The sequence below is a fragment of the Stieleria sp. JC731 genome (assembly GCF_020966635.1).
Lineage (GTDB): Bacteria > Planctomycetota > Planctomycetia > Pirellulales > Pirellulaceae > Stieleria.
In genome coordinates this window covers 1-115343 of sequence record NZ_JAJKFQ010000002.1, presented here as the reverse complement: position 1 = coordinate 115343, position 115343 = coordinate 1, and the positions used below count along the sequence as shown (strand labels likewise).

Here is a 115343-nt window from a genome sequence, read left to right as displayed (position 1 = left end):
TTCGGCCAACACCGTTTTGATCCCCGAATCGCGTAGTCGTTGTACGTGTTGCTTCAGTTCGCTGTGGTCGATCGCTGGGAATTCGATTTTGACCACATCAGCCAGTTCGATTAGGGGCATCAATTCTGGACGAAAAACAAAATCGTCCAGTGCGATCGCATAACCCATTTCACGTAGTTCGTGAATGGCCGCAAGGATTTCTGGCTCAGGCTCGATGTCTTCGAGGACTTCTAAAACCATTCGGTCTTTGGGAAGGCACTGCAAAGTTCGGTTGATTAGCAGGTTCCGGGTCGTGTTGATGAAGGCTTGTTTTTCACCAACCAGAGTCTCGATCCCAATGTCGGTAAACGCGCCTAGCAGAACAGATGCGGTTGCATGGTCGCCATCACGAAAGTCGGCAGCCGACGTTTCGCTGGATCGGAATAGTAGTTCGTAGCCATAGACTTCCTGTGAAGAAGTCAAAATTGGCTGGCGACCGACGAAAGCTTTTTCCATAGTTCCTTGGCATATTTGAGTAACCAAAAGAGGCTAGCTTTCGTGGGAATCCCCGTGGCTGAAATCAGCTATCTGTGAGGGATGACGGTCCTGTTCTGAAGAGGCTGTGGACAATCGGGAATTTGAACATTGTTTTAGTCTCTGCCAATGCTGACCAAAGCGGGCAGCAGACTGAGATTGATCCAGGTGCCGATAATCAATGTCCATGCGACAAGAGTGCCAAAGGTTGCCGTCGGGATAAATTCGCTCGTCGACAAAACGCTAAATCCTGCGACCAACGCGATCGTTGCTAGCAGGACTGGTGCCCCGATATTTCCGGCTGCGGAAACTGCAGCGGCTTCCGATTTGCGACCGATTTTCCGACGTCGTCGATACACCATCAGCAGGTGCACCGAGCCATCGATCGATAGTCCGACCGAAACGGCCGCGATCATCGCCGCGCCCATATTGATGGTGCCACCTGAAATCGAGACTGCCGACAGGACAAGAAAAGCCGGAAGTAGATTGGGAACCAAGGCGGCTGTCGCTTGACGGATGCTGCGGGTCGCAAAGCACATCAGCAGCCAAATCAGCGCTGTCGCGGCGGCAAAGCATCTCCACTGATCTTGTACCAATTGGTCGACCAGTTTGGTCATGATGACGTAATAGCCGGTCACCATTGCTGTTGGTGCCGGTTCGTTTGCAACATGCACCAGTTCACCGCGATCGATATATTGTTGTGCGATTTCCGTCGTGCGATTCATCAACGTCCGTTTCTGAGCCGCAGGAAGCCCTTCAGGACTGCGTAGCATGATCCGCAACTTGCGGCGTTGTGCTTTACTGGGTAGCGGATCGGACACCAGAGCTGCAATGAAAGATGGCAATCGAGTTCTCATCGCTTCGATACGCAGAGCCGCGGGAAGCCACTTGCCGGCATTCGATCGGCCGATCACTTCGGTAGCGTCTGCGATACTAATCGCCTTGGAAAGACCTATCGGTCCGAGTTCGTCGATCAGTTGGCGTTCCAGTGTTCTTACGATTTCAAGTTGATCGTTCGTCACCGGATCATTGACTTCGAGAACCAAGTCCCACACACCAGCGCCACCAAGGTTATCTTCTACTCGCCCATATTCGACCACGATCGAACTGTCATCGCGGAAGTTGCTAAGGAAGCTGGTTTCTGTTTCTGCTCCGGTGACAATCCAAACTGATACTGCAATCAAAACGACCGTTCCGATGGCGGTCCACCATCGATTTTCGACGAACCAGCTGGAAACGCGGAAGCAAAGCCGACGCATGCTTCGCGTAATTCGTACCTGGTAAGACAGTTTCGATTGTCCCAGATTCAGTTCCGCAATCATGAAGCAGGTTGGCGAGAACAGCAGTATTGCAGCGAAGACGGATAGCGCCGCAAGTGCGACCATCATGCCGAATTGACGGACGGGTTGAATTTCGGAAAACCAAAGAGCTGCAAATCCCGCTGCGTCGGTTGCGCACGTCCAAAAGATCGGCGCCGCCATCGTCGTCATCACATCTTGTGTCGCTTCCGAACGGTTGAATCCGCGTCGTCTTCGTCCGTGGTAACGGACGCCAAGGTGCAATACGGCGGTTACGGCGATCACTGTGACGATCGCTGTCAGGATCGAAGCAATCAATGACAGTTCGATTCCGATCCAGTACATCGTTGCTTTAGTGACGATCACAGTCCAGCCAATGATCAGCGACAGCAGCAGGACCAGTCGAACGTCCAGCAATGAAACGATCACCACGAGTGAAAGCAGAATGACCGTCGTGATCGCGAGGCGGTTTCCATCACGATTTACCAAAGCGAACGCCTGATCGACCAATACCGGTTCGCCGATCAGCGATACTTCTGAGACGCCGGGACTCCCTTCCCAGTGATCGGCAATCGTACGAATCTTTTCGACCGTTTCAGGCGAGTGCTCTTGATCAATCATTGCGACGACCGCCGCATGTTGAAAATCAATCGAATGCGTATAGCCTGAAAAAATTTGGTTCAAGCCGCTCCCGATCGGATCGTCCTTCCGCATGAGTTTCGGTAGCGGGTCTTCTATTTTGTTTCCCAGGCCAAATGGAAGCGAGGCGGTGCTCATGCCCTCCGCTGCTTGGTCGAGTACCCAAGGAGAAAGGACTGCGGTGACTCCGTCGAGTGATTTGATCTGGGTCGTGATTTTCTCACTTCGCTGCATTCCTTCGCTGCTTGCCAACGAGGAATCGCGATACATCAGGACGAGGATTTCATCATTGCCGAACCACGTTTTCAGGTCTTGGTACTGTCGAATCGTGGGATCGTTTTTACCAAAGAGCGACTGAACGCTTTGGTCCGTCTTCAATCGCGTTGACGCCGGATAGGCAATCGCCAAAATGGCGATGCCGAGAATCGAAAGAACGAATCGGCCCCGGACGGCGTATCGGATCAAAGTTTGCATCGGGGCACGGATACTGCGAGAGTTGCCATCGCATTGCGAACGGCCACGCCGCAATTGTGGATTTGCAGGCAACGATGTGGCAATGTCAGGATTGTTTCAAATTGTATGGACCCGTCGATGCTACGTGGCACGAGTGATTGTCGTCAACCAGCCCGAATTAGAATCTGAGAATTGCCTTGTCGTCGCATCGACCTAGCCGTTTCTTGCTTTTAGGTTTGTTGATCTGTTTGGTCATCCGTGGGGGGGCCATCTTGGCGAGCAAGAGTGCCTTCGTCAGCGATCCAGATGCGTACAAAGCGATCGCCTCGACGATCTCACAGCACCACGTGTTTGGCTTGACATCGTCGGAGGGGATTCCACGGGCGATCGCGTTTCGGCCACCGCTTTATTCTTGGCTGTTGTCGTTCATCACTGTCCAGCAGAATGTTTTGCATTGGTGGCTTGCCGCGTTTCACATCGGATTGGCCATGGTCACCGTCGCGTTGGTGTTTCAGTTGACACGACGGTTTGTATTGCAGAGCGATCCACAACAGGGATTGAAGGCGGACCTGTTTTCGCTGGCAGCAGGCGTTCTGGTCGTGATTGATCCGATCCTACTGCGTCAATCATTGGATGTCATGACCGAAACACTGGCCGCAACGCTGTCAACAATCTGTATCGTCGCGTGGCATCGTCTACATTCCGATCAACAGAACAGCAAGACACGCACGAGTGCTTGGGCTGTTGTGTTGGGGGGAACGTTGGCTCTTGCGTATCTTTGCCGGCCGACCTTTTTGGTGTGGTCTGGGCTACTGGTCTTCGCGTTGCTAGTCACCAAGCCGTTGAAGAAGGCGTTTCTATCGGCAAGCATCGTGGCCGCTTGCGTGGGCTTGGCATTGGTTGGCTGGACAATGCGGAATCAAGTTGTCACAGGGCATCCCGTGTGGGCGACCACTCATGGAGGTTACACGTTATTGCTGGGAAACAACGAATCCTTCTATGACTATCTTTCTGGCAGCCAAGCTGGAGAACGAAATGTTGGGGGCGCCTGGGACGCAGCGAACTTTATCAACGCGTATCAACATCGTTATGAAGGCGACCCTCTTGAGGCAACGTTTTGGTCAAGGTCTTGGCCTGATCCACCGAAAATGCCGCAGTCAGTGACGGAGTACGATGATGATCGATTGGCGTATCGGTCGGCCGTCTCAACGATTAAGCGGCGTCCAAAGTTATTTGCTTGGTCGTCGTTAATTCGGGTGGCACGGTTGTGGAGTCCATTTCCACATGACATCGAAGGGCGATCAAGGTTCGCCGTTGTTGGCGTCGGAATGTTCTACCTTGTACTCGCAACCGCCGTGTTGGTTGGGATCCTTCGGCACCGACATGTCTTGTTCGAAAAACGCTACTGGGCGATCTGGTTGCTCGCATTTACTTTGACCGGTGTCCATTCGGTCTATTGGAGCAACATGAGAATGCGGGCACCGATCATGCCCATCGCGGCGATGCTTGCTGTGGTCGGATTCGTGCGACCACGGGCGGACGAAGCCTCGGGTGACGGTCAGGGGCGTGATTGAATGTTGGCGCCGAGCTTATTTCGTTTCGCTCAACACTCGAGCCACATCGATCGGGACGATTCCCGAACGCTCGAGTTCCATTTTCAGCTTCGCGGTCATATCTTCCTGCGTAAACTGGACACGAAAGTCTCGTTGACCAGATTGTTTCAATCCACAGGCAAAGCTTGTCGCACTTCGTTCAGATGGATTGAGCTGATCAAAGACGAGCGTGAGAATTGGAAGGGCGTCACAGCGACCGACCAACATGACTTTGTGTCGGTCACGCAGAAGGCTTACCGTTTCTCGAGCGATCCAATTGACCGCGTGATTGGGTAGGGTCGCAGGCGTGCTGTCAGCAAAATCGCTTTCCGGAAGCGGCATCGAAATGGGCTTCTCTGTCATTTCCGATTGTGGCAGTTGATGATTTTCGTCTGCCGGAAGAATGAGGTGCCCAAGGGCGAGCGCAGTGCGGGCAAAGTCGATCGCATGATAGCTGTATTGTAACAGTTGCCGTCTGGTCGCGACCAAGGCCGACGTGACAACAGAAAACCCGCCTCGGCCGCTGTATTCGGGCGCACCGTGTACGGTGCGTGCGATCGCATAGTGAGAATCCGAGACCGGAAAAAAACTGAGTCCCCAAGCGTCTTGGAGCTCACGATCGGGCGGCGTTTCAATCGAGTTATGTGATGGGGCGCATTTGCAAAAGGCCGTCGACAAACCGGCGTCGATCCCGGCGGATTGGCCGATGACTTGGTAGCCCTTCATTCGGCTGCGATTCGCCGATCCGTAGGTGATTTGTTCGACAAGCATGGCTTAACTGTTTTGAATGGCCCAGTGCAATGGTTCGATGACACCGCGTGGTTGGATGTGCAGCGGCAGTCGTGACAACGCTCCGGTTTTGTGGCTCATCAATATTGACGATCCGACAACACTAGCACTGAAGACATCATGTCGTGGGAAGTTCTGTTGGCAGTAGTCCATGAACCGCGGCATGTTGTTTTCCATGAAGCGACGCGGGTCTGCTTCTGCTTCGGGGCAAGTGTCACTTTTCGTAAATACGATCGCAACTGCTGGTGTTAAGTCCCGTGACTTATCGAGATGTGATAGGCCTTGTTGCTGGGTGATATACGAGCCTAGTTTCATCGCGAACAAATCTTCGCGTGCGCCATTGTCTCGAACTTCAATGGAATCGCAGAGCAACAGGAATGCCGATGTTCGTTCGACGATGTGGGCTACCGCGGGGTACATCCCGGGATGTTCCAGTTCCATCGCGATGGCTTCACCGGCGAAGTCAGGCGCGACAAAGTCGACTTGTTTGTGTTTGCGTTTTGACGAGTCGGTGACAACGCAGTGAAGCCACTTCCATAAATCGGACTCGTTCGGAGTCTTTTCAGGGAAGCGGCGATCTTCTAGTGCGGCAACAACTTGTTCTTGCAATCGAAGTGAGAACGCGCCGTTAGGAACACCCTTGAGATACTTCGCACCGCCGCATAGGACATCAAGCAGCAGTCCGAGATAGACGGTTTTTCCGGCATTGCTGGGACCAACGACAGAGATGAAGTGTGGGCTGACATTGCGTTTGGCAATGGAACGCGTAATTTCAGCGGGCGTATTGCAGACATCGCAATAGTCGTCATCGCTGGCCATTTGGGCATCACAGCAGACGCACAAAACAACTTCTTCAGATTGTGGCGGATCGTAGGTATCTGTAGTCATGGCTGGTACGAATCACAGTTCGTGGAAAAGAGACTTAAGGGACAACAATTCAATTGCCTGAAGTCTCAGGTGGTTCAAGGCCAGAGGAGGAGAAGCAACAGCGGAATCCGATGTTGGGTTTACGTGCTGTGAGGACATCCGCACTGCGGCTTTGGCAAGTCGTATGTGAATGGAAATAGCTATCGAATGCGCCGCCACGAATTTCCGCCATCGAGTCCGTCGCATGCACTGCGATTTCGTCCGTTGCGGCAAGCAGATACTGCGTATTGATCCACTCCCAGACATTTCCAACCAATTGGCGAATCCCGTCGGGGGTGCTGCCTTTGATAAAGTCGTGGATGGATGCGACGTGATGTTTTCCGGATGCCCATGTGTTGGCAAATCCAGGATCGAATGAATTGCCCCAGGGGTAGCGAGCTTCTTGAAGGCTGTCGCTGTTACTGAGGCTCCAAGTGGCAGCGCGTTGCCACTCGGCACTGGTGGGTAGGCGTTTTCCTGCCCATTGCGCGTAGGCGTTTGCTTCGTACCACGATACGCCAGTTACCGGTTGAGCTTCGGTACCGGGCAACGGTGCACCGTCCTTCCATGAAGATGGTCCTGGATGCCGTGTCTTATCGACGAACTGCAGAACATTTGTAAGTACCTGCTCCGGCCAAAGATGCACATCATCGTATGACCCATCATCGACGAAACGTTTGAAGTCTGCGTTGGTCACACACCAACGATCGATGAATAAAGGTTCGACTTCGCTGGTGCCAAGCGTTTGCGGAACAAGTGATGGGCCGTCGGCAGTGGTCGTGGCATATTCGCCGTGCAAAACGACACAGCCGCCAGGGACGTAGGCCATGTCATGATCGATGGCCTTCCAAGCAAAGTGCAGTGATTCTTCGTCAAACTGCAGACCGTCTTGCGGACGGACGATATGGGCATATTGGCGATTGCGAACCAGGATGCGAATGTCTGGTGGCGCGTTCGCGTAGTCCAAAACTGGCGCTGGAGCGGAATCGGCTTTCGAGCGTACTCGACTCGACGATCGGAAGAAGCTCAGTGGCCGGGTGAATAGTGTTGCAAGTGGCACGGTAGTCTCCGACAGACAATTATCGATTACGGTTGGATCGCAACGCGCGCTGCATCCGTTTGAACTCTTCAATTCTTTGACGCGATTGGGCGTCGTTTTCACACTGAACGCTCTCATCAAGTGATGAAGGCTGGTGGCTCATCCCTCCGCCCGGAAGGATGGGCCGATTGGCAACCTGCGGTGCATGATTGATCACCGAATTTTGACCAGCAGGATTCGGTCCAGTCGAACTCGGCGAAGCATCGGGAACCGATGCGGGCGATGGTGTGGTCGGAGCGACCGGTTCATGTTCGACGACACTGGCAGCCGGTTCGACAGATGTGGGCGGTTGTGTTGAAGCGGCGGGAGGATTTTGAGGCAGTACCGGTGAAACGACCGCGACGGGAGAGACGGCTCGGTTCACGTTCGACGAACCAGCAACAGAAGCCCCGACACGGCCTCCCTGCATCGACTTTCGTCGTTCGGCTTCAACTTCGAGCCAAGCTGCTGTCAGCATTTTCGCTTGATCGCGGAGGGCCAGCTCGCGTTCGGCTGTTCGCTTGCTCCACTCCGACTTTTGTTGATCTAGTTTGGCGAGTGCTCCGGCAAGTAGCGACTCTCGCTCGAGCAGTTGGGCGGAGCGATTGATCAAGCGACGGATTCGAGCAATCCAAGACCGTGTGAAAAGTTCGACATCGCTAGAAATCTCTCGCAACGATTCTGCATCGTTCGCAGACATCGGTGGGACTTCGCGATCTGGTTGCGGCGCAACACCGACGCTTGTCGGAGCGGGAGCAGACCCCAATGGGGACGCCCCGTCATGCGTCGTCATGAAATTAGAGTTGGATGCCATCATGACAATTCCAAAGTGATGATTGGTGAATCACGGCTAACCCGACTAGGGATGTTCAATCAATCGTGCATTCGCAAAGTTCTTCACGAAGTTTGACTTGTGAAGCGATCTTTCTTTCCGAAGGCACTCGTGTTTTCAATTCGCGGAAAGGTTTCCGCGGGCATTTCGTTCGTCAATTCATAGGCCTTCGCGAGGCCGCTGGTGTTGTAATTGCGATATTTGCTCGCCATCAAAACGTTGTCGATCAGGATGGAATCGCTCCCCCACGAACACCACTGGCCGGTGTTACGCAATGTGAGTTGGAACGATAGGCATCCGAATGATCAACGCCCATGTTAAGCGGCTAGTATTCTTCGTCGACTCGTTTCCACAGGTTGGAAATCCTTCCGAATAGCGAATCGGACTTCGGACTACGCTCCGACTTCTCCTCCTCATGGATTTCACGAAGATGCTCACGCAACGTCTTCAGCTTGTAAGCAAATTCGCGATCGGGTTGATCCTTTGCGACCGGAGTGTTTCCGATATCTTCGAGCTGTTTGGAAAGTTGGAAACGGATGCGTGACACATCAGCTTTCTCTTTCGCAAGTTCTGCGCGAAGCGATTGCAGTTCGTCCGGTTCTTCTTGTTTCAGTCGATCGACTTGCCGCGTCAAACTGGCAACTTGTTTGTTTGCTTCATCAAGCTGTGAATGAAGGTCGGCGTTGCGACGCTGCAGTTCTTTAAGCGTTTCATCGTCCAGCTGTTCTTCAACCGTTGGGCCACCGACGCGTTTCTTTGCCGCGTGAAGCATTTGCTGGAACTTGTCGCGTTCTTCACTAACGTCATCGATGCGTTGGCGAAGTGCGTCCTGTTCGGCCTGCAGTTCCGATTCACGTTGTCCGATACGGTGTTCGATTTCACCGACCCAAGTCTCCAGGCAGTTTCTCTCTTCTCGCTCGGCCTGATTTTGAACTTCAGCAGTTTGCAAAAGGTCTTGGAGAGTCGCGACGCGATCGTCGTGTTCTTCGAGTTCGGCAAGTAGCGTCTCGACACGATCGGCAAGATTGGTGTCTCCGAAATCAGCGTCGGTCGTACTACTAATCGAATCGGTCACACCAAAGTCGTCGTCCTGGGCCATCAGTGATAGCTGTTCGTCACGCTCGGCAAGTTGCATTCGCAGGTCTTCGATTTCGGCACGCAACAAAGCCACCACTTCGGGATCGACGTCCTCGTCTTCTGTCGGATCCCAATCGAAGTCTTGGTCAAGTTCAGTTGTTACTGAGTCGAACGAGGCGATAGCAGCAGGGGCCTCTATCGAATCTTCATTCTGCACTTCTGACTCATCGGAATATTCGCTTTCGATCGATGGTGAATCGTCGAACGCGTCTACACGACCATAATCATCTGACAATTCCGCTGACGCGGATTCTGCCAATGAGAGATTGGTTTCCAAGTCCGGTAGGTCATCAGCTACGTCGATCTGTTCTGCGACGGGTTCGGCCGAAGGCGTTTTTACTGATTGGCTGTTGCCGGAAAGTTCGATCTGGATCTTTCCAAGGATGATCGAATCGCCGACGTTGATGACGGTTTTTTCTTCGATCTGAAGTCCATTGACGATCGTGCCCGCATCCGATGCCCAGTCCTGAACTGAAACGACATCTTCTTCGACGTCGATCAGGCAATGGATTTCTGCAACGCCTTCGCCTTCAACATGAATCCCACATGAGGATCCGCTACCGAGGAAGACACTGCGACCTTCTTCGAGGTGATGCTCAAGAGCGGATTTGCCGATGCGATGAACGACTAGACGAAAAGATGAGACGGTAGGTGACGTGGAGCGGCTCATGAAAGCGCCTCGACTTCTTGCGTTGCGGTGGTCGGGGTGACTGGTGGGGCGACAGTTGACGAATCATCGCATTGCGGTTGTGGCGCAACGGGAATCGAATCAAGCTCACGCATGGTTTCGATCAACGTTTCGCACTTGTACGGAGACTTCATCAGTCGGTCTGGAACGAATCCCAATAGACGTTGCCACGGTACATTGGGATCATCGATCACTTGAGGTGGTGCCAGGACAATCTTGCGAGCGTCACCAAAAGCTTCTCTCGCTGATGTGTATGCTTCACGAATGGCATCACAACTTTGCGGCGTGTCAACGGCAAAGAAGACAGCGTCCGGCTGAGTTCGTTTGACCAGTAGCTGCAGCGTCAGCGTGTCGCGAACAACTTTTCCGGTGAAAGGACCACCGTTTTGTTTCAGCTCGTTGCGCAGTTGAGCGGCAACAAGTCCGTTGGTTTCGTAGGCAACGAACTTGCCTTGGCTTTCATCCTTTTTGCAGTCCAAAACGTCAGCGGCGACAAAGCCGCAGAGAACTCGTCGCAATTCTTCTCGATCCCAATTCAAGCGTTGCTGCAAGTCATCGATGGACCGTGGTTCGCTGACCAAGTTCAGCACTTTCATGTGCTTGGCAGACAAGCCAGCTCGGTCCAAGTTTTGGCCGCGAATTGCTCGGCGAGCATAGCGAAGCGAAGATTCGTCTTCGGGTAGCTTTGACGCATCGCAGTGCAACGCGAATTCGACAAGCAAACCCATCAGGCCGATTTCGAGGGGAAGGTCGCGTTGAAGCGATGGGAACTCGTTGAGTGCACGGAATTGGAATCCTTTCAATGGACGGTCTTTGGCCAATCCGATTAGCATCGCGGCTTGGAAGCGAAGCAATTTCGCTGTTAAACGTGGATCGAGGACTCGCTTGTCCATTAATTGAACGAAGCCGTCGAATTCGGCAGATCCACGTCCGGCGATTGTCAGACGAAGTACTTCTGACAGGTTCTTGAGCGATTCAGGCAGCTGATCGACAATCATCTGCGTCTCGTGAGGTTGCAAACCGGTCGCGTTGATTCCTTGGACCCTTCCGCGATCCAAGTAGACCCAAAGCCGCAAACGCTCTGCTTCGATTTCCAGAACACCTTTCTTGGTTCCATTGTTCAGGAAGTCGATGATCTCTCGGATGCCGAACATGCTGAATCGTCCGGCGAAATCTGGTTCTGCCGTTTCGCCAATGATTTCTGGTACGGCCGAACCTTTGCTTTGCGATTCGACGATCATCGCTGCCGTTTCGATGGCATTTTCCACCGTCGTTTTCAACAGGTTTTCCGTATAGGGCTTGGGCAACATGTCGACGACGTTGTCCAAGTCCGCGTATTCCACATAAGCTTTTTTGCGCAAGGTCGAACTGACAACGACGGGGATCGTTTTCAGTGTTGAGGATGCGGCAAGCTGTTGGCAGACTTCGAAACCTGTGGTACCGGGAAGTTGGTGGTCCAGTAGGATCAAGTCGGGACGAATTTCCTCCGCCAACTGTAGACCTTCCTCGGCAGTTGGGGCCAAGGTGACAGCGTAACCGGCGGGGCTGAGGTGCGAATCGACCAACTTGCGGATGGTCGCACTATCGTCGATGACCAAGACTTTCTTTTCGGCCATGAAACTTAATCCTCAAGAACTGTGAAAAAACGGTGATTTGTAAGTGCGGAATAAATAGTCCGTCTGTTCCCCCCGGACACGAATCATCTAAGTTTTTGCCCACGGCAGTGGTGCAACGATGGAATCGAGACGTTCCGGCGTAATTGGTTTTTGGACATACTCCATCGCTCCCAACGCATGAGCTTGTTTTCCAGCGGTATCGATGCTTCGGCTGCTGATCATGACAACAGGAATCGATTCCAGTCGCGGTTCGCTTTTGATCGTTTGCAGCAATTCCAGCCCGCTCATGCGTGGCATGTCGATGTCGCTAAATACCGTGACGAAGTTTTCGCGGGCGAGTAGCTCGATCGCGGCTTGGCCGTCTTCAGCTTGAACGATTTCGACGGAATACTTTTGCAATGCTCTGGTCGTGCGAAGTCTTGCGCTCTTGGAATCGTCAACGACCAACACCTTGGGTAGGTCGCCAACCGGTTGAGGTGCTTGAGCTGTGAATTGCTCAAGCTCCATCACATTTCCGTAGGCGGCATCGGCAACACCGCGTGGATCCAGTAGCAAGACGGTTTCGCCCATTCCGCTTAGCGTCGCACCAATGCACAGAGGATGTGACTTCAGCATCGGCGGCATCGGGCGAACAACAACTTCTTCAGGACCTAAGACGCGATCAACAAGCAGCGCGACATTGTTTCCGTGTCCGCCATCTGCAGTCGTCGCACCGGTGACCAACTCGATCACCGACCGGCGTTCTGATTCATCGGCGACCGTCGCATGCGAGTTTTTCAGATTGAGGACGCGGTTGAGATCGACGATTGATGAGCTTTCATCGAATTCACCGGTTCGCCTGACTGCTTGAGCTGGCAATGCGAATAGCTGTCCTCCGGAGCGGAACACCATCGCGTGCTGAATCATCGATGGAAGCGGCAGCGAAAGGCGGATTGTTGAACCCTGTCCCGATTCTGATTCGACTTCCACCCAACCACGCATTCTTTCCAATGTGGCCGCCACGACATCCATCCCGACACCTCGGCCGGAAACTTGACTGGCGGATTCTTTGGTCGAAAACCCTGGATGAAAGATCAATCTTGAAAGTTCCGCTCGGCTGACCGATTTGTCGCTTTCGATCAAACCACGCTCGATTCCACGTCGGCGAATCGCATCGTAGTCGAGCCCTTTTCCGTCGTCGCTTACTTCGATCACCAGCAAGTCAGGGCCGGCGTGTGCATGTAGTTTGACGGTGCCATGGGAATCCTTGCCTGCCGATTCGCGATCTGAAGGTGTTTCGATCCCGTGGCTGACGGAGTTGCGAACAATGTGAAGTAAAGGTTCGAAGATCCGCTCTTGCAGAGAACGTTCGATACCCGTGTTTTCACCAACTAGCTCCACACGGACTTGCTTTTGTTCGGTTCTGGCTGCGTCGCTGATCGCACGGTGCAGACGACGGAATAGGCCTGATACCGGCATTCGACGTAGTTGCACCAGTTCCAAACGGAAGTTGCGAATGAACTGTGAAACGGCTTGGTTGCCATCGGCCACGGGCTGGTAGCAATCGCGAAGCCGCTGTGCCGATTCGAGCACGTCGTTGGCAACTTCGTTCAAGTGTGAAAAGGAAACGCCTTCTTCGGCGAGCACCGGATCGGCCAAATGATCACTCGCGAGCAACGCTTCACCTTCATGGCTGAGCATCCGAATTCGCGTAACGCTGTGGATCAATTCGTCATGAATGCCTTTCAGCTCGGAAATCTCGGTGTCACGTTGATTGCGAAGCATCACCAGTTCGCTCAGCATGTCCATCAAGCGGTTTAGCTGAGATGCTTTGACACGAACGGTTTCGTCATCGCCGTGTGATTCCGGCGTGGCAGATTTTTTCGCGGCGACAGTGGGCTGCGTCGCCACGGTGGTGGTTGCAACAGCAGCGCTGGGCTGCGCCTCCGGAAGACCGGTTTGCTGATTCGGAATCGCTGCTGGCTGAATTGAGTGTTCTTCATCGCCATTGACTCGCGCACGAATCAAGTCGACGTGTGGCAACAGCAACTCTGGTGTCACCGGCTGTCCGGTTTCTTGGGTGTAGCGGATCAGTTCTTCGACTTCGTGAATGTACGATGCCAAATTCGCCAAACTGATACTTGCAGATGCCCCTTTGATGGTGTGCAGTTCGCGTCCGATCGTTTTTACAATCGCAGGATCCGACGGGCTCGATTCGAGATCCAAGAGAGCCTGTTCCATTGATTCCAGGCCGCGCGTCGCGTCATCCATGAACGCTTCCATCAACTCGCTATCGACGTCGACGTTATCGGGCTGAGGCGGCTTGATTTCACCTGGTGATTGCGGCGGCGATCCGGCGGGACGTTCGGCAAACATCTCGGTCGGTACAGCTTCGCTGGGCTGTGAATCCTGCTGTTGCGCAGGAGTCTGAACTGCCTGAGTTTGCGCACTTAGATTGCTAAGTAGTGCCGCAATTTCTTCACGCGATGGTGCCGCAACAACGCTTTCTTCGGTGAGTTCGTCGGTATTGGGCTCATCGGTATTCCAATTATCGACGGAATCTCCAAAGTCGGATGGATGCGAATTGACCGATTCGCAGGTTTCCAAGCGAACATCGACCGCTTCGAGCAACAATTCGATTTGATGAGGATCTGATTCTTGGCCGTCGTTAAACGCGACTTGACGAATCATGTCGCAGCTTTCAATGACGAAATCGAGTAGCTCCATGACGTCAGGGTGATCGTCATTGAAATCTGTTAGCGAAGATTCCACAGAGTCGGCAAGTCGCCCAAGGCGATCGACCGCTTCGCCGAGCAATTCGTTCATGTCCTCCAAGCCAGCTTGACCTAATTCGCCAAGCAGTTCGACTGCGGCGGTGAAATCCGCAAGTCGTGCTTCTTGTGAGGTGACTTGGTCGTCGGTCGTCATCTCGATGGCATCTGCGTTAGGATCGTTCATCAGACTTCCTCACGTCGTTCGCTGGTGATCGAGTCGGATGACACGTCGGCAGGAGTCTGGCTGGCAAGGTCCACCAGCTGTCGACGCGGTGAAGGCGACGTGTCGAGATTGGGGTTTGTGCAACCCCGCAGCAAGTGAATGTTGCCGTCCAAATCGATTGCCGTTTTGGCGAGTGACTTGATGGCCCACGATGCGTGGTCGGCTCGCTTGCGATCTGCCGAATAAGCGTTGGCAATCGATTCGATGCCTCCGACCAAGCCCTGCACCAGGTTGTGCTGCTGATCCCCTTGCTGGGAAAGATCAGCGGCGACATGCATTCCGGCTGAGGTCACCGATGACAGTTCGTTCAAGGTCGCGCGGATTGATTCGAGCACCGCCATGTCAGCTTCGACTTCACTTTGTTCCCGACTGAGAACTGTCAGCGAGTCGTTCGTTTGCAATTCCAGCGACTCGGCGAGTACTCCGATCTCACGAGCTGACTGAGACGTTTGCTCGGCCAGCTTTCGAACCTCGTCAGCGACCACCGCAAATCCTCGGCCGTGCTCTCCTGCTCGGATAGACTCGATCGAGGCGTTCAGCGCCAACATCTCGGTTCGTGAAGCGATGTCGGTAATGGTGCCGACAATGTTTCCGATTTGACGCGTCGGGTCACCGAGAGAGCGAAGCTTCTTCTTGCTCGTTTCGCTGCAACTACGAATTCGCCCAATGCCTTCGACAAGCTGATTGGTTTGCGTGATGGTGGCTGAAACGGCTTTTTCGGCTGAACCGATTTGTTGCTGCAGTTGTTTGCAACGGTCGGTCACTTTGGTGATTTCACCGGTCAAGCTTTCCAGCAACGCTGTCGTCCGGTAGGTCGCCTCGGACTGTTTCTGATTGTGAATTTCTGAGTTGCAGCGACCGATTTCGATGAGATCTTTTTCGATCTGACCCATCAGCTCATTCAGGGAACGGCCCATTCCTGCGAGCACGTTTTTGAATTCTGACATGTCGACATTTTCGAGTCCTTCGCCACTGGAAAGACGTCCAAGCATGGACTGAATTTCGCGGTGGTTTTGACGGCTGACCACTTCGATTTCGTCGTATCGCTGAGCGGTCTGGATGATCGTTTCGCCCAGGTCATCCAGTTCGCCAATTCCACTGGTGACCAATGTTTGCCGACGTTCCAATAGGATTGTCTTGAGTTGTTTAATGCCGTTGGTCGTTTTGCTTGAAAGCAGGAAAGAGGCGATTCCGCCCGCAATCAATGCAGCTCCCAAGACGATGCCCGATTGGATTTCGCTTGAATACGAAGTGCTTGCCATTGCCGTCGCGGCAGCGACCACAGCAACCAAGGCGTGACTGATCAAGAATACGAGGTTCGTTTTCATGCGAAGTGCTTCGTGGACAAAAAGTTGTGCGCGGAAGAATCTGTCGTAATTGAATTCGGTTTCAGTTTTGAATCGTTTAGGTCGCGATCGAATGGGCGACGGACCAGGGTGAATCGGTACGCGACCATTGGTTTTCCAAGGTTTGCTGGGCGATACGTTGCAGTCCATGAACGTCCAAGACGCTGATGACTTTGCTTTGATAAGTCGCGGTGCCGAGCATGAAGTTTGCGGAGTTGTCGTTACGTTGAGCGGCGTCGATGTGTGTTTCGATTCCGTCGATTGCGATCACTTTGTCGATAGCGATAGCCCAATCACCGAGTGGGTTTTCAACGATAATTAACTGGCCGGTATGGTTCTGTCGTCTCGCCTGATCCCCAACGATGGGCTCCAGGTCGATCACCGGTAAAAACTCACTTCGCAAGTTTCCGATCCCGAACAGTGACGGATGGCTAAGAGGAACCGGGACGATGTTCGGCATGATGGTGACTTCGCGAACTGTCGTCGCGGGCAATGCAAAAATCGCATCACCACAACGAAACATGCAGTGTTTATCGCTAAGGTTCTCGATGCGAGATCGATTGGTCATTGAGCTATCCATCATGTTTTTTTATTCAGACTATTTCGTTTGTTGTCACGGGATCGTCGCTCCGGTTAAGCGAACACACGTTTGAGCACGTTATTGCGTGCGGCCACGAAGTCCTTGCAAAGCCCGGAGGGCGTCGGATGCCTCTGCCGTGATGTTGTCTGTCGGTTGTCCTGTAAGTTCGTTGATTCGTCGCAGAATTTGAGACGAAAACTGATCAAGTTCCTGTTCCCAGGCGTCCAAGGTTTCGATGGTTAACTCGAAATCCTCGTGTGAATTTTTGCCTTGGGAGCCGGATGCCATAGGGTTGGTAGCCATTGGGTTGTTCATTTGCATTACCGTCGCTTGTGGCGCATCGCGACATCGCACATCAGAGTTCAACGAGGGAGCAACTACCGCTTTAACGGGCGTTTGCTCTTTGGCTGATCAATGTGGCGACTGTCTTCAGCAGCAATTCAGGTTCTGTTGGTTTGGACAAAAAGGCGCCGAGTTCTTCACCTAAAACGGATAGGTGAGGTTCTTCGGCACTGGTCAGGAAGATCACTGGAGTGCGGCTTTCCCATGTCGGGTTGGCCAACAATTCGTGACAGACCCCATACCCATCTAACTCGGGCATGTTGATGTCCAAGACAACCAGATCTGGGTGCTCGGTTAATGCACAAGAAACGGCTTGGCGACCGTCCTCGGCTAGCAGCACTCGATAGCCCGCTTCACGCAAAGTGCGATCGATCAAACGAAGCACGGTCATGCTGTCGTCGGCGACAAGAACCGTGTGCGTTTCTTGTGGGCTAGCGGTGGACCGGTCGGGCGCATTGGCCGACGGTTGCGTAGCGGTCATGGATAAGACTCCGGTATCGGCGTGCCCATGGTGATCCATGCGCCGACACTGTGCGTGGGGGATTTCGTTCGGTGGCGCGGCCATCTCCCGTTTCGAGAGATCCGTCACTTTGCGTGCACGACCTCGCGGTCGGCTTGCCTTTATCGCGAGCCCCGGACACCGCCGGATTACTCACTGAGTATCCCCGAGGCGCTTGCGCATTCTCGTCGCGCAGCCCGGGGCACTCTGGTGAAGGGTTGGTCACTGACACCAATAGTCAAGCGAAACCAACAAAACAGGTCTACAAAATCCACCCGGTAGCCCATGGCCATTGCGAAGGAGAGGCGTAACTGCTGGTGGACGAAGTGATTAGGGCTTTTCGGGGCCGACGTTGGGAGATGGTCTGCCGCTTCAGAAGCAACCGAAATACGCGTCTGAGGCACACGAAATTATGAGATTCTGGACTTCAAAACGTTGATCAGTCGGTCCAACATTTCTGACTGATGAGCCGCGGACAAGGAAACGCGAAGTCGCGAGGTTCCCTCAGGGACGGTTGGCGGACGGATGGCAGGGACGTAGAAGCCTTGCTGGAGAAGCAAATCCGAAAGCTGCATGGCATCGGAGTCTGAGCCGACAACGATAGGGACGATCGGGACCTTGGTTTCAATCGGATCGCTGGTTCGTCCCAAGGCGGCTCTGAGTCGCTGGGAATGCTGACAGACGATGGACCTGCGCGATTTCAACTCGTCTCGGATTCTAAAAAAATGGGCCGCCGCATCGACCGCTAGTGGAGACAGCGCGGTGCTGAAGATCAGTGGCCGGCAATGATTGACTAAATAGTCTGAAATGATCTTGGGGCCGACAACGAAACCTCCCTGGCTGCCAATTGCTTTGCTAAGCGTGCCGAGGCGTATCGCTATCCGGTCTTTCACATCAAACTCTTCACAGGCTCCCGAAAGGTGTTCGCCCAACACACCTGTTCCATGAGCTTCATCGACGATCATGGTGGCTTCGAATCGTTCGGCAACATCGACCAAGTCAATTAGTGGAGCCACATGGCCATCCATACTGAAGACCGCTTCGCTTACGATCCAAACACGTTTGTATTGTGAACGCTTTTGCTGCAAAGTCGTTGCAATAAAGTCGACGTCACGATGTGGATAGACCAAGCATTCTGCGCGACTCAAGCGACAACCGTCAATCAATGACGCATGATTTAGACGGTCACTCAGGATCAGATCGCCTTCGCGGCAAAGCGTCGCGATCGTGCCGCTGCACGCTGCAAAGCCACTTGGAAACAGGACAGCGCTTTCCGTCTGTTCAAATGCTGCAAGATTGGCGGCCAGTTGTTCGTGCTGCCGAGTCCAGCCGCAGACCAGTGCACTCGCACCCGCACCGCTACAAGTTTCTGATCGCTGCTGGCCTCGATTTTCCATCGCTAGCCCAAGATAGTCATTCGATCCAAAGTTGATCAGGCGACGACCATCGGGTTGCTGAATCAAAACTCCGTCGGAAGTACGCGGCACCAGCTTTCGGAAACGCGACTGGCTTTGCAACTGAGACAGCGGTTCTTGAAAGTCTTGCCAGTCATGACGAGTCATCGATTTATAGACGCCTGCTTAAAACAGCGTGCCAAGATCGGTCATCCAATGATCGATCATTTGCTCGCGAGTAGATTTGTTTGTAGCGGAAAACGACTGAATCGACTGAGACGAATCCATTTCTGATTCGGCAACTTGGATGCTGCTGGTGCTTTCGCTTTGACGGATCGCGATCGCGTTCAAGACGAACAAAGCGTCGCGGGGCGTTAAGACCCCGTCGCCATTGGTATCTAAATAGTAACGCGATGTCAGCGGGAGATCGGATCCGAACTGGATCGCAAGCTGATTGATCACGACGAGGGCATCAATCGGCGTCGCGGTGCCCGATTGGTCGACATCAGCGGAGTCAAATAGATTGGTCAGTTGCGAATTGACACTTCCTGTTGTCGTGATATGTAGCTGGCTAGCTTGGTCTATAGAACCCGCTATGACGACGTACTGCGCGCCGGCTTCAAGTGTTGCGTTAACTTGATTCCCGTCTCGTGATCCGACTTCGATTCGATCTGGTGTCGTGATCCAAACTTGGTCGTTCAGTCCCGCGTCGTATTCAATTTGGATCGTCGCGTCGGTTTCAGCGACAATCATCATTGTGACATAGCCTGTTCCGGCTGGAATTGTGTGTGTGCCGGAGACCAACTCCGGTTGAACTGCAGCATACCCCACGTCAAAAAGTGATTCTTGTTTCAGCATCGCGCTGACATCAATGTTTTGATTCTGGGATTGGTACACCAGCTGAATCAGTTTTCGCGTGACGCCACCGTCGATCCAGTAGTCTCCGACGGGAAGGAACTGCGACAGTAGGCCGACTTCGTCGTCAGAGCTGCAGTACTGTGTGGTGGTTGAACTGTTGACCGGCGTCACCGAAATGCAACCGCTGGACTGCTCGCCTAGATCAAACAAGCCATTGTTATCGGTATCGTCGTAGGCGATGCCTGTCAGGTACGCACCGACACTCGCATTCCTTGACAATGTGTGTGTTGCCAAGAAGTTCGTATCGGATGAGAAGATGCTGAACCCGTCAAGCGTTGCATACGCGATTCCGATCGCGTCACGCCGAGGATGAAGCAGAGCTTCCAGGTGCCCTAGCGATCCCGAATTGAATTCCAATACGAAACTGACAATGTCATAGTAAGCTTGCCTTTGACGGTGGTCATCCGAACCGACTTGATACGCATCGCGAGTGTGTGGCATTGTTGGCCCCGATTGGTAGCCAATGTTCTCGTTAAATGCGCCGCTGCTCCATTCCCCGAGTGTGCTGTCTCCGATGTAATCTGGTTGGCTTGCCGCGCGAGACGGGTTGTAAGTCAGCCCTGGCAATTGTCCCAAACAGCCTGACGCGCTTGAATTTTCAGGAGTGCTGTGAGCAAAGCAGGTCGTCTGCATCCAGTTGTTGTGGTTGCTGGACTCGGCATAAAGTGAATCTTCCCAAGTCAGCGGTGGCAAAGGATCGGTGCCCCGGAGCAATTCGAGAGCCGCTGGAACATTTGAGGGCATGAATCCGATTTCGATCGCCTCACGCAAGTCTTGCCAAACCGGGTCGGTGTTGGCAAAGCCATGTCCTTCCCCGGCTTGATTCGATCGCATCTGATCGAGAACATCCGCAAAGGCAGGCGGATCTTGACGCATCAGATTGACGATTTCCATGGCATAGATTTCCATGGGAGCAGCCGCCATCAAATGACGGTGCTCAAGACGCTCAAACCGTTGACTCGTCGAGCGAACGTTTCTGGGCATGTTTGTCGTCCCTGTTAAATCAACGGACAAAGCAACAAAAGAAATCTGGATGTCTGAAAACAATCACGAGGACATCGTCGCGAAGTTTCCGCTGGCATAGGCCAATCAGACAGCCCACTGGCTAGTTGGCTTTGCCGGTCGCAACCATCTTGCCCCAGCTATCACGCAGGGGAACGATTCGGTTAAAGACAAGTTTCTCGGATGTGGAATCACGATCGACCACGTAGTACCCCAGTCGTTCGAATTGGAAGTGCTCTTCGACTTCGGCTGAATTGATTTCAGGCTCCGCATATCCCTTAACGACTTCCAGCGAGTTTGGATTCATGTTGTCGAGGAATGTCTTGCCTTCGTCCGCTTGGTCAGGGTTTTCGACCGCAAACAATCGGTCGTAATTACGGACTTCGACTTCGACGGCTTCATCAGCACTAACCCAATGGATCGTGCCTTTGACCTTCCGGCCAGAGTTGTCTTCACCCGATTTGGTTTCAGGGTCGTAGGTGCAAAGGACTTCTGTGATGTTGCCGTCGCTGTCTTTCACGACATCTTGGCAATCGATGATGTAGCCACCGCGGAGCCGAACCGAACCGCCTTTCTTTAAACGGAAGAATTTTCGAGGGGCTTCTTCGCGGAAGTCATCGTCCCCGATCAGGAGGCTGCCCGTGAATGGGACTTGGCGTGTGCCTGCTGATTCGTCTTCTGGGTTGTTGCCGACATCCATCATTTCGACTTTGCCTTCTGGCCAGTTGGTGATCGTCAATTTGATCGGATTGAAAACGACCATCCGTCGCGGAGCGACACGATTGAGGTGTTCACGAACGGCGTTCTCAAGCCGGATGACATCAATGGTGCTGTTGAATTTGGCAACACCGACATCGATCGCGAAGTTGCGGATCGATTCGGGAGTGTATCCGCGACGACGCAATCCGCTGATCGTTGGCATTCGCGGATCATCCCAGCCGGTGACATGGTTTTCTTTGACCAGTTGCAGCAGCTTACGTTTGCTCATGACGGTGTAGGTCATGTTCAAACGGGCGAACTCCATTTGTCGTGGGTGGTGGATTTCCAGAGCATCGCAATACCAATCGTAGAGCGGTCGATGGTTTTCGAATTCCAACGTGCAAATCGAAAACGTGATTCCTTCGATCGAGTCACTTTGCCCGTGTGCCCAGTCGTACATCGGATAGATGCACCACTTGTCGCCGGTGCGATGATGGTGGGCATGCATGATCCGGTACATGACCGGATCCCGAAGATTCAAATTGGGCGATGCCATGTCGATCTTTGCCCGTAGCGTCCGGCTACCATCAGGGAATTCGCCAGCCTTCATGCGGCGGAACAGATCGAGGTTTTCTTCTGGCGTTCGATCGCGGTGAGGACTGTTTTTGCCAGGCTCCGTTAGCGATCCGCGATATTGACGGGTCTCTTCTGCGTTTAAGTCACAAACATAGGCCTTGCCGTCCGCAATTAGCTTTTCGGCCCATTGATAAAGCTGTTCGAAGTAGTCGCTGGCGTAGTGAAGCGAGTCCCACTGGAATCCCAGCCACTGGACGTCAGCCATGATCGAGTCGACGTATTCGGTTTCTTCCTTTGACGGGTTGGTATCGTCAAAACGCAAGTTGCATGTGCCAGAGTAGTTTTTCGCCAACCCAAAATTTAAGCAGATGCTTTTTGCATGGCCAATGTGAAGGTAGCCATTGGGCTCCGGTGGAAACCGGGTGAAGACGCCGGACGCCTTTCCGGCTGCCAGATCCGCGTCAATCGCTTGTTCGATAAAGTGTTTGTTGGGGCGGCTGGATGCTGAATCGCTCTGGCGTGTCGTGTCATTCATGGCGTTGATGAATCCGAGTGGTTTGGGCTGGAGCGGGCGCCTGCTAGTAAGCCAGGAATGTATCCGGGGTCACGTCTACCAACTGGTTGTGGTGTGTCGGTCGTCGAAATGATGGACGCACCACTTGGCAAAACAGGTTCGCTCATTGCGGATCAAACAACAATTCCCCCATAAAAGCAACGTCAGGATGACGAGGGGCCCGCGATCTGACCACAGATGACCAGCAAAGGCATCGCGAGGGGGGAATCGAAATGATTCCGGTACAAGAGTTTACCGATCGTGGCGGAGTTCGCCGATGGTGGGTTGAGCACAAGTGAGATGAAAAGGCACCCGTACATTTGTCTCTTTTGTCGAGACTGGAACTTGTGATGTGGGTTCCAAGGACGAGTGCCGCTGAGCCAACCGGGTGCGATCATTTGAAAGCACCCCAGAATCGACGCTTTTGCTATTTAGCCGCCTGCATCTCGGCAGCAGGCTGATCGGAAGATTCTTGAAGCGACCGAATGAAGTTGATCAGGTGCCAGATGTCGACTTTTTCGTATTCGCCAGGAACGAAGGTGCTGGCCGCCGGCATCGGTGACCCTTCAATACCTTGTGTGATCCGACGGTATAGGTCTTCTCGCGAGCTACCGCCACGGAATACGCCTTCGGTGAAGTTCCGCGGCAAAGCATTTTTCGGCGGCATCGCGCCCCGTGCCATCAGCGGGATCAAGGTTTCCAGGTCCTCTGGTTTCAAGCCAACTCGCGAGGTCCAATCTTTGGTCCAGTCGTCGTAGTCTTTGTTTTGGCCATCCCCTTTGCCCGAGTTGCCGTGGCATTTATTGCAGCCGGCAATTTTTCCGGTGAAGACGGCTTTGCCGCGTTCCACCGACGCGGTCAATGCTTCGGCTTCGTCACCGGATTGCATCTGCACGAACTCTTCGTAGGAGTCAGGTACGGGAACGTCTTCTGGTGGATCGGGGACTTCGACAAAGTCATCTTCGGCGTCTAGCCACGAACCTGCGATGTCCTCGGCAAGTTCGTCTGCCAAGCCGATCGAATCTTCGTAGTACTCAAGCTTTTCAGCCAGCTTTGCCACCGGTGATTCCTCGTCTTCGCCATCTTCCTCCCAAGCTTCGACCTGCTTTCGAATCGATTCGCCTTCGGTTTTCATGCGTTCGGCAAATTCGGTATCGAGAATACGGTCGACTTCGAAATCAAGCTCGAATACAGCTTCGTCGATGATCGTGCGTTCAACTTCGCCGCGGATCGACAGATAAATGACATAGTCGACGAGTGCTTCGACATCCTCTTCGGATAGTTCAGGGATTTTCTTCATCGCGGTGCCATCGATCCCATCACCGATCACATGAACTAGGTCATCACGGGTCGGCTTGGCGCCACGCTTGGTTGATTTCCACTTGAATAGTCCCATGCGATAGTCGCGTGGGTAGGGATCAAGGATGGCGGAGTTTTCACCACGACCGTTCCCCGTGACCCCATGGCAGCTAACGCAATGCTTTCGGTAGAGACCACTGCCGTCGGCGATTGGGCCAGCCGCCTTTTTGAGGCGTTCCATATCGACGAGGTCTTCGAAATCCTCTCCGCTAAGCACCTCTGGCATCTTGGGTTCGTCCGGGGTGCCAAACATGCCGTTGATGATCCACGTGGTATCGGCAAGCGCTTGGTCCATCGAGACTTCGTTCTTGATCTGATACTTCATCGCGTGCACCAAATTAGGCTCGAATTCAGCCTTATAATTTTCGGTGCCGCGATTACATCCGCCGACAAACGCGACGGCGGGGATAGCAGCGAAAGTTAGGACGGAGAAGATTTTTCGCATGGGATCTTTCGGCGAGAATTGTGAACGCGTGAGGGTGTGCGGTCTGGAGCAAATTCGCCTCCAGCAGCAACAATCCTCCGCTGCCACGTCGATGCGATGGCAATGCTAGGTGGGACTAATTTAAAGGCTGCACGATTTTGCCGCGTGAATCAAGAATCTGCGGCATTTTTGACCGCCTTTTCGATGCGATCCGCCACGGTTTGAGGACCGAGAATGGCGAGCGTGTCAAACATTCCAAATCCGACGGCCGATCCGGTAGCGGCGACCCTCACGGCGTGGATGATCTGACCGATCTTGATTTCCTTTTGCTCGCAATAGCCTTTCAGCAGAGTTTCGCAAGCTTCGGGGTCGAATTTGTCAGCCCTCAGAACGACTTCGCGAAACCCATGCAGCAAATCACAGGCGTCGTCTGGTTTGGCGATCCGCTTTTGAAAGGCTTTTTCGTCGTACTGAAGGTCGTCGGAAAAAAAGTAGTCAAAATCGATGATATCGCCGGCAACCTTCAGACGGTCCCCCGCTGCTGCGACAACTTGAGAAAGCGTTTCATCGTCACCGGATTCGACTAGTCCAGCCGCGATTGCGAATGGGGCGACCGAAGCCAACCGAGTTTCGTGAGGCAGGTCAGCGAAATGATCCGCTTGGAACGCCATCAGCTTTTGCGGGTCGAACGAGGCCGGTGACTTGGTGACCCGTCCCAATGAGAAATGTTCGACCATTTCTTTGATGGTGAATTTTTCGCGTTCACCATCCAGCGACCAACCAAGCAACACCAGATAGTTCAACAGCGATTCTGCTGAAAATCCAATGTCACGATAGAAGTCAACGATGACGGGGTTGAACGTATCCTCGCTGGTTTCCAACTTGCATCGCTCGGCAATTTTCTGGCCGTGGGCGAGCAGGTCCGCGAAGTCTTTATTTTTGAGGTACTTGGCAAGTTTGCGTTTGCTCAGCTTTGCCGTGCCGCCGGGTTCGGCAACGTAGGGCAGGTGAGCAAATGCGGGGCGCTCATATCCGAGTGCTTCCAGGATGAAGATCTGCCGCGGTGTGTTTGGCAGGTGTTCCTCGGCTCGGACGACATGGGTGATCCCAAATTCATGGTCATCGATCACGCTTGCCAAGTGGTACAGCGGGCTGCCGTCGGCGCGAGCGATCACATGATCTTGTTCGGTTTCCCAAGCGACCGTGACCGTACCGCGAACGAGGTCTTCAATCACGCAGTTGCCTTCACGAGGCATCTTGAGCCGAATGACTGCCTGTCGGCCTTCGGCTTCATATTTGGCAGCCGCTTCGTCGTCTTCGGCCATCCATTGCCGATCGTAGAAGTAACGTTCACCTCGCTTGGCAGCCGCATCACGCTCGGCCTGCATTTCTTCAGGAAGCGCGTAATCGCGATAGGCATGACCCGATTGCAGCAGTTTGACCACTGCCGCTTTGTGCAAATCGACTCGCTGAGATTGATAATAGGGGCCATGTGGTCCGCCGACTTCGGGGCCTTCGTCCCAATCGATTCCTAACCAGCGAAATCCGTCGAGGATCGGCTGTAGTGCTTCGTTTACATTTCGACCTGCGTCGGTATCGTCAATCCGCAGGATGAACTGTCCGCCGGACTGTCGAGCCAACAACCAGTTGAAGAGGGCGGTTCGTACGCCGCCAATGTGTAGATAACCGGTGGGGCTGGGAGCAAAGCGAGTGCGTATCATTTCGGTCGATGTATTGGGGATCAGGTTCCGGTGCCTGCTGAAATCCGTAGCGGCCAGCTGAAATTACAGAGCTGGCTGTTCCGCAACAAAATATCAGCCACCGGCAAAAACACGAAGGCCCAACAAGTGACGAAAGTTTACGCGGCACGCCCTCCGCGTCGCAGTTTCTTTCGCATCCGGCGACGTTCCGCTTTGCTCATCGAGTCCCAGTCGATGTCATCTTCGTCGACGTAATCATTGTCATCATCGTCGGCCGAATTAGTTTCTCCTGCGGACGAATGTTCGCGTCGTGGTGTTGGGGTAGCTTGATTGCTGTGGTTGGACCGCGAGCCTGCGGCATCGCTGTCGGAACCATGGCGTGACGATTGTCCGGCTTTGGTTTTTGAGGTTGTTCCATTGCCGCTGGAGCGACGCGCGGAAGCATCGCTGCTGTCATCATCGTCGTCGGAGTCTGATTCGGTCTTGGGTTTCTTTGCTGGCAGTTTCGCCTTTAACTTCGCAAAGAAACTTAGTTTGGGTTCAGACGGTTCTTCATCCGTCGCGGCGTCAGCAGTGCTATCGGGTGTGGCTTCGGTCGCTTGTTGCGATTTGGCCTGCTCGTCGTCATCGCCGCTGTTTTCCTTCGGCGGCTTCAAACGGAGGGAGAACCAGCCTTTGCGTTTGGGCTTCTGATCGTTGTCTTGTTCTTCCGTCGGCTCGCTGGCTTTTGCAGCAGTTTTGGTCTTCGAATCGCTGCTAGAATCTTCCGCCGATTCTAGATCCGCTGCGTCTGCTTTCTTCGCTCGACTCGGCAGCCGGAACCATTTGCGTTTCTGAGCGCTGGATACGTCCTCATCATCGGAGGACTCATCACTTTGAGTTGCTACAGAGTCAACATCGCTGGGCGATTGCTCGGCTGCCTGTTTTGGTTTGCGTTTGAAACGATCGAATAAGCGACGGCGTTCGGTCTTTTTCTTTGGCTCAAGAGTCGCATCGCTCGAATCGTCAGCCTTGTACGATTCTTCGTCGTTTTGATCGTCTTCTGCAACCTTTGTTGGTGCTGGGTTGGCAGGTCTTTGTCGGACTTGCAAATCTGCCGCCGCAGGACGGATGTCATCGGCATCGGCAAAGAAATTCGATTCGATCGGAGCGTTGAGCGCTTTGCGTTGCGATTTCCATTGGTCAATGCGTTCTCGCAGGCTTGGGCCATCGGCAATGTTCCGAACCTGTCGAAACAACAGTCGTAGGTATGTCGTGAATGCCAGCGTCAACATCGAACATCCGATGAACGGCGCTGACAACACAATCGTCGATCGCGACAAAGAATTGACAACAAAGATATTCCATGCGGCTGCTTCCATAAGCGAAAAGCAAGCGGCCGAAAGCAATAGGAAGACCAATGCGGGGCGGCAGCGATAGACCTCGTGAATCAATCGCATGAACAGAATGATTCCGCCGACATCCAATAGGATTCTCAGCCACCGGCCTCCGGAAAGGACAGCTCGATCACCGAGCGCCAGATCCAGAAAGGCACCTAACCAACCGACCAAACCAACGACGCTGTGGATGCAGGCGACGAGCAACACAATCGTTGTCAAACGCCATAGCTGATAGTGTCCGCGATAGTCGTCGCGGCGGTGTAAACGCAAACCGTAGATCAAGTAGGAAGCTCCCGCGCAGAGCATCCAGTTCATCGTCAGCCACCACGCACCAAAGCTGTCTGGACGGTCGAGGCGAAGTGGTCTGGCAAGGTCCTGTTGTGCGATCAGTGAGGGCCACGTCACCGCGAAATGATGGGCGCATGCGAGACTGATCGCTGTGACGATCAACGTGAACGCGACCACAATCATAGCGCGAAGCGAGACCGGAACGAGCGAAAACCATCGGCCTCGAAGGTGGAGATTGACTCGGGAGCCGAACTGGCTGGCCGGTTCGCGGGCTTCGCGAAGTTCGGCCGCAAGTCGCGACGTCCCGGCGGGCGATTCCGCAGCGACATGAGCTTGATAAAGCACACGTCGCCGGCGTTCGCTATATCGTCGGATCGCTGGCATGGATTGTTGTTTTGCTGGCGAAGGAACTGATCCGCGTTGCTCGGCTCTCTCTGTCTTTGTTTCGACAGCATTACATCCGAAGTGCCTCATGCGCCGTTGTTGGCGTGTGGCGAAGCGGGTGGAAGCCAGCCCGGGCGAAGTCCATTTCGCGCCTGCGGACCTTTGACACTATGAAATTCAGCCCCGCAGGGTCAACTGAGAAGCGGGCAAGACAGCAGCGGGCAACAGTGATTGTCTGCTTCGTGGGTAAGTCCAGTGCCGCCCGGATAAGTCCAGTGCTACGCGGGCGAAGCACAGCTTGGCAAATTGGGAAAACCACCACCAACGCCGGTCACTTGACCTTTGTTCGATGATGGATTGTGAGAGTGTCTATCAAGTCGAGGCTGTTTTCGGTGAACCCTTTGGGGCAATGGGGGTGTCTGTTGGGCCATAACGAATCGCAAAAAAACTGTGAAAGTCGAATGAGTAACGCGATCTGCGCCGCAATTGGCCCCCCATCGCATTGACACTCTCGACTAGAATGTCAAGGACCTCGGGAGGTCAGCAGGTCCACATTTGTGCGGTTTGCATGTTCCTTTTCACCAATTCGTTGGCCCGACTGGCAAGTGCGTGCTGGTCAAGTTTCTGCAAGGATTTTGCTGAGATGAGTCAGAGTTTGCTGGACAGTCACGTTCTAATCTTAAACCGCTTCTACATGGCGATCCGCGTGGTTGATGTCCGACGCGCATTGACGCTGCTGTATCGCGAATGTGCCGAGGTGATCAGTCACGAAGCTGGCCAGTTCATTAGCTACGATTTCGAAAGCTGGTGTGAAATGAGCCAGTTGAATTCACTTGAGAAGCAACCGGCGGACGAGTTCATTCAAGCCGTCGGCTTTGAACTGCAAGTTCCGCGAATTGCTCGGTTGACCCGCTTTGACCGGATGCCCATGCAGACGGTGCGTTTCAACCGAAAGAATCTGTTCGCACGTGACGAGCACACCTGCCAGTATTGCGGCAAGGACTTCCCGACCCACAAGCTCAGTTTGGACCACGTCGTTCCGCGGAGCCAAGGTGGTCCTACGACCTGGGAAAACATCGTCGCATGTTGTCTGCGGTGCAATTCTCGGAAAGGTGGACGGACGCCGAAAGAAGCCGGCATGAAGCTGATGACAAAGCCGATCAAGCCACGCTTCAATCCTTTGGTGACCCATTCGGTTGATGACCCGCGGTACCACTGTTGGAAAACATTCCTACCCGCTGCGGGTTAGGCGCGGCAATCGCCAGTCTGCGATCATATGAGCAAGGAGGCGTGAATACGTCATCTTGGCGAGCATGTTTCATGCGGGGAGGCAACGTATGCACCGGTCGCAACGATCAAAAGAAAAAGGCCTCGCCAAAATCAATTGGCGAGGCCTTTTGTTTTTCTATTGTCGTCCTTCACGCCGTGCGGCCAGCGTTCTTTCCCGCTGGTATTATGGAGTAGAAGGAGACTTTGTGAGTAATCAAACCTGAAAATCAACAGGTCGATAATCGTTGCCAGCTTGCCGGCCGAAGAGGTGCGTGGTGACTGAGATGAGCGAGGGGATCAATCGTCCGCCAAAGGCTCTTTCTTCTCGGTGATGACTTCGCACTCTTCTGATTTTTCGGCGTTCAGCTCGATGTAGCTCTTCCACTCGTCTGGGACGTTATCTTCGTGGAAAATCGCCTCGACGGGGCACTCAGGCACGCATGCTTCGCAATCGATGCATTCTTCTGGGTGGATATAAACCATTTGGTCGCCCTCGTAAAAACATTCAACGGGGCAGACGACGACACAATCGGTGTATTTGCAGCCTGAGCAGGGTTCGGCGACAACGTGAGTCATGTTCAAAAACCTTTCATTATGGGAACCTATCCAAAGTCACCTCTTCGCCCAATATATCGACCTGACAAGCGATTGACTGCACCCCAAAGAGCCGTCCGTAATAGGAAATGTCAAACCAATCCCCCAATTCAACTAATGATGCCCCGTCAGCTGAACGGTCTATGAACTCGGAGTCGGAAGCATCACCGACACAACCTGCCACCCAAGTTGCGGGACAAATCCGAATCAAGCCAGGGCGTCAGTTTCCGTTTTTAGCACGTCACCCTTGGGTCCAGGCGCACGCATTGATCGGTTCAGGAGACCGAACCGAAAGCGGCAAGACTCTGAAGCGAGGCGATGTTGTCGAACTGGTTGACATCGACGGAAATTTTCTCGCTCAAGGTCTGATCAATCCAGCGAGCCGTCTGCGCGTGCGGCTGTATAGCTTTGATCGGCGTGAGCAAATCGGCGATCAGTTTTGGAGAGATCGAATCGATGCTGCGATAGCACGACGCAAATTGGTTAGCCCGACAGATCCTCAAGGTGCTGAGCGACTTGTTTTCAGCGAATCGGATCTGCTAAGCGGTCTGATTGTTGATCGCTACGCCGATACGCTGGGAGTTCAATTTACTGCAGGAGCACTGCTCCGGTTTCGCGATGTAATTCTGGACCATCTGCGTCAGGCGACGGGTTGTCAAAGAATCGTTGTCCGCATCGACGAGAAGACCGCAAAGCACGAAGGCATCGAAGCTGATGCCGGAACATGCCAGTTCGACCAAGTGATTCCACCCGACGGGGTGGCCTATCGCGAGAATGACTTGGACTTAGTTGTCGATCTGATTGGCGGCCAAAAAACTGGCGGATATCTCGATCAAAGAAAAAACCATGCGGCCGCTGCGCGATACTTAGCCGGAAAACGCGTGTTAGATGTGTGTTGCTACACCGGCGGTTTCGGTCTCGTTGCGGCGAAGTCTGGCGCCGCAAGTGTTGTCGGCGTGGACTCAAGTGCTCACGCGATCGCGTCTGCGGAAGCGGCCGCGGAACGAAATGGGGTACGGGATCAAATGTCATTTATTCGTGAAGATTGCTTCGATGCACTGAAGCAGCTTCATGAAAAAGGCGAGACTTTCGACGCTGTCATTTTGGACCCGCCGCGGTTTGCCGGTTCGCGAAAACAGGTCGATCAGGCACTGAGGGCCTACCGACGTTTAAACATGATGGCATTGGACCTAATCACGCCCGGCGGGATTTTGGTCACGTGCAGTTGTAGCGGACGGGTTGCCCGGTCCGAATTTGCAGCGATGTTGACCGAAGTGGGCCGAAAGAAGCGACGTGACATTATCATTCTCGAAAATCGAGGCGCGCCGGCGGACCACCCGATTGCGGCATCGTGTCCCGAGAGTGAATACTTGAAATGCATCATTGCTCAGGCGATGTAATCCAACTGAGGCAACTGTTTGTTCGGCCCAATCGTTTTCCGATCCGGTAATCGACTACCCATGCGATCCCCCCGATTAGACCACGATAAAGTGCGAGACATCGCGCGCACATCCGGATATATTGTTGGCCTGGTAGATAAATTCGAATTGGATGTCGATGCCCGATCAGGTCGCTGTTTACAGGTCGTTGTTTCTAAGTCGCCGTCTACTTAATCACCGTCTGCCAAAGTTGCCCTGAGCGCCAAGCACTACTCATCTACTCGTTGCGGAAACGACCCATGTCGGGTGTGACACTAAAAGTTCTCCACGGCGCTGACCGAGGGAAAGTCTTTGATAATCTCGTCCCGCCGTTCACGGTGGGGCGCGAGGAGATCAACGACATTCAGCTGAACGATGAACGCGTTAGCCGATGCCATTTCAAGATTCAGCGTGACAACGACCGGTTGGTGCTGACCGATTTGGACAGCACCAATGGGACAAAGGTCAACGGAGTTGAGTACCCGTTGAAGATCCTCCGTAGCGGTGACTTGATTTCGGTCGGACGAAGTTTGATGCTTGTCGGTTCCGAAGAAGAAATCGCTGCGAGACTCGCCGCCCTCGGTAGCGACAGTCCTACGATGGCTCGCGAGATGTCATCTTCGGAAAGCTCCGTCGCTTTGGATCTGAGCCAGGAAAAGTCGCCTTTCCAATTGGACGTCGCTTCCCTGCGTGATGTCCCCTCGATTCCAGATAATCTTAGCCCCGGGCAGCGAGCCCAGCTGTGCGAAATTCTTGACTTCCTGCAGCATCGCATCTGCCGCTTGGTTGAAACGGCGAAGATCGACGAGAACAGCCAAAGTGTTTCCCTAAAGCTAAGTGCTTGGCAAAGACTGCTTGGCGTTCAAGCACGGCTTGGCGAGATGCATCGCAAGATCTCTGATCCCGATTGGGACGGCGAAGTCTAGACCTCGCGATTTTGGCTTTCCCATTTGCCCTCTAGTTCTTGGGCAGATTTGTCGCGTCAAACGCATCCGGCAGCAGTTGTGACAACTGTCGAATTTGGCGAGCTCCGGTTAACACGTCCGCCATGATTACCTGCAAGTCCATTCCGAACTCGGCTAGAAATTGCCGGCAGGCTCCACAGGGGCTGACCCCTCCTACACTCGCAATCGCGATCGCATGAAATTCGCGAAAGCCCTTCATCACGGCGGTTGAGGCAGCGACCCGTTCGGCACAGATGCAAAGCGAGTAACTTGCGTTTTCAACGTTGCAGCCGTGAACGATTTCACCGTTTGGGATCCAAAGTGCGGCACCGACATAGAAATGACTGTGCGGAGCGTACGCTTGGTCACGTGCCTCGATCGCAGCTTTGACGAGACGTTCGATATCTTTTGGCTTCAGTTCAATCATTCGGATTCAATCTCGGACTGTGAATCAATTCGGTGCATCAAGGAGCAAGATTTCCGCGGTGAAACGCTGTGCCTACATTGTTAATGAGCGAAAGGCGATCTTGTGATCCGCAATGCTGATCGTGTCGCGCAGTCGATCGGCAAAGTCAGCGTGTAATTCTTTCGGGCAATGAAGGTCCATCAGTGGCTGCCCACGGCTGACTTGGTCACCGATTTGAACATGCATCGAAATTCCGACTGCCGGGTCGATCACCTCGCCGACTCGTCGCCGACCGCCACCGAGTTCCACCACCGTCAGGCCAACGGTTCGACTATCGATGTTTCCGACCCAGCCTGCTTCCGTCGCTTCGATCGAAAGCTTGTCGGCAAGCGGCAATGGCTGGTTCCATGTGCCGCCTTGTTGATGAACCATTTCTAAAAATCGATTCATCGCTTGGCCGCTGTCGAGCGCGTTTTCCAGTTTCGTTCGGGCGTCGTCGGTATCGGTTGCAAGCTTGGTCGCCAGCAACAGTTCTGCACATAGCAAAATGGTCAATTCGCGAACTCGTTCGACACGCGGATTGTCGCGTTGCAATCCTTCCAAGATCGCGACAGACTCATTGATCTCGATCGCGTTGCCGACGGCCTCGCCCAACGGCTGGTCCATATCGGAAATCAAAACCGATGTTGGTAAACCACAAGAGGTTCCGACCCGCTTGATCGATTCGGCCAGTGCTTTGGCTTGATCCAGTTCGGTCATGAACGCTCCCGATCCGACTTTGACATCCATCACTAACGCATCCAGGCTGGCTGCCAGTTTCTTACTGAGGATGCTAGCGGTGATCAGAGGGATCGATTCGACCGTGCCGGTCACGTCGCGAAGCGCGTAAAGTTTTCTATCGGCCGGAGCGATCTTTTCACTTGCGCTAACGATAAAAGTACCGACCGACTGCAAAGCTCGATCGCAAGCGTCGGCATCCAAATCGGTTCGAAATCCAGGAATCGATTCCAGCTTATCAAGCGTTCCGCCGGTCAATCCGAGTCCGCGCCCGCTGATCATTGGGACGTGAGCACCACAGGCGGCAAGCAGTGGCGCTAAGATAATGGAGACTTTGTCACCGAGTCCGCCGGTGCTGTGCTTGTCAACTCGCGGTGTGTCTCCGGACGCTTCCCGGCGCATCACATCGCCACTTTCCAGCATCGCCTTGGTAAAGCATTCGGTCTCCGAAGCCGTCATGCCTTTCAGGCAGACCGCCATGGCAAATGCCGACATTTGATAGTCCGTGACAGATCCGTCGCAAAATCCGTCAATCAAAAAGCGGATTTCGCTGTCAGAAAGTTCCTGCCCTTCGCGTTTCTTGACCAACAAGTTGGCAGCGAGCATTCGGATGACTGGGGTTGTTGGGAAGGTTATAGTGCAAATCGTCAAACGTTGGTAAACGTGACAAATTATTCAACGACGGTCCGTTCCGTGCCACGCCCCACAAAGGTGTGGACTGTGAATGACCGATCGTCTCGACCGAAATGGATTGAACTATGCAGCTATCGCGAATTTTGACGGCGCTCGTGTTTTCCTGGCTTGTCAGCACGTTGCTGGGGCTTTGCCTTTCCGATCCAGCCATTTTGGGAGGCAGAGTCATCGCTGCCGAGACTCCCAAAGACGAATCTGGCGGAGTGGCCTCTGAACCCGCCGATGTTGGCGAGCGCGTGCGAGATGCTGATGCAGATAGCGGAACCGCTTCTGCCGATTCGGTGAGGCCTTTGGCCGAGTCGACAACGGATGCCGACTTGATTGCCGCGGTTCAGGCAGGACCTCGGGCGCTTTCGCTTGCGTTTCGCATGGCTGCCAAACGTGCTACCGGTTCGGTCGTCGTACTGTTCGCCTATGGTCAGGGTGAAGCCAAAGACGCAGCCGAAGATTCCGAAGAAGAGTCCGACGAACCGCCGCTGCCACTGCTGGAACATCACGAGATCCCCACTGTGCCACCACCATCGAGCGACTTGCCGCCCAACCCGGACAAGCTGACCGGACTGGGGTCCGGCGTTGTCCTTTCTGCCGATGGCCTGATCGTGACCAATAACCACGTTATCAAGGATGCATCGCGGATCGTCGTTCAGATGCCCGACGAGACATGGTTCGACGCCGAAGTTTTTCGAGGTGATCCTGACAGCGACATCGGAATCGTTCGCATCAAAAAGAACGAACTGCTGCAACCGATCGAGGTCGGTGACTCGGATAGTTTGGAAATCGGCGACTGGGTATTAGCGATCGGTAGCCCCTTCAAATTGCAAGCAACTGTCAGCGCGGGAATCATCAGCGGCAAAGACCGGCATATCGAACGGATTCCGCGTAGCAACATGCTTCAGACCGATGCGGCCATTAATCCTGGCAATTCCGGTGGCGCTTTGATTGACCTCAACGGTCGGATGATCGGGATCAGTACCGCGATCGCGACCCGAACGGGCTATTACCAAGGCGTCGGGTTTGCGGTCCCGATCAATCAAGCGATTTGGATCGCTGATGAACTTGATAAGCATGGTGAGGTTCGGCGAGCCGCCATCGGAACGACATTGGTGGACTTGAAGCCGAGGATCGCCAAGCAGTTCGATTTGCCCCCGTATTCGGGGATTTTGGTCTATCAAGTGATCAAAGACTCGGTCGCGGAAAAGGCCGGAATCGAGCGTCTGGACGTGATTGTGGAGTTCGCCGGTGAGCAGGTTCGAGATTCGACAGCCCTCCAGCGGGCAATCGAACGTCAGAAAATTGGCTCCGATCACCCAATCGTGGTACGGCGAAACGGAAAACTTGTCGAACTTAACGTCCAATTGGCGACCGTCGATGACCCGACGGGAGTAAAGTGAAACTGGTAAAGTAATGCGTGTGGATCAATGGATGGTGGGTTAGGCGAGTGAAACGCGACGCACCGCGTTCTGCTGAGAAGGAAGCATTGGCGGTCAGCCGCAAATTTTGCGGAAGAAACCAACATTGCCTGGATTTCGCCACTTTCCTACCATTCCATCGAAACAAATCCCCCTCGACCTTTGGGTAGATACATATGGTTCTTCAGCGACGACTGGGCGCAATAACAACCGCCATCCTTATTTCGATCGCCGTGGCCTGCACGACGGATTCCGTAGTCGCCCAGGACACGCCGCTCGCTACTGACGGTTCGTACCAGTCGTCCGTGCAAGATCGTCTGATCGCCAAGATCATCTCAAGGCGAATGGAACGATTCCATGTTTCGGGGGACAAGCTTGACGATCGAATCAGCGAACGCGCACTCGATCTTTTCATCGAACGATTCGACCCGTTGAAGCTGTACTTCTATCAGTCCGACATCGACGAATTTAAGAAGGAAAAGGATTCGATCGATGACATGGTGAAGATGGGCGATTTGCAGCTGGCGTACAAAGTTTTCAAACGCTACATCGACCGTGTTGATGAGCGCGTGGATGTCGCGTTGGAGCTACTCGATACAGAGTTTGACTACGACAAAGACGAGTACATCATCGTTGATGCGGATGAGACAAAGTTCGCGACGACTCCCGAAGAAGCTCGCGAGCGTTGGCGACGTCAGATCAAATACACGCTGTTGGACCTCCGTGATTCGGACAACGACAGCCCCGATGACGATGCTGACGCAAACGCCGAAGAAGAAGACCCGCGTGATGTGCTGCGTCGTCGATATCAGCGATACGCACGCCGTTTCAAAACGTACAGCTCAGATGACCTGCTGGAAGCCTATCTGACTGCGGTGACCAGCGCGTTCGATCCGCACAGCAGTTACATGTCGCCATCGACATACAACGACTTCTTGATTTCGATGCGACTGAAATTGCAAGGCATCGGTGCAGCCCTTCGCGAGAAAGACGGCAAGACCGTGGTCATGCAAGTCATTCCCGGTGGTGCCGCTGACCTGGATAAGCGTTTGCAAGCCGACGATATCATCGTGACCGTTGGCCAAGGTGATGACGGCCCAATGGTCGACATCGTCGAAATGCCGCTGAAAGAAGTTGTCAGCATGATTCGAGGGAATGCTGGCACCATCGTTCGTTTGGGCGTCAAGCCAGGCGGCAAAGGTGAAACCAAGGTTTACAAGATCAAACGGGCTAACGTCGAGTTGGCAACTTCTGCCGCTCGCGGCCAAGTCATCGATCACACGATGGAAGACGGAACGACCCGTAAGGTTGGCTTTATCAATCTGCCAAGCTTCTACATGGATATGGACGGTGCTCGTGAAAACCGCCCTGATTTCCGCAGCAGCACACGTGACGTTCGCAACATCCTGATGGACTTCAAGTCGAAGGGCGTTGAGGGTGTCGTGATCGACCTGAGCCGCAACGGTGGCGGATCGCTAACCGAAGCAATCAACCTGACCGGACTGTTCATTGATCGCGGCCCGGTCGTCCAAGTCAAAGACAGCAACGATGACGTTCAGCAGTACAACGATGAAGATTCAGGCACCGTTTGGAGTGGTCCGTTAGTTGTGCTGACCAGCAAGTTCAGTGCGAGTGCAAGTGAAATTTTTGCCGGAGCGATCCAAGACTATCATCGCGGCATCATCGTCGGTGATCCTGCGACGCACGGCAAAGGCACCGTTCAGACCCTGATGAATCTCGCCGAAGGTCTTTTCACCACCAACCGTGACAACTACGGTGCATTGAAAGTTACCTTGCAGCAGTTCTACCTTCCCGACGGTAAAAGCACCCAGCGGGATGGTGTGTCAGCGGACATCATTCTTCCTAGTTTCACTCAGAACTTTGATGTTGCCGAAGGCGACTTGCCCTACGCTCTTGAAGCCGACCGTATCAACGGTGTTCGGCATGACATTTACAAGTTCGTTCCTGCGGGTTTGTTGACTGAGCTTCGGCAAAAGTCAGAAGCTCGTGTCCAAGGCGATGACGAGTTTTTGGATCGGATCCGCCGCATTGCTCTGTTCATCAAGCAGAAAGAAGAGAAACGCGTTCCACTGAATGAAGAGGAGTTCTTGGCACGACGTAAGCAGTTGGACGCACAGAAAGAACAGGAAAAAGAAGAGCTGAATCAGCAGAGCGATCAAGAGGTCTTCCGAGACGACTTCTACAACCGCGAAGTGTTGAGCATTTTGAGTGATTACATCACCGGTCTTCAGCGTCAGCAGTTGGTCAAAAACTAGACTCGCCGCAAGGCAGCATTTCTATAAAAAAGCGAAACGGCGAGGTGTTGGTTCACCCGCCGTTTTTGTTTGCGCGTAAAGAGATTGCTTTGTACTGCCAAATATCAGGCAACGACTCGCCTTTGAACGTTGCCGCTTCGAGAGGGTTTTGTGACTGCGATTGAAGCCTAGACAGGGATGCCAAGCACTCTGGCAGGATTGTCAACCGTCCATCGTTTGATTTGGTCTTCACTCGCAATCTTTTGTTCCATGAGCATCGTGACCATGCGTGGCATTTCGGTGGCGCAGCCAGCGAATTGTTTTCGGCCTTCGCCCCATGCGGCCAGTGAAGGATCAACTTCGACCCACTGGTCAGCCAAGCGATGCTTGCCCGGCCCCAGTCCGGCGGCGCTAATCGCGTCGGTGACGATGATGATGTTCTGATCGGGGATGTTGTTCATGTAGTTGCGCATCGCGAACCACGGGACATGATGGCCGTCGGCAATGAACGAGATCCTAAGCTGATCGGCACATGCCAGCACACGATTGATAATGTTGTCGTGGCGGTGCATTGTGACGGGGCACCCGTTTCCCAAGTGCGTGAACATGGTCATCCCGGCGTCGATCGCAGCATGAAGTTGATCGAGCGTTGCATTGCTGTGACCACCAGCGACAGTGATACCCTGGTCAGCGAGACGTTTGGTAGCCGAGACCGCGCCCGCGACTTCAGGGGCTAGCGTAACCAATCGAATGTATCCACGACCGGCATCCAGCAGTCGCGAAATCGCATCTTCGGTTGCGTCACACGCCGCATCCGCCGGATGGGCACCGATATATCCGGCTTCACAGCTTATAAACGGTCCCTCGACATGAATCCCGCCCATCATGGCGGCGACGCTCGGGTCAGATTCGATCGCATCTGCAATTTTGGCGATACGGGACTGCATCGCGTCCAGATCGGCAGTGATGATTGTTGGCAGAAAGACGGCGGTGCCGACTGTTTTTAGTTTGTCACAGACGGCGGCGATGTCTTCGATCGCCAAGTCATCGCTGTTAAAGTCGACTCCCGCATAGCCATTGACCTGTAAATCGATAAAGCCGTTCACAGGATGTGCTCCAGCGAAGCAGCAGTTTCGGCAGGGATTTGGCTGGCCGCGGCTTCATCGACAATCAATGTCGTTGCGTTGTGTTCGGTCAGGATGCTAGCCGGAACGTTTGGCGATACGGGGCCGGCGATGGTGTTGCGAACGGCTTCCGATTTTCGTTCATCAGGAACGCTGCAGTAGATGAATTTAGATTTCAGAATCTGCCTCACCGACATGCTGATCGCATGTGTGGGGACATCATCAAGCGTTTTGAACCAGCCTTCGCCAACCTGCTGTTGGCGACAGGGTTCATCCAGTTCAACGAGAAGATAAGGATGAACCGTTTCAAAATCCGCTGGCGGATCGTTGAATGCCAAGTGCCCGTTTTCTCCGATGCCAACCATTGCCACGTCGATTTCGACTTCTGAGATTGCTTTGGCTGCGGCGCGGATTGTGTCGAGCGGATCTGCCGAGCCGTCGAGGTAATGAAACGATGCGAGTTGCACTTTGTCGACAAAGCGTTCACGCAGATAGCGGCAGAATGAAGCTGGGTGGTTGGCGTCGATCCCGACGTATTCGTCAAGATGGAATCCGTCAACGCATGACCAATCGATTCCGGGTTGATCGACGAGATTCGCCAAGACTTCGAACTGTGACGCACCTGTGGCGACGATCATGGCCGCTTTGCCTTTTTCGGCGATCGCTTGCCGGAGGTTGGCGGCAGCGTGTTCGGCGGCGTAACGCCCCATTTCTTTTGCGCTCGGCGCGATGACGGTTTTCATTTCAAACTTGTTTCAAGACGTCTTCGAATGGAATCTGTTCACAGACGCCGAAACTGGCATGCCGTGAAAGACGAGAGCGTACCATCTTTGGAGACGACAAACCGCATAGGAAGCGAGCCCGTTGTCGGGCGGTTGTGAAATGATCTGGATACTCGTTGACGACTTGTTCAAGTGCACGATGCGCCGAATCGCCGATCTTGCGGGATTTTAGCGGCGGAATCGTGAATGGGCCGTCGCCGATGCAATAGCTGCACTGACCACAATCGGCATCCATCGGTTGACCGAAATGTGCTGCCAGCAGTTGGGCTTGGCATTGTTGCGCCCGTGCGATCTGAAACACGTTGTCGATCCGATCAACTTGCGAGGCCTCTCTAGCGGTCACGCGATCGAAATATTCATCGGCCAAGATCTTTGGTTGATCGATGGGGCGTTTCCAGCGATAACCGTGAACGAGGTCTTGAACTTTGACTTCGATCCAGTTTTGTGCGGCCATGAAGTCGATCGCCTTGACCAGACGCGAACGTGGCTGTTTCATCGCTTTGCAAGCCGCAGCCATGTTGAGCAGAAAGTATTTGCGGCCTTTGGTGAATTGCCCTAGCAGTTCGGCTAGAAATTCACGGCGTTCACCATCAAAGTTTTTAAGGATCGCTTGTGAAGTCACCAGCGGGTGAATCTTGTAGGTGTCATAGCGAGGCGATGTTGATTCCAGATAGCCGTCCAGTTCCAAGTAAGTCAACAAAGTGCGAACGACAAGAAGCCGAATGTCTGTCTCGAATGACAACTTGTAATGCGAAAGATGAAACTCTTCGGGTTGTCCGATCAAAAAGTCGATCAGGCGACCGACACCATGACGGCTTGGCGTATCACCAAACGTAAAGTTTTCTAAGACAACACGATCTTCCGGCACGAGTAACAGTTCACAGGTCGCCGGTTGGCCGTCACGCCCGGCGCGACCGATTTCTTGTGCGTACGCTTCGAGCGATTGTGGCGGATTGAAGTGATAGACGTATCGGATATTGGGCTTATCGATACCCATTCCAAATGCAATTGTTGCGATGACTACTCCGTTTTCTGACTCGATGAACTGCTGTTGAATCTCGGTGCGATCTTCGGCAGTCATTCCGGCATGATAGGCCACCGCCTCGGTGCCATCGTCGGTTAGCTTTTCGGCGATTTCTTCCGCGGTTTTTTGTTTGGAAACATAGACGAGCGTTGCGCCCGGTGGCCGGCCGATCAGACGTTCACGCAGTTTTGCGTAGTGTTCCGCATCAGATAGTACCGAGCTGCGGATTCGAAGGTTGGGACGATGGAATGGCGTGCAGATCGCATTATCGTCGGCTATGTCAAACGCTTTTCGGATGTCGTCCAAAACTGCCGGCGTGGCCGTCGCTGTCAGAGCCAAGATTCGACCGGCGTTCAGACGTTTTGCAAGTTCGGCAAGCTTCAAATAGTCAGGGCGAAAGTTATGTCCCCATTGGCTGATGCAATGGGCTTCATCGACAGCAAAAAGGCCGACGTTCAGCGAACCAATCGTGGCAATGAATCGCTCGTTGAAGAATCTTTCTGGCGCGACGTACAGCAGTTTGATTGAACCGTCGCGAATTCCGCGAACGGCGGTGCTGAATTCCTGGTCGCTCAATGATGAATCAAGTCTCGCCGCCGCGATACCTCGGGCGGCCAACGCATCACATTGGTCTTTCATCAATGCGATCAGCGGCGACACAACGACCGTCGTGCCGTCGATCATTTGGCTGGGTAACTGGTAGCAAAGACTTTTCCCGCCCCCGGTGGGAAAGACCGCGGCGACGTTTTTTCCATCCAGTAGCCGCGAGATCACATCGGCTTGGCCGGCACGAAATTCATCGAGCTGAAACGTGTCGTTTAGAACGGCTTTCGCGCGATCAAGCGATTCCTTTGCAGCAATCTCCATTGCAAATCCTTCTTTATTTGGAATCTCTGTATACTGGTAGCGTCCGAGTAGACGCCCGCAGATTGCTGGTTTGCCAGATTTGAACCTCTAGCAAACTCAATTGCCTTGCTGCTTCCGATGCGGCTGCTGGCACGATTGAATAGGCCTGCTACACCTGTCGCAGGCGTTTGTTATAGATAGAGGATCGATCTGGTTTTTCGGCACATGATAGCCGGCCTTGTTGTCGACGCGATGCGGTGTGCCGACAGCGTTTCTTACGAATTCCGACGCTAATACATTGACCTTTCACGCTATGAAATCAATCCCACCGACTGCGAAATATTTCGCCCCACCGATGGCTCGGTTATTAGGGTGCCTTGCCGCCATAACCGCGATGTTTACCGTCCAGCGACACGCTGCCGCGGAGGACACTTTGCCAAACGTTGTCGTGATATTCATCGATGACATGGGCTATGCCGACATCAATCCGTTCGGTTCAACCGCGTATCCGACACCCAATCTGGATCGGATGGCTGCCGAAGGTCGGAAGTTCACCGACTTTTGTGTTTCGTCAGCCGTTTGTAGCGCATCGCGTTCTGCACTACTAACCGGTTGCTTCCACAAACGTATCGGCATCTCGGGAGCCTTGGGACCGAAGTCGAACATTGGTATCAATGCCGACGAAACCACACTTGCGGAGATTTGTAAAAGCAAAGGCTATCGAACCGCGATCTACGGCAAATGGCACTTGGGGCATAACCCAAAGTTCTTGCCAACCAATCATGGCTTTGACGAGTACTACGGCATTCCATACAGCAATGATATGTGGCCGTTGCACCCGAGTTCGGTCGCAAGGCGACGCAACAATCCGGACGCACCGATCAGCTGGTCGGAGCTGCCAATGATCGAAAATACGACCATTGTCAACGAGAGTGTGCAACCGGACGATCAGCGTGAGATGACAAAGGAGTTCACTCGTCGTGCCGTCGATTTCATTAAGCGTGATGCGGACGAGCCGTTCTTTTTGTACTTGCCCCATCCAATGGTGCATGTCCCACTTTATGTCTCGAAAGACTTTGAAGGTAAAAGCGGGCAAGGTTTGTTTGGTGATGTCGTGATGGAAGTCGATTGGTCGGTTGGGCAGGTGCTCAGTGCGATCGAAGACATCGGTGCCGAACAAAACACTTTGGTTGTGTTCACAAGCGACAATGGGCCATGGATGTCTTACGGAGACCATGCTGGCAAGGCAACGCCGCTCCGCGAAGGCAAAGGAACAATGTGGGAAGGTGGCTACCGCGAACCGACTGTGATGTGGTGGAAAGGTAAGATCCCTGCCGGATCAACATGTGATACCTTTGCGAGCACGATCGATCTGTTGCCTACAGTAGCGGCGATGATCGATGCCGATCTACCTGATCATAAAATCGATGGACATGACATCCGGCCGCTGATGTTCGGTGATGACGAAGCCAAATCGCCACACGACGCTTACCCCTGTTTTTACGCCGGGCAGCTGCAAGCGATTCGCAACGAGCGATTCAAGTTGGTTTTCCCGCACCAGTATCGAACACTTGACGGGCATCCCGGCGGAACGGGAGGCCTGCCCGTTGCCTACAAACAAGTCATGGCAAAGAAGGCCCTGTACGATCTGGATAACGACGTCAGTGAAACGAAAGATGTTTCGCAGGACTATCCCGAGGTCGTCGCACAACTGGAAGCAGCGGCGGAGGACTATCGCCAGGCATTGGGAGATCGCCTGACAAAAACGAAAGGCAGCGAAGTGCGTCCGGCTGGTCGAATGCAGCCCGGCGACGAAGAGCTGCCTTTGGTTTGGTAGTCGACTCGGCAAAGCCAGCGGGAAAGAATGCCGCCTCAACAGAGTGATAGGCGACAACCGAAAAGCGATGGGCTGCTATCGCCGTGGAAATGCGGGCGGCTGTCCGTACCACGGCGGATAAGTTCCTTGCTTTACAGCCAGCAAGACTGCTTTACCGTGAAGGTGTTCTGGACCATGCGTGTAGTCCCATTCAAGCCGCTCTTCGTAGCGTAAGACACGCAGGTCTGCATCTGTCTCTGTCGCCCAGCGAAGCAGTTCGTTGGGCGCGAAATAATTGATCACCGCTCCGGCAGTTTCGCTGACCGGTGCATCGCTTTGTGAACCGGGAAGTTGGTCACTGCCTGGGTCTTCGGTCGAGTGGACTTCGACATACAACGCCCCCTTGGGCCGCAAGCCTGCCAGGATAGCGCCCCAGACTCGTTTGGCGTCGGCAGCACTGATGTGATCTAGAACAGTGGTCGCGCAGATCAGGTCAAACGAATCCGGTTCGATCTGGTATTCACACACATCAGCAACACGGGTCTGCACTCGCTCAGGGACTTCTTTCCGTTTGGCCCGTTGCAAAATGCGTTCGGCTCCCCGTTCGCTCAGGTCAACGGCGGTGACATTGAACCCGGCTTTGGCCATCGCGATCGTGTCGCGTCCGGCGCCTGCGCCTAGATCCAATGCCTCCCCGGTGGTGGGGATTTGTTTCAGGTATTCCGCCAAGGGTGCCGATGGAGTTTCCCCGTAGGCGACATCGTCGCGATCATAGGGCTCAAAAAATGGGTCTTCGATCTGGGGCATCGTCCGCTACGTTTCTAAAATTTTTCAATCGCCAAGCCAATAATTTCGATTGGCGGGCGAATGGTCGTAAACTAGATCAGCTGATCTAGAGATATGTCTTTCGCAATCATACTTAAACGGCCAGTCTGGCCCATTGCCCTTGAGTGAAATTGCCCCCGGGTCAAATTGATGAAACGCTCAATGATTTCGATCGCCAAATGGGGTTGGTTCTGCCTGCTGCTCTTAGTGGCGTTTGGCTACATGGCGTCCGGGCTTTCAAAGCCTCAAGACCCGACTGCCCTCGGGAACGCGGGTTCTGCTGACGCGTCGGCGATTTCTGCCCAACCGGTATCCGTCCAGCCAGACAGGATTCACGCTTCCCAGCAAAGTCAGATCAGTCAGCTGATCGCTGAGGTCAACCTGGCAAGGCAGCAGCGGATCGAAGAAGCCGGGTTGCAATCGGCACCAAAGGCCGATTGGACCACCATCTGTCGTCGCTTGTCGCTGGCAATGATCGGTAGCGGAATGTCGCTCGAAGAGATTCGGTCGCTTGAAACGTTGCCCGAGAACAGTCGGGTCTCCATCCATCTGGAAAACCTTTTGCGAGATGGGCGATTTCATGATTACTGGGCGGAGCGTTGGGCGCGATACCTGGTCAGTGACGAAGGTCCATTCTTGGTGTTCCGCCGCCGGCGATTTAGTCATTGGCTAAGCGAGAACATTGCGGCCAATCGGCCTTACGATGAAATCGTTCGTGAGCTGATTACCGCGGAAGGTTTGTGGACCGACCGACCCGAAGTCAACTTTTTGACCGTGACGTTCGACACCAATGATGGCAGCCCCGATCCGGTTCGCCTTGCGGCACGGACCTGCCGCGCATTTTTAGGTTTGCGAATCGATTGTCTGCAGTGTCACGATGACTTTCTCGGGAACGTTAGCCTTGGCGAATCGGGAGATCTTCGCGGAGGTTGCCAAACCGATTTTCACCAGCTGGCGGCTTTCTATAGCAGTGCGAAAACCAGCGGATTGCAAGGCGTACGGACACACGACGTCGACTACAAGTATCAATACCTCGATGCGGATTCCGAAGTCGAAGTGCCTGCGGCCGTTCCCTATCATCAGGACCTGTTGCCGTCCGACGGTGATCCTCGAAATCGTCTTGCCCAGTGGGTCACGCATCCGGATCACAGGCAGTTTTCCAGAGCAGCCATTCATCGGTTTTGGGCGTTGATGTTTGGCCGATCAACAACGGATGCCGTTGATAACCTGCCACTCGATCAATCGGATGATCCGGTGTTGAAGCCTTTGATTGATGATTTCGCCAAGCATCATGATGTCCATCGTGTGATTCGTGTCATCGCTCAGTCGGATGCATTTCAAGTCGATGGACGCGCTGATTTTGAATTGACGCAGCAGCACGAGGAAAACTATGCGGCATTCCCGTTGACCCGATTGCGTGCCGAGCAAGTAGCCGGAGCCATCACCCAGGCATCCAAGATCAAGTCGATCGATCGGCAATCGTCGTTGCTTGTCCAGTTGATGCGTTTCGGGGCAATGAACGATTTCCTGAAACGTTACGGTGACTTGGGAGAGAACGAGTTTTCAAAAGACGGAATCACTATCCCGCAACGTCTAATGCTTCTTAACGGAGATGTGTTGGCGGAAGCAGCAAAGTCCGAGCCGCTGTTGAATACCACCGGCCACATCAGGTCGTTTGCCAAGGAAGATTCCAAAGCGATCGAGGCAGCGTATCTATGTTTGCTCAATCGCTATCCCACTGACAAAGAGGTCGAGTTCTTTGTTGCGGAGTTGAGCAAGGCGGATGCACGCGGCAATGGCCTCGTTGACTTGTTTTGGATGCTTGCGAATTCAACTGAGTTCGGTTGGAACCACTAAAAGCCTCCTGTTCGGATTGACATTGAAATCATTCCTTCGCGCTGAACTTTGATCTGAGTGAATTGGTGGGGCGACTGCCGAAGTTACTTGGATTGCCCGACACACCCAACTTGAAAATCGCATTTACTTATCGAGCTTATACACATGTTGAATTCTCTGATCTGTGATCCGCGATTGCATTTTTCACGCCGTCGTTTGTTTGGTGCCGGAGCCGGTGGTGCGATGTTATCGGCGATCGCCAATCAGCTTGCCTGGGCTGACGAGGTCGCAAAGACCGAGACGCAGGATCGCAAAAACCTGATCTTGCTATGGATGGAAGGCGGCCCAAGTCAGCTCGAAACCTTCGACCCTCATGCGGGGTCGAAGTACGGTGGCGAGGTGAAGGCGATTCCGACAAGCGTCAAAGGGGTTGAGTTTGCCGACACGCTGCCACAGACCGCCGAACGCATGCATCTGGGATCGCTAATTCGAAGCATGACCAGCAAAGAAGGTGACCACCAACGTGCGATCTACAACATCAAGACAGGTTGGCGGCCGGATCCGACTCTAGTTCATCCGGCCATTGGCGCGGTCTTGTGCCACGAATTTCATGAGATCCTAGATATCCCGCGACATGTTTCGATCGTTCCCGGGCAGTGGCCGGCCAAAGGAGGCTATCTCGGGCCGGGGTTGGATGCGTTCAAGATGTGGGACCCGAATACTCCGGTGCCCGACTTGAAAGCGCGAGTCGATCCGGCGCGAATGGATCGTCGGCTCGAAGGTCTGGATTTCTTGGAAAGCCAATTTCGTCGAGGGCGATTGCGTGATCTAGATCAAAATCGGACTCTGCACGAGACCTCGACCGCAGCCGCTTTGCGGATGATGTCCAGCGAGCAAATCGATGCATTCGACGTCAGTGGTGAATCGGTAAAGACACTCGCCGCGTTCGGTGATTCGCCATTCGGTCGTGGCTGCTTGGCAGCAACGAGGCTGATTGAAGCGGGCGTTCGTTGTGTCGAGGTAAACTTGAACGGCTGGGATTCACATATCAACAACCATTCGCTGCAATCGGCTGGATGCGAAACGCTGGACCCCGCGCTCGCGTCGCTGCTTGACCGGTTGGAAGAACGCGATCTGTTGAAAAACACGATGGTCGTTTGTGGCGGTGAGTTCGGTCGGACTCCTGTGATCAATCCGGCGGGAGGCCGCGATCACTGGCCACATGGATTTTCGATGTTCTTGGCTGGCTGTGGGATTCGTCGCGGTACCGTGTACGGAGCGACAGCGTCTGACCCGATTGTCGATTCGAAAGATCCAAAGTTCAGCCCGGTCGTCAACGTTGAAAAGCCTGTGACCGTTGGCGATCTACACGCCACCATTCTGAAATGCTTGGGCGTCCGCTACGACGAAGAATTGGAAACGCCTGTCGGTCGTCCAATGGTGCGTGTTGAAGGGACACCGATCGATGCGATCATCGCTTCGTCGTGATGTCGTAGCGCTAAAACGTTTTTGATTTTTTTAATCGGCACGCGTTAGATCCGTCTGATTCACCAGCCTTACACTGGTGTGATGACAAATCCAGAAACACGACCGAGTCTGATTGTTCGTTTGCCCGACCACGGCGACCAAGCCGCCTGGTGGGCGTTTGTGGAGATCTACGAGCCTTTTTTACGGCATTTCTCCCGTCGTCGAGGCGTTCCTGAGTCTCACGTCAACGACGCCGTTCAGCAGATCTTGATCGCGATTGCCAAGTCGGTCGAAGGCTTTCAGGACGACGGAAAGGCAGCTTCGTTCCGGCGTTGGTTGGGGACGGTCGCCCGGCACGAAGTCATCAAGTACATGACCAAAATGCGGCGTCATGGGGTTCCCGCTGGTGGCACCGAGACGCTTCGAAGCCTTGAGTCGATCGCCGATCAGTCGGAGCTGTCCTACCAGTACGAACACGAGTTGATCGTTTGGGCCGCATCCAAAGTTCGTGGCGAGTTTAGCGAGTCATCTTGGCAGGCGTTTTGGCAAACAGTGATCTGTCAACGGTCCGTCGATGCGGTCGCCCGAGAGTTCGACCTTTCGCGAGGCGCGATCTACATGGCGCGAGCGAGAATCCTAAAACGGATACGTGCGCAAATCGAAGAGGTGATGCAGTGATTCATCCCTCCTCAAGTTCTCATCAACATCCCAGTGACGTTCAGCTATTGGCTTGCCTGGATCAGGAATCAGAAGCGGCGATCGATAAATCAGTCGTCGAGCATCTGGACCACTGTGCCGATTGCCAGCGACGTATCGAGTCGATCTCGAATGTGGATGACTCGAACGTTCGGATCGTGTCAGCTCTACAAGCAGAATCACAGGCAGCCATGTCGTCAAAGACAGCGAACGAAGAGACATCGTATTCGCAGTCACCCCAGGATTTCGCCGTTCACTTTTTACAGCCTTCCAGCAGCGATGATGCGATCGGCCGCATCGGTGATTTTGACGTCGTTTCCGTGATCGGCGTCGGCGGGATGGGCGTCGTGCTCAAAGGCATCGATAGCGAACTGAATCGCCCTGTCGCGATCAAAGTAATGTCACCACATTTGGCCGCACTCGGCGTTGCACGCCAACGGTTTTTACGTGAAGCCCAGGCGACGGCCGCCATCGTTCATCCGAATGTGATGCCGGTGCTATCCGTTTCGGAATCAACGGCGCAGTTGCCATTCTTGGTCATGCCTTATGTCGTTTGTCATTCGCTGCAGCAACGGATCGACGCCGAAGGTGCGCTAAAGACAATCGACGTGTTGCGAATTGCGGCTCAAGTGGCCGCGGCGCTTGCCGCAGCTCACAAGCAAGGGCTCGTTCATCGTGACGTCAAGCCAGCCAACATCTTGTTAGAACGCGGTGTGGATCGGTCAATGTTGACGGATTTCGGGTTGGCTCGTGCCGCGGATGATGTCTCGGTCACGCGTTCGGGATTCATCGCCGGGACGCCTCAATTCATGTCGCCCGAACAGGCTCGCGGAGAAGGCATTGATCAACGCAGTGACTTGTTCAGTTTGGGGGCGGTGATCTACACGATGTCTGTGGGGCGCCCGCCGTTTCAATCGGAAACGAGCTACGGCGTTCTCAGGAAAATCGTCGAGTCGCATCCAAAGTCATTGCGTGAACAGAATCCCGATGTACCGGATTGGATGGAATCGCTGGTGCTTCGGCTTTTGGCAAAGGATGCCGCATCGCGACCGCAATCGGCGACCGAAGTCCAGGAGTTAATCGAAGCCTGTTTGGCTCACATTCAACAGCCCACCATCGCAAGAATTCCGGAGTCGCTATTGATGTCGAGACAAACCGTTAATCGATCGCTAAAGAAACTGATCACATTCATATTCGGTTTTGCGCTCGTCGGTTGTTTCATGTCGTTCGGGTCCGTCTTGATGTATCTGAACTTAGCCCAAGATGATTCAAATGAATCGACTGTTGTTCCGATGCAATCTGTCGAACTCGAATTTGTCGATCCAGTTGACGAATCGATTGACAACTTGCAGGACCAGATCGACGAACTACGCCAAGAAATCAATCAAAACGATTGGGAAGAATCGTTGGAACTCAATCAGCAAACGTAGTGGATCTTGTCAAAGATCCTGCTTCTTTCAGAAAGACTTTCGGAAGGGATCTTTGACAAGATCCACTACAAAACACCACGCCAATAGGAAGCTTTCGATGATTCAAACCTTTCGTACTGCCGCGTTTGTTTATTTGGCGTTCATTGCGCTAGGTTGCTTGCCCGGCACCAACGTCAACGCCCAAGTGTCTGATCCGATCAACGTCGAAGTCGTTGTGATGCTTGGGGAAGATGCAAAAGAAAACGGCTTCTTGACCGGATGGGATGTTCAGAACGCTTTCAGGTCGGCGGGATCCAATTATCTGGCGCTCAATCGAATTCGCGTTGATACAAAATCCGCCCTGCCAAAGACCGCCGGTCCTTTTTTTGCCGCGTCCTATCCCGAGGCATGGAGCGAAAAGCAAATCACCGAGTTCAAAGACGAATGTTCTCGCAAAGCGTTGCTCTTTGGAATCGGCGAAGGCCACTTCGAATCGCAAGGTAAAACGCTGAAGGTCGATCCCTTTCAGGGGCAATCCAGCGATCCGTTTGATTCAGGGCCTCGCGGACTGATGTGGCTGCGAATGGGAATTGAATCTTCGGCGGACTTAGAGGCGGGGGCTGCAAAAATGTTGGCAATCGCCAAAGCTTTTGATCAAGGTTTGCCGCGAATCGATCTGTTCAGTCTGCGCAGCGTTCCCGGATTCGATCCCTTTTCTGCACCACCCGCGATAGGGCATCGGTCGATGGACCCCAAAACTCCCCTGCGTGCTCGGCAGCCTCGAGCAACGACGGCGGCAGCGGACCCCTTTGCAGATTCCGGCAATGGCACTGATCCATTCGGTGGACCCGGCAACGCTTCGAATCTCCCTGCTGCCGCGGATCCCTTCGCCGATGTGGACGAATCCCGACAACAGGATCCGAATTGGATGCCCCCAGCCGAAAAGCTGGATATTGACGATTCAATCGCGCGATCGCAGCAGCAACTCGAGAAATTGAAAGGTCAGCTCAAAACGTTGCACCACCAATACACTGCTTCGTCGACCGACGCAGAACGTGAAAAGATACGGCAGCAGGGACAGCAGGTCATATTGGAGTTTAGCCGTATGCAAAATCAGCTCCAGAAAGCACGCATCGCATCGCTGAGTTTGCAACTGGAAAAGCTCAAGGCAAGCGTCGGGAACTCCAAACCACAGAAAGAAAAAGTAGAGCGAATGTTGCAGCAAATTTTCCCCGTTAAAGAGTAGTCCCAACCTGCCTCGCTTCTCGGGAAGTTTCCTTCGATCTATAACTGTGTCGGGCGACTGATGGCGGTCGCAATTTCGATCTCTTGGTCTCCCGACAGATGTCTCAGAATAAACTTCGCGCCGAAGTCATCTCCATTGGCGATGAAATGACCAGCGGTGCTCGGCTGGATACAAATTCGCAGTGGCTCAGTCGGCGTCTGGGCGAACTTGGGATCGAGGTTGAATTTCACAGCACCGTTGGCGACACACTGCAGCACAATATCGATGTCTTTCGAATCGCAGCAGCTCGCGCCGACGTCGTCGTCGCGACCGGTGGCCTTGGCCCTACACGCGACGACCTGACACGTCAGGCGATTGCCGCCGCGGCCGACCAGCCGCTGGAATTTCGCCAGTCCGCGCTCGACCACATCGAAAAGCTATTCTCGAAACGCAATCGAGAAATGCCGGAGCGGAATAAGATTCAAGCGATGTTCCCGGTCCACAGCGATGAGGTCTTCAATCCCCAAGGTACTGCCCCGGGTATCGACATCGAAATCACACAGCATGGGAACCGTTGTCGTGTTTTCGCTTTACCAGGCGTCCCCGCCGAAATGATGCGGATGTTTGATGATACTGTCGGTCCAAGAATCTTGGAAATGACCGGCGGCCAAGCCAATCACATTGAACATTTGGTGATGAAGTTCTTTGGGACTGGTGAAAGCGATATGGAGCAACGCTTGGGCGAGATGATTGAGCGTGATCGGACGCCCCGTGTTGGCATCACCGTCAGCGCCGCAACCATTTCGTTGCGGATCACGGCGATCGCTTCAAGCCGCGAAGAATGCTTTCGGCAAATTCAGGCAACTCGCGAAGAAATCCTGTCGCTCGTTGGAGATTTGCATTATGGCGATGGCGAAGACTACGAACAGTTCCACGCCGTCGATCGGGAGCTTCGTGAACGCGGCGAAAGCCTTGTCACGGCTGAGTTTGGCAGGGCGGCAATGCTGTCCGACTGGTTCGCATCATTGGGGCCCTCGCCAAGCTATCGCGGCGGGATCAGTTTCGCCGATACCACTTCGCTGGGGCAGTTTTTATCGGTAGATGCAGATGACGCATTGGCAAAGCTTCAGAAAACTTCCGACGCGTCGTGGGTGTTGGCAGTCGACCAATACCCTTCACTGGAAGGTGAAAACGATGCCCCGTTGCCTGCTGCCGAAGTTGAGTTGATTGTGCTTTCACCCTCCGGCGAACGGTTCAGTGCAGTCAGTCGCATCGGTGGGCACCCTTCGATCATCCAGCCCCGAATCGCCAAGGCAGGATTGGCTTGGTTTCGAAATGTTTTGAAGGAAGCAAAATGAAAGTGCTCTTCGAGGACAATCATTTGCTTGTTGTCGATAAGCCTGCCGGGATGGCGACGATGGGTGCGGAGGACGGTCAGATGACTGCGCATCGTTGGGCATGCGACTACGTCAAACGCAAGTACAACAAACCCGGGAATGTCTACATCGGTGTCGTCAGTCGTCTGGACCGGCTGACCACCGGGACACTCGTCCTCGCCCGCACCAGCAAGGCCGCATCGCGATTGACGATTCAGTTTGGAGGCCCAGGGAAAAGCAAAAAAGTCACTACCCGTGCGACGAAGATCTACTTGGCTGTCGTCGAAGGAAACATTTCTTCGTCGGCAAGTGAGCTTGAACCCAATGTCCTTCGCGACCAGGTGTATAAGGACGACGCCGCTCATCGGATGCGGGTGGATCGTCATGGGAAGCACGAAAGCCAACTTGCCGAATTGCGGTATTCCGTTTTAGCCAAATCGGATCAATACAGTCTGGTCGCAGTGAAGTTATTAACCGGGCGCAAGCATCAAATTCGCTTGCAGTTCGCCGACCGAGGTTTCCCTGTTGTCGGTGACAAGAAATATGGAAGCCAGCAAGACTTCGGTCCCGGAATCGCATTGCACAGTTGGCAGTTGGCCATCGAGCATCCGACCAAAGGCGAACGGTTACAATTCAGTGCCCCGATCCCGGGCTCGTGGTCCGAACACTTTCCTTGGGTGCCGTCGATGTCTAAGATCGAACCCCTGGTCGCCGATTGGATCTAGTAACATCAAGTGATTGAACGTCGTCCGTTGCTTGTTCGAAACCATTGCCCATTCGAAACCATTACCTGCGAAGACTCGACATCTGTTTTGTGATTTGAATACTGACGATAGCTTGCCGACCTTTCTGCCACATCGAATCGTTTCTGGCGGGCAAACCGGTGTGGACCGCGCGGGATTAGAAGCCGCGATAGCGTTGGGAATTGATCACGGAGGCTGGTGTCCGAAAGGTCGGCTCAGCGAGGACGGTTCGATCCCCAGTCGCTATCAGTTGGATGAAATGGAATCGCCAGAGTACCCACCTCGGACGGAACAGAATGTCATCGATAGTGACGCGACACTGATTCTGTATGAAGGCAAACTCAAAGGCGGCACCTTGCTGACGCAACGTTTAGCCAAGCGACACGGTCGTCCCTGTTTCAGTCTGAAGCTGGACGACAGTTGTGTTGTCGAGCTGCGGCGTTGGCTATCGGTCACCAAACCGTCGGTTCTAAACGTGGCAGGTCCCCGTGATAGCAGTTGTCCTGGGATCGAGACGCGAGCTTTGCGGTTTTTGTTACAAGCTTTTGAAACCTGAGCTTTTGCTGGCACTTGGCTTTTTCCATCATCATCGTTGCGTTATTGGCAAGCCAGTTGCGCTCGGATGCCTCTGTCGATCCTTGGGGGAAAGAGCCTCGGGACCGTGATTTTCGAGCTAATCTGGCCGACTTGGGGCCAAATCCAGGGCTTGGGGAAATCGCCGTGATCGTGGTACGATAGGGGCCTTCGAAGCGACCGTTCTTGCGTATTGTTTAGCGATCAAACAATCGCCTTCGCAACGGTCTTGATCAAATTGTGAGCTTGTCTGAACGGCAGGCCCCCCATCGGTGAGCGGAAACGGCTCGCCTCCCCTAACTTTGGCAATCAGCATTCATGTCTGTCGATCCATATGCAATTTGTCCTTGTGGCAATGGAAAGAAAATCAAATTCTGCAAATGCAAAGATTCCGTCGGGCAGATGGATCAGGTGCTGAAGATGGTCGAGGGCGGACAGATCGTTCCCGCCTTGGATCGTTTGCGTTCGATTTTGGACGAGCATTCCGATGCGGCGTGGGCCTTGGCGATCCGCGGGCGTTTGCTGATCAGTCTGCAAGAATTTGATTCCTTGGCCGACAATGCCGAGCGATTCATTCGTTTGCAACCGTCCAACCCATTGGCCCTGACACAGCGTGCTGCCGTTAGCGTCGCCAAAGGTGAGATGCAGGTTGCGACCGATTCGCTTTTGGAAGCATTCAACGAAAGCGGCCAAAACGTCGATTCATTTTTGATGGACGTCGCCATGCTTGTCGCGATGGGCTTGGTCCAGAACGAATCAATCCTATCGGCACGGTTATTTGCGATGTTGCCACTGGGGGCGTCGGGATACGACTCCTCGGATGCTGGTAACTTCATGAATCAGCTTGACAGCTCGCCGATGATCAACCATCTGCTCAAGCACATCCCAGACCTGATCGAATGCCAAAGCGGTGTCGATTGGCAAGAGCGTTACGACGAAGCGATCGCACTACTTGATGTCAACAAAGTCCTGCTTGCTCAGGATAAGTTCGAATCTTTGCGACGAACCGCTCCGGGACAAGCCGCGGTGTTGTCAGGTCTGCTGCGATGCGCGATTTGGCGTGGCGATGTCGATCGACAAGCCGAAATGGCACAGCAGCTTTCGCAAGTCGAAGCCCTCGATCTGCTGGAGCGTCAACGCTACGGTGCGATCGCGGCCTTGTTGAAAGAACGCGACGTTCTGGCCGTCGAGTCCGCAAATGTTCGCGCCGATTTTAATGACATCGACCAAGCCGAAATGGCGCTGTCGGCCAATAGCCGCGTTCGCCAGATGGAACCTGCACAGCTTGCACGCTTGAAAATCAGTGACGACAGTGTTCCACCGCGATCGGCATTCTTTGTCGGTGATCGCGAGCTTCCCGATAGCTCCGAAGACACCGCTGGTGCAGATGCCCCGGTCAACCTTTGCATCGCATGTGTCTACGGACGCCAAACCGATCAAGGGCCTCACGTCATTGCATACGATGTTGCGCAAGATCAGATCGATGATGTAAAGTCGATTTTCTCTGAAGCGATTCCCGAAGGTGAAATCACTGTCGGTGAACCGCTGCCGACGCCTCTGATGGTCGAACTAGATCTGCGACCGGTTCGGGTGAAAGATCCGACATCAATGGCGGAGATGACTAAGTTCAATCGAGAGTTTGCGCAGAAGAACATTCCTGTGCGTGCCGCCTCGATCAAGCTTCCGTTATTCGAGGGGAAATCTTTAGGCGAGATCGCCGACGATGATTCCAAAGCAATGCAGCGAGGGATCTATATCCGCATTCTCGAAGGCCAAGAGCGTTTACAAAGCCTCGACGGTGTCTTGGACGCGATTCGCGAAATCGCCAAGGTTGACGCCTTGCCACCTTTGAAGCCGGCCAATGAAGAAGCCAATATGGTGAATCCGGCCGACCTGTTCCGGATCGATGCGTCCGATTCGGACTGCATTTCGCTGTACTACTTGGCTTCGTCAGCGCGGCAAGTTGGCGCCCGTGAAGCGGCTCGCAAATTCGCCGCACTGCTCGTCGAAAAACAAGCTCCGACTGCCGAATCGGCGGAAGAAAAGCAACTGGTGATGGAAGGCTACCTGATCCAGATGATGTCGATTGGCGATCCTCAAGCCGCGTTCGCGATGGGCTCCACAGCGACTGAGTATGCCAAGGCCAATCAGTTGAATTTTGCTCCCGTTCTGTTGATGCAGATGGAGCTATGTCTGATGTCCGCTGACCAAGACGGTTTCCGTAGCACGATCATGGAGATCGAAAAGAATTACGGAAACGACCCAGCTGTCATGGCTCGTGTTCAGCAAGTCTTGGTGCAACTCGGCGTCATTCGTCCAGACGGGTCGCTGCGTGCACCTCAGGGCGCCCCCGGCCCCGCACCCGGAAACGACTTCGTTCCGGCCCCCGCACCGCAAGCATCCGGCGGTCAAAGCTCCGAAGGCCTTTGGACTCCCGATAGCCCAGGCGAATCCAATTCCGGTGGCGGCGGAAAGCTTTGGGTTCCCGGAATGGACTGATAGCCACGAATGACGCTCACCGATTCTGATCATTGCCACGACGACGAATCGTGGATGCGAAAAGCGTTGACGCTAGCCGTGTGTGGCGAAGGTCATGTCGAGCCGAACCCGATGGTCGGCTGCGTTCTGGTCAAGGACGGACAACTGATCGGACAAGGGGACCACCAAAAGTTCGGTGGCCCTCATGCCGAAGTCGAAGCTCTTCGAAGTCTCGCTTCGGCAGCCGATGCCGAGTCTGCGACGGCTTATGTAACGCTTGAACCGTGCTGTCACTTCGGCAAAACGCCACCGTGTAGCGAAGCGTTAATCCGTGCAAAGGTTGCGCGAGTCGTGATCGCGATGCAGGATCCGTTTCCCAAAGTTGCTGGCGGAGGTCTGCAGCAACTGCGTGATGCCGGTGTGGAAGTCACCGTCGGTGTACTGCAAGCGGAAGCCGAAGCGTTAAATGCGCCCTATCTAAAGCGATTGCGTGAAGGCTTGCCTTGGGTCATCGCCAAGTGGGCGATGACGATCGACGGCCGGGTAGCCACGACCACCGGTGAAAGCCAGTGGATATCGGGACCCGAATCGCGTCGACATGTTCATCAATTGCGGGGCCGCGTCGACGCCATTCTTGTTGGCATGGGAACCGTGCTGGCTGATGATCCGATGCTGAACGCGCGTGCGACTGACGAAAGTGGTAAACCCATCGATCCTCCCCGCGTTGCCAAGCGGATGGTATTTTCGCGGGGAAGGTTACCACCGGTTGATTCGAAGCTGGTGCAATCAGCGAAACAGATTCCGACGTATCTGTTTACCAGTCCGTTCGTCGATCCCGACGAACGGCAGCGATTGGAAGATCGTGGGATCGTTTGCTATGCCGAAAACTACGACATACAAAAGATCCTAAGGCTTTGCGCCGAAGGGTTCGATGGTCAGCAACCGGCTACCAATTTGATGGTCGAAGGCGGGCCCACGCTGATGGCTAGTCTGTTGGGTGAATCGGCTGAGCAGTGCCTGATCGATGAGATTCACGCTTACGTCGGACCCAAACTGTTCGGTGGCGCGAGCGCACCGGGACCGGTTTTGGGATCGGGGATCGAGCGGCTTGATCGTGTTCCACTGTTTCGGCTAAGCCAAGTGGATCAATTTGATCAGGACGTTCGCATGATCTATCGCCGCTCACTCTAGGTCGGTCGCAACAGGGCGGTGCCTATTTAATGAAATTGCACCACGACTGGGGTGCTTATGAGTTCAGTCGGTCGACCACATCGGCTTTCAGCCTAGCGATGTCGTTCACATCGTTGAGGTCATCAGGTTTTAGGAACAGTTTCGCGTTCGCAGCGTCATCGTCTTCGTTGACCAGGAACCATGACGCTGTTGTTACCGCTTTTTTCGCACGATCGGATTCGGTTTGGATGAGCGGATGGAATTCTTCATCGCGATGGGACCAGCTGTTCGGGGTCATACAGCTTTGTCCGGCGATGGCGGCGCGAATGATATTTGCGAATTGATCGGCGGACGTCACCGACGGAACACGCAGCGGTGTTTGTCCGGAAACGATCATCGGCAGTCGCAAATCGGAGCTGCGTAGCGGCCCGACATGATGACCGATCCATTGGTTGTCGCCGAGTGAGAATCCGCTGGCACCAGCGATGATCACTGTGCAAGGGCGGTCACCAAGAAACTGCAACAAAGCATCAACCATGGTGTCGAGGACAAAGACTTGGTTGGCGTATCGCTGCATCCATGAAAACAGAAGGTCCGGATGGCGTTCCGATTCTGGCTGAAAGCCCGATTCAAGATCCAAACATGGAACACTGGCGTTGTCGGGCAACTGAAGTGGTTCGATCGGTTCGGCTTCTTCTTTGTCAACGAATTCTTCGCTGGGGGGCTCGTCGTTTTCGTCGGGATCGGGCAACGTGACTTCGACCCAGTCCCAGCAGTCACGTAGTGTTGCGGTGTGAAGCCACGCGAGTTCTGTATCGGGCTCGATGTGGTCCATCAGTTCGAAAAAGCTTTTCGCCAGCCGAGTTCGGTCGATGCTTGGCGCGATGTGCCCGCCGATCTTCGGATCCAGTTTCCAGCAAGCACCGAAAACCGCATCGAAGACTTCGGTATCGAGTTCGTGATCATCGGTGACGAATATCGATTCGGGGGCTTCATTCTGAATCGGCTCGCTGCAAGCCGAAAGCCAGCGGCGGATCAAACCAGAAGGCTGGTCGACGGGGCTCGTCCAGCGATCGAAAACGACTCCGCTGGCGGCGATGTCATCGATCGCAGGAGTCTCGCCAATCGAGCTGCCGTAGCATCCAAGTGGGGCCGTCGATAGCCCTTCGACGGTGATGACGATCGTGATCGGGAGCGAGGATTCGGAGCGTTCCATAGGTATCAATAAAATCGTTCAAATCGGCAGAAAACGAATTGGCCAGTCAAGGCTGGTGCACCAACTTTAACGCGTTCGGCGATGACGCGAAGCGGGGACCTAGACTTTTGCGTTGCGTGCCCTAACGGGCTGTCCCGACTTTTTGCCTTTGGCTGATCAACTTGCCTTATGTCCATTCAACCGACAGGATCGTTCACCAGCGTTCCATCCGTCGCTCCTGTTGTGCTTCCCCCGCAACCGACACCGCAAGTTCCCGATCCCTTGCCCGCTTTGGAACGTGTCTCGGTCTGGGACGTGCCATTTGATTGTGTGGATATGGATCAAGCGGTGGAGCGGATCGAGGCATTGATTCGACGTGGAGAGCCCAGCTATGTGATCACGGCAAATCTGAACTACGTCATGTTGCACGCGCAGCAGCCCGACATGCCGGCGATTACCGAACAGGCGGATCTGATCCTTGCCGACGGCCAGCCCATCGTTTGGCGCAGCAAGCTCGGTCCGCAGGAACTGCCCGAACGCGTGGCCGGTAGCGAGATGATTTACAAGCTTGCCCAGGCGGCAAGCCAAAACCGTTGGGGCATTTATTTTCTAGGCGGTGAAGCCGGTGTCGCGGAGGCTTGCGCGAAGCGACTTGCTCGCGACTATCCCGGGATGCGAATCGCAGGGATCGAGTCGCCTCCGTTTCGACAGCTGACCGAGCAGGAGCAACTTGCCCAGGATCAACGCATTCGCGAGTCCGACGCGCAAATCTTGTTGGTCGCCTTCGGCCAGCCCAAGGGAGAACGTTGGATTCATGAGAATTACAAACGCTTGGGCGTTCCGGTCAGTATCCAGCTTGGTGCTTCGTTCGATTTCATCGCGGGGACGGCCAAGCGAGCACCTAAGGTCTGGCAGAAATTAGGTGCCGAATGGGCCTATCGTATGTTCAGCGATCCAAAGCGGTTGGTGCCGCGGTACGCATCCAACGCGGCGTTCCTGCTTGGAGCATTGATCAAGGACTGGAGACGCAAAGTCGAAAGCTGGGGCATGGGTGTTCAAACGCCTCAGCAAGAAGACTCGTCACGATAGTCAACTACGAGATCCGGTTTGCACCACCGTTTTCATCTTGGTGGATTGTGACCGGCCAGTTCGGAAATTGGTTCTCTGCCTTTCCGTCTGTCGCATCGATTAAGAACCGATAGGAATTGACAACATAGGTTCGTTCCTTCGGGTCGATCACGACATAACCAAAGCCGCTGCCTTTCTGGTGAGCTTTCTCGTATCGGTTCTTAGCCGTCGGGACGATGGGATTGCCAACTGTGTAGACATAGACTTTGTTGCCTAACCCATCGAGGTATTCGCCGGTGTGCTCCATGCCATGGCTTGGGCGGTTGGTGTGCTCCATGCCGACTTCGTCAGCTCGCCACCAGCGTGGGTATCCGGCAGCGATCGCTGGGGTGCAAAACGACCAAAAGCTATCGCGCTGTTTATCGACACCGTATTGAACGAGCGAGCTGATGTGTTGGTCGCCGTTGATGTGGAGCGGCTTTGCGGGGGTGGCCAACTTGATCGCGACGTCGCGTTGAGTTTGTGGCCAGCCACCACAGTCCAAGTCGGCAACGAGGTAGCCGTTGTATCCGCCGTGGTGAGTCGCCACGCCCGCGAAGACGGTTTGGCTGAGCAGCACCTTGATCGAATGGCCGCGCCAGTCGGACGCCCAGTCTTTCAAGAATTCGTGTTGTCGGTCGCCCAGCAAGACCAGCCCGGGCTTATCCAGTCGCAGCGGATCGATATCGGGGTCGCTAAGGTGATCGGCACGTCCCGATCCAGTGTCGACACGCTGGGGGCCGCTTTTCCATTGCCGGTCGGCGATGATCGCAAAGCCAACGCCTCCGTAAACCATGTCGCCATAGTAAACGCTGATGTCTTGTTTGCAGGGTGTCGGATCGTAGCAATCGGGGTGATGGGCGCAGTTGGTTTTATGAACCACGTTGACCATCTTGGCCGGTTCGATATAGCCACCATTCGAAGACGCCCCGCCGGTTTCGACATCCATTGGCGCGCCGCCTTCGCCCCAGATGTTGCCTTGGAACACGTCGTGATCGTCCGGTAGACACAGCGTCGGACGATCTTTCATCGCATGGCGAAACGACCAGCCGAATTGGTAGTACTTGCGCAAGTAATTCAGGATCGCACGATCGGCCGGGCGGCGAATAATTCCATAGCCACCGTGGTTCTCGTAGAGCTGATCACCCGAGAAATAAAGCAGGTCTGGATCCAGTTTGACCAAATTTTCGGCGACCGGTTCATACGGGAACGCGTAGTCGTTTTGGCAGGTCAATGCGCCAAAGCGAAGAGGGCGGTCCTTCGGATTTGAACGGATGGTGCCCGACCAAGATGATTCGGTTTCTTTTCCGCTGGGATGTTGTTGACGGTAAACGACGCGGTAGTTTTTCGGTTGCGTGGCATCCCAATTGGGCAACCGGAAGGTGGCTGTCCAAGCGTCGGTATCCAGCGCTGCGGTTGCGACCGTTTCCCAGCCGTCCTCGTTTTGAAGTTGCAGGTCGACGTCTTTATTGTCGGATTCACCCAGCGGTCCGGTTAACGCGGATAGTTTTAGGACGAAGCCTTCGTCTCCTCTTGAATCGCTAAGCGAATACATCGTCCAAAGGATCGGACCAAAGGTGTGATCCTCGTTGATTGTGAAGGCATCGCCGTTGACAGTCCAGTTGCTGAAACGGTACCGGGCACCTTGCTTGTTTTGGAATTTAGGATCGAAGCTATTCGCGATCGCAATGTTTCCCAGCACACCTTCTTTGGCAACGGTGTGTTGCACACTGCCGAGTACGGAGCCTTCATCGTTGATGATTGAAAGCGTCAATTGAACTTGATCACCGCTCGGTTCACCTTGCAAAGCTAAACGCAGATTTTGCGGTGACTTGGTGCCTTCGAGCGCAACTTTCTTTTGATTGATGAACAGGACGCCGTCTTGCAGGCCAGCCCGGATTCCGTTTTTGGCAAAGACGTTGCTGCGGTATTCGTTGATGTCGCTACGGACACCGATACGGAACCCAACGCCATCGTCATTGCCAGCCAGTTCGACTTGCGAGACGACAACACTGGTATGGAAAGGTTGGGTGGGGTCCGTCAATTGGTGTGTGATCAAATGCACGTTCCGGTCGCCGCCGGTCGAGATGCATTCGGCGGCGCCGTCTCGAATGACCCAGTCTTCCATTGGGTTTGCCCAACAGTTCCCGCCCAGCCAGACTCGATCGTGCGTGTCCGCCCAATCGATAACTGGTGAATCGGTTGGGGCGGTTGCCGAAGTGGCGGCGGAATCTTGTGCGTTTGAGGTCTCGGCGAGTCCTAGTAAAGCTCCGCTAGCACCGAGGGTTTTAAGTGCTGAACGGCGTGGGACGTGCTTGGTCATATCGGCTGGATGGTTGGCAGGATCGTTGATCAGGTGGCAGCGATTATAGTCGCTTTATCCGCGCGATCGCGCGGCGTGCTCACGTCGAAATTGAAGGCGTGTTGAACACAAGCGGAGGGGGGTATTGCACGCAGGAACTTATCAGTCCAATTTGGTGTCGTCGAATATTGTCATCAGGCGATCGACAATCAATTCCGAGGCGTCTGTTTGGACATAATTCGTACCAAGCCAGGTCTCGTAACCGCCAAAACGGTGCTGACGTGGTGTCGGCAAGTAGCCGAATGATCCGCCGGCGAGTTCGATCGTGAATGTGTGTTCGGAAGCGGTTTGCTGTTTGATCTCGAGCCCGGTTTCGGCAAACGTTTCGAATGGGATTCCGGCAATTGCGATGTCTCCGATTCGCAAAACTTGTAGTGGAACAGAAACCGTATCAGGGCTTTGTCGGATTCGTTCGATGCGGTCGGCGTAAATTGATTCTCGACGATGCGATGACGCTTCGTTGCCTGCTTGGATTTGTGCAAAGTGTTCAAGCATTTTCGAGTCAGGCTTTCGCACGTTAAGAGTTAACTCTTCGGTGCGTGAGGCAAGTGTCGGTTGATGTTGCCATTGGATCGATCCGAACGCTTCGTGCACTCGTGAAGCAACCTTGTCGGCGACTTCCACCATCTTTTCATAGGGCTTGTAGCTACGTGGAGTCTTTTCGCGAAAATCGATGTTGTTCACATCACCACTGGTGCCATTGGTCAGCATCGCGACAAAGTGATCTTGCACATTCAGTTTGCCGGCGATCGATTCCGCGAAACAGCCAAAGTAGTCTGCTGAAATTTCGCCACTGGGGACTCCGCCGACATAGTGCAGCGAGTAGTTGGCGATCAGTGCGATCGGGCGGTCATTCAGGTCGACCGCAGCGATGAAACTGATTTCGGGATCGACCGGTCCGGCTTGCCGGTCCAACGCATCGTTTCCGCGCGGCGGGTTCATACGCACTTGGTCGACTCCGCCGAACGGATTCGTCGCGAGTCTAGCGTCGGTCACAAACCACCGACGGTTGAACACTTCGCTCGGTTCCTCGATTGATCCGAAGCCGACTTTTGCGGGTTGCAGTCGGTGTGTCGCTTGAACAATCGCATCTGAGATTCGCTGAGCAAGAAAGCGTTGGTAGTCGGTGAGTTCTTCCGAGGCCATCACTTTGTTTTCACCCCTGGCTGTCGTTGCCGAGTGCGTGTGGGTGGACGCAAGCAACATGTTTGATTCTGGGATCTGTGTTGCTTCGGTAGCCAGATGCTTCGCAAAGTCGAACACTTCGCGAGGGATGCCAACATTGTCGCATGCAACGATGGCAACTTTTGTCTGGCCGTCATCGAAGACGACGCATCGTGCATGCAGTTCGTCGTGAATCAACTTTGCCGGAACAGGGACCCATCCGCCAACGATCATTTCGCCCAGTGGCGGAGTGATGTTGCCGGTCGCTGCGCCGACGCGAAAGGTCGCCGCGGGTTCGGTCGCTTGCGAAGTCGACTTCCATTGCATTCCCAGCGCGAAGGATAGAAACGCTAAAGCGAATGGCATCAGTGGCGATTGCCATCGCAGTGGTTCTCGTGTTCCAAAACAGAAGGGTGGGCCAATAGAAGTGGGCATGGTTCTTTGGTGGGTAGGAGGGAACCTTGATTGTAGTGCGGCTACGAAGTGCCCGTTGAACAAATTTGACTTGGGGTAACAGCACTGGGACACTGTGTGGCTCCGCCCCAAAACATCGGACCCACCTCATGCTAGAAATCTCTCGACCTGGTTTTATGTCACCACCAGTACGGCAAAGCGTTTGGCTATTGATTGTAGTGCTGTCGCTGATTTCGCTCGGATCTTCCAGGCAGTGTTGCTTTGCTGAAGAGCAGGCCTCGGGGAATTCGTCACGTCCGAACATTGTGGTCGTGTTGGCGGATGACCAAGGTTGGGGCGATCTAAGTTTGCACGGCAATCCAAATCTTCAGACTCCGAATATCGACTCGCTCGCACGCGACGGCGCGCACCTTTCGAACTTCTATGTGTGTGCGGTTTGCTCGCCGACACGTGCTGAGTTTTTGACCGGGCGATATCACAATCGGATGGGCGTTTACAGCACATCAAGCGGTGGCGAGCGTTTCGATTCTGCGGAGCAAACGATCGCCGAGTTGTTTCAGCAGGCTGGGTATCAGACGGCGGCCTATGGAAAATGGCATAGTGGGATGCAGTGGCCTTATCATCCGAACGCTCGAGGCTTCGAAGAGTTCTACGGCTTTTGCAGCGGGCACTGGGGGCACTACTTTGATCCCATGCTCGAACACAACGGGCGTATCACCGAAGGCAAGGGGTTTATCATCAATGACCTGACCGATCACGCGATTCGATTCATGCAAGACGCTGGTGATCAGCCGTTCTTTGTTTACTTGCCGTACAACACGCCGCATTCGCCGATGCAGGTTCCGCAGGCTTATTGGGACGATTTCAAGGAGAAGGATATCGAGCCCGATCCGAACGAGCTGAATGCGTCGCGGCAAGATACGCCGCATACGCGAGCCGCCTTGGCGATGTGCAAGAACATTGATGACAACGTCGGGCGATTGTTGGCGTACCTGCAGGAATCTGGCAAGCAGCAGAACACCGTTGTGATTTACTTCAGCGACAACGGTCCGAATGGGTGGCGATTCAATGGCGGGATGAAAGGCCGCAAGGGTGCAACGAACGAAGGCGGTTTGCGTTCGCCTTTCGTGCTTCGCTATCCAGCCAAAGTTGCTGCGGGAACGGAAATTCGTACCGTCAGTGGTGCGATCGATCTGTTGCCAACCTTGTCTGATCTTGCTGGGGTCGATTGGAAGTCTTCGCAGTTGGACGGCAAGCCGCTCGATGGGATCTCATTCGCAGGCGAGTTGCTGGGCGGAGGGCGCAGCTTGGAGGCAGACGAGCGGATTCTGTTCAGTCGATGGAAGAAGAAGACGACCGCACGCACGCAGAAATACCGGATTCACGGGGCCGGTGAGCTTTACGACATTGAACGCGATCGAGGTGAGCAACGTGATATCGCCAAGGCTCGGCCTGACATTGCCAGCCACCTCGCAAAGCAGCTTAGCCAGTGGCAACAATCCAGTGGCGGAGCCGGTGACGCAGATGATCGTCCGTTTTCGATCGCTCATCCCGAAGCCGAATGGACTCAGTTGCCCGCTCGTGATGCGACCTTCAGCGGACAGATTAAACGCAGTAACCGATTTCCGAACTGCACCTATCTGCACAGTTGGACAGACAAGGACAGCCAGATTCGCTGGGATGTGGAGGCACTTTCGTCAGGTTCTTACGAAGTCTTGATGTACTACGTCTGTCCGAAAGAAGACGTTGGGGCGACGATCCAGCTGAAGCTCGGGGAGTCGACCCTCGCGGCAAAGATCGATACTCCCGTTGAAAGTCCCGTGATCGGAGCCGATCAGGATCGTGTCATCCGGCAGGAAGGTTATGTCAAGCGTTGGCAACCGATGACGCTCGGGACGATCCAAGTTGAACCTGGACGACACATATTGTCGCTTTCTGCAACGCAGATCCCCGGAAAGCAGGTTTGTGAGATGCGTCTATTGATGCTTCGTCGCCTATCGGAGTGATGCCGGATTGGTCGTCGAAAAACGATTAAAAGCGCTGTAGGATGTCGGCATGAAGCCTACCTCCCCGCCCATTTCAAGACCTTTGCCGGGGGCATCGACCCCGCAGCATGTTCAGCAATCCCAGTGCTTGATCAGTTTTGGCAGCAACTTGGGCGATCGGCATGATCTGATCGCCGCGGCAGCCAGCGAAATTGCGGGTTGGGATATTGTCTCTACCGAAAACCCGCTGCAGACCAGCAGGCTTTTCGAAACGCCTCCGATTGGCGGGCCGAGCGGTCAGGAGCCATTTTTGAATGCGGTCGGGGCTTTCGAGACCACCGCACCGGCTCGCGAAGTTCTCGGCCGTTTGCAGGAATTGGAGAATCGACTGGGGCGTCAGCGTCGTCGCCGTTGGGATGCCCGATCGATCGACTTGGATGTCGTGCTTCATGGGCAGCTCGTTGGCGGGGCGACCAATCTGGTTGTGCCCCATCCCCGTTACACCGCACGTCAGTTTGTGCTCAAGCCGGCCTGCGACGTCGTGCCACACTTTCGGGATCCTCGGTTCGGTTGGACCATGCGGCAGCTGCACGATCACTTGTTGGTCGGGTCACCGTCGTTGGCATTGGTGACTGGATCGCGAGCGATGCGCGAAGCGATGTGTGAGCGGTTAGAGGCCGAGCATGGGATTGCCTACCGCCGCGAAGGAGCGGCGGAATTTGAAACAGGTGAGTTGTGGGAGTCGAAGCCTTGGGTTTCTAGCGAATGGACTCGGCGTCCCCAAACTGGCCGAGAGAGTTCGCTAACATCGGAGGGTGTAAAGTCAATGCCGCGATTGTTGGTGCGTTTACATCGTGTGGAGGAAAACCTTCGATGGCCCGCGCCGCACCTAATGTGGCCAGGCGGTTGGGGGTGGCCAGAATACCGTTTGGAGTGCAGTGACATTGACTGGGCGATCGGTGAACTCGCTTCTGCTTTTGATTCAATGCGATGCGAAGTTTTGCCGGTCAGTGAAGACGGACGTTGGTGGAAAAAATAATCGACTAAATGAAAGCAACCGTTTGAGCCGATCAGTTCAATCCGATGCGGATCACAACCGTCAAAGTCGACTGATTTACTACGCCGAATCAGCGCTGCGACGATGAGCCACAGGACTTGAGGTGGAAACTTAGCGACACAATGTCGCTCGGCCCAACGATGCCCTTGTCAATTCGCCCGCGCTCACCCGATACTTCGCATCCTCGAAAGTACCCGTCGAACTTTTCTGCGCGTAAGCGTCCGGCATGCCGCCGGTCGATGATCATGGAACGTTTTCTATTTCCGCGGTGGACCAACCCTTTCCTCCTAGTCCTGGGAGCTGCCATTGGCGGCGGCGGGCTGTTTGCAGCTGCGATGGGGGGCCTAATTACGGACCCCGTCACGCTGAATATTGGCTATCAGCCAGAACAGCCGGTGCCGTTCAGTCATGCGATTCACGCAGGGCAGTTGAAATTGGATTGCCGTTATTGCCACAACACTGTTTTTGACGCTTCGCATGCGGCGATCCCGCCGACAGCGACGTGTATCAATTGCCACAGTCCAAAGAACGAAGCCGGGCAGACTTCACTTGCAGCGGTTCAGGCAGACAGCATCAACCTGAAACCCATCCACGAAAGTTGGGAATCGGGCAAGAGTATGCAGTGGATTCGGATTCACAACCTGCCTGAGTTCGTCTACTTCAATCACTCCGCCCACGTGAATTCCGGCGTCAGCTGTGTTTCCTGCCACGGTCGCATCGACCAAATGGAAACGGTTTATCAGCACGAAGAGCTGTCCATGGCGTGGTGTATTGCTTGTCACCAGAACCCAAATGAACACCTGCGTCCGCAAGAGTTTGTAACCAAGCTTGATTGGGAGCCCTCGGACGATTTTTGGAAGGAGCAGTACGACGTTGCGAACCAAGAGGAGTTCGCGAAGAAAGTTCGGGCAGAACAAAACATTCATCCTCAGCGGCACTGTGCGGTTTGCCACCGCTAGTCGTTTGTTAATCAGCCGGCGAGTTGCCTGGGTGTGGGAATCCACAGTCGGGTCCAAATTTGCCAAACCAGGTTCCCACAATCCAATCCAGTCCCGGCAGGCAAGTCGAATTTGCTGTGCCAGCAACTGATCGATTCAAACCAAGATGACGCAAAAGCAATCCAGCAAGAACAGCCAAGCTCCTAACTACTGGCGTAGTCTTTCGGAGTTGAATGGCAGTTCGGAATTCAAGGAAAAGTTCCTGCACCGTGAATTCCCCGTTGCAGCTTCGGAGTTTCCAGAGGGTGTGTCCCGGCGTCGCTGGATGCAGTTGATGGGAGCCTCGCTGGCGATGGCCGGCGTTGCAGGGTGTCGCTACCCTGAAGAAGTGATCGCTCCTTTTGTGATCCGCCCTGAAGGTCGCGTTCCTGGTGAATTCTACGAGCGTGCAACTAACTTTGAGCTTGCCGGCAGCGTTCATAACCTGCTGATTCGTTGCTTCGATGGTCGTCCGCAGCATGTCGAAACGAACAAGATGCACCCGTCGTCTGCAGGTACGAACACCTACGTGCAGGCGTCGATTCTAGCGCTTTATGATCCCGATCGATCACGTGGTGATGACGGTCCGGTCTTGAAGCGGATTGGGGATGCACGCAAGCAAGAAACTTCGTGGGACGATTTCTTTACCGTCGGCCGTGCCGCAATCAAAAACGCAGCCAGCAATGGTGAGGGAAAAGGCTTCGCGCTGCTGACCTCGCCGACCGCGTCGCCAACAACCGTGCGGATGCTAGCCGAATTGCAGCAGAAGTTGCCACAGGCGACGATCGCGTCGATGGACACCATTGATGGTGGCGTGATGCGTCAGGCCACCAAGCAAATGCTCGGCACCGAGTGTGAGCAGTCGTTGGATCTGAGCAAAGCGAAGGTGATTTTCGTTCTAGGTGCGGATCCGCTCGGTGGAGACCCCGGTTCGCTGCTAGCGGCACGCAGTTTCGCCGAAAAGCGAGATCCGACGAAGGGCGAGATGAGCCGTCTGTACGTCGCTGAAGCAGGTTTCAGTGTCACCGGCACGATGGCGGACACTCGCTTGGCCGTCCGGCCCAGCCAGATGCCAGCATTTTTGGCTTCCGTCAGTGCCATGGTCGAAAAGCTCAAGGGTGGCGAATCGCACGACCACTCCGGTGACGAGTTGCCTTTCAATCACGAAAAAATCACGGCGACCGAGCGGCAAGAACGTTTCATCGATTGCTTGGCCCACGACATCGTCGAGGCTGGTGAAGAAGCTGTTGTGATCGTCGGTAGTGGCCTTGGTGCAGATCTGGTTGCCGCTGGCATCGAGATGAACCAAAAGCTCGGCTCGCTAGGCACCATTCAGACATTTAATCCGTGCGTCGATCGTCAGGTCGAAACCAAGTCGGTCGCCGAGTTGGTCGATGCGATCAATGCTGGCGAAATTGAGACGTTGATGATCGCGGGTAACAACCCAGTGGTCACCACGCCTGGTGATATCGACATCGCGACCGCCATCGGAAAGGTCGATCAGTCGATCTATTTGGGCGAATACGACGACGAAACTGCCGTGCTGTGCAATTGGTCGTTGCCATTGTCGCACCCGCTGGAATCGTGGAGCGATTGCGTCAACCGTCAAGGTTTCTACGGAGTTTGTCAGCCGCAGATCCTTCCGTTGATGGGTGGTCGCACATTGGCCGAGGTGATCGCTCTGTTGATCGAGCGTGAGCAAACCGATCCGATGCTGATGGTTCGCGAAACCGCCAGTGAGATTGCAGGCACATCACTGAAAGAACGTGACTGGCGAGAGTTGTTGCACAACGGTTTTGCCGAGTCCATCAAGGGTGCCGAAGCGATTTCCGAGGTCACCGGCACCGCTAAAGCGTTGCCCGAAGGTGCGCCCGCCGTTGTCACTGCGAAAGACATTGACGAGAACGATTTCGAAGTCGTCTTTACGGTTCCCGATGGCCTTTATGACGGCCGCTTTGCAAACAGCGGCTGGTTGCAAGAGTTGCCACAGCCAATCACCAAGCTGACTTGGGGTAATGCGGCACTGATGGGGCCCGCGACCGCGAAAAAGCTTGGCATCAAGCACGGTTACTACGTCACGCTGCGTCGTGGTGAGACCAAAGTCGAATTGCCGGTCTACGAGATTCCGGGAATCGCACCAGGTGTGGTGACCGTTTCGATCGGATACGGCCGAACCCGCGCCGGCATGGTCGGCGGGATGACCGACTACAACATTGATGCAGTCGGAATCGATGTTTCGCCAATCCGTACTTCGGATTCGATGTCGATTGCTTACGGCGTCGAAGCACGACCGAACTACAACGAATACGAATTCGCGACCACCCAGAATCACTGGGCGATTGATGAGCTCGGCCGCGATGAGACCGAGCGACGAAGTTACAACTTGGTCCGCGAAGGCACCGTCGAACTGTTTGAAAAAGTTCCGTCCTTCGCCAACGAGCAACCCAAAGCACCGCATGTGCCGAAGGTCGGTGAATACGGTTCATTGCAGTATGAGCCCATTCAGGAAATCCAAAAAGAAGAAGCGTTCGACTTCGTGCCGCAATGGGGCATGTCGATCGATCTTTCCAAGTGCTTGGGCTGCAATGCCTGCGTTGTCGCGTGCCAAAGCGAAAACAACGTGCCGATTGTTGGTGCCGAACAGGTTCGCAACAGCCGTGAAATGCACTGGTTGCGTATCGATAGCTACTTCCAAGGAAGTGCTGACGACGCACAGGTTGTTCACCAGCCAATGGCTTGTTTGCACTGCGAGACCGCACCTTGCGAACAGGTTTGCCCAGTCGCGGCGACCGTTCACACCAACGAAGGCATCAACGCGATGGCCTACAACCGGTGTATCGGAACTCGATACTGTGCGAACAACTGCCCGGTAAAAGTTCGTCGCTTCAACTACTTCAATTACAACGCAGAAGTCGGCGTCGGCTACGGTGTCGAGGCATTCCCAAGTGCAATCGAAAAAGCCAATCGCAAACTGCAAGCCTTGGTGTTGAATCCCGAGGTCACGGTTCGTGGCCGAGGCGTGATGGAAAAATGCACCTACTGTGTTCAGCGGGTCGAAAAGGCGAAAATCCACGCACGCAAAGAACATCGCAGTGTCCAAGACGGCGAAGTCGTTGCCGCATGCCAAGCCGCCTGTAGCACCAACGCGATCGAGTTTGGCAACGTTGATGATGCCAAGTCCGCTGTCGCGAAACAGCATGCTGATAGTCGGGCTTATGGGTTGCTTGAACAGTTGAATATCAAGCCACGCACCATGTACTTGGCTCGTATTCGCAACCCACACCCACGTTTGAAGACCGTTCAGCAAGTGGAAGACCTATCTGAGATCGAAGCGCATCACGGTCATGGTGATCATGCCGAAGGCGAGCATCACGATGATCATGGTCACGACGCACACGAAGGTGACGGTCACGGTGCCGAATCGCATCAAGACGAACAGCACGGCGAAGAATCGCACGCCGAATAGTTAGAACAAATCGCGTTGGGCGGCACATCGAAGTTGCTCGACGCACCACCGCAAAATCCAGACGAAGACCTCTTCAACCAATAAGAACGTTTCATGTCACTGGCCATTCCAAACGGACTGGATAACACCGTCGAACGCCCTGGCGAACGCGCACCGCTCGTCCTTGGTGAAACGACCTTTAACGACATTACCGAGTCGGTTTGCCAAGTTGCCGAGCGAAAGCCCAGTGCCGGTTGGATAGGCGGATTTCTGGTCGCATTTGCACTGCTGCAGATGCTTGGCCTGTTGATCCTGTACTTGATCTACACCGGTGTTGGTGTCTGGGGTAACCGGGCTCCGATTTTCTGGGGTTGGCCCATTGTTAACTTCGTTTTCTGGGTCGGGATCGGCCACGCGGGAACGCTGATTAGTGCGATTCTGTATCTGTTCCGTCAGGAGTGGCGTACCAGTATCAACCGTGCTGCTGAAGCGATGACGATTTTCGCCGTTGCTTGTGCGGGTACCTTCCCAGGGATCCACGTCGGCCGAGCTTGGTTGGCGTTTTGGTTGGCTCCCTATCCCAGTTTGAACCTTTGGATGTGGCCACAATTCCGCAGTCCACTGTTGTGGGACGTTTTTGCGGTTTCAACATACGGAACGGTTTCGCTGCTGTTCTGGTACATGGGGATGGTGCCCGATTTGGCAACCTTCCGCGACCGCAGCAAGAACAAATGGCGACGCATGATCTACGGGCTCCTTTGCCTGGGTTGGAGCGGTTCGTCACGTCACTGGATGCGATACGAAAAGGCCTATGCGATTTTGGCCGCGCTCGCCGCCCCACTGGTACTTTCAGTACACACGATCGTTTCGTTTGACTTCGCGGTTTCACAAGTTCCCGGTTGGCACACGACCATCTTCCCGCCGTACTTTGTCGCCGGGGCGATCTTCAGCGGTTTCGCGATGGTGCTGACGCTGATGATTCCTGCCCGGTCGATGCTGAAGCTGGAAAAGCTGATCACGATTCGGCACTTGGAAAACATGTGCAAAATCATTCTGGCGACCGGTTCGCTGGTCGGTCTGGCATACGGAACGGAATTCTTCATCGCTTGGTATGGCCAAGTCCCTGCAGAGCAGTTTGCGTTCGTCAACCGCGCATTCGGTCCATACTGGTGGGCATATTGGACGATGGTTTCGTGCAACGTGATTAGCCCGCAGTTGTTCTGGTTCAAAAAGTGCCGAACCACACCGTGGATCATCGTTGTGGTTTGTATCTTCGTGAACATCGGAATGTGGTTCGAGCGTTTCGTGATCACGATTACCAGTTTGTCACGCGATTACCTGCCCAGTGCCTGGGCATACTTTTCACCGACCTGGGTCGATTGGGGCATGCTGATCGGTTCGTTCGGTTTGTTCTTTACCTTGTTCTTGCTGTTCTGCCGCACGCTACCGGTGATCAACATGGCCGAAGTCAAATCGAGCTTGGCCAAGCAACACCACATGGCTCACGCGGCTTCCGAGCATGGTGAGACAGAACATTAAATTGGGGCGACGATTCACAGAGTCAGCGCTTTTGGCACCAAGTTACGAAACAACAAATCAAGCAATTGTGATCTGTTTCGATGGATCAGGAAAAAATGTCGGATACCAATTCTGAAAAAAACGTTCACGGGATGATGGCCGAGTTCACCACGGTGGATTCGCTGCTGAGCGCTTGTCGTCGGATCCGTGACGCCGGCTATACAAAGACCGATGCTTTCACGCCGTTTCCGGTTCACGGGATCGATAAAGCATTGGGGATTAAACCCACCATTCTGCCTTGGATCTGCTTCTTTGCGGGTCTGACCGGAACTTGCATCGCGTTGACGATGGAAATCTGGATGAATGGTATCGACTACAAATACATCATCTCCGGAAAGCCATTCGTTTCGTTGCCGGCGTTCATCCCTGTCGCTTTCGAACTGACGATTTTGTTGGCTTCCTTCGGTGCCTTTTTTGGCATGTGGGCGCTCAACGGATTGCCACGATTCAGCAATCCGATGTTCACCGATCCTCGATTCGATCGGGCGACCGATGACCGGTTCTTCTTGTATATCGATTCGAAAGACGAACGTTACGATTCCGCAGGTGTGCGGTCCTTGCTTGCCGATACCGGCAGCGACTACATCAACGAAGTCCTCGAAGATGACTCGCCGAAAGATGTCCCTCGCCCGATCTTCATGATCTGGGGTGTTGCTGTTGCGGCCTCTGTGATTCCACTTTTGTGTGTCTTGCTGATGCGAGTGACCAACAGCAGTCAGCCACGTTTCCACATCTTCTACGACATGGATTTCTCGCCAGCGAAGGATGCTCAGCAAACGACCAGTTTGTTCGCTGACAATCGCGCGATGCGACCAGACGTCCCAGGGACGGTGGCTCGTGGTCAGCTTGTCGGATCGCTGGATGTGATGACCGGAATTGATGTCGACTCGTTGCAAGCGATGAACGCTCCACAAGCACAGCGACTCGTTGCCGCTTTCATGCAAGACGACAAAGAAGCCGTCGCTGAAGAAGTGACCGACGTCGCCAAGGCTGAAGACGATCAGGCCACACCAAGCGTCATGGAAACAACCCCATGGGTCACGAAGAATCCCATGACCGTGAATAAGGAGCTGCTCTCACAAGGTCAGACTCAGTTCGGGATCTACTGCAGCGTTTGTCACGGGATGGACGGAAAGGGCAACGGCTTGGTCAACCAGCGTGCCCAGGAAAAAGGTTTCGATACTTGGGTTCCTCCGTCAAACATGCACCAAGACACGCTTTATAGCGACAAGTACCCCGACGGAAAGCTGTTCTCGACGATCAGCAACGGCATCCGCAAGATGCCTGGTTACGCCGGTCAGATCAAAGTCGAAGATCGCTGGGCGATCGTCGCTTATGTCCGAGCGTTGCAGAAAAGCCAAAATGCTTCGATGGAAGCCATTCCCGAGGCACGAAAAGAAGAAGTCAAAACAGCCGTTGATGCGGCTAAGAAAGAGCTGCAGCGTCAGGCCGAAGAGGCTGAGAAGGCCGCAGCTGCTCGCGAGCAAAAATAATTAACTAGCGTTCGCGTTTTGATGACGCGAGATTAGATGTCCCGCGATTGCCGTTGGCAGTCGACCTGAAAACAACCACGTTTCTGTACAGTCAACTTCAGTCCAAACATGTCCGAACACGCCGCACCGAAGTTTAAGCCAGCGGACGATCCGACGTTCAGCCTGCCGTCGTCGTTGGCCAGTTTGCAATTGCCGCTGCTTGGTGGCGGTCTTGTGGCTCTGATCATCGGTGTCGGGATGGCGTTTGCCGCCGAAAGCGAATCGATGCCACGTTTCGGTTTTTCGACGTACCTGACCGCGTTCATGTACGTGCTGACGCTTTCGCTCGGCTCATTGTTTTTCGTCCTGATTCAGCACTTGGTGCGGGCGGGATGGAGCGTTGTCGTTCGCCGGATTGCGGAATGCTTCATGATCTTGATCATTCCATTGGCAATTCTGTTCCTGCCGATTTTGTTCTCGCTGTTTTTCGAAGGTCGTTTGTTCGTCTGGACCGACCCGAACTTCGCCACAGAGCACGGATTGGATGACAAGATGTGGGCGATGAAGCGTAACTTTTTGAACGCACCGTTCTTCATCGGTCGTGCGATCTTCTACTTCCTTGTCTGGGGTGGACTGGCGGTTTACTACTGGCGTGGGAGCACCACACAGGATGAAACCGGCGAACGCGCTGCAACGGACAGGATGCAGTACTGGGCTGGTCCCGCGGTCATGTTGTTCGCGTTGACAACCTCTTTCGCGGCTTTTGACTGGGGAATGAGTTTGGCCCCGATGTGGTTCTCGACCATGTTCGGTGTCTACATTTTCGCCGGAGCGATCCTGAGTGCCCACTGTCTGATCACCGTCGTTTCATATGTGCTGCAGCGGCACGGTGCGATTAAGGACGAGGTCACCGTGGAGCATTACCACGACCTTGGAAAGTACATCTTCGGATTCATCGTTTTCTGGACCTACATCGGATTTAGCCAGTACCTGCTGATCTGGTACGGCAACATCCCTGAAGAAACCGAGTGGTTCTTTGCCCGTCAGCGGGGTGTGTTCGGTGGGATTTCGATCGCATTGATCTTCTTCCACTGGCTGATTCCGTTCCTCGGAACGATGAGTCGCCACATCCGTCGACGTCCCGGCCTGATGGCAATCTGGGCATGCTACATCCTGGTCATGCACGCGATCGACGTTTACTGGGTCGTGATGCCGGAAGCTCGGCACCTGGTTCACTCGAACGTACCAACCGCGGGTGGCGCGATCGGGTTGATCGCCAGCGTCCTATCGATTGCGGGAATGACGGCATTGTTTGTCGGTTTGGGATTGCGGGTTGCCAGCGGAAATCGCGTCATCGCGGTGCGGGATCCCCGACTTCACGAATCGATCGTGTTCGAAAACTTTTAGGACGGTATTAGTACAAAGGAGGGGCGGGACACCGCGTCGCATCAACGCGTTTTCCGCCTCCGATTTTCGGCCCAAGACCGATAGAATCAAATCAAGACAGCTATGGCTAAATACGACGACCTCGATACACGGCAGATTTTCGTCATCGGAATCGGATCGGTTCTAGTGACGATCGTCACCATTTTGGCGGTTCAATACGTGTACTTCCTTTTGGTTGATGCACACCAAACGCAGTTACAAGCTGACAGCAAGTACACGCGGCAGAACCAGGTTTTGGCAGAGCAGATGGAAAGTATCTCACGTTACGGAGCCGACGAGGCAACCGGGAACGCCGTGATGCCGATCGAAAATGCGATGCAGGAAGTGATCAAAGAGGCTAACTCGCACGACCACGCAGATGACAACGAAAGCGACGCAACCTAGTTTGCTGGGGAAGGCATCGAACTGGATGACCACCTCTGGCTTGACTTCAATCGCCCTCGCGGCGATCGCGCTTTCTTTGTGCGCCGGATCGAGCGTTTTTGCTCAGTTTGGCGATACCGACAACGTCACACTAAACAACGGCCTGCCACGCGAAGCGAAGGGCATCACTGTTGATCAAAAGTTGGGTGACACGATTCCGATCGATGCACCGTTGGTCGACTCCAACGGCAACGCGATCAGGGTCAGTGATGTGATCGATGGCTCACTGCCAACGATCTTCACAATGAATTACAGCAATTGTCCAATGCTGTGCAGCATTCAATTAAATCAGCTGACTGCCGCACTGAATCAGTTGGACCTGAAGCTGGGCGAAGATTTTCGAATCCTGACGGTCAGCATTGACCCGAACGAGACGACGGAACGGGCCGCCGAAACAAAGGCCAAGTACGTGGACGAAGTGATCAACCAGCCGCTGGCAAATCGTGGTTGGACCTTTGCCACCGCGAAACAGCCCGTCATTACCAAATTGGCCGACGCCGTCGGATTCCGATATCGGTATGACGAAGCGATCCAACAATACAACCATCCAGCGATGCTGGCGTTTATCTCGCCTCAAGGTGTGATCACCCGCTACTCGCTATCGCTGGATTTTCCAGCCGACCAACTGAAACTCGCTTTGGTCGAAGCGGGTGAAGGGACGGTAGGAAACGCCGTCGACCAATTCATCATGTGGTGCTACAGCTATGATCCCGATTCGAATTCCTATACGCCGCACGCATGGCGAATCATGCGTCTTTGCGGCTTGGGATTCATCGGATTGATGTTGGCCGCATTGGTTCCCTACTGGGTCGGTCGAAAAGGTGGTCCGGGTTCGGCAAACTCCAAGGACCTCCCAATCGGATCGACGCACGACAGCTCGGGCAGCACGTCGTCTGTAGCCCCCCATTCGAACGAACAATAAATCAAACTCACCTTTCGAAATGTTGAACATGATTCCTGCTGCGATCACGCCGCTTGCGGACTACACCGAAAGCAAGCTGTCGTTCTTTCCAGAGTCGGCATCGACGTTCTCGTCGGACACCGACTGGATCTTTAACTTCATCTCCATCGTGGCATTGGTGTTCTTCATTGCCATCGTGATCGCGTTGTTCGGATTCGCGCTGAAATACAAAAAGGCGAAAGGCCAACAGGCCGAAAGCCAAACCGATCACAACACGACGATCGAATTGGTTTGGTCGATCGGTCCTTCGTTCCTGTTGATCGTGATGTTCTACTTCGGTGCACAAGGGTTTCTTGCACACCGTACCATTCCCGAAGGCTCGTACGAGCTGGGCGTGGATGCGTACAAATGGGGTTGGGGTATCGACTATGGAAAGTTCGTCATCCACCCAGAACTGCACGTTGTTGCTGGCGAGCCAACCAAGCTGACCATGACCAGTAAGGACGTGATTCACAGTCTTTACATTCCCGCGTTCCGCGTGAAGAAGGACGTCGTTCCCGGTCGTTTCAATTACATGTGGTTCAAGGCGACTCAGCCGAGCGAAAAAGTCGCCACGGATGAGGAACTTGCTCAGCTTGCAGCGAAAGATGCTGAGACCAACGCCAGCTGGGACTATGACGGCCGTCAATTCACTCCAGACGGATACGCGTTCTACGATCTGTACTGCACCGAGTACTGCGGAACCAATCACTCGGAAATGCAGACGGTCGTTGTCGTTCACGAAACCCGTGAAGACCTTGACGCATGGATCAAAAAGTACAGCAGCCGTTCAGCAACCGAATCGCCCGCCAGCTACGGCGAAAAGCTTTACCAACGACGCGGTTGCAAAAGCTGCCACTCGATTGACGGGACCAAATTGGTCGGACCTTCCTGGAAAGATTTGGCCGGAAAGTCGCGTGCATTGGCAAGCGGTGAATCTGTCGTCGCCGACGAAAACTACCTTCGCGAGTCAATCTTGAATCCAAAAGCCAAGATCGCAGCCGGGTTCCAACCTGTGATGCCAAGTTACAAAGGCCAGTTGACCGACGACGACATTTACAGCTTGATCGAATACATCAAGTCGTTGAATCCCGATGCCGCTGGACCCGCAGCGGGCGAACAGCCTGCCGAAGGCGGTTCAGAAGAAGCGACCGCCGAAGCACCGGCGGAATAGCCAATGCGGCGTCACACGCCGATTTCGATTCCCCAAAACAATTTAAAAGCACACCGAATTCACGCTAAACTCTTTCGATCAAAACGCCAGCCGAGCTGGCAAACCGATTCGGATAGAGCCAATCGTTCGAGGTAAATAATGTCTGTTGGATCAGTCCCAGCCGGATACGAAGTCAAGGATCCAGGCTACCCGACACCTGAAGAAAACTACCTGACCAACTCGCGCGGCTTATTGACCTGGGTCTTTACTCTGGATCACAAGCGAATCGGCGTGATGTACCTGGTCGGCGTTTCGCTGGCATTCCTCGTTGCCGGTTTGTTGGCTCTGGGGATTCGTTTGCACCTGTTCGCACCCGACGGATGGTTGTTCAACAACGAATTCTTCAAGTGGTTGGCTCCAGACAAGGCTCCCAACGATATCTACAACCAAGTGTTCACCCTTCACGGGGCGATCATGGTGTTCCTGTTCATTATTCCCAGCATTCCGGCCGCATTAGGAAACTTCCTGGTGCCGGTGATGTTGGGGGCGAAAGACGTTGCCTTTCCACGATTGAACCTCAGCAGTTTCTTTCTGTGGGTCGCTGGCGCGGTCTTCTTTGTGATGGCCCTGTTGGCCAGTGGTTTGGACACCGGTTGGACGTTCTATACTCCCTACAGTACGACGACTGATACGTCCGTCATCATGGCGACGTTTGGTGCGTTCATCCTCGGTTTTAGCTCGATTTTCACCGGGCTGAACTTCATCGTCACGATCAACACAATGCGTCCGCCGGGGATGACTTGGTTCCGCATGCCGTTGTTCTTGTGGGCGACCTATTCGACTAGCATCATTCAGGTTTTGGCAACGCCAGTTCTGGGTATCACGCTTCTGCTGTTGATCGCCGAGCGAACGATGCACATCGGGATCTTTGACCCGGAATACAACGGTGACCCCGTTACCTATCAGCACTTCTTCTGGTTCTACAGCCACCCTGCTGTATACATCATGATTCTGCCCGCGTTTGGTGTGATCAGTGAATTGATCAGCGTCCACTCGCACAAACGAATCTTTGGATACCGTTTTATCGCTTACTCGTCGATCGCGATCGCTCTGCTGGGCTTCTTGGTTTGGGGACACCACATGTTCACCGCCGGGATGGGCCCGATGACGACGATCATCTTTAGTGCGTTGACGTTTACCGTTTCGGTTCCGTCGGCGATCAAGGTGTTCAACTGGTTGGCGACGATGTACAAGGGGGCGATCACACTGACGACCCCGATGTGCTACGCAATTGCGTTTATCTTCTTGTTCACGATCGGTGGTTTGACCGGTTTGCACCTCGGTACGCTCGCGACCGACATGCACCTGCACGATACTTACTTTGTCGTTGCTCACTTCCACTACGTAATGGTCGGCGGAACCCTGGTCGCATTCTTGGGAGCTGTCTTCCACTGGTGGCCAAAGATGTTCGGCCGGATGTACAACGAACTTGGCGGTCAGATTTCTGCTCTGATCGTTTTCCTTGGCTTCAACCTGACCTTCCTTCCGCAGTTCGTTCTCGGTAGCCGCGGAATGCCACGTCGATACGCCACTTACGATCCCGAATTCGCTGCACTGCACGAGATGAGTACCTGGGGAGCGTTGTTGCTGGGTATCGGCCTGTTGGTCGCGTTGGTCGTCTTGCTGGCTTCATTGGTCAATGGCAAGAAAGCACCTGCCAACCCTTGGGGAGCGGCGACGTTGGAATGGGCGTGCACATCGCCACCACCGTTCTACAACTTTGAACGTCCACCGGTTGTGGGCGACCCCTATGAGTTTGGCGATATCCAATGGGACGGAGCTTCGGATCGATACGTAAAGGTCGAACCGAAACGCGAATCGGTCCCCAGCGAAACACCTGCCGAAAGCCCAGCACACGCTGGCGAGTAAGCGAAAACTGAATTAATCATCCCACGCACTGAATAGGCGGCGATCGATCAAGACACTAAGCAGATCGAATCGTCGCATCAGGATGACGCCTCGGAGGCGGGCCTGATAACCTTTGCGTTTTCCATCGTCCACTTTTCCCCTGCACGGTTGACTCCACTGATGGCTACCACTGATGCCGGGCATTCTGCCACGGCCGACCATTCAGCCGATTCACACGGTCACGATCACGACCATCCGTCGTACCTCGCCCACCACTTTGACACTCCGGAACAACAGTTCGATAGTGGCAAGCTGGGGATGTGGATTTTCCTGGTCACTGAAGTCTTGTTCTTCAGTGGGATGTTCTGTGCATACGCGATCTTCCGGGCATGGCGTCCGGAGGTATTCGAAGGCTGTAGTCAGTTTTTGAATACGAAGCTGGGTGCGATCAACACCGGCGTGCTGCTGTTCAGTTCGTTCACGATGGCTTGGGCTGTTCGTGCTTCGCAGTTGGAGCAGCACAAGAAAACTGCCGCATTGATCGCATCGACTTTGTGCTGTGCGATGATCTTCTTGGGCGTTAAGGCGATCGAATATTCGCACAAATGGCACATGGGATTGTTGCCAGCGGGATTGTTCACCTACGACCCAAACAATCCGCACCCCGAAGGGACGCCAAACTACTTGGCATACATCTGCGCTCCGTTCGCAGTCGCAACCGTCGGCATCTTGATCTGGTTGGTTGTCAGCTTCTTGCGAGGCGCGAAATTCCAATTCGAATGTGCGAAGCCGATTTTGGTCGTCTTCTTGTGCTTCTTTGTCGGTGTCGGCCTGGGAACCATTCTTGAGAGCGGTGAAAGCGGAGAGCACGCCGCCCACGTCGAAGGTGCTGATCATGCGGCACATGTTGACGGTGAACATGCTGGTGATGAACACGCCGATGGCGAACATGCTGCCGACGATCACAGCGAAGAAGCAGATGTTGAACCGGCCGCAGAGCCAGAGCACGTCGAAGCCATCGCAGGCTTGGTCGCTCCTGGTGCAATGGTCAGCAGCGATAACCAGCTTGACCTAGTCAAGCGTTTGGCGTCAGACAATACGAACACCGGATCGAAGGGCGAATTAGCCGCACGCCAAGCCCAGAACGAGATGGCCTACGGTGCGATCACCTACAACGTTTCGGACGATAGCTCGGCAACCGTCGCGGCAGCCGAAGACGACGTTATGCGTAAAAGTCGCGCCGGTGTCTTCTTCAGTATCTATTACTGCATGACTGGCGTTCACGCGATTCACATTCTCGGTGGCATCGGAGTTCTGATTTGGTTGCTGGTTCGTGCTCTGCGTCAGGACTTCAACAAGAACTACTTCGGTCCGGTTGACTACGTCGGTCTGTACTGGCACTTGGTCGACTTGATTTGGATCTACCTGTTCCCGCTGATGTACCTGATCCGATAGACCAATCGGCTGACGTTATTCAATCAACAAACATTCCTAATAAACCGTCTAGTACCAACCATGTCAGCACACGAAGGCTCTCGCGAAGGATACGATTTCGCGCACCCGTTGCCACTGCCGCTGTTGTTCGGTGTCTTCCTCGTCTTGACCGCGTTGACCGTGCTGACGGTCTTTCAAGCGAATTTTGACCTGGGCAGCTTCGATATCATCGTGGTGATGATTATCGCTAGCGTCAAAGCAATTCTTGTCGGTGCCATTTTTATGCACTTGGCATTCGACAAACCGATGAACGTGATTTGGTTTCTTGGCTCGTTCGTGTTTGTTGCCTTGTTTATCATTTTTACGCTCTTCGATAACCGAGCGTCTCACAAAGACAACATTCCTGTGATGGGCGACGGTGCCGCAGCGGTCGCCGCCGAGAGCTGATCGAAGCATCGCAAAAATCCAACGAAAGCGGGCCTGTGCTGGAAAGTGCAGGCCCGCTTTTTGTTTGCCACGACAGAAGGATTGATTAGTCCGTCGTGCCGCGAAACCAATGCAACTAAACGCGGAAACGCCAAGAACGCAGAGTCCCCTACGCCAATAATCTGCGTTCTCACCAACTCTGCGTTTCCAACCAGCCATATTCGGCCAAAGGGATGCACGGTAATTCCCTGCCACGCAAAATTGCCGCCAGCTTTCCTCAACTCAGTGCGCTCGGTGACTCCGTGTTTCAATTCTCACTTGACCGCCAAGCAGCCAACCACAGAGCAACAATGCTACTCCGGTGAATCCAGAAACGGCAATTCGTCTGGCGTGCGCTCGCACATTCCGGCTTTGAAATGCATCCGGCAGACGGAAACATATCTCTCGTTTCCGCCAATTTGGATCTGTTGGCCGTCTTTGATGGGGCGTCCCTTGCTATCGACCCGCAGCACCATGGTTGCTTTGCGTCCGCAGTGGCAAATCGTTTTGATTTCCGACAACGTATCGGCCCAAGCGAGCAAGACTTCGCTTCCCGTGAACAAATTGCCTTGGAAATCTGTCCTCAGTCCATAAGCCATGACGGGGATGTCCAAGTGGTCACAGACATCGCTCAATTGCTTGACCTGCTTTCTGGTCAGAAACTGAGCTTCGTCGACCAGAATGCAGTCCAGTTTGGACTCCAAATGACGTGATTCGACGAGCGAAAACAGGTGATCGGCGGTGTTAAACGTGATCGCTTTGGCGGCCAGTCCGATTCTGCTGGTGACCATTCCGGGTTCGTCCCGGGTGTCGATTTCCGGCAGCAGGATGAGCGTTTTCATCCCGCGTTCTTGGTAGTTGTAACTGCATTGCAGGAGGATCGTTGACTTTCCCGCATTCATCGCCGAATAGTAAAAGTACAGTTTCGCCATGCTGTCGGCTTATTGCGTCTTCTCGTTTTTCCTAGAATCGTCGCCGCCGGACCGAACCGAACACTGCGAATCGGCCTCTTCGAGGCCTCTCGCCACATTTAACGTCACTTTCAAATGCCACGCTACAACCCCTCCGAAATCGAACCCCGTTGGCAAGCCTACTGGGACGAGAACAAAACGTTTGCAACGCCAGAAAACCCCGGCGACAAAAAACGCTATGTGCTGGACATGTTCCCCTATCCCAGCGGCGACGGACTGCACGTCGGCCACCCGGAGGGTTACACCGCTACCGACATCGTTTCGCGGTTTGCGCGGATGCGTGGCGAAAGCGTGCTTCACCCGATGGGATTTGACGCGTTCGGTTTGCCCGCCGAGGAACACGCCATTCGAACCGGCGAACACCCACGTGTTCAGACGCAGCGCAACATCGACAATTTCACTCGCCAATTGAAGATGTTGGGTTTCAGCTATGACTGGGATCGCGTGTTGGCGACCACTGATGAAGCTTACTTCCGCTGGACGCAGTTCATTTTTCTGGTGTTGTTTGATACGTGGTTCGATCACGATCAGCAGAAAGGTCGTCCGATCGCCGAGCTGCCGATTCCAGACGACGTGAAAGCCGAAGGTGATTTGGCGGTTGCCAAGTTTGTCGATTCGCATCGCTTGGCCTACCTGGATGACGCTCTGGTCAATTGGTGCCCCAAACTGGGAACCGTTTTGGCCAACGAAGAAGTCGTCGATGGCAAAAGCGAGGTTGGCGGTCACCCGGTCAAACGTATTCCGCTGCGGCAATGGATGTTGCGTATCACGGACTACGCAGAACGGTTGCTCGAAGGGCTTGATGAACTCGAATGGCCGGCTGGGATTAAAAAGCTGCAGTCCGATTGGATCGGGCGAAGCACCGGCGCCGAAGTGGACTTTTATGTCGGCGGTTCGGGCGACTACGAAGCGTGGCAAGCCGAACGCGCTAAAAGCGGATTTCCCGATGCACCGGGGCTTCAGGCCTTGCGCGTTTACACGACTCGTCCGGACACGCTTTACGGAGCGACCTATATGGTCGTTTCGCCCGAGCATCCGATGCTGGAACAATTGACCAGCGAAGAACAAACTGCAGCTGTTCGAGACTATTGCGAGAAGGCTTCGTTTAAATCCGATCGCGAACGCACCGAAGGCGATCGCGAAAAGACGGGTGTCTTTACCGGTGCGCATGCGATCAATCCGGTCAACGGAAAGCCGATTCCGATTTGGGTTGCAGACTATGTGTTGGCAGGATACGGCACCGGCGCGATCATGGCGGTGCCGGCACACGACAGTCGTGACTTTCAATTCGCGGTGACCTACGACCTTCCAGTGATTGCGGTGGTCGAACCGCCAGCGGATCTAGACAATCGTGACGACATCTTGGCAGGCAAAGCTTGTTTCGAAGCGCTCGGAAATGCGATCAACAGCGGTCCGTTTGACGGCCAAGGTACTCAAGAAGTCAAAGCGGCGATCACTGCCTCGTTGTCTGAGCAGGGCATCGGCAACGGTGCGGTTAATTACAAGTTGCGTGATTGGCTTTTCAGCCGACAACGTTTCTGGGGTGAGCCATTCCCGATCCTGCATGAACTCGATAGCGAAGGTAACCCGACGGGCCGAATGCGAGGCGTCGATGCTGGTGAGCTACCGGTTCAGTTGCCAGAGTTGGAAGACTTCAAGCCCCACGGTCGCCCCGAGCCCCCGTTGGCCAAGGCCGACGATGATTGGCTTTACGTAACAATCGATGGAACCAAGTACCGCCGCGAAACCAATACGATGCCGCAATGGGCTGGCTCGTGTTGGTACTACCTGCGTTACATCGATCCGAAGAATGAAAACGCTTTGGTCGATCCAGAATTGGAATCAAAATGGATGCCCGTCGATTTGTATGTCGGCGGTGCTGAGCACGCTGTCTTGCATTTGCTGTATTCACGATTCTGGCACAAGGTGCTGTTTGATCGTGGTCATGTTTCCACGCCGGAGCCGTTCGGTCGATTGGTCAATCAAGGCATGATCTTGGGCGAAGTCGAATACTCGGCATACTATGACGATGACGGAAAGTTTGTCTCGGCAAAGGATGTCCGCAAAGCTCCCGAGGGCGGACGCCAAAGCAAAGACGGTCGTGCCGTCAGCAGTCGACCGGTCGCGGAGGATGCCGTCGAAAAGAAAGGCGAATCGTTTGTCTTGATCGACAACCCAGCGATCCGCGTCGAAAGCCGCGCACACAAGATGTCCAAAAGCCGCGGTAACGTTGTCAATCCAGACGTGGTGGTCAAGGATTACGGTGCCGATGCGCTGCGTTTGTACGAGATGTTCATGGGGCCGCTCGAGGCGACCAAGCCTTGGTCGATGGATGGTGTCGGCGGGGTACGCAGTTTCTTGGACCGAGTCTGGCGGATGGTTGTCAATGACAACGAAGATGACTTGGTGTTGCAAGAAGCGTTAACCGACGAGGCCTGCGATGATGACCAGGCAAGAATGCTTCACGCGACGATCAAGAAAGTCACCGAAGACACCGACGCGATGAGCTTCAATACCGCGATCGCGAGGATGATGGAGTTTACGAACTTCTTTACTCGCTGCGAAAAACGTCCGACCGAAGCGGTGAAGTCCTTCTTGGTCTTGCTGTCGCCCTATGCACCACACTTGTGCGAAGAACTGTGGCAGATCTTGGGTGGCGAGCAGTCGATCGCACTACAAGCTTGGCCCGAGTGGGACGAGTCGGCACTTGTGCAAAAGTCGATTGAAGTACCGGTTCAGTTCAATGGCAAGGTGAAGACGAAAATTCAAATTGCTCCCGACGCAAAGCCTGATCAAATGCTTGAAGCGGCCCTTGCGGATGAACGCGTGCAATCGTTGATCGCCGATAAGAACATCGTCAAAAAGATTGCCGTTCCCGGACGCTTGGTTAACTTCGTTGTGAAGTAGGCCCAGTGAAGTAGGTCGAGTGAAGTAGGCCCAGTGCAACGGATAATTGGATGAAGTTTCGTGGCTCGGCAGTGCTCCGTTTTAGCAGTGCTTGATTTCGGCAGTGCTCGATTTTGAGATGCCCTGTCACGAGGCTTTGTATCAAGCGGTTTCGCAGAATCGGTTGCACCGATTTAGAAGTCCGAAGATGTTGCAGGGCATCATCGGTGGCCCCCAACGGCGGTCCTTGCCGTGGGTGGCCGAATCTGGTTTTCCGCTTTGTGGTATCGAAGAACGGTCCTGTTCTTTGATGTTTCGTTCGGTTTCCCTTGAAAGGGGCGATATCCGAACTTGTTCAATTCCCTTTGATCAATTGCATCTTCGTTGATGCGTGAATCCATTCGGCCAGGGCGATCACATCCTCGTGTTCGCCGCATCGATCCATCGATGACACTGGCTATTAGCGGGCGGCAGGAAGACAGATCGAGATCTTCCAACCGGATAGGTTTTGCAAAACGAGACGCCATTCTCGAGTTCGATGATGAACCGGACCGATTCAGGTGAGCAAAGCAGCCCGGCTATCATCGAAAATGCAGATCGGTTTAGGCAACCAAACGCAGGCTGTCGGCTTCGACTTTGCCCGCAACGATGCCTTCGATGAATTCTTCAAAGATACGAACGTCAAGTGCGGATGCGGCCGCGCACTCTGGGTGGAACTGAGTTCCGATGGCGAACCAGTCCATCATTTCGCTTTCGATTGCCTCGATAACACCATCGGGGCAGCGGGCGGTGACGCGGAATCCAGGAGCGACTTCGTCGATCGCCATGTGGTGTCGACTGCTAACACGAATTTCGCCATCGCCGAAGACGCGCCCGACTAACGAATCGCTTTCCACTTCCAAGGTGTGGCGATGGTTGGGATCGTGAGGGTCGAGGTGAGGAACCGCTTCGGGTAGATCTTCTTTGATATGGAGGAACAGGTTTCCGCCCTGTTGGACGTTCATCAGTTGCATACCTGCACCGATGGCAAGCAATGGGATGCGACGTTCTGCGATTTCTGCCATTAGCAAGCGATCGCTGGTTTCACGGACTGGATCCATCGGCCGGACGCTGCTGTGAAGCATGAATCCGTCGTTACGTGGGTCGAGGTCTCCGCCACCGATCATCATGAATCCATCGACAAGCTCTGCTGCTCGTGCGATCGATTGTGGGTCGTTCATTGGTGGAATGACGACAGGAATGCCCCCTGCTGCATCAATCGACTGAAAGTAACCTGCTGCCAAAAATGCGAAGCCAGGTTTGTTGCGATCGGCCGCCTTGAAGTCGCAGTTAATTCCGATGATCGGTTTGCGAGTCATAACATCGCTAGACATCCGACATTTCCTCATAAAAGTCGAAATAGCAAATTAAGATACAGCGACGTGCTGCATCAATCGAAACGGGCGCGGTCCCATGAACATTGAACGGGCGGGAGAGACCTTTTCGCCATTCTTGGCGGCAAGGCCGATCGACAGTTGTGTTCGAAAAGATAAGTCGTAGAGAAACGCGGTAGCGAACGAGGAGTAGATTCCTGTACAGTTCGTTCCTAGTTGGGGAAGGTGCTGGTGCAATGTCGATCGCAGGCTCCGAAGCGACGTAGCCAGACGCATTGGGGCCAAATACGTTGGCCGCGATGCCAAAAGCGACAACACCGTTCCGTCTTGGATTCCCACTTTGATCATCCCTGATTAATAGGACCGCACATACGGTTCGCTACCGGTCAGAAACATTCGATACCGAATGTCTCCCCGAGCGGTCGGAAAGTTAGCCTGCGAAATCCGCAAAAACAAATACTCTCCATATCTTGTGGAGAATCGCGTCTGCTAGCACAACAGACAGTGCTAGCATTGGCGTTTCCTGCTAGCAAAAGTCGCAAATTCACTGTGGGATTGCGAAAAATTTGCGTGTTTGCGTTGTCACCAGAGCGTGGTTTCAGGGCGTCGATCCACCTCGTGGCGGCCCCTTTGCAGTTGTCGCGGCGTGATTAATGATGGCAGCCGGGTGACCAGTTCGCCGTAAGTGCGAAGCTGCTGTAGTTAACGACGTTTCAAAAACGATTGTATTAGGCTGCGAAGTGAGATTTGACCAAGTTCGATTGGCGTCCATCGGAACCGTCCTACCAGAAGAAATCTGGTCAAGCGATGATATCGAGTCGCGATTGTCGCCTCTTTACGAGCGTCTCCGGCTTCCCGAAGGCCGGCTGGAATTGATGAGCGGGATCGCCGAGCGGCGTGTTTGGCCTGTGGGGACTAGCCCCAGTGGACCGAGCATCAAAAGCGGGAAGGCGGCGATTGCCGCGGCCGGTTTGCAAGCTTCTCAGATCGGATGTTTGATCCATGCCAGTGTTTGCCGCGATTTTCTAGAGCCGGCAACGGCATCGAAGGTTCACAACGGTATCGGTCTGTCAAACGACTGCTGGGTGTATGACGTCTCGAATGCATGTTTGGGGCTGATCAATGGCGCGATCCAGATCGCCATGATGATCCAAACCGGTGCGATCAAAGCCGGGATTGTCGTGGGGACAGAGAACAGCCGCATGTTGCTCGAATCGACCATCGCCGCGTTGAACGAAGATCAGTCGCTGACGCGAAAGAGCGTGAAAGGGGCGTTTGCTTCGCTGACGATCGGTTCAGGAAGTTGTGCTTGGCTTTTGACCCATGAGTCGCTCGCCGAGGATGCGACGAAGTTGTATTGCGGGATCGCTGAAGCTCGCACCGAGTACCATGATCTTTGCGTTAGCGACAGTGATTCTGCCGGGGCCGGAATGCAGCCTTTGATGGAGACGGACAGCGAGAAACTGATGGCCGAGGGGATCGCGACCGGAGTTGCGGGATTCGAAAAGCTGTTAACCGAGAGCGATTGGTCGCGCTCCGATCTGGACCGCACTGTTTGTCATCAAGTTGGCGTTCGGCACCGCGCCGCGATGTTAGAAGCGATGGGGCTGCCTGAGGAGACTGACAGCGTGTCATTTCCCAAGTTAGGGAATACCGGTTCGGTCGCATTGCCGCTAACGGTTGCAGCTGCAGCGGCTCGAGGAGAGCTGGTCGAAGGCGACCGTGTTGCCATGTTAGGGATCGGCTCGGGGATCAACAGCGTGATGCTTGCATCCACATGGGGACAGACCCCGGTCGCCGGGAATGTCGACGAGATTTGATTCCGGGGACATAGCAGGGGAGGACCCCGGGGACATAGCAGCAGGTGATCCCGGGGACATAGCAGGTTAGTAGAGGTGACCCCGGGGACATAGCAGGTTGGGTGTGGGCCGTTTTAGGCTGGGGTGATTTTGTTGCTGCTTGACCCCCTCATCCCCAGCCCTTCTCCCCCAGCGAGCTGGTGGAGAAGGGAGCCAGGGTGGAAGTTGGAGTTGGGGACAGACCCCCGGAGCAGAACTTTCGAGCTAGGAAGCTAGGAGCGGGGACAGGCCCTGGTGGTTGGTGGGATGCGGATGATCCCGGTAGCAGACCTCGGGGACATAGCAGGTTGGGTGTGGACCGTTTTAGGCTGAGGTGATTTTGCTGCTGCTTGCCCCCTCATCCCCAGCCCTTCTCCCCCAGCAAGCTGGTGGAGAAGGGAGCCAGGCTGGAAAGTGGAGCTGGGGACAGACCCTGGGTGAGAAGTTGGAGTTGGGGACAGACCCCGGAGCAGAACTTTCGAGCTAGGAAGCTAGGAGCGGGGACAGGCCCCGGTGGTTGGTGAGATGCTGTGTGGATTTTGCTGGCTATTTGTGGGGAAGTTGGTCTGGGCGGTCGATGTTCGGTCTATCGAGGCCGCAACGGGACGCAAAATGCCCCGTTGGACTTGAAAATAGCTGCGACAACAGCGACACTCTGCGGCCCCAAACCGAAATTTTGTGCGTGACCAGTGCCGGATGAGTCGTCCGGTTTCTGCTCTGTCCCCAGACTTGGCCAAGTTTTACAGGTCAGTCGTCCTCAATTTGCCATCGAAAATGTGGCGGCAGGACATCCACGGGAGGCAGCCGGATCACGCCGCCGAAGGCATCATTCCTGAGGCATCCCCATTCGCCCGAGCAATCGTGGCACAGGAGAAATAGGAACACACAATGGCACGTTACACCGGACCAAAAGCTCGCGTTAACCGTCGTCTTGGAACCCTGATTTACGAAACCGCCGGTGCGGCTCGCGCGCTCGATCGCCGTAACACACCTCCGGGGATGCACGTCCGCGGTCGCCGACCAAGTAACTACGGTGCGGCACTGCAAGAAAAGCAAAAGATCAAGCACTATTACGGCTTGGGTGAGCGTCAGCTTCGCCGTTACTTTGATGCCGTTTCTCGCAAGGCGGGAAACACCGGTGAATTGTTGCTTTTGATGTGCGAGCGTCGTTTGGACAACGTCGTCCGCCGCGTCGGTTTCACCAAGACTCGTCCCCAAGCACGTCAAGGCATCGCGCACGGTCACTTCTTGGTCAATGGCGTCAAAGTCGACAAGCCAAGCTACATCCTGCGTCCTGGCGATATCGTCGAAGTTCGCGGTCGCGAAAACCTGAAGAACCTCTACCGTGGCGTCATCGCTAACGCCGCACCAGACGCTTTGGATTGGGTTACCTTTGACAGCGAAAACCTGAAGGCAACCATGCTTGGCTTGCCAGGACCAAGCGACATCAGCCTTCCTGTCGACGCTAACTCGGTCGTCGAATTCTTGTCGCGATAATTTCGCGGTAGAGCCTCCAGGCGTGTCATCCAGGTGGCACGCCAAGCCCGTCGCTGCAAATTGGATTCAGCTTGCTGGCCGATTTGCAGTGGATTACGGATTCGAACCACGCAGATTTGGGCTGCTTTTCTGCTGTAAGTCGGCTTTGGCGGTTGTCTGTTGCCCACCACCGGCCAGCACGTTGCGAAACGGACCTGCATTGTGCAAAGTCCGCGCATTGTGAAAGTGGATCATCGGTATCATCCTATACCGGTGTTCGTTTGCGCCCGGATGCAACCTGATTTTGAAACTCGCGAAAAAGCAATAAAACCATGCATAGCCCTGTAGTTGTCTTGGGTGGTGGCCCCGGAGGATACGCGGCAGCGTTTCTAGCGGCCGATGAAGGACTAGACGTCACAATTGTCGAGGCCGAACCTCGGCTTGGCGGGACCTGCCTGTTGCGTGGGTGCATCCCCAGCAAAGCTTTGTTGCACGTCGCCAAGGTCATCCAAGAAGTCGACGAGCTAAAGGTAAAGTGGGGCGTCAGCTACCCGGGCGAGCCATCGATCGATGTCGATAAAGTTCGCGCCCAGAAAGACCAGGTGATCAGCAACTTGACCGGCGGTCTGGCAAACCTAGCCAAACGCCGCAAGGTGACGGTGATTCAGGCCCGCGGAAAGTTTATCAACTCAACCACGTTGGCGCTTGAAGGCGATCACGAGTCGATTCCCGAAGGCGGTCAGATCACCTTCGATCATTGCATCCTGGCGACTGGCAGCGTTCCCGCGATGCCGCCGGTTTTCAAGGTGAGCGATCGTGTGATGGACAGCACCGGCGCATTGGCCTTGGCTGACATCCCGGAAACGATGTTGGTTGTCGGTGGCGGTTACATTGGATTGGAAATGGGTAGTGTTTACGCACAGCTCGGAACCAAGGTCACCGTTGTCGAGCTAGCCGACGGCTTGCTTCCCGGTGCCGACCGAGACTTGGTTCGACCGCTCGCCAAGCGAATCGATAAGATTTGCGAAGGCCGCGTGTTGACCAACACCAAGGTCGGGTCGATGGCCGAAGATGGCGACAAAGTCGAAGTTACCTTCGAAGGTCCCGGTCACTTTGGGCATGAGCAGTTTGACCGAGTGTTGGTCAGCATTGGACGTCGACCAGTCACCCGAGATCTTGGCCTGGAAAACACATCCGTCGTCGTGACCGATCGCGGGTTCGTCCAAGTCGATTCGCAACAACGGACGGCTGATCCACACATCCTGGCGATCGGTGATGTTGCGGGCGATCCGATGTTGGCTCACAAAGCGACACACGAAGGTCGCGTTGCCGCAGAAGTGGTCGCGGGCAAGACATCAACCTTTGACAAGAAAGCCATTCCTGCGGTTGTCTTCACCGACCCCGAAATTGCTTGGGCCGGACTGACCGAAACGGAAGCCAAACGTGATGGCATTAAAGTCGATGTCGAGTCCTACCCATGGGCAGCGAGCGGTCGTGCACAAGCACTCGGTATCACCGAAGGTTTGACCAAGTGGTTGGTCGAACCAGAATCGGGCCGAGTTCTCGGTTGTGGGATCGTCGGTTCGGGGGCAGGTGAATTGATTGCCGAAGCCGTCTTGGCGATCGAAATGGGATGCGAAGTTCACGACGTGACCGATAGCGTACACCCGCACCCGACACTCAGCGAAACGTTGATGAATGCGGGTGAAGTTCACTTCGGTACCGCGACCGAAATTTACAAGCCCAAGAAGAAATAGGCTGTTTCTGAAATAACACTGTTTCAGAGATCACCACGTTTCTGAACGAACGGTTGAACGACATTAGTCGCCTTTCGCACCATGTGGTCAACGTGCAAAACGTTGGCAGCGTGTTGCCAAAGGCGACTTTGCGAACAACAAATCAACAACGTTCAGGAACAGCTCAAAATCGACCCGATCAATAGACTTAAAGCAAAGCGATGACCCAACGCGTATACATCAAGACCGTCGGTTGCCAGATGAACGTTCTGGACAGCGAAATGGTCATCGCCGATTTGAAGCGGCATGGCTACACGGTTGTTGATTCGCCCGAAGAAGCGGATTGCGTCCTGTACAACACGTGCAGCGTTCGCGAGCATGCCGAGGAAAAGGTCTACAGTGCGCTCGGCAAGATCCGTCTATCCAAAGACAAGAACCCCGAGAAGACGATTGGCGTGATGGGGTGCATGGCTCAGAAAGACCAAGAGCTGATTTTCAAGCGAGCGCCCTATGTGGACTTGGTCGTCGGGCCAGGCCAACTGCACACGATTCCTGATCTGTTGGACAAAGTTAGTCGAGGTGAAGGTCGGCAGATGGCTGTCTCTTTGTCACGCAAAGACGATAAGCAAGCCGTCGTGGCGAGGTCGCATGAGACGTTCGATCCGTTGCGTGACCCGGCGATGCGCCCGACACCATTTCAGGCATACTTGCGGATCCAAATCGGCTGCGACAAGTTCTGTACATACTGCGTCGTTCCCAACACACGTGGTCCCGAGCAAGGTCGACACCCGGAGCAAATCGTTTCCGAAGCTCGTGTGTTGGCCGAACAGGGGTGCCGCGAGATCACGTTGCTTGGCCAGACGGTCAATAGCTATAAGCACACCGCGGACGGCAATACCACAGACATGTCGGCGCTGTTGGAAATGCTGCATGAGATCGACGGAATCGACCGATTGAAGTTCGTCACCAACTATCCAAAGGATATGACGGAACGACTGTTGGTCACCGTTCGTGATCTGCCGAAGGTGTCACCTTATTTGCATGTCCCCGCGCAAAGCGGCAGTGATGATGTTCTCAAGCGAATGAAACGCGGCTACACCATCGCTGACTATATGGAGATGTTTGAGCGGATCGAACGGATCTTGCCAAACGCCGCGGTCAGCAGCGACTTTATTGTCGGCTTCTGCGGTGAGACCGACGAAGATTTTGAAAAGTCGGTGGCGTTGGTCGAGCGTTGCCGTTTCAAAAACAGTTTCATCTTCCAGTACAGCGTTCGGCCGGGCACGAAGGCTTCGGAGCGTTTTGAAGACGACGTGCCACGCGAAGTCAAAGCCGAGCGGAACCATCGATTGCTTGACGTGCAAAATCGAATTGCCAAGGAAGAAAACGCGAAGCTGGTTGGGCAAGATGTCCAAGTCTTGGTCGAAGGCCCCAGCAAGAAAGCAACCGATCCCGATGCCGCGGTGGTGCAGATGACCGGGCGGACACATTGTGACCGGATTGTTGTTTTCGACGGTAATAAACGTCAGGCCGGGCAGCTATTGGATGTGCACGTCGACGATGTTAGTAGCCATACACTGATCGGACGGGTCAAAACTGTCGACGTTGTCACGATCGGACTCTAAGAGATTAATCTGTGACCGACATAACACTGCATCAAATGCCATGTGGCATGACGGTGCTCGTTCAGCCGATGCCTTGGTTGCGAACGGCTGCGTTCACCCTATCACTACGCGCCGGAATTCAGGACGAATCACCGGAGCAGTCCGGGTTGGCGTCGCTCGTTTGCGAGATGGTTCAGCGCGGTGCCGGCCATTACAACAGTCGTGACCTCGTCGCGGTCCAAGATAACTTGGGAATGGATCGCAATAGCGGTGTCGCGACGGCAACGGTTTCGTTCGGCGGTGCGATGCCGCGCGAGTCGATCGGTGATGCGATCAAGCTTTACGGTGACATTGTCCGACGTCCGCACCTTCCTGGTGACCAACTGGAAGACGCACGCATGATGATGTTGCATGAGTTACGTGCGATCGAAGATGAACCCGCACAGCGAGTGATGCGCCGACTGCGAGAGATGCATTACGGCAAACGCTTGGGGCGTGGTAGCCAAGGGACTGCGACATCGCTTTCGTCGCTTCAGATGCAGGATGTGCAAGAGTTCTACCAATCGCATTACAACGCGACGGAATCGATTTTGACTGTTGCCGGTGACGTCAAAAGCGACGATGTCATCAAAGTTGTCGAAGAGGTCTTTGGGGACTGGAAAAGTGGTCCGCCATCACCGATGCCTGAGCCGGAAGGGCAATCGGGCTACGAACACCTGCAGGCTGATAGCAGTCAAACCCACATCGCGTTTTCATTTCCAAGCCTGTGGTACGGACACGAAGACTATTTCCGCATGCGTGCCGGTGTTGGGATTTTGAGCGATGGCATGAGCAGTCGCTTGTTTGATCGCGTTCGTGAAAAACGCGGACTCTGCTATACCGTTTCGGCCAGCTGCCATTCGCTTCGCAACGCGGGCGGAATCTTTGGGTATGCCGGGACAACACCGCAGCGTGCCCAAGAAACATTGGATGTCACGCTGCATGAAATTCAGCATCTGGCCGATGACCTACAACCCGAAGAGCTGGACCGCTGGAAAGTCCGAATCGAAAGTGCCTTGATCATGGAGCAAGAATCGAGTGCTTCGCGGGCCAGTTCGCTGGCGAGTGACTTTATCCAGATCGGACGGGCGATGCCCACCGAAGAGCTAAGCCAATTGATTGAGTCACTGACCCTAGATGACGTCCGTGACTATTGGCAGCAGCATCAACCAGCGGACTATCGAATCGTCACGCTGGGTGTCGAGCCACTTGATGTTCTTATGGCAACACAATCGGTTGCATCCTGATCCGGCCGGACTGAAAAGCACCGGACAGAGAAACAGCAGCCAAACCTCGGTATTCGATTCCTTCCTGCCGAATCAACACGGCAACTCGTCAATACAATCCAGCCTATCCATGCCTGAATTCAAAAGTGCGACGCTGAAAAACGGCCTGCGTATCGTTGCCGAAACTGATCCTCGCAGCTATTCGATGTCGTTGGGCTATTTCGTTCGAGCCGGGGCGCGCAACGAGCGTGACCTGCAGTCGGGCCTAAGTCACTTCCTTGAACACATGATGTTCAAAGGCACCGATCGACGCAGCGCCGAGGACGTCAATCGTGAGCTCGATGAGCTTGGCGGCCAATCCAACGCTTACACCTCCGAAGAGCAAACGGTGTATTACGCCACCGTTCTGCCGAAGTTCCAAGACCGCATCGTCGATCTGTTGACCGATATGATGTCGCCGGTTTTGGATGAGGGAGAGTTCGAGACCGAACGGCAAGTGATTTTGGAAGAGATCGCCAAGTACGAAGACCAGCCGCCCTTCGGCGGCTTTGAGCGTGCGATGGAGATCTTCTTTTCACCGCGTGGTTTGGGACGACGAGTTCTGGGGACTGCGGAATCGATCGAAGCGATGACCGCATCGCGGATGCGAGACTATTTCTTGCAGCGTTATCGCCCAGAGAACATTGTCCTGGCGGCGACCGGCAATGTTGACTTCGATGGGTTGGTCGGCGAGATCGAAAGTCGGACTCAGCGTTGGGCAGATCGAACACCCAGCGAGTCGTTGCCGGACGATGACTTGAAAACGATTCCTGAAGGCATCCAGCTGGACGCAAACCTTGCAACGCCGGACGCATCGCAGGCCTACGCGATCATGATCGGTGATGGGCCATCTTCGGAATGCAAAGACCGTTATGCAGCGCGGCTGCTCGCATCGATTTTAGGTGACGAAGGCGGCAGTCGACTTTTTTGGGATCTCATCGATACCGGACGAGCTGAAATCGCGACTTGCTGGCCGCAGGAATTCAGTGACTGCGGATCTTGGTTTACCTATTTGGTTTGTGCCCCCGAAGACTTGCAAAGCAACAAACGGTTCATCCAGGAAATTGTCGCGCGTTTGGTTAAAGACGGCGTTAGTACTGAAGAACTAAACCAAGCGATCAACAAAACCACCGCCGGTTACATCATGCAAAGTGAGCGGCCGAGCAACCGTCTATTCAGCATCGGGAGCCGCACACTGATGCACGATCAATACATGTCGCTGGACGATTCACTGGAGAAGGTTCGCGCTGTCGATCCTGAATCGATTTCGCGAGTTGCGCAAAAGTATCTTTCGGCTCCCGCATTGGAAGTGATCGCTGCGGCAGGCGAGTAGGTCCTCGTACGGCGCGGTTTGCGGGTATTCCTCAAAATTTGTTTGGGGCTTGAAATATCGCTATCATTGACCGGTGGTTTGTGGCTGCCTGTCAACTGTCGTCCGATTTCAAGGGAATAATATGCCGGTGCTGCTGGAAGGTACCGCCGTGGTCATCCGCAACGATGCGTTGGATCGTTGTCTGGATGGAGGGGCGTCAGACTTCCACACCATCGCACCGAATTCGATGTCGTTCGGTGACGGCGAGGTATCGCAGGCGAGTTTTATGTCACCGCGCGATGCGGAAATTTTTCTGGAGCAGTTGGTGCTGCTCGGCTTGCGTGCCGACGGCGATTCACCAGAAGTTGTCTTGGTCGATGCGTTTCATCAGTCGATCACGCCGGACTGCGATTGGCTGCAGTTGATGGAATACAAAGGCAATCTGATCGCAAGTTTGGTTGGCAACGATTCCAACGTGGTCGTTGCCCCTGAGAGTTGGGATCCCGAAGAAGGCCCAACGTTGAAGCACATGACCGCCGACGAAGTCCGCGACCGTTTGGATTTTGTACGCCGAGATGACAAAGTCGATGTGTATCGCGATCGCGAAACGGGTGAGTTGCTCTATAGCGCCCGAATTAATGAAACGCCTGAAGAGATGTTTCAAAGGGCGGCCGGCGTTGTCATCGCGAACATGCGACTGCCCGGTGAAAGGCCGCTGAAGCCCGATCAACAAAAACATGTTCGTGAATCGATCGGAGTCCTGCAGCAGTTGGTCAGCCGATACGAAGATTCTTGGCGAATCTGGTTCCTCTTGGGCAAAGCTTGGCATGCGGTTCATCGCCTGTCTCGATCGGTTCAATCCTATCAGCATGCTGATGAAGTGAGCGACGAACCACAGTCTGTCGTTCTGAAGGAATGGTCAGGAGTTTTGCTGGAGATGGGACAAAGTGGCGAAGCGTGCGATATCGCTGAGCGAGCCGTCGCGGTGAAGCCTAACGATGTCGAATTGCTGGGCAATTTGGCCGTCGCGTATTTGCTTGACCAGCGTCTTGAATCGGCCAACAAGACCATCGGACATGCGTTGTCGATCGACCCCAACGATCGGACCAACCTTTTCATCCAAAGCCGTGTGCGTGCTGTGCAAGCGGGGCGGATTTCGAACCCGCGTTCGATTGCGGAATTGGAAGGCCGCTCGGCTTGGAAAACTCAGCCTCATCGGCTGGCGGTTGGCGAGGACGATGTCCAACAGCCATCGTCTTGGTATCAACGATGGGTCAAACCTTTGCTTCATCCGCTGTTGGGCAAAACCGGAAAGTAGCGGCTGGCGTTCCGCACAATCCTCGGCAGGTGCACAGACCCCCGAATGGGCTGGCTGTCGATTCTGCGTTTAGGGAAAGATTTAGCAGCGAGCTATACTGACGATGACGATGGATACCGTCACCGGCCAACAGTATTCAACCTCGCTTGCCCTCCTGTGACTCGCAAAACCGCTGCAACCGATTCGAACGACCGTTGGCGTGATGACCCGTCATCGCGTTTCAAGCGGGTTAACGCGCAACCAGCGCCGCTGATCGCGCCGCCCCGGGCAAGCCATTCCGGAAGGGGCTCAGCTGAAGGTCCGAGGATTGAAGCGGAACCGGAGCTTACCGATTCATCCCACCCGGCTTCGTCGCCAAATGTTCCGCCGATAGACGTTCTCGCACCGAATGTCGATGTTGTGGCCTTAGAGAACGATGCTGAGGACAGCGAAGCGTCTTTTGCGGGGAGGTGGATCGAAAGACTCGGTTCGGTGCGGACATCATCTTGGCTGGTCAGTCTCGCGATCCATTTAACGCTGCTGATCTTGTTGGCTTTCTTGACGTTTCATCTGGGAGGAAGCGACAACGGTATCGCAATCAAGGGAGCCCAGTCGACCAGCAGCACCGACGTCACAATCCAATCGCTGTCGGTCACACCGGACTTGGCAGACGACAATGACCAGCAATTGGATACCGAAGTCGAAGTCAACGTGATGCAGCTGGACAAAGACCTCGCTGCGATTCGATCGGACACGATCCTTCCTGTCAGTCCGATGGAGATATCTGAATCTGATTTGTTAAATGGCGGAGGAGGTCCGCAGGTCAGTCAGATGATGAGTTACATGGGCGGTGGCGGATTGTCTTCTCGAACGCCCGAAGGACGTATTAAGTACGGCGAGAAGTTTGGGGCGACTGCGGAAAGCGAAGCCGCCGTTGAAAATGCCTTGCGTTGGCTAGCCGCCCACCAGCAGTCGGACGGGTCATGGTCTTTTAACCTTGATCTTGCGCCTTGCAATGGACGGTGTAAGCATGGAAAACCTGAAAACGAAACGACACCGACACCCAAAACCGCCGCGACCGGCTTGGCGCTGTTAGCGTTTTTAGGAGCCGGATACACCGCAGACCACGGTCCTTATCAAGAAGAAGTTCGGAAGGGAATTTATTATCTGAGATCGGTCGCGCTCGAAACACAGTACGGCTACGACTGGCAACTTGGTGGCAGTATGTATGGGCATGGAATCGCATTGTTGGCCATGTCCGAAGCGATGGCGATGATGAAGATCAACGATCGTGTTGACACGGATTTGTTTCATCACGTTCAAAAGGCCGCTGACTTTACAACATTCGCCCAGCACCCCAATGGCTCCTGGGGCTACACACCTGGGCGTCCCGGTGACATCACCATCAGCGGATGGCAGGTGTTGTCTTTAGTGACCGCCAAGAAAGCCGGTGTGCAAACACGCAGCGATACATTCCCGAATGCGAAGAAGTTCGTGATGAGTGTTCGCAGCGAACCGCGTTATCAGTTCGGTTACAACAGTCCCAAGCCAGAGAAAACGACAACCGCGATCGGGTTGACGCTTTTGTTGTATTTGGGACAACAGCCCGGGATGACATACTTCGATCGTGAATTCGACAAGATCGCCGAAGCCGGACCAACGCTGACGAACGTCTATCACGACTATTACGCGACAATGGCACTGCACCATGTCCGACATCGTGATTGGGAAGATTGGAACTCCAAACTTCGCGACCACTTGGTTCGAACCCAAGGCAAGACGGGACATGAGTCCGGCAGCTGGCATTTCGAAGATAAGTGGGGTGACGTTGGCGGTCGTCTCTACACCACGTGCATGTGTGCGTTGATTTTAGAAGTCTACTACCGCTACCTGCCCTTGTACGAAGCTTCTGAAGAGTTCCCGCTGTAGTCGTCGCAGGCGAAGCATCGCGTGCAGAAAGAAATTGGTCGTTGCGATCAATGTTTAATCGCGAGCATGGCGTCACCGCAGTCTTCTGCAGTAGCGTTTTTGCTTGGCTTCTGTGATTGCGATGAAAGCGAGAACGTTATTTACAGGTAATTCAAGCGGACATCCAGCTGGATGAACTTGAGAACGTGTTATCTGACTCTACATTCGGCAAAATGGCACGCGGCATGCGATTGCTTCTTGTTCATAAGATCATCGCGGGCTGAGCCATAGGCGGATTCAGTCCGGCCCAAATCGACCGGTTCTAGGACCGTCGTTACGAACGACAAAGTGATCTTTCCGGTCACACAAGAGGTAGATAGATGTCACGTTTCATTCGTCACGCATTGGTTGCCGTTGCTGTCTTAACTGCGTCTGGGTATGTCGCTTCGGTCGCAGACGCAGGGCATGTCCGTAGCACCGCAGAACGCCGTGAACACCCAGGTCGTGGATTGTGGACGCACCATTCCTATAGCGGCACACCGATGTTTGCCGCAACGGTCGTCGCATCTGACAAGAACTAGTCGTCTAGCGGTAAGGCAACCGAAAATTCATTGTGGGAAGGCGATGCTTCGGCAGAACCGAGACGCTTCACTTGCCGGCTCCGTGGGAGCGCCGCCATTCCCAAATGAATGATCTGCGACGGCACTAAGCAGTGTGGATAGCCCGCTTGTCGACAGCGAGCGCGGCTTCATGAACGACCTCGGCCAGCGTTGGGTGTGCGTGGCAGGTTCGTGCGATGTCTTCGCTGCTAGCGCCGAATTCCATCGCCGCGGCGGCCTCGGCAATCAAGTCGCCAGCGTGAGCTCCGATGATGTGAACTCCGAGCACCCGATCGGTTTCCGCATCGGCAAGAATCTTGACGCGGCCTTCGGATTCGCCCAGTGTTTGAGCGCGTCCATTGGCACCGAAGAAGCCGACGCCTTTCTTGTATTTGATACCTGCTTCTTTGAGCTGGTCTTCTGACTTTCCGACACTGGCGATTTCGGGATGGGTATAAACGATTGCCGGAATGACATCGTAATTGACATGAGTCTTCATGCCTGCCATGCGTTCGATGCACACGATCGCTTCTTCCATGGCTTTGTGTGCCAACATCGCGCCGCCGATGCAGTCGCCCGTCGCGTAGATATTCTCGACCGAGGTTTCAAAGTTCTCGTTTACCGGGATGAAGCCCATTCGGTCTGTTTCGAGCCCGATCGATTCGAGTCCGATTTCGTCCGTCGCTGGGCGCCGACCGGTCGATAGCAGTACGCGGTCGCATTCGATCGGATCGCCGTCTTGGATTTCGACGATGCACTTGTCGCCTTTCACGGTCGCTGATTTGACGAACGTTTTGGTGCGAATCGAGATGCCCTGTTTTTTGTATTGACGGTCTGCCATCTTCGCCATGTCGGCGTCGATTCCGGGAAAGATTCGGTCGGCCGCTTCCAAGACAATCGTCTCACTTCCGAGGCGATTCCAGACGCTGCCGAGTTCCATTCCGATGTAACCGCCACCGATCACAACCAGGCGTTCTGGAACATCGGGAAAGCTCAATGCTGTGGTGCTGTTGCCGATGCGGTCCCCGTCCATTTCGACACCACGAAGGCCGGCCGGGACGCTGCCAACCGCGATAAGAATTCGGTCTGCTTCGATGACGACTTCTTCTTCTCCGCTGACGATCACAGAATTTAGATCACGCAATTTGCCGCGGCCGTTGTAAGGCGTCACCTTGTTCGACTTGAACAGCATTCCGATTCCACCGGTCAACTGATCGACGATCTTGTTTTTGCGTTCCATCATCGCGGCCAGGTCCAGTTCCAGTCCGCTGACCTTCAGACCGTGGCCGGCGAAGTGATTCTTGGCTTCGTCGTAAAGATGACTGGATTCCAACAGAGCTTTGCTAGGGATGCATCCGACACGCAAGCAGGTCCCGCCAAACCGAGCGTTTTCGTCCACGCAGGCGACGTCGAATCCCAATTGGGCGGCTCGAATCGCAGCCACATAACCTGCGGGACCACCTCCAAGGACAACCAGTTCGTGTCGGACCGTTTTCATCGTAATTCTGCCGATTCTCGTTTGTGTTGGTTCTTTCGATAGGAGCCATCGATGCCACACTTTACGGCGCAGACCAATCGCGGTAAATCACCGTCAATTCAGCTTGCCTGACGTGTTTGTCTGCACTACCCAGTTCCTATCAGGTCTCGTTACCATAGGCCCGCGACGAAAACCGAACTAGCATGGATTGACGCACGACCGGCGTTTTGACAAATGGCGCAAACTTGATGGCCAAGAGCCGTCGTTAGCGAAGCATTTTGCCAGCTTTATCGGAGAAGGCTTCGGTGACCCCGCCGATGCCCCAGTTGTATGCGAATGTTTTGTACGCAAGTGTGTTTGTACGCGAACCATCCGAAGTTCACTGCCTTTGATTTACTGTCTTTAAGTCACTCGATCTTAGTTCACTGCCCCCTGTTCCCCCTGTTCCTTGCTCTCTGTCTCACCGCCCGGGCTTGATTCCTTGGTCACTAAACGAATCCGAAAGTACATCGGGCCAGTGATGGCTGCCCTGTTGTTTCTGTTGGCGCTGCGATTGCTCGTCAACGAAGCGCGGCAGTTGACTTGGGAAGAATTCAAACGCGGGTTTACCGGCGTTCCCGCAAGTCAGATCGTGATCGCCGCGTTTCTGGTCACGCTGAACTACATCATGCTGACGGCTTACGACATTTTAGCGCTGCGCTATGTCGCACGGAGTCTGCCGCTGCGGCGTGTGTTGTTGGTTTCGATCTCGGGATTTTCGCTCGGCAATAACCTGGGAACGTTGCTGGCGGGGGCTCCGATCCGCTTTCGGTTTTACTCCCAGTGGGGATTATCACCGGGGCAGATCCTGGCGCTAATTTCGGTTGTCGGGCTGACGTTCTGGAGCGGTTGGTGGTTCCTAGGCGGGATGGTTTTGGTTTGGGTGCCATTGCAGCTTCCTGCTGACGTGAATTTGCCATTCGGAACGCAGACTCTCGGCTGGATTTTGTTGTCGTTAGCGTTCGGTTATTCCCTGGTCTGTTTTGTTTGGCGAAAGCCTTGGCCGATCGGCGAGTTGCATCTACGACCGCCGAGTCCTGGGTTGATGTTTGTCCAAGCATCGGTAGCGGCAACTGACCTGCTGATTTCGGCAACGGCGCTGTACTTGGTGCTACCTGGCGATTCGATGGTTCCGTTTGCCCAAGTGCTCGCCGCATTCTTGGTTGCCATTGGTGTCGCAATGATGACCCAAGTCCCTGGTGGGCTAGGTGTACTGGAGGTCATTTTGCTGGCGCTTCTGAAAGGTTCTGTGGGTGACTCGGTTTTGGCATCCGTTTTGATTTTTCGGATCCTTTATTACTGGTTGCCTCTGCTTGCCGGAATGACCTGTTTGGTCGGACACGAAATTCATAGCGGTGCACTGGCGGCGAAGCAGGCGACTAACTCTGCGGAGCTAGAGCTGGTCGCTGAGGCTGGGGCGTTAGCCGTTGACCCAGCCGTTGACACCAAGTCTGCTTCCCCCGGTCAAGCTGAACTGACGGATTCGCAAGCGTCGACAGAAGCAGACCTTTCACAGGAAGGCGAGCCGAAACAAATTGCAAACGATTCGGAAAAGCACACATAGGTTCCGACGGCGTCCGGGTCACTGATTGGGTATCATGGAGGCAACGCAACCTCCCGCCTATCACCCCCCGCCGCAATGTCTTTCTTGCCCCGCCATCGATTGGCGATCGCACCAGCGTTGTTTGGTGTTTGGTTTGTTCTGGTTCCTGTTGGCTTTGTAAAAGCCGAGGGCGCCTCACCGGATTTCAATCGTGACATTCGTCCGATCTTGGCGAAGCATTGCTACGCTTGTCATGGACCTGACGAAGAAACACGTGCTGCTGACTTGCGGCTAGATACCCAGGACGGATCACGCCGCGATTTGGGCGGCTATCAAGCGATCGATCTGAATCATCCTGACGAAAGTGAATTGCTCATCCGGATCACTTCCGATGATGATGATCTGAGGATGCCGCCGGCAGAAAGCCATCCACCGCTAAAGGAAGCGGACATCCAGACGATCCGTCAATGGATTCAATCGGGAGCGGTCTACAACCAACATTGGTCGTTTGTAACACCAGCCCTTCCGTCAATCCCTGCAGTCGACAACGTGCAGTGGTGCCGCAATCCGATTGATCGGTTTGTGTTGGCGAAACTGGAAGCGGCATCTTTGAAACCTAGCCGGGAAGCCGATCGAGCCGCTTTGATTCGACGAGTTCACATGGACTTGTTAGGAACCGTTCCAAGTGTTGAAGCGGTAGACCGATTTCTCGCCGATGACCGTCCCGATGCGTACGAGCGCTTGGTAGATCGATTGATTGAATCGCCTCGCTATGGCGAACGCTGGGCTCGATCTTGGTTGGACCTGGCTCGCTACAGCGATACCAACGGTTATGAGAAAGACCGTCCACGCACGATTTGGCCTTATCGTGACTGGGTGATCCAATCGATGAACCGAGATCTGCCCTTTGATCAGTTTTCGATCGAACAGCTTGCCGGTGATATGCTCGACAACCCAACCCAGCAACAGAAAATTGCCACGGGCTTTCACCGCAATACGATGCTGAACGAAGAAGGCGGCATCGATCCCTTGGAGTATCGCTTTTATGCGATGGTGGATCGGGTGGCGACAACGGGAACGGTTTGGATGGGATTGACCACCGGATGTGCCCAGTGCCATACACATAAGTTTGATCCGATTACACATACGGACTACTACGCGTTGATGGCGCTGATGAACAACGCTGACGAACCGGAGATGAACGCGGATTCGCAAACATTAGTAAAGAAACGCGAGGCGATCGAACAGCAGGCTAACGCATTGGAACATGAAGTGGTTCAGCGAGAACTGCTTGGCGAAAACAAGAACGACGACTTGTTCAATGGTTTTCGCTCCTGGGCAGAACGACAGCTCGGCGAACTAAACCAATGGAAGACTGTTTCACCCCGATCGATGCAGTCCACAATGCCGCGACTGCAAGTCCTCGAAGACGGTTCGGTGTTAGCATCGGGGGACGCGACCAAACGCGATGTTTATACGTTGACGATGCCACCGGTCGATGGCGATGCTGTCACCGCCATTCGTATCGAAGCACTCGCACATCCGACGCTGCCAGCGAACGGTCCGGGGCTCGCTTTTTATGAAGGCCGCCGCGGCGACTTTTTCCTCAGCGAAGTGGATGTCAAGCTTGGCGATAAAACGGTAGACCTCGCTGTCGGCTCAACGTCGGTCCCAAACGCTGATGCCGGAAACGGTAAAACCTATCCGGGCAATGTCTTCGATGATGACGGGTCGACCGGATGGTCCATTCCCGGTGATAGCGGGCAATCGCATCGGCTGGTGATCCCATTGGCAAAGCCAGCCAGCTTGGACCAGCCGTGGACTGTGGAGCTGTTGTTTGAACGCCACTACGTTGCAGGCCTAGGACATTTTCGAATTTCGGTGACAACGGATTCGGTTCCCAAAGCCTCGGCTCTGCCCGTGGATTTACAGCAGGCTTTCGTAGCCGCTTCATCGGGCAAGGTCGATTTGGACGGTCATTCACAGAATCAAATTACTGGTTTAGCGATCGAGTACCTGCGTTCGGATGAATCGATGTCCGAACACCGAAAGCCAATCACTCAGCTTCGGCGATCGATGCCGTCGGAAATCAGAACGATGGTGCTTGATGAACGCCCTAGCGATAATCCTCGACTGACTCACCGACATCATCGTGGCGAGTACTTGCAGGCCAAAGAAGCCGTTCAGCCTGCAGTCCCAATGTTCTTGTCCAATGAAGCAGACGAGCAGCCAAGTGATCGTTTGGGATTGGCACAGTGGTTGGTTAGCGATGCCAATCCGCTTGTCGGACGTGTAACGGCAAACCGAGCCTGGCGAGAATTTTTCGGAACCGGGATCGTCAAAACGTCGGGTGACTTTGGGACTCAAAGTGAATCCCCAACGCATCCCCAGTTGTTGGACTATCTCGCTGTTCGTCTTCGCGATCGATCAGCGAGCGGATGGAACTGGTCGATCAAGCGTTTGCATCGCGAGATTGTGCTGTCGGCAACCTATCGACAGGCAGTGGAGGCTCCGCCGCAATCTGATCCTAACAATCGATTGCTGTCCTCCTTTCCTTACCGACGCTACGACGCCGAACGTATCCGAGACGCGTTCCTTTCCGCATCAGGATTGCTGACCGCTGAAATCGGCGGTCCCAGCGTGCGTCCGCCGCAGCCACAAGCGGTGTCGGAAATTGCCTATGGCAAACCAGCCTGGCCGGTTTCAAAGGGTGCGGATCGGTATCGTCGATCGTTGTATACGTTCAGCAAACGAACCGCGCCCTTTGCCGCGTTCGCAACCTTTGATGGACCATCGGGCGAAGTGTGTTTAGCCAAGCGTGATCGTAGCACGACGCCCCTTCAAGCATTGACGTTGCTCAACGACGCGATGTACATCGAAATCGCGGAGGCCTTGGCCGATCAAACCCTTCGTGACTGTGCTTCAGATGATGTTGAACCCAGAACGGTGATCCGTCGCATGTTTCGGCGAGTGCTCGCTCGAGAACCGATGGAACAAGAGGTTGAGTCGATTTTGCAATTCTATCAGTCTCAAGCTGATCATCCGTCGCCCTGGATGCTCGTCGCTCGTGTGCTAATGAACTTGGATGAGGCAATTACAACGCCATGAACGATCACTTAAAAGAACAAACCAGACGGCAACTCTTTCAAGCTTGTGGCATCGGACTGGGCAAAATTTCGCTCGCTTCGATGTTGGCATCCGATTTGGTCGCTCGTGAAGTTCCCGCTGATCCGGCGGCAAGCCAATCGGGCCTTCATCACGCTGCAAAAGCCAAACGAGTGATTTATCTGTTCATGGCTGGGGCTCCCAGTCAATTGGACCTGTTTGACTATAAGCCCAAGCTTGTTGAACTTGAAGGGAAGCCGATCCCACCATCGGTGATTGCGGGGCAACGCTATGCGTTCATTCAGCCCAATGCCGCCGTTCTGTCGCCTCGGTTTAAGTTTTCACAACATGGCGAATCCGGTGCTCAGGTATCCGAAGTCATGCCGTATCTATCGGAAGTCGTCGATGATGTCGCGTTCATCCGCAGCGTCCATACCGACCAGTTCAATCACGCTCCGGCACAGATTCTTGTGAACACGGGTAGCGGTTTGCCAGGACGACCCGCAATGGGATCTTGGCTAACGTATGGGTTGGGAAGCGAGACGAACGACTTGCCAGGATTCGTGGTGCTCAAAAGTGGCGGAAACCTTTCCGGCGGTGCCGCGATGTGGAGCAACGGTTTTTTGCCTGGCGAACACCAAGGCGTTCCCTTTAGGGCGAGCGGCGATCCGATTTTGCACGTGGCGAATCCACAGGGCATTTCGAATGATTCTCAGCGTGCGACTTTGGATCTTCTGTCGAAACTGAATCAGCGAAGACTCGATAATCTAAAAATTGATGCGATTCATTCCCGGATCGAGTCTTACGAAATGGCTTACCGGATGCAGGCACGTGCACCCGAGTTGATGGATTTTGCCGATGAAACGGACGAAACTCTGTCAATGTACGGCATATCTCGCCAAGACAACGGATCCTTCGCCAAGAACTGCTTGCTCGCGCGACGCTTGGTTGAACGTGGTGTTCGTTTTGTACAGCTTTACCACGCCGGATGGGATCATCACAGTAATGTCGAAGGTGGCTTGAAAGGTCAATGTAAACAGACCGACCAAGGCTGTGCGGCACTACTGAAAGACTTAAAGCGGCTTGGGATGTTGGAGGACACGTTGGTTGTTTGGGGTGGCGAATTTGGGCGGACGCCAATGGTCGAAGCTAGCGCCGCACTGGGAAGGACACTCGGCCGCGATCACCATCCACAGGCCTACACGATGTGGATGGCCGGAGGCGGAGTTAAGCCAGGACAGACGATCGGCCAAACTGATGAACTGGGATTCCATCCGACCGAAGACCCCGTCCATGTCCATGACATTCAAGCAACGATTCTGCATCAGCTTGGGATCAACCATGAGCGGCTTACATTCAATTATGCTGGGCGAGACTTTAGGCTGACTGATGTGCATGGACATGTTGTCAAAAAATTGGTGGGATAAAGCTTGATGTGCAATCTCGATCTGCGCTCGTTATGGCTTTCGATCATGGTGTGCGGCGTCGCGTCGTCGATGGCGTCAGCATCAGACGCAAAAGAAGCGTTCGACTTCGAAGGCCGCATCGCACCGCTGTTTGAAGAACATTGCGTCGAATGTCACTCGGCGGATGACCAAAACGGTGGGCTTCGCCTGGATCACGCTTCGGCGTTGTCAGCCGAAGTCGATTCCGGAAAGGCACCCATCGTCAGCGGTGATCCTAAAGCTAGTGAGTTGATCAGACGGGTAAATTCCGATAGCGAAGACGATCGAATGCCACCGGATGGGCCAAAGCTTACCGGTGAAGAAATCGAATCCCTTCGTCAATGGATTCGCTCCGGAGCTGATTGGCCTAAGCAAGCGTCGGAGGATTCGGAAGACGAAGCGACATCACATTGGGCGTTCCAGCCTCGGCAGCAGGTTGCGATTCCCGTCGATGAAACCGGGTGGGCATCGACAGACATCGATCGTTTGGTCGCCGCACGTCGTCAAAAAGCAGGGCTGTCCGTTGCCGCAGATGCGGATCCAATCGTGTTGCTTCGACGGGCAACGTATGACCTGACGGGCTTCCCGCCTACGCCGGCAGAGGTCGATCAATTCGAAAATTCGGTCAAGCAAGACGGACTGAAAAATGCGTTTTCGCAATTGATCGAACGGTTGCTTGCCAGCCCAAGCTATGGCGAACGTTGGGGGAGGCATTGGATGGATTGGGTTCGCTACGCCGATACGGCTGGTGACAATTCGGATTATCCAATCCCGCAAGCCTACCTGTACCGAAACTACATTATCGATTCACTGAATCGAGATGTCCCGTACGATCAGTTTGTTGCCGAACAGTTGGCTGGTGATCTGATGCCAGCGGATACTCAGGAACAACGCAACCGTCAAACGATCGCAACGGGCTACATCGCGATGGCAAGACGTTTCGGATCGTTGGTCGAACGGTATCCTTGGCATCTGACCATCGAGGATACGATCGACAACGTTGGTCGAACGATGCTGGGAATGACGATCTCGTGCGCCCGTTGTCACGATCATAAGTTCGATCCCGTCACGACCCGTGAGTACTACGGACTGTATGGTTTCTTTGCCAGTACCCAGTATCCGTTTCCCGGGATCGAGTTGTTTCAAACACAACAGAACTTCGTCAGCTTGATGGATGACGAAGCGACGAAAAAGCATCTGGCGGAATATCAAGGCAAGACGGACCAACTGACCAAGGAATTGAAAAAACAACTGGAACGTTGCCGTGATCAGGCACTGGTCAATGCCGAACGTGAAAAGGATTGTTCGATCGATGAAAAGCGTCAGATGCGAGAGCAGCTTGACGGCATGTTGATTAAGGCTCGACACGCGGGCGAGAAGCTGGCAGGACACTTAAAGAAGATTCCTGACTATCCAAGTGCTTATGCGGTATCGGAGGCCACGCCAACTGACGCCAGGATTCAAATCAAAGGTGAACCGACTCGCCCAGGCGGGGCCGTTGGGCGGGCCTTTCCCAGTGTATTGGGAGGGCAGGTTTTAGATCCGGAAGCTGCGAAGTCTTCCAGCGGACGCCTGGAATTGGCACAGTGGATCACTGCCGTTGATAACCCGTTGTTTGCAAGAGTTTTCGTCAATCGAGTTTGGCAAAAGCATTTCGGGACCGGCTTGGTCGCATCGACCAATGATTTCGGACTGCGTGGCGATCTACCATCTCATCCAGAATTGCTGGACTATCTCGCGACAGAGTTTATCAACAGCGGGTACTCTCTAAAGCAACTTCATCGATCGATGATGAACAGTCGTGTTTACCAAATCAGCAGTATCGGAGACGAAGCCAACGCGAAGACAGATCCCAACAATCGTTTGTTCTGGAGATTCAATCGGCAACGGCTCGATGCGGAATCACTTCGAGACACCCTGTTGGTTCTGTCCGGTCAGCTAGACCCCGTTCCGCAAAATGAGCCCTACCCCTTCCCTGACAAAACGGCGTGGGAGTTCACACAGCATCACCCGTTCAAAGGTGACTATCCAAACCACAAACGCAGCGTCTATCAAATGACAAAGCGTCTGACGGTCGGGACCTATTTACAAACCTTCGATGGGGCCGATCCGAACGTTTGCACGGGGCAACGTGATCAGTCAGTCACATCACTGCAGGCACTCTATTTTTTCAATGACGAGTTTCTCCATGAACAGTCAATCGCATTCGCGAAGCAATTGATCAGCGAGGTGGCGGAACAGAAGCAAAGAACAACTGCGATGTTCAAAAAGGTTCTCGCTCGACAACCGTCCGAAGCGGAACGCGAGCTGGTTGCCCAGCATATTCGCCAAGCGACGACTGCAATCGATGAACAACAAAGCGGCAAGTCAGCTGATTTGGCAACCGATGTTGATGAAAGAGAACTGCTAGCCTGGGCAAGCGTCGTGCGTGGGATGTTTCGATTGAACGAATTTCTTTACCTGGACTAAATGCATGCTGAGTTTTCAAAACAATCGACGGACGATGTTGCGATCCATGGTTGGCAGTTCGTTGCTGATGCCAGGAATTCTGTCACAACTGCTCGCTGATGAACCCTCGAATCCGTTGGCGCCTCGCGAGTCGCATTTTCCAGCGAAAGCGAAAAGCGTCATCTTTATCTACGCGACCGGCGGTGTATCGCATATCGATACCTTCGATCCAAAGTCGACCAGCAACGGTCGTGATGGAAGCGGTAAAGATCGTTTGATGGGGAATTTGTTTGGTGCCCAACCCAATAAGAAGTGCGGAACGATGGTCAGCGACCTCTTTCCACATGTGCGCGATGTCATGGACGAAATCTGCCTGATTCGTTCGATGAAGGCATCCCATTTTGATCACAGTGAAGCCACCCTAGGCATGCACACCGGCTCGCCGACGTTTGCGCGTCCCAGTATGGGGTCATGGGTTAGCTACGGGCTTGGAAGTTTCAATCAAGATCTTCCCAGCTTTATCGTGATCGCGCCGCATTTGCCCTACGGCGGAACTCAAGTTTATGCGAGCGACTTTCTTCCGGCATTTCACCAAGGCACGCGAGTCATCCCCGGAAAAGATCCCATCGCCAATCTTCAACCGCCTGGACGCAGCGGCAGGTTGCAGGAGTTGGAAATTGATTTTGCTCGACAACTGAATCAGAAACACTTGGCGGATCGGCCGGCCGATTCAGCACTCGCCGCTAGAATGAAATCCTTTGAAACAGCATTCCGCATGCAAGCTGCAGCGCCGGAGGCGTTTGATATCGAGAGTGAACCAGAGCACGTTCGCAAGCTGTATGGACTGGATCGTAAAACGAAAGGTCCCGGCGGCGACTTCGGTTGGCAATGCCTTGTCGCAAGGCGACTGGTCGAGCGTGGCGTGCGATTCGTGGAACTGATTGATACCGGTTCACGGCCGAACTGGGACAGTCATGGCGAAATGAATGAGCACAAAAGCTTGGCTGGCAATGTCGATCAGCCCACAGCTGCATTGATCAAAGACCTGCGGCAACGGGGCATGCTGGATGAAACGATCGTTATATGGGCGACCGAGTTCGGACGAACACCAACCAAAGAAGGAAAGAACGGTCGCGGTCACCACCGCGATTGCTTCAGCGTGTGGCTTGCAGGAGGCGGGTTTAAAGGGGGCCACGTTCACGGCGTTACCGATGAGATCGGTAAATACACTGTCGAAAACCCGGTCGAAGTTCATGACCTCCACGCGACGGTCCTAAATCAGCTCGGCATGGATCACGAAAAATTGACCTTCCGTCATGCCGGTCGTGATTTTCGTTTGACGGACGTCCATGGGAACATCATCAACGACTTGATCGCTTAGCGGATTGCGCAAAGTTCGAATTCACATTTTACAGTGCTTTCAGAGTTGTTCAGCAATTTCGTTGACCGCTGACAGAAGCGGTTTTGGGCTGCGCAGATCTTTGCTGGATTGACGAGTCTGTTCAGCCCAATACTCGGCTTTTCGGGATTCGCCCTTTGCGGTGTAAAGCCGCGTGAGTTCTAAGCTGCTTTTGGATCGTTCCCAGAACCTGCCTTTGCCTTCGGTATCGCGATATTGGTTTTCGCGAACGGTGATGGCATCATCAATGTGCCCTGCTTCTTCTTGAAAAGCCGCAATGAAGTCGTAGTTCAGTGACGACGGGTGGCAACGTGATAGCGGACCTCCGCATTGCCGGAAAGCCGCTTGCGCCGCATCGACGTCTCCGAAATGTAGCAACGCTCTAGCGCGAGCCAAAACGAGTGTCACATGCGCCGAAGGCTTCGGCGGATTTCGAAGGCCCTCTGCAGCGAGGTCAGCAACCGCTTGCCATTGGCCCAAGCACGATTGCAAAACCGCCATGCGCATACAAGCAGAACTATAGTAGTCATATCCCGGGTATCGTTGAACTGAATGAAGTAACCGTTCGACCGCTGATGCGGCTTGGTCATAGAGACCGATTTCGGTGTAAACCGATGCCATATTGGACCAGTACACGCAGCCGTGTTCAGGTTCCTCTTTACAAATCGATTCGAGGTATTCGACGCCCTTCTCGATTTCGTTTAGGTAGCCATGCGGATCGATGTCGCCCATCCTGTCGATGGTCAACACGTTGACCATGATTTGTTGCGGCAACCCATCGTATTCCGACCGCCTTGCTTCGACGGCAGCTTTCATTAATCCCTGCAAGGATTCTCCATAGAGACCTGCCGAGCAGGTTTCCATGCCGATCCATGCGTCACACCAAAGCGCAAATGCCTTGTCACCACAAGCCAAGGCGGAATCTTTCGCTTCGCGGTAGTAAATCAGTTTGATCGCCGGATCTTCCGCTTCGGTAGCCTCGGCAAACAATTCAAACATGATCCAGTCGGTCGCGTTCGCATCTGGATTCTGTTCCAGTCGTTCCGCATGGTTCTGATACCAATCCCAGACGCTCATTTGACAATCTCCATGATGGCACCGCTGAACGTGTCAAAGGACTGGATGATTTTTCTGGCGTCCATCATTCGGCCGCTGAATAATTTGGCCATCTCGCAGAGAAGCTCACAGTACGGTCGCTCCAAAGTTCCGTCCCGCGCCGAATCGGCCAATTGACGGACCAGAGGGCTGTTCGCATTCAGAGTCAGGATTCCTTCAGTTGACTCTCCCGATTCCATCAAGCTTTCGACAATGCTCGAAATCGCGTCTGCCACTCCCGGAAAAAGTTGGTCTTTGGACAACGCTTCCTCCGATTCGGCAATAAATTCCGCGTGTTCGCTGTAGAGAAAAACAGCCGGGATGGCACTGGGTTGGAATTCGGCCAAACGAGTTTTAGGGCAGATCCTTTTGAATTCTGCCAATAGGTCACTGAAGTGATCCGTCGGCACATCACGCATGAGCGTGTGCAAATCCGAATCGGTCCGTACCAAATGGATCGTCGGATCACGCCGTGCGTATTCATGCAGGAATGGCAGAACGCCAAACCAAGTGGCGTCGATGACCGGCTTGGCTTGGCCTTCAAGCAAAACCTGTTCGAAGAAGCTCGGCGAGCGAGTTGTCTCGTAGTAAATCTTTCCACCGGGGCATTCCGCCCGGTACTGCTCGACTGTCATCATGCCGCGCGTGGTACGTAGCTGGATGCAGTCCGCGATGTGGTCGAAAAAGTCATCACAGTTAGCCGCCCAGCCCATGATTAGATCCGTATGACAATCGACAATTAAATTCCAGCGTCGAATGTCTTCTTCGCAAAGTTGCCGGATCGCTTGTAGCAATTGCTGTTCAATCGCCTGTTGGACGAGTTCAAAATTCTCGTCTTCGTGAATGTCTTCGCGTGATGCCGTTGGTTGAAGCATCGGCGATTCGATATACGCTCGCAGAAACCTTGCCCAACTTGGAAGTAGCGATCGGTTACTGTCCGTGATGAACATATTCCGAATGTAGACGCTGGCATCGCCAAATTCATTCAGAGAAACCGTTGATCGCGACGGGACGTACACCACACCAGACAATGGAATCTGGACGGAATCGTGTCCAAGATCTAAGCACCAGTCTTCCAATTGGAATTTCCACAAAGCATCACCAGCTCGTGGATGTGATTCGACAAAATCGTGCCAGGCAGTTTCGAAGTCATCGCTTGCCCATGGAGCGTGCTGTCGATTGATCGGGTAGCGACGGTGCCCAACGTAGATCGGAACCGGCAACATATCGCAATACATTTGCACAAGATCCATCAACGCGTCTTCCTTAAGCAAGAAACGCATCGAAGGTTTGCATTTCAAGCGAATCGTGGTGCCGATCGTTTCGCGGTGACCGTCAAGAAGGTCGTACGTTTCATCGCCACAACTCCGCCAAATCATCGGTTTGCTTGCTGACTGAAACGACAGAGTGTGAACTTCAACTTCGGAAGCAATTAGGAAAGCGCTCAAGAACCCCAGCCCAAACTGCCCGATCAATTCGCGGTAGCTTTCAGGGTCGGTTAACGCCGATTCTTCGCGGAGTTCACGCGTGTAGCCGCGTCCGATTGTGGCAAGGTAGTTGACGATCTCGGATTCGGTTAAGCCACAACCATTGTCATCGATCTGTAAAACGTCATTCTCACGATCAACGCTAACGTGGATCCGCTGTTTGAAGCCATCCGCAGCTTCGATCCGACGCCGGCTGCACGAATCATGTGCGTTCTGCAACAACTCACGAAGACCGACGCGTCGATCGGAATACAGGTGTTCGGCAAGGACCTTGAGCAGGCCAGGAAGGTGGAGATCAAATTTGGCGGATGATTTAGACGCTGACATGAGTCCAATCCTTGAGGGAACCGATGGATCGTACGTTCGCTCGAAAGATGGGACTGTGTTAGCCCCCCGCAACTACGTGGAGGTGATTCCACGGCGTAAAAGCTGCTGTATCAGTGACGGGTGCGAGATGTTCAGAATGTTGGGGTTTGATCGGAAAACGTTGAGGTGTAACCGACGCAAGAACTGCGAAGTCCCAGGACCGATTCGACGGATCGGACAGATTGGAGCGATCCTGAATTAGACAGATCTGACCGATCGGTCGGATCAAGAATCCGTCGGATCCGACAAATCAGTCCGATCGGTCTGTAGCTAGCCAAGCAGCGGCTAGCTGTGCGCGAAGCGGGACACTTCCCCCAGTGGCAACGAACATTGACGCTGTAGATCGCCGACCGATTCGACGGATCGGACAGATTGGACCGATCCTGAATTAGACAGATCTGACCGATCGGTCGGATCAAGAATCCGTCGGATCCGACAAATCAGTCCGATCGGTCTGTAGCTAGCCAAGCAGCGGCTAGCTGTGCGCGAAGCGGGACACTTCCCCCAGTGGCAACGAACATTGACGCTGTAGATCGCCGACCGATTCGACGGATCGGACAGATTGGACCGATCCTGAATTAGACGGATCTGACTGATCGGTCGGATCAACAATCAGTCCGATCGGTCTGGTTCCGATCACCGCATTAAAAAAGCCCTTTGGTTGAATCAACCAAAGAGCTTTTAAAAAAATGGCGAGACCTACTTTCACGCTGGTGTGCACTATCATCGGCTCGGAAAGCTTAACTACTGTGTTCGGGATGGGAACAGGTGGGACCTTTCCGATATGGTCGCCAAAAGACGGCATGAGAGATATTTCGCCCAGCATGCCGCCGGTTGTTTGGTAATGGCAGTCCTTGCGGGACTAGCGCTTGAATCCGAAGCTACCATGACAGAATCATGAGTGCGGGATATCGATGGCCAATCCTTCGTCCGTTAGTACCGGTTAGCTTAACACGTTACCGTGCTTACACATCCGGCCTATCAACCAGGTCGTC

81 protein-coding genes, 2 rRNA genes and 1 riboswitch (1 of these 84 running past the window's edge) are annotated in these 115343 nt (G+C 54.2%); of the genes, 46 read left to right on the top strand and 37 right to left on the bottom strand.

Features of this window, described 5'->3' with window-relative positions:
• Positions 1-495, bottom strand: the 5' end (the start) of a protein-coding gene (locus tag LOC67_RS06295; RefSeq protein WP_230261682.1) for an EAL and HDOD domain-containing protein. It extends 702 nt beyond the left edge of the window; only the first 495 of its 1197 coding nucleotides appear in the window; it begins with the start codon at positions 493-495; its stop codon lies off the left edge, out of view.
• 134 nt (positions 496-629) lie between these two features.
• A complete protein-coding gene (locus LOC67_RS06290) occupies positions 630-2924 on the bottom strand; it encodes an efflux RND transporter permease subunit (protein ID WP_230261681.1) in 2295 nt (764 codons plus the stop codon).
• Positions 2925-3100: 176 nt separating this feature from the next.
• On the opposite strand from LOC67_RS06290, the gene LOC67_RS06285 reads away from it, so the two are divergent.
• On the top strand, positions 3101-4477 hold the full coding sequence (locus LOC67_RS06285) for an ArnT family glycosyltransferase (RefSeq protein ID WP_230261680.1): 1377 nt from the start codon (positions 3101-3103) through the stop codon (positions 4475-4477).
• Positions 4478-4492: 15 nt separating this feature from the next.
• Here the strand turns inward: LOC67_RS06285 and LOC67_RS06280 are convergent, their stop codons facing one another.
• From LOC67_RS06280 to LOC67_RS06200, 17 genes are all read right to left on the bottom strand, one after another.
• Positions 4493-5266 (bottom strand): hypothetical protein, encoded by a 774-nt coding sequence (locus LOC67_RS06280; RefSeq protein ID WP_230261679.1) that lies wholly within the window; start codon positions 5264-5266, stop codon positions 4493-4495.
• Positions 5267-5269: 3 nt separating this feature from the next.
• Positions 5270-6172 (bottom strand): TRAFAC clade GTPase domain-containing protein, encoded by a 903-nt coding sequence (locus LOC67_RS06275; protein WP_230261678.1) that lies wholly within the window; start codon positions 6170-6172, stop codon positions 5270-5272.
• A gap of 49 nt (positions 6173-6221) precedes the next feature.
• Positions 6222-7250, bottom strand: coding sequence for a formylglycine-generating enzyme family protein (locus LOC67_RS06270; protein WP_230261677.1), 1029 nt, complete (start codon positions 7248-7250; stop codon positions 6222-6224).
• 19 nt (positions 7251-7269) lie between these two features.
• Positions 7270-8061 carry a hypothetical protein gene (locus LOC67_RS06265; protein ID WP_230261676.1) on the bottom strand — a complete coding sequence of 264 codons (792 nt, stop codon included), beginning with the start codon at positions 8059-8061 and terminating at the stop codon, positions 7270-7272.
• A gap of 364 nt (positions 8062-8425) precedes the next feature.
• The gene (locus tag LOC67_RS06260) at positions 8426-9907 is read right to left on the bottom strand and encodes an FHA domain-containing protein (RefSeq protein WP_230261675.1); all 1482 of its coding nucleotides are present in this window, start codon (positions 9905-9907) and stop codon (positions 8426-8428) included.
• Positions 9904-11541, bottom strand: a complete 1638-nt coding sequence (locus LOC67_RS06255; protein ID WP_230261674.1) for a response regulator — start codon at positions 11539-11541, stop codon at positions 9904-9906. The genes LOC67_RS06260 and LOC67_RS06255 overlap by 4 nt, the downstream gene beginning before the upstream one ends.
• 87 nt (positions 11542-11628) lie before the next feature.
• Positions 11629-14478 (bottom strand): response regulator, encoded by a 2850-nt coding sequence (locus LOC67_RS06250; protein ID WP_230261673.1) that lies wholly within the window; start codon positions 14476-14478, stop codon positions 11629-11631.
• Positions 14478-15845: a methyl-accepting chemotaxis protein gene (locus LOC67_RS06245; RefSeq protein WP_230261672.1), complete on the bottom strand. Its 1368-nt coding sequence runs from the start codon at positions 15843-15845 to the stop codon at positions 14478-14480. Before LOC67_RS06245 ends, LOC67_RS06250 begins: the two co-directional genes overlap by 1 nt.
• Positions 15846-15921: 76 nt before the next feature.
• Positions 15922-16431, bottom strand: a complete 510-nt coding sequence (locus LOC67_RS06240; RefSeq protein ID WP_230261671.1) for a chemotaxis protein CheW — start codon at positions 16429-16431, stop codon at positions 15922-15924.
• Positions 16432-16521: 90 nt separating this feature from the next.
• Positions 16522-16746, bottom strand: a complete 225-nt coding sequence (locus tag LOC67_RS06235) for a hypothetical protein (protein ID WP_230261670.1) — start codon at positions 16744-16746, stop codon at positions 16522-16524.
• 82 nt (positions 16747-16828) lie between these two features.
• A complete protein-coding gene (locus tag LOC67_RS06230; RefSeq protein WP_230261669.1) occupies positions 16829-17266 on the bottom strand; it encodes a PleD family two-component system response regulator in 438 nt (145 codons plus the stop codon).
• Between the two features lie 67 nt (positions 17267-17333).
• Positions 17334-17415: riboswitch (cyclic di-GMP riboswitch) on the bottom strand.
• A 279-nt stretch (positions 17416-17694) separates the two neighbouring features.
• The gene (locus tag LOC67_RS06225; RefSeq protein ID WP_230261668.1) at positions 17695-18846 is read right to left on the bottom strand and encodes an aminotransferase class I/II-fold pyridoxal phosphate-dependent enzyme; all 1152 of its coding nucleotides are present in this window, start codon (positions 18844-18846) and stop codon (positions 17695-17697) included.
• 18 nt (positions 18847-18864) lie between these two features.
• Positions 18865-20580, bottom strand: coding sequence for a dockerin type I domain-containing protein (locus LOC67_RS06220; RefSeq protein ID WP_230261667.1), 1716 nt, complete (start codon positions 20578-20580; stop codon positions 18865-18867).
• A 121-nt stretch (positions 20581-20701) separates the two neighbouring features.
• Complete coding sequence (locus tag LOC67_RS06215) at positions 20702-22408, bottom strand: glutamine--tRNA ligase/YqeY domain fusion protein (protein ID WP_230261666.1); 1707 nt, start codon at positions 22406-22408, stop codon at positions 20702-20704.
• A gap of 445 nt (positions 22409-22853) precedes the next feature.
• Entirely contained in the window at positions 22854-24230 is a 1377-nt protein-coding gene (locus LOC67_RS06210; protein WP_230261665.1) for a cytochrome c, read from the bottom strand.
• Between the two features lie 149 nt (positions 24231-24379).
• Complete coding sequence (gene gltX, locus LOC67_RS06205; RefSeq protein ID WP_230261664.1) at positions 24380-25930, bottom strand: glutamate--tRNA ligase; 1551 nt, start codon at positions 25928-25930, stop codon at positions 24380-24382.
• A 137-nt stretch (positions 25931-26067) separates the two neighbouring features.
• The gene (locus tag LOC67_RS06200) at positions 26068-27960 is read right to left on the bottom strand and encodes a DUF3488 domain-containing protein (RefSeq protein ID WP_230261663.1); all 1893 of its coding nucleotides are present in this window, start codon (positions 27958-27960) and stop codon (positions 26068-26070) included.
• Positions 27961-28603: 643 nt separating this feature from the next.
• Here LOC67_RS06200 and LOC67_RS06195 point away from each other — a divergent pair.
• Positions 28604-29209 (top strand): HNH endonuclease, encoded by a 606-nt coding sequence (locus LOC67_RS06195; RefSeq protein ID WP_230261662.1) that lies wholly within the window; start codon positions 28604-28606, stop codon positions 29207-29209.
• 317 nt (positions 29210-29526) lie between these two features.
• Here the strand turns inward: LOC67_RS06195 and LOC67_RS06190 are convergent, their stop codons facing one another.
• On the bottom strand, positions 29527-29805 hold the full coding sequence (locus LOC67_RS06190) for a ferredoxin family protein (RefSeq protein ID WP_149494794.1): 279 nt from the start codon (positions 29803-29805) through the stop codon (positions 29527-29529).
• A 161-nt stretch (positions 29806-29966) separates the two neighbouring features.
• Between LOC67_RS06190 and LOC67_RS06185 the strand changes: the two genes are divergently transcribed.
• Both LOC67_RS06185 and LOC67_RS06180 read left to right on the top strand, forming a co-directional pair.
• The gene (locus tag LOC67_RS06185; protein WP_230261661.1) at positions 29967-31223 is read left to right on the top strand and encodes a class I SAM-dependent rRNA methyltransferase; all 1257 of its coding nucleotides are present in this window, start codon (positions 29967-29969) and stop codon (positions 31221-31223) included.
• Between the two features lie 278 nt (positions 31224-31501).
• Entirely contained in the window at positions 31502-32167 is a 666-nt protein-coding gene (locus LOC67_RS06180) for an FHA domain-containing protein (RefSeq protein WP_230261660.1), read from the top strand.
• A gap of 31 nt (positions 32168-32198) precedes the next feature.
• Here the strand turns inward: LOC67_RS06180 and LOC67_RS06175 are convergent, their stop codons facing one another.
• Positions 32199-32612: a cytidine deaminase gene (locus tag LOC67_RS06175; RefSeq protein ID WP_230261659.1), complete on the bottom strand. Its 414-nt coding sequence runs from the start codon at positions 32610-32612 to the stop codon at positions 32199-32201.
• Between the two features lie 72 nt (positions 32613-32684).
• Complete coding sequence (locus LOC67_RS06170; RefSeq protein ID WP_230261658.1) at positions 32685-33974, bottom strand: thymidine phosphorylase; 1290 nt, start codon at positions 33972-33974, stop codon at positions 32685-32687.
• 152 nt (positions 33975-34126) lie between these two features.
• Between LOC67_RS06170 and LOC67_RS06165 the strand changes: the two genes are divergently transcribed.
• A complete protein-coding gene (locus LOC67_RS06165; protein ID WP_230261657.1) occupies positions 34127-35452 on the top strand; it encodes a S1C family serine protease in 1326 nt (441 codons plus the stop codon).
• A gap of 251 nt (positions 35453-35703) precedes the next feature.
• Positions 35704-37746, top strand: a complete 2043-nt coding sequence (locus LOC67_RS06160) for a carboxy terminal-processing peptidase (protein WP_230261656.1) — start codon at positions 35704-35706, stop codon at positions 37744-37746.
• A gap of 167 nt (positions 37747-37913) precedes the next feature.
• Here the strand turns inward: LOC67_RS06160 and LOC67_RS06155 are convergent, their stop codons facing one another.
• From LOC67_RS06155 to LOC67_RS06145, 3 genes are read right to left on the bottom strand one after another with little or no spacing between them, the layout of a single operon-like run.
• On the bottom strand, positions 37914-38831 hold the full coding sequence (locus LOC67_RS06155) for an N-acetylglucosamine-6-phosphate deacetylase (RefSeq protein ID WP_230261655.1): 918 nt from the start codon (positions 38829-38831) through the stop codon (positions 37914-37916).
• Positions 38828-39592, bottom strand: coding sequence for a glucosamine-6-phosphate deaminase (locus LOC67_RS06150; RefSeq protein ID WP_230261654.1), 765 nt, complete (start codon positions 39590-39592; stop codon positions 38828-38830). The genes LOC67_RS06155 and LOC67_RS06150 overlap by 4 nt, the downstream gene beginning before the upstream one ends.
• Before the next feature lies 1 nt (position 39593).
• Positions 39594-41522: a RecQ family ATP-dependent DNA helicase gene (locus LOC67_RS06145; RefSeq protein ID WP_230261653.1), complete on the bottom strand. Its 1929-nt coding sequence runs from the start codon at positions 41520-41522 to the stop codon at positions 39594-39596.
• 292 nt (positions 41523-41814) lie between these two features.
• Here LOC67_RS06145 and LOC67_RS06140 point away from each other — a divergent pair, with 292 nt between their 5' ends.
• Entirely contained in the window at positions 41815-43338 is a 1524-nt protein-coding gene (locus LOC67_RS06140; protein ID WP_315861040.1) for a sulfatase, read from the top strand.
• A gap of 75 nt (positions 43339-43413) precedes the next feature.
• On the opposite strand, the gene LOC67_RS06135 is transcribed toward LOC67_RS06140, so the two are convergent.
• Positions 43414-44124, bottom strand: a complete 711-nt coding sequence (locus LOC67_RS06135; RefSeq protein WP_230261652.1) for a class I SAM-dependent methyltransferase — start codon at positions 44122-44124, stop codon at positions 43414-43416.
• Positions 44125-44292: 168 nt separating this feature from the next.
• On the opposite strand from LOC67_RS06135, the gene LOC67_RS06130 reads away from it, so the two are divergent.
• The 10 genes from LOC67_RS06130 (at position 44293) to ribD (ending at position 57136) form a co-directional block, all read left to right on the top strand.
• On the top strand, positions 44293-45999 hold the full coding sequence (locus tag LOC67_RS06130) for a DUF1549 domain-containing protein (RefSeq protein ID WP_230261651.1): 1707 nt from the start codon (positions 44293-44295) through the stop codon (positions 45997-45999).
• A 144-nt stretch (positions 46000-46143) separates the two neighbouring features.
• A complete protein-coding gene (locus LOC67_RS06125) occupies positions 46144-47466 on the top strand; it encodes a DUF1501 domain-containing protein (RefSeq protein ID WP_230261650.1) in 1323 nt (440 codons plus the stop codon).
• 81 nt (positions 47467-47547) lie between these two features.
• Positions 47548-48123 (top strand): sigma-70 family RNA polymerase sigma factor, encoded by a 576-nt coding sequence (locus LOC67_RS06120; protein ID WP_230261649.1) that lies wholly within the window; start codon positions 47548-47550, stop codon positions 48121-48123.
• Positions 48120-49571 carry a serine/threonine-protein kinase gene (locus LOC67_RS06115; protein WP_230261648.1) on the top strand — a complete coding sequence of 484 codons (1452 nt, stop codon included), beginning with the start codon at positions 48120-48122 and terminating at the stop codon, positions 49569-49571. Before LOC67_RS06120 ends, LOC67_RS06115 begins: the two co-directional genes overlap by 4 nt.
• Positions 49572-49668: 97 nt before the next feature.
• The gene (locus LOC67_RS06110; RefSeq protein WP_230261647.1) at positions 49669-50796 is read left to right on the top strand and encodes a hypothetical protein; all 1128 of its coding nucleotides are present in this window, start codon (positions 49669-49671) and stop codon (positions 50794-50796) included.
• A 98-nt stretch (positions 50797-50894) separates the two neighbouring features.
• Positions 50895-52133 carry a competence/damage-inducible protein A gene (locus tag LOC67_RS06105; RefSeq protein WP_230261646.1) on the top strand — a complete coding sequence of 413 codons (1239 nt, stop codon included), beginning with the start codon at positions 50895-50897 and terminating at the stop codon, positions 52131-52133.
• Positions 52130-52876: an RluA family pseudouridine synthase gene (locus LOC67_RS06100; RefSeq protein ID WP_230261645.1), complete on the top strand. Its 747-nt coding sequence runs from the start codon at positions 52130-52132 to the stop codon at positions 52874-52876. The genes LOC67_RS06105 and LOC67_RS06100 overlap by 4 nt, the downstream gene beginning before the upstream one ends.
• 94 nt (positions 52877-52970) lie before the next feature.
• Entirely contained in the window at positions 52971-53450 is a 480-nt protein-coding gene (locus LOC67_RS06095; RefSeq protein WP_230261644.1) for a putative molybdenum carrier protein, read from the top strand.
• Positions 53451-53785: 335 nt separating this feature from the next.
• The gene (locus LOC67_RS06090; protein WP_230261643.1) at positions 53786-55966 is read left to right on the top strand and encodes a tetratricopeptide repeat protein; all 2181 of its coding nucleotides are present in this window, start codon (positions 53786-53788) and stop codon (positions 55964-55966) included.
• Positions 55967-55975: 9 nt separating this feature from the next.
• Positions 55976-57136 carry a bifunctional diaminohydroxyphosphoribosylaminopyrimidine deaminase/5-amino-6-(5-phosphoribosylamino)uracil reductase RibD gene (gene ribD, locus LOC67_RS06085; protein ID WP_230261642.1) on the top strand — a complete coding sequence of 387 codons (1161 nt, stop codon included), beginning with the start codon at positions 55976-55978 and terminating at the stop codon, positions 57134-57136.
• 55 nt (positions 57137-57191) lie between these two features.
• On the opposite strand, the gene LOC67_RS06080 is transcribed toward ribD, so the two are convergent.
• The gene (locus LOC67_RS06080; RefSeq protein ID WP_230261641.1) at positions 57192-58331 is read right to left on the bottom strand and encodes a hypothetical protein; all 1140 of its coding nucleotides are present in this window, start codon (positions 58329-58331) and stop codon (positions 57192-57194) included.
• A gap of 168 nt (positions 58332-58499) precedes the next feature.
• On the opposite strand from LOC67_RS06080, the gene LOC67_RS06075 reads away from it, so the two are divergent.
• Positions 58500-59399 (top strand): WecB/TagA/CpsF family glycosyltransferase, encoded by a 900-nt coding sequence (locus LOC67_RS06075; protein ID WP_230261640.1) that lies wholly within the window; start codon positions 58500-58502, stop codon positions 59397-59399.
• A gap of 4 nt (positions 59400-59403) precedes the next feature.
• Here LOC67_RS06075 and LOC67_RS06070 read toward each other — a convergent pair whose 3' ends face one another.
• Positions 59404-61740: an alkaline phosphatase D family protein gene (locus LOC67_RS06070; RefSeq protein WP_230261639.1), complete on the bottom strand. Its 2337-nt coding sequence runs from the start codon at positions 61738-61740 to the stop codon at positions 59404-59406.
• A gap of 141 nt (positions 61741-61881) precedes the next feature.
• Positions 61882-63378, bottom strand: coding sequence for a hypothetical protein (locus tag LOC67_RS06065; RefSeq protein ID WP_315861039.1), 1497 nt, complete (start codon positions 63376-63378; stop codon positions 61882-61884).
• 128 nt (positions 63379-63506) lie between these two features.
• Here LOC67_RS06065 and LOC67_RS06060 point away from each other — a divergent pair, with 128 nt between their 5' ends.
• The 13 genes from LOC67_RS06060 to LOC67_RS06000 all read left to right on the top strand — a co-directional run bounded on the left by LOC67_RS06060 (position 63507) and on the right by LOC67_RS06000 (position 81622).
• The gene (locus LOC67_RS06060) at positions 63507-65363 is read left to right on the top strand and encodes an arylsulfatase (RefSeq protein ID WP_230261638.1); all 1857 of its coding nucleotides are present in this window, start codon (positions 63507-63509) and stop codon (positions 65361-65363) included.
• Positions 65364-65412: 49 nt separating this feature from the next.
• A complete protein-coding gene (gene folK, locus LOC67_RS06055; RefSeq protein ID WP_230261637.1) occupies positions 65413-66381 on the top strand; it encodes a 2-amino-4-hydroxy-6-hydroxymethyldihydropteridine diphosphokinase in 969 nt (322 codons plus the stop codon).
• A 263-nt stretch (positions 66382-66644) separates the two neighbouring features.
• Complete coding sequence (locus LOC67_RS06050) at positions 66645-67358, top strand: cytochrome c3 family protein (protein WP_230261636.1); 714 nt, start codon at positions 66645-66647, stop codon at positions 67356-67358.
• A 145-nt stretch (positions 67359-67503) separates the two neighbouring features.
• Complete coding sequence (locus tag LOC67_RS06045; RefSeq protein WP_261366752.1) at positions 67504-70842, top strand: TAT-variant-translocated molybdopterin oxidoreductase; 3339 nt, start codon at positions 67504-67506, stop codon at positions 70840-70842.
• A 93-nt stretch (positions 70843-70935) separates the two neighbouring features.
• Complete coding sequence (gene nrfD / locus LOC67_RS06040; protein ID WP_230261635.1) at positions 70936-72360, top strand: NrfD/PsrC family molybdoenzyme membrane anchor subunit; 1425 nt, start codon at positions 70936-70938, stop codon at positions 72358-72360.
• Positions 72361-72455: 95 nt separating this feature from the next.
• A complete protein-coding gene (locus tag LOC67_RS06035; RefSeq protein ID WP_230261634.1) occupies positions 72456-73892 on the top strand; it encodes a quinol:electron acceptor oxidoreductase subunit ActD in 1437 nt (478 codons plus the stop codon).
• A gap of 108 nt (positions 73893-74000) precedes the next feature.
• Positions 74001-75278 carry a hypothetical protein gene (locus tag LOC67_RS06030; RefSeq protein WP_230261633.1) on the top strand — a complete coding sequence of 426 codons (1278 nt, stop codon included), beginning with the start codon at positions 74001-74003 and terminating at the stop codon, positions 75276-75278.
• A gap of 102 nt (positions 75279-75380) precedes the next feature.
• Positions 75381-75701 carry a hypothetical protein gene (locus LOC67_RS06025; protein ID WP_230261632.1) on the top strand — a complete coding sequence of 107 codons (321 nt, stop codon included), beginning with the start codon at positions 75381-75383 and terminating at the stop codon, positions 75699-75701.
• 25 nt (positions 75702-75726) lie between these two features.
• A complete protein-coding gene (locus tag LOC67_RS06020) occupies positions 75727-76662 on the top strand; it encodes an SCO family protein (protein WP_230261631.1) in 936 nt (311 codons plus the stop codon).
• A gap of 28 nt (positions 76663-76690) precedes the next feature.
• Positions 76691-77854 (top strand): c-type cytochrome, encoded by a 1164-nt coding sequence (locus LOC67_RS06015; protein WP_230261630.1) that lies wholly within the window; start codon positions 76691-76693, stop codon positions 77852-77854.
• A 138-nt stretch (positions 77855-77992) separates the two neighbouring features.
• A complete protein-coding gene (locus LOC67_RS06010) occupies positions 77993-79762 on the top strand; it encodes a cbb3-type cytochrome c oxidase subunit I (protein WP_230261629.1) in 1770 nt (589 codons plus the stop codon).
• A 159-nt stretch (positions 79763-79921) separates the two neighbouring features.
• Complete coding sequence (locus tag LOC67_RS06005) at positions 79922-81196, top strand: cytochrome c oxidase subunit 3 (protein WP_230261628.1); 1275 nt, start codon at positions 79922-79924, stop codon at positions 81194-81196.
• Between the two features lie 60 nt (positions 81197-81256).
• Positions 81257-81622 carry a cytochrome C oxidase subunit IV family protein gene (locus tag LOC67_RS06000; RefSeq protein ID WP_230261627.1) on the top strand — a complete coding sequence of 122 codons (366 nt, stop codon included), beginning with the start codon at positions 81257-81259 and terminating at the stop codon, positions 81620-81622.
• A 332-nt stretch (positions 81623-81954) separates the two neighbouring features.
• Here the strand turns inward: LOC67_RS06000 and LOC67_RS05995 are convergent, their stop codons facing one another.
• A complete protein-coding gene (locus LOC67_RS05995) occupies positions 81955-82572 on the bottom strand; it encodes a thymidine kinase (RefSeq protein ID WP_230261626.1) in 618 nt (205 codons plus the stop codon).
• 114 nt (positions 82573-82686) lie between these two features.
• On the opposite strand from LOC67_RS05995, the gene leuS reads away from it, so the two are divergent.
• The gene (gene leuS, locus LOC67_RS05990; RefSeq protein WP_230261625.1) at positions 82687-85518 is read left to right on the top strand and encodes a leucine--tRNA ligase; all 2832 of its coding nucleotides are present in this window, start codon (positions 82687-82689) and stop codon (positions 85516-85518) included.
• Positions 85519-86099: 581 nt separating this feature from the next.
• Here the strand turns inward: leuS and LOC67_RS05985 are convergent.
• A complete protein-coding gene (locus LOC67_RS05985; protein ID WP_230261624.1) occupies positions 86100-86870 on the bottom strand; it encodes a gamma-glutamyl-gamma-aminobutyrate hydrolase family protein in 771 nt (256 codons plus the stop codon).
• Positions 86871-87610: 740 nt separating this feature from the next.
• Between LOC67_RS05985 and LOC67_RS05980 the strand changes: the two genes are divergently transcribed.
• Positions 87611-88690: a 3-oxoacyl-ACP synthase III gene (locus tag LOC67_RS05980; RefSeq protein WP_230261623.1), complete on the top strand. Its 1080-nt coding sequence runs from the start codon at positions 87611-87613 to the stop codon at positions 88688-88690.
• Between the two features lie 906 nt (positions 88691-89596).
• Positions 89597-90205, top strand: a complete 609-nt coding sequence (gene rpsD, locus LOC67_RS05975) for a 30S ribosomal protein S4 (protein ID WP_230261622.1) — start codon at positions 89597-89599, stop codon at positions 90203-90205.
• Between the two features lie 93 nt (positions 90206-90298).
• On the opposite strand, the gene LOC67_RS05970 is transcribed toward rpsD, so the two are convergent.
• Positions 90299-90439: a hypothetical protein gene (locus LOC67_RS05970; RefSeq protein ID WP_230261621.1), complete on the bottom strand. Its 141-nt coding sequence runs from the start codon at positions 90437-90439 to the stop codon at positions 90299-90301.
• Between the two features lie 77 nt (positions 90440-90516).
• Between LOC67_RS05970 and lpdA (LOC67_RS05965) the strand changes: the two genes are divergently transcribed.
• From lpdA (LOC67_RS05965) to LOC67_RS05935, 7 genes are all read left to right on the top strand, one after another.
• Complete coding sequence (gene lpdA, locus LOC67_RS05965) at positions 90517-91941, top strand: dihydrolipoyl dehydrogenase (RefSeq protein WP_230261620.1); 1425 nt, start codon at positions 90517-90519, stop codon at positions 91939-91941.
• Positions 91942-92141: 200 nt separating this feature from the next.
• Positions 92142-93545, top strand: coding sequence for a tRNA (N6-isopentenyl adenosine(37)-C2)-methylthiotransferase MiaB (gene miaB, locus LOC67_RS05960; protein ID WP_230261619.1), 1404 nt, complete (start codon positions 92142-92144; stop codon positions 93543-93545).
• A gap of 11 nt (positions 93546-93556) precedes the next feature.
• Entirely contained in the window at positions 93557-94810 is a 1254-nt protein-coding gene (locus tag LOC67_RS05955; RefSeq protein ID WP_230261618.1) for a M16 family metallopeptidase, read from the top strand.
• A 109-nt stretch (positions 94811-94919) separates the two neighbouring features.
• The gene (locus LOC67_RS05950; protein ID WP_230261617.1) at positions 94920-96161 is read left to right on the top strand and encodes a M16 family metallopeptidase; all 1242 of its coding nucleotides are present in this window, start codon (positions 94920-94922) and stop codon (positions 96159-96161) included.
• Positions 96162-96282: 121 nt separating this feature from the next.
• A complete protein-coding gene (locus LOC67_RS05945) occupies positions 96283-97458 on the top strand; it encodes a tetratricopeptide repeat protein (protein ID WP_230261616.1) in 1176 nt (391 codons plus the stop codon).
• A gap of 399 nt (positions 97459-97857) precedes the next feature.
• Entirely contained in the window at positions 97858-99366 is a 1509-nt protein-coding gene (locus tag LOC67_RS05940) for a hypothetical protein (protein ID WP_230261615.1), read from the top strand.
• Between the two features lie 359 nt (positions 99367-99725).
• Complete coding sequence (locus tag LOC67_RS05935; protein WP_230261614.1) at positions 99726-99926, top strand: hypothetical protein; 201 nt, start codon at positions 99726-99728, stop codon at positions 99924-99926.
• 124 nt (positions 99927-100050) lie between these two features.
• Here LOC67_RS05935 and lpdA (LOC67_RS05930) read toward each other — a convergent pair whose 3' ends face one another.
• A complete protein-coding gene (gene lpdA, locus LOC67_RS05930; protein ID WP_230261613.1) occupies positions 100051-101442 on the bottom strand; it encodes a dihydrolipoyl dehydrogenase in 1392 nt (463 codons plus the stop codon).
• 499 nt (positions 101443-101941) lie between these two features.
• On the opposite strand from lpdA (LOC67_RS05930), the gene LOC67_RS05925 reads away from it, so the two are divergent.
• The 5 genes from LOC67_RS05925 (at position 101942) to LOC67_RS05905 (ending at position 111382) form a co-directional block, all read left to right on the top strand.
• Complete coding sequence (locus LOC67_RS05925) at positions 101942-103024, top strand: UPF0104 family protein (protein WP_230261612.1); 1083 nt, start codon at positions 101942-101944, stop codon at positions 103022-103024.
• A gap of 75 nt (positions 103025-103099) precedes the next feature.
• A complete protein-coding gene (locus LOC67_RS05920; protein WP_230261611.1) occupies positions 103100-106111 on the top strand; it encodes a PSD1 and planctomycete cytochrome C domain-containing protein in 3012 nt (1003 codons plus the stop codon).
• On the top strand, positions 106108-107535 hold the full coding sequence (locus LOC67_RS05915; RefSeq protein ID WP_230261610.1) for a DUF1501 domain-containing protein: 1428 nt from the start codon (positions 106108-106110) through the stop codon (positions 107533-107535). Before LOC67_RS05920 ends, LOC67_RS05915 begins: the two co-directional genes overlap by 4 nt.
• Before the next feature lie 6 nt (positions 107536-107541).
• Positions 107542-110022, top strand: coding sequence for a PSD1 and planctomycete cytochrome C domain-containing protein (locus LOC67_RS05910; RefSeq protein WP_230261609.1), 2481 nt, complete (start codon positions 107542-107544; stop codon positions 110020-110022).
• 4 nt (positions 110023-110026) lie between these two features.
• Positions 110027-111382, top strand: coding sequence for a DUF1501 domain-containing protein (locus LOC67_RS05905; protein ID WP_230261608.1), 1356 nt, complete (start codon positions 110027-110029; stop codon positions 111380-111382).
• Between the two features lie 39 nt (positions 111383-111421).
• Here LOC67_RS05905 and LOC67_RS05900 read toward each other — a convergent pair whose 3' ends face one another.
• The 4 genes from LOC67_RS05900 to LOC67_RS05885 form a co-directional block, all read right to left on the bottom strand.
• A complete protein-coding gene (locus LOC67_RS05900; protein WP_230261607.1) occupies positions 111422-112477 on the bottom strand; it encodes a hypothetical protein in 1056 nt (351 codons plus the stop codon).
• Entirely contained in the window at positions 112474-114309 is a 1836-nt protein-coding gene (locus tag LOC67_RS05895; protein ID WP_230261606.1) for an ATP-binding protein, read from the bottom strand. Before LOC67_RS05895 ends, LOC67_RS05900 begins: the two co-directional genes overlap by 4 nt.
• Before the next feature lie 726 nt (positions 114310-115035).
• A 5S ribosomal RNA gene (gene rrf, locus LOC67_RS05890) occupies positions 115036-115144 on the bottom strand.
• Positions 115145-115262: 118 nt separating this feature from the next.
• A 23S ribosomal RNA gene (locus LOC67_RS05885) occupies positions 115263-115343 on the bottom strand; the annotation flags it as partial.

Excerpts from the sequence above, each read along its gene's own strand:
- LOC67_RS06290 (WP_230261681.1), bottom strand. The coding sequence starts at position 2,924 with ATGCAAACTTTGATCCGATACGCCGTCCGGGGCCGATTCGTTCTTTCG.
- LOC67_RS06280 (WP_230261679.1), bottom strand. The coding sequence starts at position 5,266 with ATGCTTGTCGAACAAATCACCTACGGATCGGCGAATCGCAGCCGAATG.
- LOC67_RS06275 (WP_230261678.1), bottom strand. The coding sequence starts at position 6,172 with ATGACTACAGATACCTACGATCCGCCACAATCTGAAGAAGTTGTTTTG.
- LOC67_RS06265 (WP_230261676.1), bottom strand. The coding sequence starts at position 8,061 with ATGACGACGCATGACGGGGCGTCCCCATTGGGGTCTGCTCCCGCTCCG.
- LOC67_RS06260 (WP_230261675.1), bottom strand. The coding sequence starts at position 9,907 with ATGAGCCGCTCCACGTCACCTACCGTCTCATCTTTTCGTCTAGTCGTT.
- LOC67_RS06255 (WP_230261674.1), bottom strand. The coding sequence starts at position 11,541 with ATGGCCGAAAAGAAAGTCTTGGTCATCGACGATAGTGCGACCATCCGC.
- LOC67_RS06250 (WP_230261673.1), bottom strand. The coding sequence starts at position 14,478 with ATGAACGATCCTAACGCAGATGCCATCGAGATGACGACCGACGACCAA.
- LOC67_RS06245 (WP_230261672.1), bottom strand. The coding sequence starts at position 15,845 with ATGAAAACGAACCTCGTATTCTTGATCAGTCACGCCTTGGTTGCTGTG.
- LOC67_RS06240 (WP_230261671.1), bottom strand. The coding sequence starts at position 16,431 with ATGACCAATCGATCTCGCATCGAGAACCTTAGCGATAAACACTGCATG.
- LOC67_RS06235 (WP_230261670.1), bottom strand. The coding sequence starts at position 16,746 with ATGGCTACCAACCCTATGGCATCCGGCTCCCAAGGCAAAAATTCACAC.
- LOC67_RS06230 (WP_230261669.1), bottom strand. The coding sequence starts at position 17,266 with ATGACCGCTACGCAACCGTCGGCCAATGCGCCCGACCGGTCCACCGCT.
- LOC67_RS06225 (WP_230261668.1), bottom strand. The coding sequence starts at position 18,846 with ATGACTCGTCATGACTGGCAAGACTTTCAAGAACCGCTGTCTCAGTTG.
- LOC67_RS06220 (WP_230261667.1), bottom strand. The coding sequence starts at position 20,580 with ATGCCCAGAAACGTTCGCTCGACGAGTCAACGGTTTGAGCGTCTTGAG.
- LOC67_RS06215 (WP_230261666.1), bottom strand. The coding sequence starts at position 22,408 with ATGAATGACACGACACGCCAGAGCGATTCAGCATCCAGCCGCCCCAAC.
- LOC67_RS06210 (WP_230261665.1), bottom strand. The coding sequence starts at position 24,230 with ATGCGAAAAATCTTCTCCGTCCTAACTTTCGCTGCTATCCCCGCCGTC.
- gltX (WP_230261664.1), bottom strand. The coding sequence starts at position 25,930 with ATGATACGCACTCGCTTTGCTCCCAGCCCCACCGGTTATCTACACATT.
- LOC67_RS06200 (WP_230261663.1), bottom strand. The coding sequence starts at position 27,960 with ATGCCAGCGATCCGACGATATAGCGAACGCCGGCGACGTGTGCTTTAT.
- LOC67_RS06195 (WP_230261662.1), top strand. The coding sequence starts at position 28,604 with ATGAGTCAGAGTTTGCTGGACAGTCACGTTCTAATCTTAAACCGCTTC.
- LOC67_RS06190 (WP_149494794.1), bottom strand. The coding sequence starts at position 29,805 with ATGACTCACGTTGTCGCCGAACCCTGCTCAGGCTGCAAATACACCGAT.
- LOC67_RS06185 (WP_230261661.1), top strand. The coding sequence starts at position 29,967 with ATGAACTCGGAGTCGGAAGCATCACCGACACAACCTGCCACCCAAGTT.
- LOC67_RS06180 (WP_230261660.1), top strand. The coding sequence starts at position 31,502 with ATGTCGGGTGTGACACTAAAAGTTCTCCACGGCGCTGACCGAGGGAAA.
- LOC67_RS06175 (WP_230261659.1), bottom strand. The coding sequence starts at position 32,612 with ATGATTGAACTGAAGCCAAAAGATATCGAACGTCTCGTCAAAGCTGCG.
- LOC67_RS06170 (WP_230261658.1), bottom strand. The coding sequence starts at position 33,974 with ATGCTCGCTGCCAACTTGTTGGTCAAGAAACGCGAAGGGCAGGAACTT.
- LOC67_RS06165 (WP_230261657.1), top strand. The coding sequence starts at position 34,127 with ATGCAGCTATCGCGAATTTTGACGGCGCTCGTGTTTTCCTGGCTTGTC.
- LOC67_RS06150 (WP_230261654.1), bottom strand. The coding sequence starts at position 39,592 with ATGAAAACCGTCATCGCGCCGAGCGCAAAAGAAATGGGGCGTTACGCC.
- LOC67_RS06145 (WP_230261653.1), bottom strand. The coding sequence starts at position 41,522 with ATGGAGATTGCTGCAAAGGAATCGCTTGATCGCGCGAAAGCCGTTCTA.
- LOC67_RS06140 (WP_315861040.1), top strand. The coding sequence starts at position 41,815 with ATGAAATCAATCCCACCGACTGCGAAATATTTCGCCCCACCGATGGCT.
- LOC67_RS06135 (WP_230261652.1), bottom strand. The coding sequence starts at position 44,124 with ATGCCCCAGATCGAAGACCCATTTTTTGAGCCCTATGATCGCGACGAT.
- LOC67_RS06130 (WP_230261651.1), top strand. The coding sequence starts at position 44,293 with ATGAAACGCTCAATGATTTCGATCGCCAAATGGGGTTGGTTCTGCCTG.
- LOC67_RS06125 (WP_230261650.1), top strand. The coding sequence starts at position 46,144 with ATGTTGAATTCTCTGATCTGTGATCCGCGATTGCATTTTTCACGCCGT.
- LOC67_RS06120 (WP_230261649.1), top strand. The coding sequence starts at position 47,548 with ATGACAAATCCAGAAACACGACCGAGTCTGATTGTTCGTTTGCCCGAC.
- LOC67_RS06110 (WP_230261647.1), top strand. The coding sequence starts at position 49,669 with ATGATTCAAACCTTTCGTACTGCCGCGTTTGTTTATTTGGCGTTCATT.
- LOC67_RS06105 (WP_230261646.1), top strand. The coding sequence starts at position 50,895 with ATGTCTCAGAATAAACTTCGCGCCGAAGTCATCTCCATTGGCGATGAA.
- LOC67_RS06100 (WP_230261645.1), top strand. The coding sequence starts at position 52,130 with ATGAAAGTGCTCTTCGAGGACAATCATTTGCTTGTTGTCGATAAGCCT.
- LOC67_RS06090 (WP_230261643.1), top strand. The coding sequence starts at position 53,786 with ATGTCTGTCGATCCATATGCAATTTGTCCTTGTGGCAATGGAAAGAAA.
- ribD (WP_230261642.1), top strand. The coding sequence starts at position 55,976 with ATGACGCTCACCGATTCTGATCATTGCCACGACGACGAATCGTGGATG.
- LOC67_RS06080 (WP_230261641.1), bottom strand. The coding sequence starts at position 58,331 with ATGGAACGCTCCGAATCCTCGCTCCCGATCACGATCGTCATCACCGTC.
- LOC67_RS06075 (WP_230261640.1), top strand. The coding sequence starts at position 58,500 with ATGTCCATTCAACCGACAGGATCGTTCACCAGCGTTCCATCCGTCGCT.
- LOC67_RS06070 (WP_230261639.1), bottom strand. The coding sequence starts at position 61,740 with ATGACCAAGCACGTCCCACGCCGTTCAGCACTTAAAACCCTCGGTGCT.
- LOC67_RS06065 (WP_315861039.1), bottom strand. The coding sequence starts at position 63,378 with ATGCCCACTTCTATTGGCCCACCCTTCTGTTTTGGAACACGAGAACCA.
- LOC67_RS06060 (WP_230261638.1), top strand. The coding sequence starts at position 63,507 with ATGCTAGAAATCTCTCGACCTGGTTTTATGTCACCACCAGTACGGCAA.
- folK (WP_230261637.1), top strand. The coding sequence starts at position 65,413 with ATGAAGCCTACCTCCCCGCCCATTTCAAGACCTTTGCCGGGGGCATCG.
- LOC67_RS06050 (WP_230261636.1), top strand. The coding sequence starts at position 66,645 with ATGGAACGTTTTCTATTTCCGCGGTGGACCAACCCTTTCCTCCTAGTC.
- LOC67_RS06045 (WP_261366752.1), top strand. The coding sequence starts at position 67,504 with ATGACGCAAAAGCAATCCAGCAAGAACAGCCAAGCTCCTAACTACTGG.
- nrfD (WP_230261635.1), top strand. The coding sequence starts at position 70,936 with ATGTCACTGGCCATTCCAAACGGACTGGATAACACCGTCGAACGCCCT.
- LOC67_RS06035 (WP_230261634.1), top strand. The coding sequence starts at position 72,456 with ATGTCGGATACCAATTCTGAAAAAAACGTTCACGGGATGATGGCCGAG.
- LOC67_RS06030 (WP_230261633.1), top strand. The coding sequence starts at position 74,001 with ATGTCCGAACACGCCGCACCGAAGTTTAAGCCAGCGGACGATCCGACG.
- LOC67_RS06025 (WP_230261632.1), top strand. The coding sequence starts at position 75,381 with ATGGCTAAATACGACGACCTCGATACACGGCAGATTTTCGTCATCGGA.
- LOC67_RS06020 (WP_230261631.1), top strand. The coding sequence starts at position 75,727 with ATGACCACCTCTGGCTTGACTTCAATCGCCCTCGCGGCGATCGCGCTT.
- LOC67_RS06015 (WP_230261630.1), top strand. The coding sequence starts at position 76,691 with ATGATTCCTGCTGCGATCACGCCGCTTGCGGACTACACCGAAAGCAAG.
- LOC67_RS06010 (WP_230261629.1), top strand. The coding sequence starts at position 77,993 with ATGTCTGTTGGATCAGTCCCAGCCGGATACGAAGTCAAGGATCCAGGC.
- LOC67_RS06005 (WP_230261628.1), top strand. The coding sequence starts at position 79,922 with ATGGCTACCACTGATGCCGGGCATTCTGCCACGGCCGACCATTCAGCC.
- LOC67_RS06000 (WP_230261627.1), top strand. The coding sequence starts at position 81,257 with ATGTCAGCACACGAAGGCTCTCGCGAAGGATACGATTTCGCGCACCCG.
- LOC67_RS05995 (WP_230261626.1), bottom strand. The coding sequence starts at position 82,572 with ATGGCGAAACTGTACTTTTACTATTCGGCGATGAATGCGGGAAAGTCA.
- leuS (WP_230261625.1), top strand. The coding sequence starts at position 82,687 with ATGCCACGCTACAACCCCTCCGAAATCGAACCCCGTTGGCAAGCCTAC.
- LOC67_RS05985 (WP_230261624.1), bottom strand. The coding sequence starts at position 86,870 with ATGTCTAGCGATGTTATGACTCGCAAACCGATCATCGGAATTAACTGC.
- rpsD (WP_230261622.1), top strand. The coding sequence starts at position 89,597 with ATGGCACGTTACACCGGACCAAAAGCTCGCGTTAACCGTCGTCTTGGA.
- LOC67_RS05970 (WP_230261621.1), bottom strand. The coding sequence starts at position 90,439 with ATGATCCACTTTCACAATGCGCGGACTTTGCACAATGCAGGTCCGTTT.
- lpdA (WP_230261620.1), top strand. The coding sequence starts at position 90,517 with ATGCATAGCCCTGTAGTTGTCTTGGGTGGTGGCCCCGGAGGATACGCG.
- miaB (WP_230261619.1), top strand. The coding sequence starts at position 92,142 with ATGACCCAACGCGTATACATCAAGACCGTCGGTTGCCAGATGAACGTT.
- LOC67_RS05950 (WP_230261617.1), top strand. The coding sequence starts at position 94,920 with ATGCCTGAATTCAAAAGTGCGACGCTGAAAAACGGCCTGCGTATCGTT.
- LOC67_RS05945 (WP_230261616.1), top strand. The coding sequence starts at position 96,283 with ATGCCGGTGCTGCTGGAAGGTACCGCCGTGGTCATCCGCAACGATGCG.
- LOC67_RS05935 (WP_230261614.1), top strand. The coding sequence starts at position 99,726 with ATGTCACGTTTCATTCGTCACGCATTGGTTGCCGTTGCTGTCTTAACT.
- lpdA (WP_230261613.1), bottom strand. The coding sequence starts at position 101,442 with ATGAAAACGGTCCGACACGAACTGGTTGTCCTTGGAGGTGGTCCCGCA.
- LOC67_RS05925 (WP_230261612.1), top strand. The coding sequence starts at position 101,942 with ATGGCTGCCCTGTTGTTTCTGTTGGCGCTGCGATTGCTCGTCAACGAA.
- LOC67_RS05920 (WP_230261611.1), top strand. The coding sequence starts at position 103,100 with ATGTCTTTCTTGCCCCGCCATCGATTGGCGATCGCACCAGCGTTGTTT.
- LOC67_RS05915 (WP_230261610.1), top strand. The coding sequence starts at position 106,108 with ATGAACGATCACTTAAAAGAACAAACCAGACGGCAACTCTTTCAAGCT.
- LOC67_RS05910 (WP_230261609.1), top strand. The coding sequence starts at position 107,542 with ATGTGCAATCTCGATCTGCGCTCGTTATGGCTTTCGATCATGGTGTGC.
- LOC67_RS05905 (WP_230261608.1), top strand. The coding sequence starts at position 110,027 with ATGCTGAGTTTTCAAAACAATCGACGGACGATGTTGCGATCCATGGTT.
- LOC67_RS05900 (WP_230261607.1), bottom strand. The coding sequence starts at position 112,477 with ATGAGCGTCTGGGATTGGTATCAGAACCATGCGGAACGACTGGAACAG.
- LOC67_RS05895 (WP_230261606.1), bottom strand. The coding sequence starts at position 114,309 with ATGTCAGCGTCTAAATCATCCGCCAAATTTGATCTCCACCTTCCTGGC.